The 110,238-nt window shown below is 62.1% G+C and carries 107 protein-coding genes, 2 tRNA genes and 22 pseudogenes (2 of these 131 running past the window's edge); 58 read left to right on the top strand and 73 right to left on the bottom strand.

The genetic code is table 11. The annotated features are described in order from the left end of the window. The 3 genes from ACFQJB_RS10635 to ACFQJB_RS10625 form a co-directional block, all read left to right on the top strand. Positions 1-398, top strand: partial view of an ArnT family glycosyltransferase gene (locus tag ACFQJB_RS10635; RefSeq protein ID WP_379727056.1) — the end only. 1,420 nt of this gene lie to the left of the window's left edge; the window shows 398 of its 1,818 coding nt (coding positions 1,421-1,818); its start codon lies beyond the left edge, outside the window; it ends in the stop codon at positions 396-398. Further along, positions 287-802 carry a hypothetical protein gene (locus tag ACFQJB_RS10630; protein WP_379727053.1) on the top strand — a complete coding sequence of 172 codons (516 nt, stop codon included), beginning with the start codon at positions 287-289 and terminating at the stop codon, positions 800-802. The genes ACFQJB_RS10635 and ACFQJB_RS10630 overlap by 112 nt, the downstream gene beginning before the upstream one ends. Positions 803-924: 122 nt before the next feature. After that, positions 925-2,346 (top strand): HPP family protein, encoded by a 1,422-nt coding sequence (locus tag ACFQJB_RS10625; protein WP_379727050.1) that lies wholly within the window; start codon positions 925-927, stop codon positions 2,344-2,346. Positions 2,347-2,367: 21 nt separating this feature from the next. On the opposite strand, the gene ACFQJB_RS10620 is transcribed toward ACFQJB_RS10625, so the two are convergent. From ACFQJB_RS10620 to ACFQJB_RS10610, 3 genes and pseudogenes are all read right to left on the bottom strand, one after another. Next, entirely contained in the window at positions 2,368-3,015 is a 648-nt protein-coding gene (locus ACFQJB_RS10620) for a dolichyl-phosphate hexose transferase (RefSeq protein WP_379728030.1), read from the bottom strand. Between the two features lie 194 nt (positions 3,016-3,209). Further along, positions 3,210-4,834, bottom strand: a pseudogene (locus ACFQJB_RS10615) (GMC family oxidoreductase). Then, positions 4,831-5,367 carry a gluconate 2-dehydrogenase subunit 3 family protein gene (locus tag ACFQJB_RS10610; protein WP_379727047.1) on the bottom strand — a complete coding sequence of 179 codons (537 nt, stop codon included), beginning with the start codon at positions 5,365-5,367 and terminating at the stop codon, positions 4,831-4,833. The pseudogene ACFQJB_RS10615 and the gene ACFQJB_RS10610 overlap by 4 nt, the downstream one beginning before the upstream one ends. A 115-nt stretch (positions 5,368-5,482) precedes the next feature. On the opposite strand from ACFQJB_RS10610, the gene ACFQJB_RS10605 reads away from it, so the two are divergent. Then, the gene (locus tag ACFQJB_RS10605) at positions 5,483-7,105 is read left to right on the top strand and encodes an ABC transporter permease (protein WP_379727045.1); all 1,623 of its coding nucleotides are present in this window, start codon (positions 5,483-5,485) and stop codon (positions 7,103-7,105) included. Positions 7,106-7,128: 23 nt separating this feature from the next. On the opposite strand, the gene ACFQJB_RS10600 is transcribed toward ACFQJB_RS10605, so the two are convergent. Beyond that, entirely contained in the window at positions 7,129-8,211 is a 1,083-nt protein-coding gene (locus ACFQJB_RS10600; protein WP_379727042.1) for an anthranilate phosphoribosyltransferase, read from the bottom strand. Positions 8,212-8,300: 89 nt separating this feature from the next. Between ACFQJB_RS10600 and ACFQJB_RS10595 the strand changes: the two genes are divergently transcribed. From ACFQJB_RS10595 to ACFQJB_RS10585, 3 genes are all read left to right on the top strand, one after another. Then, positions 8,301-8,639, top strand: a complete 339-nt coding sequence (locus ACFQJB_RS10595) for a ferredoxin (RefSeq protein WP_379727039.1) — start codon at positions 8,301-8,303, stop codon at positions 8,637-8,639. Positions 8,640-8,687: 48 nt separating this feature from the next. Then, positions 8,688-8,771: transfer RNA gene (locus ACFQJB_RS10590), tRNA-Leu, on the top strand. 647 nt (positions 8,772-9,418) lie between these two features. Next, positions 9,419-9,913, top strand: coding sequence for a DUF5813 family protein (locus ACFQJB_RS10585; RefSeq protein WP_379727036.1), 495 nt, complete (start codon positions 9,419-9,421; stop codon positions 9,911-9,913). 15 nt (positions 9,914-9,928) lie between these two features. On the opposite strand, the gene ACFQJB_RS10580 is transcribed toward ACFQJB_RS10585, so the two are convergent. Both ACFQJB_RS10580 and ACFQJB_RS10575 read right to left on the bottom strand, forming a co-directional pair. After that, complete coding sequence (locus ACFQJB_RS10580; protein ID WP_120103552.1) at positions 9,929-10,159, bottom strand: Lrp/AsnC family transcriptional regulator; 231 nt, start codon at positions 10,157-10,159, stop codon at positions 9,929-9,931. A 2-nt stretch (positions 10,160-10,161) separates the two neighbouring features. Beyond that, a pseudogene (locus tag ACFQJB_RS10575) lies at positions 10,162-10,850 on the bottom strand (potassium channel family protein). Between the two features lie 134 nt (positions 10,851-10,984). Here ACFQJB_RS10575 and ACFQJB_RS10570 point away from each other — a divergent pair. Then, positions 10,985-11,299 (top strand): hypothetical protein, encoded by a 315-nt coding sequence (locus tag ACFQJB_RS10570; RefSeq protein ID WP_379727033.1) that lies wholly within the window; start codon positions 10,985-10,987, stop codon positions 11,297-11,299. Positions 11,300-11,327: 28 nt separating this feature from the next. Here the strand turns inward: ACFQJB_RS10570 and tmk are convergent, their stop codons facing one another. Continuing rightward, on the bottom strand, positions 11,328-11,909 hold the full coding sequence (gene tmk / locus ACFQJB_RS10565; protein ID WP_379727030.1) for a dTMP kinase: 582 nt from the start codon (positions 11,907-11,909) through the stop codon (positions 11,328-11,330). Positions 11,910-12,028: 119 nt separating this feature from the next. On the opposite strand from tmk, the gene ACFQJB_RS10560 reads away from it, so the two are divergent. From ACFQJB_RS10560 to cofG, 4 genes are all read left to right on the top strand, one after another. After that, positions 12,029-12,928, top strand: coding sequence for a complex I NDUFA9 subunit family protein (locus ACFQJB_RS10560; protein ID WP_379727028.1), 900 nt, complete (start codon positions 12,029-12,031; stop codon positions 12,926-12,928). A gap of 309 nt (positions 12,929-13,237) precedes the next feature. Then, the gene (locus ACFQJB_RS10555; RefSeq protein ID WP_379727024.1) at positions 13,238-14,416 is read left to right on the top strand and encodes a tubulin/FtsZ family protein; all 1,179 of its coding nucleotides are present in this window, start codon (positions 13,238-13,240) and stop codon (positions 14,414-14,416) included. A gap of 39 nt (positions 14,417-14,455) precedes the next feature. Beyond that, positions 14,456-15,097 (top strand): 2-phospho-L-lactate guanylyltransferase, encoded by a 642-nt coding sequence (cofC, locus tag ACFQJB_RS10550; protein ID WP_379727021.1) that lies wholly within the window; start codon positions 14,456-14,458, stop codon positions 15,095-15,097. 55 nt (positions 15,098-15,152) lie between these two features. Then, positions 15,153-16,313 (top strand): 7,8-didemethyl-8-hydroxy-5-deazariboflavin synthase subunit CofG, encoded by a 1,161-nt coding sequence (gene cofG / locus ACFQJB_RS10545; protein WP_379727018.1) that lies wholly within the window; start codon positions 15,153-15,155, stop codon positions 16,311-16,313. A gap of 31 nt (positions 16,314-16,344) precedes the next feature. On the opposite strand, the gene cofH is transcribed toward cofG, so the two are convergent. Then, on the bottom strand, positions 16,345-17,742 hold the full coding sequence (gene cofH / locus ACFQJB_RS10540; protein ID WP_379727015.1) for a 7,8-didemethyl-8-hydroxy-5-deazariboflavin synthase subunit CofH: 1,398 nt from the start codon (positions 17,740-17,742) through the stop codon (positions 16,345-16,347). A 129-nt stretch (positions 17,743-17,871) separates the two neighbouring features. On the opposite strand from cofH, the gene ACFQJB_RS10535 reads away from it, so the two are divergent. After that, positions 17,872-18,936 carry a phosphoribosylaminoimidazolesuccinocarboxamide synthase gene (locus ACFQJB_RS10535; protein WP_379727011.1) on the top strand — a complete coding sequence of 355 codons (1,065 nt, stop codon included), beginning with the start codon at positions 17,872-17,874 and terminating at the stop codon, positions 18,934-18,936. Positions 18,937-18,946: 10 nt separating this feature from the next. On the opposite strand, the gene ACFQJB_RS10530 is transcribed toward ACFQJB_RS10535, so the two are convergent. Further along, a complete protein-coding gene (locus tag ACFQJB_RS10530; RefSeq protein ID WP_379727008.1) occupies positions 18,947-19,918 on the bottom strand; it encodes a formyltetrahydrofolate deformylase in 972 nt (323 codons plus the stop codon). A gap of 145 nt (positions 19,919-20,063) precedes the next feature. Between ACFQJB_RS10530 and ACFQJB_RS10525 the strand changes: the two genes are divergently transcribed. Then, a complete protein-coding gene (locus ACFQJB_RS10525) occupies positions 20,064-21,188 on the top strand; it encodes an ORC1-type DNA replication protein (RefSeq protein WP_379727005.1) in 1,125 nt (374 codons plus the stop codon). A 92-nt stretch (positions 21,189-21,280) separates the two neighbouring features. Next, the gene (gene rpiA / locus ACFQJB_RS10520; RefSeq protein ID WP_379727002.1) at positions 21,281-21,973 is read left to right on the top strand and encodes a ribose-5-phosphate isomerase RpiA; all 693 of its coding nucleotides are present in this window, start codon (positions 21,281-21,283) and stop codon (positions 21,971-21,973) included. Between the two features lie 59 nt (positions 21,974-22,032). Here rpiA and ACFQJB_RS10515 read toward each other — a convergent pair whose 3' ends face one another. Beyond that, on the bottom strand, positions 22,033-22,200 hold the full coding sequence (locus ACFQJB_RS10515; protein ID WP_021041298.1) for a DUF1931 family protein: 168 nt from the start codon (positions 22,198-22,200) through the stop codon (positions 22,033-22,035). Between the two features lie 235 nt (positions 22,201-22,435). On the opposite strand from ACFQJB_RS10515, the gene ACFQJB_RS10510 reads away from it, so the two are divergent. Then, positions 22,436-22,741 (top strand): GIY-YIG nuclease family protein, encoded by a 306-nt coding sequence (locus tag ACFQJB_RS10510; protein WP_379726998.1) that lies wholly within the window; start codon positions 22,436-22,438, stop codon positions 22,739-22,741. A gap of 89 nt (positions 22,742-22,830) precedes the next feature. Next, entirely contained in the window at positions 22,831-24,417 is a 1,587-nt protein-coding gene (serA, locus tag ACFQJB_RS10505; protein ID WP_379726995.1) for a phosphoglycerate dehydrogenase, read from the top strand. A gap of 296 nt (positions 24,418-24,713) precedes the next feature. Here serA and ACFQJB_RS10500 read toward each other — a convergent pair whose 3' ends face one another. The 5 genes and pseudogenes from ACFQJB_RS10500 to ACFQJB_RS10480 form a co-directional block, all read right to left on the bottom strand. Beyond that, positions 24,714-25,292: an archaellin/type IV pilin N-terminal domain-containing protein gene (locus ACFQJB_RS10500; RefSeq protein ID WP_379726992.1), complete on the bottom strand. Its 579-nt coding sequence runs from the start codon at positions 25,290-25,292 to the stop codon at positions 24,714-24,716. A gap of 241 nt (positions 25,293-25,533) precedes the next feature. Next, a pseudogene (thrC, locus tag ACFQJB_RS10495) lies at positions 25,534-26,927 on the bottom strand (threonine synthase). Between the two features lie 39 nt (positions 26,928-26,966). Then, the gene (locus ACFQJB_RS10490) at positions 26,967-27,347 is read right to left on the bottom strand and encodes a helix-turn-helix domain-containing protein (RefSeq protein ID WP_120103536.1); all 381 of its coding nucleotides are present in this window, start codon (positions 27,345-27,347) and stop codon (positions 26,967-26,969) included. A gap of 30 nt (positions 27,348-27,377) precedes the next feature. After that, positions 27,378-27,629, bottom strand: a complete 252-nt coding sequence (locus tag ACFQJB_RS10485; RefSeq protein WP_379726989.1) for a hypothetical protein — start codon at positions 27,627-27,629, stop codon at positions 27,378-27,380. Positions 27,630-27,660: 31 nt separating this feature from the next. Next, positions 27,661-28,368 carry a DUF5828 family protein gene (locus ACFQJB_RS10480; RefSeq protein WP_379726986.1) on the bottom strand — a complete coding sequence of 236 codons (708 nt, stop codon included), beginning with the start codon at positions 28,366-28,368 and terminating at the stop codon, positions 27,661-27,663. Positions 28,369-28,465: 97 nt separating this feature from the next. Here ACFQJB_RS10480 and upp point away from each other — a divergent pair, with 97 nt between their 5' ends. Further along, positions 28,466-29,143 (top strand): uracil phosphoribosyltransferase, encoded by a 678-nt coding sequence (gene upp, locus ACFQJB_RS10475; protein ID WP_379726983.1) that lies wholly within the window; start codon positions 28,466-28,468, stop codon positions 29,141-29,143. A gap of 9 nt (positions 29,144-29,152) precedes the next feature. Here the strand turns inward: upp and ACFQJB_RS10470 are convergent, their stop codons facing one another. Genes ACFQJB_RS10470 through ACFQJB_RS10460 form a run of 3 tightly spaced genes read right to left on the bottom strand, consistent with a single transcriptional unit; the run spans position 29,153 to position 30,803 of the window. Further along, positions 29,153-29,785 carry an IMPACT family protein gene (locus ACFQJB_RS10470; RefSeq protein WP_379726981.1) on the bottom strand — a complete coding sequence of 211 codons (633 nt, stop codon included), beginning with the start codon at positions 29,783-29,785 and terminating at the stop codon, positions 29,153-29,155. 39 nt (positions 29,786-29,824) lie between these two features. After that, the gene (locus ACFQJB_RS10465) at positions 29,825-30,301 is read right to left on the bottom strand and encodes a hypothetical protein (RefSeq protein ID WP_379726978.1); all 477 of its coding nucleotides are present in this window, start codon (positions 30,299-30,301) and stop codon (positions 29,825-29,827) included. Between the two features lies 1 nt (position 30,302). Beyond that, complete coding sequence (locus ACFQJB_RS10460) at positions 30,303-30,803, bottom strand: amino acid-binding protein (RefSeq protein WP_379726975.1); 501 nt, start codon at positions 30,801-30,803, stop codon at positions 30,303-30,305. 1,135 nt (positions 30,804-31,938) lie between these two features. On the opposite strand from ACFQJB_RS10460, the pseudogene tnpC reads away from it, so the two are divergent. Continuing rightward, positions 31,939-33,374: pseudogene (gene tnpC, locus ACFQJB_RS10455) on the top strand (IS66 family transposase). A 616-nt stretch (positions 33,375-33,990) separates the two neighbouring features. Here the strand turns inward: tnpC and hisB are convergent. The 9 genes and pseudogenes from hisB to ACFQJB_RS10410 form a co-directional block, all read right to left on the bottom strand. Beyond that, a complete protein-coding gene (gene hisB, locus ACFQJB_RS10450) occupies positions 33,991-34,602 on the bottom strand; it encodes an imidazoleglycerol-phosphate dehydratase HisB (protein WP_379726973.1) in 612 nt (203 codons plus the stop codon). A gap of 51 nt (positions 34,603-34,653) precedes the next feature. After that, positions 34,654-35,391, bottom strand: coding sequence for a 1-(5-phosphoribosyl)-5-[(5-phosphoribosylamino)methylideneamino]imidazole-4-carboxamide isomerase (hisA, locus tag ACFQJB_RS10445; protein WP_379726970.1), 738 nt, complete (start codon positions 35,389-35,391; stop codon positions 34,654-34,656). Positions 35,392-35,442: 51 nt separating this feature from the next. Continuing rightward, positions 35,443-37,186, bottom strand: a pseudogene (gene flaJ / locus ACFQJB_RS10440) (archaellar assembly protein FlaJ). A 7-nt stretch (positions 37,187-37,193) separates the two neighbouring features. Further along, a pseudogene (locus ACFQJB_RS10435) lies at positions 37,194-38,867 on the bottom strand (type II/IV secretion system ATPase subunit). Positions 38,868-38,869: 2 nt separating this feature from the next. Further along, complete coding sequence (locus ACFQJB_RS10430) at positions 38,870-39,628, bottom strand: ATPase domain-containing protein (RefSeq protein WP_379726967.1); 759 nt, start codon at positions 39,626-39,628, stop codon at positions 38,870-38,872. A gap of 3 nt (positions 39,629-39,631) precedes the next feature. Beyond that, on the bottom strand, positions 39,632-40,015 hold the full coding sequence (locus ACFQJB_RS10425) for a flagellar protein G (RefSeq protein WP_379728028.1): 384 nt from the start codon (positions 40,013-40,015) through the stop codon (positions 39,632-39,634). Positions 40,016-40,090: 75 nt separating this feature from the next. Next, a complete protein-coding gene (locus ACFQJB_RS10420) occupies positions 40,091-40,510 on the bottom strand; it encodes a flagellin (protein ID WP_379726965.1) in 420 nt (139 codons plus the stop codon). Then, a complete protein-coding gene (locus ACFQJB_RS10415; protein ID WP_379726963.1) occupies positions 40,500-41,999 on the bottom strand; it encodes a FlaD/FlaE family flagellar protein in 1,500 nt (499 codons plus the stop codon). Before ACFQJB_RS10415 ends, ACFQJB_RS10420 begins: the two co-directional genes overlap by 11 nt. Further along, a complete protein-coding gene (locus tag ACFQJB_RS10410) occupies positions 41,996-42,112 on the bottom strand; it encodes a flagella accessory protein C (protein WP_379726960.1) in 117 nt (38 codons plus the stop codon). The genes ACFQJB_RS10415 and ACFQJB_RS10410 overlap by 4 nt, the downstream gene beginning before the upstream one ends. Before the next feature lie 23 nt (positions 42,113-42,135). Between ACFQJB_RS10410 and ACFQJB_RS10405 the strand changes: the two genes are divergently transcribed. Next, positions 42,136-42,504: a hypothetical protein gene (locus tag ACFQJB_RS10405; protein ID WP_379726957.1), complete on the top strand. Its 369-nt coding sequence runs from the start codon at positions 42,136-42,138 to the stop codon at positions 42,502-42,504. A gap of 143 nt (positions 42,505-42,647) precedes the next feature. On the opposite strand, the gene ACFQJB_RS10400 is transcribed toward ACFQJB_RS10405, so the two are convergent. From ACFQJB_RS10400 to ACFQJB_RS10360, 9 genes are all read right to left on the bottom strand, one after another. Beyond that, entirely contained in the window at positions 42,648-43,679 is a 1,032-nt protein-coding gene (locus ACFQJB_RS10400) for a chemotaxis protein CheC (RefSeq protein ID WP_379726955.1), read from the bottom strand. Continuing rightward, positions 43,679-44,356: a chemotaxis protein CheC gene (locus ACFQJB_RS10395; RefSeq protein WP_379726952.1), complete on the bottom strand. Its 678-nt coding sequence runs from the start codon at positions 44,354-44,356 to the stop codon at positions 43,679-43,681. Before ACFQJB_RS10395 ends, ACFQJB_RS10400 begins: the two co-directional genes overlap by 1 nt. 1 nt (position 44,357) lies before the next feature. Continuing rightward, positions 44,358-44,720 (bottom strand): chemotaxis protein CheY, encoded by a 363-nt coding sequence (gene cheY / locus ACFQJB_RS10390; RefSeq protein ID WP_120103519.1) that lies wholly within the window; start codon positions 44,718-44,720, stop codon positions 44,358-44,360. Positions 44,721-44,853: 133 nt separating this feature from the next. After that, positions 44,854-45,600: a DUF7500 family protein gene (locus ACFQJB_RS10385; protein ID WP_379726949.1), complete on the bottom strand. Its 747-nt coding sequence runs from the start codon at positions 45,598-45,600 to the stop codon at positions 44,854-44,856. Between the two features lie 100 nt (positions 45,601-45,700). Next, complete coding sequence (locus ACFQJB_RS10380) at positions 45,701-46,162, bottom strand: hypothetical protein (RefSeq protein ID WP_379726946.1); 462 nt, start codon at positions 46,160-46,162, stop codon at positions 45,701-45,703. A gap of 141 nt (positions 46,163-46,303) precedes the next feature. Further along, positions 46,304-46,879 carry an archaellin/type IV pilin N-terminal domain-containing protein gene (locus tag ACFQJB_RS10375; protein WP_379726944.1) on the bottom strand — a complete coding sequence of 192 codons (576 nt, stop codon included), beginning with the start codon at positions 46,877-46,879 and terminating at the stop codon, positions 46,304-46,306. A 341-nt stretch (positions 46,880-47,220) separates the two neighbouring features. Further along, on the bottom strand, positions 47,221-47,802 hold the full coding sequence (locus ACFQJB_RS10370) for an archaellin/type IV pilin N-terminal domain-containing protein (RefSeq protein ID WP_379726941.1): 582 nt from the start codon (positions 47,800-47,802) through the stop codon (positions 47,221-47,223). A 220-nt stretch (positions 47,803-48,022) separates the two neighbouring features. Continuing rightward, the gene (locus ACFQJB_RS10365; protein WP_379726938.1) at positions 48,023-48,598 is read right to left on the bottom strand and encodes an archaellin/type IV pilin N-terminal domain-containing protein; all 576 of its coding nucleotides are present in this window, start codon (positions 48,596-48,598) and stop codon (positions 48,023-48,025) included. A gap of 286 nt (positions 48,599-48,884) precedes the next feature. Continuing rightward, positions 48,885-49,445, bottom strand: coding sequence for a hypothetical protein (locus tag ACFQJB_RS10360; RefSeq protein WP_379728026.1), 561 nt, complete (start codon positions 49,443-49,445; stop codon positions 48,885-48,887). A 204-nt stretch (positions 49,446-49,649) separates the two neighbouring features. Here ACFQJB_RS10360 and ACFQJB_RS10355 point away from each other — a divergent pair, with 204 nt between their 5' ends. Together ACFQJB_RS10355 and ACFQJB_RS10350 are read left to right on the top strand one after the other, a co-directional pair. Then, positions 49,650-50,285, top strand: a complete 636-nt coding sequence (locus tag ACFQJB_RS10355) for an IS6 family transposase (protein WP_379726935.1) — start codon at positions 49,650-49,652, stop codon at positions 50,283-50,285. Between the two features lie 301 nt (positions 50,286-50,586). Beyond that, positions 50,587-50,919 (top strand): ArsR/SmtB family transcription factor, encoded by a 333-nt coding sequence (locus tag ACFQJB_RS10350; RefSeq protein WP_120103512.1) that lies wholly within the window; start codon positions 50,587-50,589, stop codon positions 50,917-50,919. A gap of 9 nt (positions 50,920-50,928) precedes the next feature. On the opposite strand, the gene ACFQJB_RS10345 is transcribed toward ACFQJB_RS10350, so the two are convergent. Next, complete coding sequence (locus tag ACFQJB_RS10345; RefSeq protein WP_120103511.1) at positions 50,929-51,672, bottom strand: RAD55 family ATPase; 744 nt, start codon at positions 51,670-51,672, stop codon at positions 50,929-50,931. A 221-nt stretch (positions 51,673-51,893) separates the two neighbouring features. Here ACFQJB_RS10345 and ACFQJB_RS10340 point away from each other — a divergent pair, with 221 nt between their 5' ends. After that, entirely contained in the window at positions 51,894-52,490 is a 597-nt protein-coding gene (locus tag ACFQJB_RS10340) for a HalX domain-containing protein (RefSeq protein WP_379726931.1), read from the top strand. A 5-nt stretch (positions 52,491-52,495) separates the two neighbouring features. Here the strand turns inward: ACFQJB_RS10340 and ACFQJB_RS10335 are convergent. The 13 genes and pseudogenes from ACFQJB_RS10335 to ACFQJB_RS10275 all read right to left on the bottom strand — a co-directional run bounded on the left by ACFQJB_RS10335 (position 52,496) and on the right by ACFQJB_RS10275 (position 66,822). Then, positions 52,496-53,969: pseudogene (locus ACFQJB_RS10335) on the bottom strand (DHH family phosphoesterase). 60 nt (positions 53,970-54,029) lie between these two features. After that, a complete protein-coding gene (locus tag ACFQJB_RS10330) occupies positions 54,030-54,776 on the bottom strand; it encodes a uroporphyrinogen-III synthase (RefSeq protein WP_379726928.1) in 747 nt (248 codons plus the stop codon). Further along, positions 54,773-55,567 carry a uroporphyrinogen-III C-methyltransferase gene (gene cobA, locus ACFQJB_RS10325; RefSeq protein WP_379726925.1) on the bottom strand — a complete coding sequence of 265 codons (795 nt, stop codon included), beginning with the start codon at positions 55,565-55,567 and terminating at the stop codon, positions 54,773-54,775. The genes ACFQJB_RS10330 and cobA overlap by 4 nt, the downstream gene beginning before the upstream one ends. After that, positions 55,560-56,750, bottom strand: coding sequence for a hydroxymethylbilane synthase (hemC, locus tag ACFQJB_RS10320; RefSeq protein WP_379726922.1), 1,191 nt, complete (start codon positions 56,748-56,750; stop codon positions 55,560-55,562). Before hemC ends, cobA begins: the two co-directional genes overlap by 8 nt. A gap of 51 nt (positions 56,751-56,801) precedes the next feature. Beyond that, positions 56,802-58,139, bottom strand: coding sequence for a glutamate-1-semialdehyde 2,1-aminomutase (gene hemL / locus ACFQJB_RS10315; RefSeq protein ID WP_379726919.1), 1,338 nt, complete (start codon positions 58,137-58,139; stop codon positions 56,802-56,804). Positions 58,140-58,338: 199 nt separating this feature from the next. After that, positions 58,339-60,020 (bottom strand): annotated as a pseudogene (locus ACFQJB_RS10310) (ammonium transporter). A 444-nt stretch (positions 60,021-60,464) separates the two neighbouring features. Beyond that, positions 60,465-61,496 (bottom strand): DNA repair and recombination protein RadA, encoded by a 1,032-nt coding sequence (radA, locus tag ACFQJB_RS10305; protein ID WP_120103503.1) that lies wholly within the window; start codon positions 61,494-61,496, stop codon positions 60,465-60,467. Positions 61,497-62,157: 661 nt separating this feature from the next. Further along, positions 62,158-62,484 carry a UPF0175 family protein gene (locus tag ACFQJB_RS10300; RefSeq protein ID WP_379726916.1) on the bottom strand — a complete coding sequence of 109 codons (327 nt, stop codon included), beginning with the start codon at positions 62,482-62,484 and terminating at the stop codon, positions 62,158-62,160. A 60-nt stretch (positions 62,485-62,544) separates the two neighbouring features. Next, a pseudogene (gene pspAB / locus ACFQJB_RS10295) lies at positions 62,545-63,152 on the bottom strand (PspA-associated protein PspAB). Positions 63,153-63,219: 67 nt separating this feature from the next. Next, positions 63,220-64,088, bottom strand: a pseudogene (gene htpX, locus ACFQJB_RS10290) (zinc metalloprotease HtpX). Between the two features lie 68 nt (positions 64,089-64,156). Continuing rightward, a complete protein-coding gene (locus ACFQJB_RS10285; RefSeq protein ID WP_379726913.1) occupies positions 64,157-65,272 on the bottom strand; it encodes a J domain-containing protein in 1,116 nt (371 codons plus the stop codon). Next, complete coding sequence (locus ACFQJB_RS10280) at positions 65,273-66,532, bottom strand: Hsp70 family protein (RefSeq protein WP_379728024.1); 1,260 nt, start codon at positions 66,530-66,532, stop codon at positions 65,273-65,275. Continuing rightward, a complete protein-coding gene (locus tag ACFQJB_RS10275; RefSeq protein ID WP_379728022.1) occupies positions 66,532-66,822 on the bottom strand; it encodes an Hsp70 family protein in 291 nt (96 codons plus the stop codon). Before ACFQJB_RS10275 ends, ACFQJB_RS10280 begins: the two co-directional genes overlap by 1 nt. Positions 66,823-66,922: 100 nt before the next feature. Here ACFQJB_RS10275 and ACFQJB_RS10270 point away from each other — a divergent pair, with 100 nt between their 5' ends. After that, complete coding sequence (locus tag ACFQJB_RS10270; RefSeq protein ID WP_379726910.1) at positions 66,923-68,035, top strand: 60S ribosomal export protein NMD3; 1,113 nt, start codon at positions 66,923-66,925, stop codon at positions 68,033-68,035. Positions 68,036-68,107: 72 nt separating this feature from the next. Here ACFQJB_RS10270 and ACFQJB_RS10265 read toward each other — a convergent pair whose 3' ends face one another. From ACFQJB_RS10265 to ACFQJB_RS10250, 4 genes are all read right to left on the bottom strand, one after another. Continuing rightward, positions 68,108-68,983: a transcription initiation factor IIB gene (locus tag ACFQJB_RS10265; RefSeq protein WP_379726907.1), complete on the bottom strand. Its 876-nt coding sequence runs from the start codon at positions 68,981-68,983 to the stop codon at positions 68,108-68,110. A gap of 128 nt (positions 68,984-69,111) precedes the next feature. After that, positions 69,112-69,528 carry an HIT family protein gene (locus ACFQJB_RS10260; protein ID WP_379726904.1) on the bottom strand — a complete coding sequence of 139 codons (417 nt, stop codon included), beginning with the start codon at positions 69,526-69,528 and terminating at the stop codon, positions 69,112-69,114. Between the two features lie 63 nt (positions 69,529-69,591). Then, positions 69,592-70,449, bottom strand: a complete 858-nt coding sequence (gene prs, locus ACFQJB_RS10255) for a ribose-phosphate diphosphokinase (protein WP_379726901.1) — start codon at positions 70,447-70,449, stop codon at positions 69,592-69,594. Positions 70,450-70,497: 48 nt separating this feature from the next. After that, positions 70,498-71,370, bottom strand: coding sequence for an HVO_0234 family beta-propeller protein (locus tag ACFQJB_RS10250; protein WP_379726898.1), 873 nt, complete (start codon positions 71,368-71,370; stop codon positions 70,498-70,500). 184 nt (positions 71,371-71,554) lie between these two features. Here ACFQJB_RS10250 and ACFQJB_RS10245 point away from each other — a divergent pair, with 184 nt between their 5' ends. Continuing rightward, a complete protein-coding gene (locus ACFQJB_RS10245) occupies positions 71,555-72,733 on the top strand; it encodes an aspartate kinase (protein ID WP_379726895.1) in 1,179 nt (392 codons plus the stop codon). Positions 72,734-72,750: 17 nt separating this feature from the next. Here the strand turns inward: ACFQJB_RS10245 and ACFQJB_RS10240 are convergent, their stop codons facing one another. Next, positions 72,751-73,425: a metallophosphoesterase family protein gene (locus tag ACFQJB_RS10240; RefSeq protein WP_379726892.1), complete on the bottom strand. Its 675-nt coding sequence runs from the start codon at positions 73,423-73,425 to the stop codon at positions 72,751-72,753. 88 nt (positions 73,426-73,513) lie between these two features. Here ACFQJB_RS10240 and ACFQJB_RS10235 point away from each other — a divergent pair. From ACFQJB_RS10235 to ACFQJB_RS10205, 7 genes and pseudogenes are all read left to right on the top strand, one after another. Beyond that, a pseudogene (locus ACFQJB_RS10235) lies at positions 73,514-74,251 on the top strand (tetratricopeptide repeat protein); the annotation flags it as partial. A gap of 5 nt (positions 74,252-74,256) precedes the next feature. Continuing rightward, the gene (locus tag ACFQJB_RS10230; protein WP_120103492.1) at positions 74,257-74,556 is read left to right on the top strand and encodes a DUF424 domain-containing protein; all 300 of its coding nucleotides are present in this window, start codon (positions 74,257-74,259) and stop codon (positions 74,554-74,556) included. A 91-nt stretch (positions 74,557-74,647) separates the two neighbouring features. After that, positions 74,648-75,924, top strand: a pseudogene (locus ACFQJB_RS10225) (aminotransferase class V-fold PLP-dependent enzyme). A gap of 73 nt (positions 75,925-75,997) precedes the next feature. Beyond that, on the top strand, positions 75,998-76,261 hold the full coding sequence (purS, locus tag ACFQJB_RS10220; RefSeq protein ID WP_379726888.1) for a phosphoribosylformylglycinamidine synthase subunit PurS: 264 nt from the start codon (positions 75,998-76,000) through the stop codon (positions 76,259-76,261). Next, complete coding sequence (gene purQ, locus ACFQJB_RS10215) at positions 76,258-76,935, top strand: phosphoribosylformylglycinamidine synthase I (protein WP_379726885.1); 678 nt, start codon at positions 76,258-76,260, stop codon at positions 76,933-76,935. The genes purS and purQ overlap by 4 nt, the downstream gene beginning before the upstream one ends. Positions 76,936-76,994: 59 nt before the next feature. After that, entirely contained in the window at positions 76,995-77,267 is a 273-nt protein-coding gene (locus tag ACFQJB_RS10210; protein ID WP_379726882.1) for a ribbon-helix-helix domain-containing protein, read from the top strand. Further along, complete coding sequence (locus ACFQJB_RS10205; RefSeq protein WP_379726879.1) at positions 77,260-77,550, top strand: type II toxin-antitoxin system RelE family toxin; 291 nt, start codon at positions 77,260-77,262, stop codon at positions 77,548-77,550. The genes ACFQJB_RS10210 and ACFQJB_RS10205 overlap by 8 nt, the downstream gene beginning before the upstream one ends. A 26-nt stretch (positions 77,551-77,576) precedes the next feature. On the opposite strand, the gene ACFQJB_RS10200 is transcribed toward ACFQJB_RS10205, so the two are convergent. From ACFQJB_RS10200 to ACFQJB_RS10185, 4 genes are read right to left on the bottom strand one after another with little or no spacing between them, the layout of a single operon-like run. Next, positions 77,577-78,653, bottom strand: coding sequence for an archaeosine biosynthesis radical SAM protein RaSEA (locus tag ACFQJB_RS10200; protein ID WP_379726876.1), 1,077 nt, complete (start codon positions 78,651-78,653; stop codon positions 77,577-77,579). Between the two features lie 8 nt (positions 78,654-78,661). Further along, positions 78,662-79,078 carry a hypothetical protein gene (locus ACFQJB_RS10195; RefSeq protein WP_379726873.1) on the bottom strand — a complete coding sequence of 139 codons (417 nt, stop codon included), beginning with the start codon at positions 79,076-79,078 and terminating at the stop codon, positions 78,662-78,664. 17 nt (positions 79,079-79,095) lie between these two features. Next, a complete protein-coding gene (locus tag ACFQJB_RS10190) occupies positions 79,096-79,542 on the bottom strand; it encodes a thiol-disulfide oxidoreductase DCC family protein (RefSeq protein WP_379726870.1) in 447 nt (148 codons plus the stop codon). Continuing rightward, positions 79,539-80,243: a YqjF family protein gene (locus tag ACFQJB_RS10185; protein WP_379726867.1), complete on the bottom strand. Its 705-nt coding sequence runs from the start codon at positions 80,241-80,243 to the stop codon at positions 79,539-79,541. The genes ACFQJB_RS10190 and ACFQJB_RS10185 overlap by 4 nt, the downstream gene beginning before the upstream one ends. A 498-nt stretch (positions 80,244-80,741) precedes the next feature. Between ACFQJB_RS10185 and ACFQJB_RS10180 the strand changes: the two genes are divergently transcribed. Further along, positions 80,742-82,301: an HTTM domain-containing protein gene (locus ACFQJB_RS10180; RefSeq protein ID WP_379726864.1), complete on the top strand. Its 1,560-nt coding sequence runs from the start codon at positions 80,742-80,744 to the stop codon at positions 82,299-82,301. Between the two features lie 14 nt (positions 82,302-82,315). On the opposite strand, the gene arcS is transcribed toward ACFQJB_RS10180, so the two are convergent. After that, the gene (gene arcS, locus ACFQJB_RS10175; RefSeq protein ID WP_379726861.1) at positions 82,316-84,079 is read right to left on the bottom strand and encodes an archaeosine synthase subunit alpha; all 1,764 of its coding nucleotides are present in this window, start codon (positions 84,077-84,079) and stop codon (positions 82,316-82,318) included. Positions 84,080-84,160: 81 nt separating this feature from the next. On the opposite strand from arcS, the pseudogene ACFQJB_RS10170 reads away from it, so the two are divergent. Then, positions 84,161-84,615: pseudogene (locus tag ACFQJB_RS10170) on the top strand (pyridoxamine 5'-phosphate oxidase family protein). A gap of 6 nt (positions 84,616-84,621) precedes the next feature. Here the strand turns inward: ACFQJB_RS10170 and tgtA are convergent. From tgtA to ACFQJB_RS10150, 4 genes are read right to left on the bottom strand one after another with little or no spacing between them, the layout of a single operon-like run. Next, positions 84,622-86,106 (bottom strand): tRNA guanosine(15) transglycosylase TgtA, encoded by a 1,485-nt coding sequence (tgtA, locus tag ACFQJB_RS10165; RefSeq protein ID WP_379726858.1) that lies wholly within the window; start codon positions 86,104-86,106, stop codon positions 84,622-84,624. 51 nt (positions 86,107-86,157) lie between these two features. Further along, positions 86,158-86,634 carry a hypothetical protein gene (locus ACFQJB_RS10160; RefSeq protein WP_379726855.1) on the bottom strand — a complete coding sequence of 159 codons (477 nt, stop codon included), beginning with the start codon at positions 86,632-86,634 and terminating at the stop codon, positions 86,158-86,160. Further along, the gene (locus ACFQJB_RS10155) at positions 86,631-87,194 is read right to left on the bottom strand and encodes a DUF7342 family protein (RefSeq protein WP_379726852.1); all 564 of its coding nucleotides are present in this window, start codon (positions 87,192-87,194) and stop codon (positions 86,631-86,633) included. The genes ACFQJB_RS10160 and ACFQJB_RS10155 overlap by 4 nt, the downstream gene beginning before the upstream one ends. Before the next feature lie 52 nt (positions 87,195-87,246). Then, positions 87,247-87,795, bottom strand: coding sequence for an NUDIX hydrolase (locus tag ACFQJB_RS10150; RefSeq protein ID WP_379726849.1), 549 nt, complete (start codon positions 87,793-87,795; stop codon positions 87,247-87,249). Between the two features lie 111 nt (positions 87,796-87,906). Between ACFQJB_RS10150 and ACFQJB_RS10145 the strand changes: the two genes are divergently transcribed. The 4 genes and pseudogenes from ACFQJB_RS10145 (at position 87,907) to ACFQJB_RS10130 (ending at position 91,540) form a co-directional block, all read left to right on the top strand. After that, the gene (locus tag ACFQJB_RS10145; RefSeq protein ID WP_379726846.1) at positions 87,907-88,308 is read left to right on the top strand and encodes a universal stress protein; all 402 of its coding nucleotides are present in this window, start codon (positions 87,907-87,909) and stop codon (positions 88,306-88,308) included. Positions 88,309-88,381: 73 nt separating this feature from the next. Further along, a complete protein-coding gene (pyrF, locus tag ACFQJB_RS10140) occupies positions 88,382-89,197 on the top strand; it encodes an orotidine-5'-phosphate decarboxylase (protein WP_379726843.1) in 816 nt (271 codons plus the stop codon). 75 nt (positions 89,198-89,272) lie between these two features. Further along, positions 89,273-89,800, top strand: coding sequence for a J domain-containing protein (locus ACFQJB_RS10135; RefSeq protein ID WP_379726840.1), 528 nt, complete (start codon positions 89,273-89,275; stop codon positions 89,798-89,800). Positions 89,801-89,911: 111 nt separating this feature from the next. Beyond that, a pseudogene (locus ACFQJB_RS10130) lies at positions 89,912-91,540 on the top strand (GTPBP1 family GTP-binding protein). On the opposite strand, the pseudogene ACFQJB_RS10125 reads toward ACFQJB_RS10130, so the two are convergent. The 4 genes and pseudogenes from ACFQJB_RS10125 to ACFQJB_RS10110 form a co-directional block, all read right to left on the bottom strand. Next, a pseudogene (locus tag ACFQJB_RS10125) lies at positions 91,537-92,753 on the bottom strand (potassium channel family protein). The pseudogenes ACFQJB_RS10130 and ACFQJB_RS10125 overlap by 4 nt on opposite strands. A gap of 98 nt (positions 92,754-92,851) precedes the next feature. Beyond that, positions 92,852-93,785, bottom strand: a pseudogene (gene mch / locus ACFQJB_RS10120) (methenyltetrahydromethanopterin cyclohydrolase). A 23-nt stretch (positions 93,786-93,808) separates the two neighbouring features. Next, a complete protein-coding gene (locus tag ACFQJB_RS10115; protein ID WP_379726837.1) occupies positions 93,809-94,147 on the bottom strand; it encodes an MTH1187 family thiamine-binding protein in 339 nt (112 codons plus the stop codon). Positions 94,148-94,382: 235 nt separating this feature from the next. Then, positions 94,383-94,453, bottom strand: a tRNA-Gly gene (locus ACFQJB_RS10110). Between the two features lie 403 nt (positions 94,454-94,856). Here ACFQJB_RS10110 and ACFQJB_RS10105 point away from each other — a divergent pair. Next, the gene (locus ACFQJB_RS10105) at positions 94,857-95,720 is read left to right on the top strand and encodes a DUF4870 domain-containing protein (protein WP_379726834.1); all 864 of its coding nucleotides are present in this window, start codon (positions 94,857-94,859) and stop codon (positions 95,718-95,720) included. 139 nt (positions 95,721-95,859) lie between these two features. On the opposite strand, the gene ACFQJB_RS10100 is transcribed toward ACFQJB_RS10105, so the two are convergent. The 5 genes and pseudogenes from ACFQJB_RS10100 to ACFQJB_RS10080 all read right to left on the bottom strand — a co-directional run. After that, complete coding sequence (locus ACFQJB_RS10100; RefSeq protein ID WP_379726831.1) at positions 95,860-96,567, bottom strand: DUF2270 domain-containing protein; 708 nt, start codon at positions 96,565-96,567, stop codon at positions 95,860-95,862. 84 nt (positions 96,568-96,651) lie between these two features. After that, positions 96,652-97,895 (bottom strand): annotated as a pseudogene (locus ACFQJB_RS10095) (anion permease). Positions 97,896-98,081: 186 nt separating this feature from the next. Continuing rightward, positions 98,082-98,492, bottom strand: a pseudogene (locus tag ACFQJB_RS10090) (zinc-binding dehydrogenase); the annotation flags it as partial. Positions 98,493-98,676: 184 nt separating this feature from the next. Continuing rightward, entirely contained in the window at positions 98,677-99,822 is a 1,146-nt protein-coding gene (locus ACFQJB_RS10085) for an ISH3 family transposase (protein WP_379726828.1), read from the bottom strand. Between the two features lie 28 nt (positions 99,823-99,850). Continuing rightward, positions 99,851-100,500, bottom strand: a pseudogene (locus tag ACFQJB_RS10080) (alcohol dehydrogenase catalytic domain-containing protein); the annotation flags it as partial. 211 nt (positions 100,501-100,711) lie between these two features. Here ACFQJB_RS10080 and ACFQJB_RS10075 point away from each other — a divergent pair. The 19 genes and pseudogenes from ACFQJB_RS10075 to ACFQJB_RS09985 all read left to right on the top strand — a co-directional run. Beyond that, the gene (locus ACFQJB_RS10075) at positions 100,712-101,590 is read left to right on the top strand and encodes a putative RNA uridine N3 methyltransferase (protein ID WP_379726825.1); all 879 of its coding nucleotides are present in this window, start codon (positions 100,712-100,714) and stop codon (positions 101,588-101,590) included. A gap of 4 nt (positions 101,591-101,594) precedes the next feature. Continuing rightward, a pseudogene (locus ACFQJB_RS10070) lies at positions 101,595-102,610 on the top strand (50S ribosomal protein L3). A gap of 2 nt (positions 102,611-102,612) precedes the next feature. Continuing rightward, positions 102,613-103,359, top strand: coding sequence for a 50S ribosomal protein L4 (rpl4p, locus tag ACFQJB_RS10065; protein WP_379726822.1), 747 nt, complete (start codon positions 102,613-102,615; stop codon positions 103,357-103,359). Next, on the top strand, positions 103,356-103,610 hold the full coding sequence (locus tag ACFQJB_RS10060; RefSeq protein WP_379726819.1) for a 50S ribosomal protein L23: 255 nt from the start codon (positions 103,356-103,358) through the stop codon (positions 103,608-103,610). The genes rpl4p and ACFQJB_RS10060 overlap by 4 nt, the downstream gene beginning before the upstream one ends. Positions 103,611-103,784: 174 nt before the next feature. Then, positions 103,785-103,997, top strand: a complete 213-nt coding sequence (locus ACFQJB_RS10055; RefSeq protein ID WP_379726816.1) for a hypothetical protein — start codon at positions 103,785-103,787, stop codon at positions 103,995-103,997. Then, positions 103,997-104,337, top strand: a pseudogene (locus tag ACFQJB_RS10050) (hypothetical protein). The gene ACFQJB_RS10055 and the pseudogene ACFQJB_RS10050 overlap by 1 nt, the downstream one beginning before the upstream one ends. Beyond that, entirely contained in the window at positions 104,337-104,759 is a 423-nt protein-coding gene (locus tag ACFQJB_RS10045) for a 30S ribosomal protein S19 (protein ID WP_379726813.1), read from the top strand. The pseudogene ACFQJB_RS10050 and the gene ACFQJB_RS10045 overlap by 1 nt, the downstream one beginning before the upstream one ends. Positions 104,760-104,761: 2 nt before the next feature. Continuing rightward, the gene (locus ACFQJB_RS10040) at positions 104,762-105,229 is read left to right on the top strand and encodes a 50S ribosomal protein L22 (protein ID WP_379726810.1); all 468 of its coding nucleotides are present in this window, start codon (positions 104,762-104,764) and stop codon (positions 105,227-105,229) included. Continuing rightward, on the top strand, positions 105,229-106,209 hold the full coding sequence (locus ACFQJB_RS10035) for a 30S ribosomal protein S3 (protein ID WP_379726807.1): 981 nt from the start codon (positions 105,229-105,231) through the stop codon (positions 106,207-106,209). Before ACFQJB_RS10040 ends, ACFQJB_RS10035 begins: the two co-directional genes overlap by 1 nt. Beyond that, positions 106,206-106,418 (top strand): 50S ribosomal protein L29, encoded by a 213-nt coding sequence (rpmC, locus tag ACFQJB_RS10030; protein WP_379726804.1) that lies wholly within the window; start codon positions 106,206-106,208, stop codon positions 106,416-106,418. The genes ACFQJB_RS10035 and rpmC overlap by 4 nt, the downstream gene beginning before the upstream one ends. 2 nt (positions 106,419-106,420) lie before the next feature. Further along, on the top strand, positions 106,421-106,909 hold the full coding sequence (locus tag ACFQJB_RS10025) for a ribonuclease P protein component 1 (RefSeq protein ID WP_379726801.1): 489 nt from the start codon (positions 106,421-106,423) through the stop codon (positions 106,907-106,909). Then, positions 106,900-107,241: a 30S ribosomal protein S17 gene (locus ACFQJB_RS10020; RefSeq protein WP_379726798.1), complete on the top strand. Its 342-nt coding sequence runs from the start codon at positions 106,900-106,902 to the stop codon at positions 107,239-107,241. Before ACFQJB_RS10025 ends, ACFQJB_RS10020 begins: the two co-directional genes overlap by 10 nt. After that, positions 107,241-107,639 (top strand): 50S ribosomal protein L14, encoded by a 399-nt coding sequence (locus tag ACFQJB_RS10015; protein WP_120084042.1) that lies wholly within the window; start codon positions 107,241-107,243, stop codon positions 107,637-107,639. Before ACFQJB_RS10020 ends, ACFQJB_RS10015 begins: the two co-directional genes overlap by 1 nt. After that, positions 107,636-107,998, top strand: a complete 363-nt coding sequence (gene rplX, locus ACFQJB_RS10010) for a 50S ribosomal protein L24 (RefSeq protein WP_379726795.1) — start codon at positions 107,636-107,638, stop codon at positions 107,996-107,998. Before ACFQJB_RS10015 ends, rplX begins: the two co-directional genes overlap by 4 nt. After that, a pseudogene (locus tag ACFQJB_RS10005) lies at positions 107,995-108,767 on the top strand (30S ribosomal protein S4e). The gene rplX and the pseudogene ACFQJB_RS10005 overlap by 4 nt, the downstream one beginning before the upstream one ends. Further along, the gene (locus ACFQJB_RS10000) at positions 108,764-109,288 is read left to right on the top strand and encodes a 50S ribosomal protein L5 (RefSeq protein WP_379726792.1); all 525 of its coding nucleotides are present in this window, start codon (positions 108,764-108,766) and stop codon (positions 109,286-109,288) included. Before ACFQJB_RS10005 ends, ACFQJB_RS10000 begins: the two are co-directional and overlap by 4 nt. After that, positions 109,285-109,479 carry a 30S ribosomal protein S14 gene (locus ACFQJB_RS09995; RefSeq protein WP_120103452.1) on the top strand — a complete coding sequence of 65 codons (195 nt, stop codon included), beginning with the start codon at positions 109,285-109,287 and terminating at the stop codon, positions 109,477-109,479. The genes ACFQJB_RS10000 and ACFQJB_RS09995 overlap by 4 nt, the downstream gene beginning before the upstream one ends. Positions 109,480-109,481: 2 nt before the next feature. Next, positions 109,482-109,874 carry a 30S ribosomal protein S8 gene (locus ACFQJB_RS09990; protein ID WP_379726789.1) on the top strand — a complete coding sequence of 131 codons (393 nt, stop codon included), beginning with the start codon at positions 109,482-109,484 and terminating at the stop codon, positions 109,872-109,874. A 2-nt stretch (positions 109,875-109,876) separates the two neighbouring features. After that, positions 109,877-110,238, top strand: the 5' portion of a protein-coding gene (locus ACFQJB_RS09985) for a 50S ribosomal protein L6 (RefSeq protein ID WP_379726786.1). Its footprint extends 178 nt past the window's final position; the window shows 362 of its 540 coding nt (coding positions 1-362); its start codon is at positions 109,877-109,879; its stop codon lies beyond the right edge, outside the window.

The raw sequence follows: 110,238 nt of genomic DNA, 5'->3' as shown, positions 1-110,238 counted from the left end.
CGGCGCGACCGCGGGCGCGGTTACCGAACCGCTCGACCGCAACATGGCCTACACCGAGAAATACGAGACCGCCTACGAGCCGATCGAGTCGGCTGACTTCGAGAACGCCCTCGTGTTTATTCCCGATCCATACGGCCCCTGGCAGAACCACCCCTTCCAGTCGTTACGGAACGATCCCGGCTTCGACGGCGAGGTGGTCTACGCCCGCGACCGCGACGCGGCGGGGAACTTCGAGGTGCTGGCGGCCTATCGGAACCGGTCGGTCTACCGGTTTGCCTACCGTGGGGTGTGGACACCGAATCCCGACCAACATGTCGCCCCGAAACTGGAGTCGCTGTCGACGCCGACCGGCGAATCACTACAGGCCGACACGCGGGTCGGTGTCGCCGAGCAGGTAACGCGAGCGATCGTCGCGCTCGAAGTTGACGATGAGACAGTGATCCGCGATATCGACGCGCCCGGCGAGACGATTACCGCGAACTGGACGCTCGACAACGGCTCGGCCCGACTGGTCGGTGTCGACGGGACGCCCGTCGCGGGCAACACGTCAGTCCCGATTGATCCGACCGAAAACATCGGTGTTCGGGTCACCTTGGTTGACACCGGTGGCAACACCTACACCTACCAGCAGTGGACGGCCGTGCAGTCGACGCCGGCGGGCGTGCAGGCGGTCACCCCGGCGGAGCGGCGTGTTTGTCGGCTCACAACGGACTGCGATCCGGAAGACGCCTATCTTCCCGATGATCCGACGGCTCACCCTGAGTGGGTTGACTTCGAGACGACGGTGTCGGCGACCGGCTGAGCGGTGTCGCTGCCACTGAGGCGTGGCTTTTTGTCGATACCGCCCCTCTCCGTGGCTATGCCCTCGCTTGGGTTCCGGCTCCGAACGGTTTTTCGCCGGCTGTTGCGACTCGTTCGTCGGGAGTGGGGGACTTCCGCAGTTGGCTCGAGGATACCCGGAACTTCATTCATTTTTCGCTGCTGTTGGTCGTGCCGCTGTTGATCGGGTTGGTGACATGGCTTGCCAACACCATCGACCTGCTTCCGTTCCTGCTGTTTCCGCCGTTGGTTTCAGGCGCGTTCACGCTGTTTCGTGAGCCCGAATCGCAGTACGCCTCGCCGCGGCGGTTTGTCGGCGGGATGACGATGGGCGCGGTCTGTGGCTGGGTCGCCCTCGCCGTCAGCGCGCGGTACTGGTATCGGGTGCCCCCTGAGACGTTCCAGATCAACCCGGGGGCGGCCGCCTTCGGCGTGCTGTTGACCGGGATCGTGACCTGGGCGCTTGACTTAGAGGAGTCACAGGCGTTTTCGACAGCGTTGCTGGTACTCGTCTCAGGGGTTACCCAGTTCGTCTACGTCGTGAGCGTCTTCGCCTCCTCGCTGGTCGTCGTCGGCGTCTTTGTCGTCTGGCGGCGGGAGATCTACGAACAGCGCGCCGACTACCTCTATCAGACCACCCACGCCGACGATCAGGTACTTGTCCCGATGCGCGGCGAGACAGCCGACACCGTCGCTACCTTCGGCGCACAGCTCGCCGCCGCCCACGAAACCGGGAAGCTCGTCCTCTTTGGCGTTGTCAACGAGGGAGAACACGCGACCGACGACGCCGTTGATACCGACGGCGGGGCGGAACTCCGCCGAGTGACCCCAACTGAGGGTGCGGCGACCGGATCATCTGCCGACGGACGGGTTTCGACTGACGCCGCCGATCTCCCGGCAGCAGCCCGCGAGACAGCCGAGTCGCTCGAAGCCCACGCCGAATCCCTCCGCGACCGCTTCGATATCCCCTGTGAGGTTGTTGTCGTTGCCGGCGAGCCCGATGATGCTCGGATCGCCGTCGAAGCCGCCACCGAGACGAACTGTGATCTCGTGGTCACGCCCTACCAGACGGCCGACGGCGAGTTGACGCGGTTCATCAGAGGCCTGTTTGATTCAACTCTTGATGTGGTAGTGCTTCGGAGCAACGGCGAACGGACGAGCTGGCGGCGGCTCCTCGTCCCGATCAAACACTACGGCGAGGTGGCCCACGCGATGTTGGATTTCGCCGAACGACTCGCCGGTGAGATGAGCTACGTCTCGGTCTGTCACAGCATCGACAGCGAGGGTGACCGCCGTACCGCCGAGGCGATGGTCGCCGATCTGGTCGAACCCTTCGAACGAGCCATCGAAACGCGCGTCACAACCAGCCCACTGGAGTCATTTCTCTCAGAACACGCCGACAACTACGATCTCACGATCCTCGGCTCCAGTACCGACCGCACCGTTGTCTCCCGAATCATTGACGCGCCAACATTCGAACAGCTCAAAGAACTCGACTGCGATATCGCCATCGTCCATCGCGGTTGAGTCGCCGCCACGAGCGATGCCCTACCGGAACCGCTCTTCGAGACACACCTTCAGGATCGATTTCGCGATTTCTGCGCCGCCCTGAATCGGATCAAGCTTTGTCTCGCCGGCGCGCTCGGCGTAGCTGATCGGGGCCTCACGAACCTCGTAGCCGCGCATGAGCGGGCGAATGAGGAGTTCTGCTGAGAGCCCGGTGTTTTCCGTCCACTCGATGGAGTCGATGACCTCCGCGCGGTAGGCCCGCATCCCGGTCGTTGTGTCGTGGACGCGCTCGCCCATCAGGACGCTCGCAATCGCCGCGAAGGCCTGATTGCCAAACCGATTAAAGCCCGGCATCGCCTCCGCGCCGTGGTAGAGGCGGTCGCCGCTGACAACATCCGCGCCGTCGTTGATTTCCGCGAGGAACTCCGGCAACTGTTCCATCGGATACGTGTCGTCGCAGTCGGTGGTGACGACGACCGGCCGGTCGGCGGCGTGGATCGCCGCGCTGACGGCGACACCGTACCCCTGTGGTTCCTGTTCGATCACGCGCGCGCCGTGCTCGCGGGCGATCTCGGGTGTTCGATCCGAGGAGCCGTCAACGCAGACGACTTCGGCCTTGCCGTCGGTGACACGCTCGATATCGTCGAGGACGGTGCTGATGGCCGCCTCCTCGTTGTAGGTGCCCATCACGACGCTCAGGTCGTCGAAGGTGAATCTGTCTGCCTCATCGTCGTCAGCGTCAACGCCCGCGTCGGCATGTTCAGCCCCGTTTGTCCGCGGTTCCGTATCGGCTTCGTGCTGCAGTCCGTGACTCATTACCTGCCGTTTTGGCCACTCCGGTTTATACTTTTAGGTTTACCTAAAATAGAACAATTCGGTCGTTACACCGCCGCATCGACGGCGTCAGCAACGCGGAGCGCAAGGGCGGCGATCGTCAACGTTGGGTTCATCGCGCCGCCGGTCGGAAACACGGAGCAGAGGCGATCCAACAGTTGTCGAGATCGTGGGTGCGACAGTCGGCGTCGACGACGCCCTCGGCTGGATCGTCGCTCATTCGGGTCGTCCCCATGTGGTGATAGGCCGGCCCGGTGCTGTCGGGGCCGGCCGTCCATTCGATGTCGACGCCGAGCTCCTCTAAGATCGACCGCTGGATCTCGTTTGCGCGCTCGATGGTGCGCAGCGCGCGGTCGCCGACGTTCCAGTAGATATCCGGGACAGGGTTGCCGTGAGTGTCAGTCGTCGACTCGTCGAGACCGATGTAGCTGTCCTCGCGTGGGAGTTGTTCGACCAGCCCGCCCATGGCGATGTGGGTACCGTAGCCGTCGCGCAAGCGATCGAGGAGGTCGTCGCCCCAGTCGTCGCCCGTGAGTGCCATCTCGACCGGTGAGGGGCCAGCATAATTGAAAAATTCGAGTTTAAATGGTGCAAACTCGTCGTCAGCGTCGTCGTAGAACTGGTGGGTTTCGCTGGTGAGAAAGCCGACGTGGTTCTGCCGAGTCGGCTCATCGAGTGTCCCGCCCATCCCCGCAAAGAGGTGATCCATGAAAAATCGACCAACTGCGCCGCTGGAGTTGGCGAGGCCATCTGGATATTGGTCGGATTCCGAAAGCAGGAGCAATCGCGGGATTTCGACCCCGCCAGCCGCAAGGACGAACGCATCAGCCTCCTGCCGGTGCTCGCCGTCCGGCGTCGCGTAGGTCGCGGCGGTGATCCGGTCAGCGTCGTGGTCGAGTCGCTGGACGGGCGCCCGGTCGATGACGGTCGCCCCCTTCTCTTCGGCTGACTCGATATGCACCGTCCCGTCGTATTTCGCCCCTGACGGACAGACGGGCTGGCAGGTGCCGTAGCCGACACACCCGCTGCGGCCGTCGTACGGTTCGGAGTTACGCGCGTTCGGTACCGGATGCATGGCGATTTCGAGTTCGTCGCAGGCCTCCGCGAACAGACTATCGCTGTAGGAGGGCTCAAACGCTGGCATCGGGTGGGGCTCCTCACGCGGCGGCGCGAAGGGGTTGTCGCCGCCGGCGACGCCGAGAGCCTGCTCGGCGGCGGCGTAGTACGGCCGGAGGTCGCTGTAGTCGATGGGCCAATCAGCGCCGACACCCCGTTCGCTCGCGCTGTTGAAATCGGCCTCGTGGAACCGCATCACCATCCCCTGCCAGTGCAGCGTCGAGCCGCCGACGCCCTTCGCCCGGGCGTGGTTGAGTGGGTAGATCCACTCACCCGAATTCGAGTGGGCGTCGCGTTCGGGGTCGCTGTCCCACACGTCGGGGCGGTCGTAGGTCGGCCGGATCGCCTTCTCCTGGCGAGCCAATCGATCGTCAAAATCGAACCGTGGCCCGGCTTCGAGAACGACCACCTCGTTACCAGCGTCAGCCAGCCGGTCGGCGACGAGCGCGCCCGCCGGCCCCGCGCCGACGATACACACGTCGGCGTTGTCGACGGGCGTGCGGTCGGTTGCGCCCGCGCTGTTTTCGATGTCTTCGGCTGGCGGTCGCCCGCTCACGTCGTCGGCCCCCGTTGGTAGCTGTTGATCCCGCCGGCGTACCCCTGTGGGTTCTCGATGCCGACCAACTCACCGCCGGTTGGTGAGCTGTAGAGCGCCAACAGCAGTTCGTTGACGACGTAGTATCGCACCATCTCCCGGGTCGTTCCCTCCCGGCGTGGTTCAGCCGTGTCGACCGCCATCTCCCGGAGCACTGCATCACGCGTGTCGGCATCGAGATCGGCAAACCGGTCGTCGTACCACGATTTGGTGCGATCATTGAGGGCGGCGACTGCGTTGTCGACGGCGGCGGCGTGGCGATCGCCGGCCAGCCGACTGTCAAGGAATGTGTTGACAAACTCGTCGATCCCGGTGACAGCATCGGGATAAACGACCTCGGCTGCGGCGACCATCGTCGCCCGGATCGCCGCCTCGTCGATATCGTCGGCCGCCCGGCGGCCGTTCCCCTCGCTGCGACCGACAGCGACGGCTGCGACGCCGCCGGCCCCGAGGGCAGCGAGCGCGGCAGCAGCATCGCGTCGGGTCAGTTCCATGGGTGGATTAGGCAAACCTAAACCTTATATCCGTTGGAATCCGACCGCCGACAGAACGGAACCGATACCGTTGTCCCCTCGGAGCCGTTTCGCTCACCTACCGTCTCCTCTACCGATGACCTCACCCATCGACCGACTTCGTGCCATCGCCGACGGCAGTGGTGACCGATCAGTCGGGCTCACGCTGTTGGCCGGCGCGATCGCGGCGACGCTGTTGGTGCCGCTGACGTGGCTGGTACTTGAGGCGATCCGCGTTGAACCCGACCGAGCGTGGGATCTCCTTGCGCGTCCGGCGACCGCCGACGTGTTGCTCAACACGCTGTTGCTGATGGGCGGGGTGACCGGGCTGTCGATTTTGATCGGCGTGCCGCTGGCGTGGCTGACCGTCCAGACCGATCTTCCCTTCCGGCGGTTTTGGTCGGTCGTCGTCGCCCTCCCGCTTGTGGTACCGAGCTACATCGGCGCGTTCACGTTTGTCTCGGCGTTTGGCCCCCGCGGGGAGTTTCAGGCGATCCTCCAACCGCTTGGGATCGACCGCCTCCCGGAGATCTATGGGCTTCCGGGCTCGATACTGGTGATCACGCTGTATACCTATCCGTACGTCTATCTCACCGCTCGCGCTGGGCTGTTATCCTTTGATTCGACGCTGCTTGAGGCTGCCCGGACGTTGAACCACGGTCGCTGGCAGGCGTTTCGTCGGGTGACGCTGCCGCACGTCCGTCCGTCGATCGCCGCCGGCGCGCTGCTGGCCGCGCTGTATGCGGTCTCCGATTTCGGCACGCCGGTCATCATGCGACTGCCGGTGTTTACCCGCCAGATCTTCGTTGAGTTGGATTCCTTCGGCCAGGACTATGCGTCGCTGCTTTCGTTGCAACTGCTGGGGATTGTGCTCGTGATTCTCGCCATCGAATCCCGGCTTCGGGCTGATGGCGGCGGCCACGGCGACGGCGTCGGGACGGCCGGCGAGGAGCCGCTGATTTCGTTGGGTGTCTGGCGGTGGCCGGCGACCCTGTTGCCGGCGGCGGTCGCGGGACTGGCACTGCTCGTCCCGCTGTGGATCCTTGGGTTGTGGTTCGTGACCGCGGATCTGACCGCCCGGCCGTCGTTGGCCCTCCAGTTGTCGACAGTCACAAACTCCGTCGGTGTCGCCGCGGCAGCCGCCCTCGTTGCCGTCGCCGCCTCCGTCCCGGTCGCTTACCTCGCGGCCAGACATGACTCGCTTGCGGCGCGGGTCTTCGAGCGGGCGACCTACGTTGGCTTTGCTGTCCCGGGGATCGTCCTCGGCTTGGCGTTGGTCTTCTTTGCGACCGGCTTCGATGGGTTTGCTCTCCCGCTCGTGCCAACGATCTACCAGACCGTGCCGTTGTTGATCTTTGCCTACGTTGTCCGATTTATGCCGCAGGCTGTCGGCTCGATCCGTACCTCGACGCTGCAGGTCGACCCCAAGCTTGTCGAGGCCGCCCGGACGCTCGGGGAGACGCCGCTGCGGGCCTTTCGGACGGTCACGCTGCCGCTGGTCACGCCTGGCATCGTCGCCGGCGGCGCGCTCGTGTTTCTGACGACGATGAAGGAGCTGCCGGCGACGCTGATCCTCCGGCCGACGGGCTTTGAGACGCTGGTGACCGTGATCTGGCGGGCCCAGGAGAACGCCTTCTATCAGTACGCCGTGGTGCCGTCGCTGTTGTTGCTGGTGGTCTCTGGGCTCTCGATGGTCGTGTTGCTGCGACAGGACAGTTGAATCGAGGCGACTGCGATCGGCGCTTAGAACTCGCGGAGGTCGCCGAGAACGGCGGCTGCACTCCCGTCGGCGATGGCCTCGCGGGCAGCGGTGAGCCCCGCATCGAGGGAGTCGACATCCTCGCGGGCATAGATCCGGAGGGCTGCGTTGAGTGCGATCGCATCCGCGAACTGATCGTCGCGCTCGCCGGTCACCACCGCTTCGGTGATCGACGCGGAGTCGGCGGCCACGTCGTCGACGTGGAGATCCTCACTCTCGAAGTTCATCCCGTAGTCGGCGGTTTCGATCTCGAAATCATCGAAGCGCTCCGCATCATTATCCTCGTCGCCCGCATTCCATTCGGCGACCTTCGTCAGCCCAGGACGGATGTCGTCGTAGCCTTCCATCCCCTGGAACATGAGAACCCGATCGAGGTCGTGGTGTTCGCTTTCCTGAAAAGTCTCGACGACTTTTTTCGCAAACGCGAGGTGGTAAAATGACCCCAGATGCACGTCGGCGTCGGCGGGGTTGGCCAGCGTCTCGATGGTGTTGACGAAGGTGCGGACGCCCATCTGATCGCGGCGGTCGAATAGCTCGTCGATGGTGGGGTTGAACGCGGGCTGGTAGTAGAATCCGAACCCGGTCGAATCGACCATCTTGGCGGACGTTTGGGGGCTCAACTCAGTGGGGATGCCAAGCTCGTCGAGAACGTGTTTGTAGGCGTCCTGTTTCTGGGTCGGGACGCGGTCGCCGGAGTGAACGACGACCGGGGTGCCTGCGGCGGCGGCGACAACGCCCGCCCCGACACCGAGGATCGTTGACCGGCCCTTGCCGTCGTAGTTGGCCCCGCAGTCGACGGGGTCACAGTCCGGGGCGGCGGTGTCGACGTGTTCACACATCAGATCGGTGTAGGCCGCCAACTCGGTTGGGGTGTTGCGCTTCCAGCGGTTGGCCAGCCAGAACGCCCCCAGCGTCGTCGGATCCGGCTCGCCGGCGATGATCCGCTCGAAGGCTTCGAGGGCTTGCTCGCGGGTGAGATCGTCGGCGGATTTATGCCCGGAGCCACAGACCTCCGTCATCAGCCGTTTCAGGGGCCATTCGCCGAACGTCGTCATCTGTTGGGACATAGACATGGTTCAGCCGTCGAAGACAAAAACATCCCGCTGTGGCCCAGCAAACCAACACACGAAAGATCCCGCAGTTGTAATACCGGGCTATGAGTGACGATCGCCCCAGCCCAAGTGAGGTGGGCACCGTTGAGGATGCCCCGCCGATCGAGGAAAAGCCCTACAAGATCATCTTTGAGGCCAACAAATGCTTTGGCGCGGGTCGGTGTGCGGAGGCCTCCGACAACTGGGAACTCGATCTCGAAACCGGTGTCGCCACCCCACGAGCGTACTTTCTCGACGAATCCGAACTTGATGAGAATATTCGGGCCGCCGAGCTGTGTCCGGCCAAGAAGGATCGCGGTGTGATTCACATCATCGACCGCGAGCAGGATATCGAGATCGCGCCCGATCCCCACGGCGATGGGACGCTCAGCGTCGATTGGTAGGGTACCAACCGAAACCGACTTTTGTATGATTGGAGAACGGATAGACGCGCGAGGGTGGCTGAGCTAGGCCAAAAGCGGCGGGCTTAAGACCCGCTCCCGTAGGGGTCGAGGGTTCGAATCCCTTCCCTCGCATCGCGTATCCGAACGATAGTGAGGATCGCGTATCGCTCTGGAAGGGTTCGAATCAGGGAGCAGCTTCGCTGCGACCGTGGTTCGAATCCCGTTCCTCGAATCACATATCCAAGCGACAGCAGCGGCTATCTCTCGGTATAGACGCGCTAAAAATGAGGCCCAGCGGTGCTGTGAGCTTAGTCGATTCAGAGCCCCAGCAGCTGGAACAGTTGCTGTGACAGGTATCCTGCAACGATGGCGGCGACGAACGCCATCGTGATGTACACTACGAACGTCTCTATCCGTTTCCGACGGTGTGTAGGCGTGCTGAACATGGTTGACCCCGCCTGAACCCTGCGGTATCAGACGTTATCGGAACTCTAGATTCCAGCTACTTAAATTGACACTGTCCGAGACACTTCAGCACGCGCTATGCGGCGCGGTCACTCTCGATTGTGGTCTGAAAAGGCAATACCGCCCACGCGGCAAGAAAAGTCCCGCGTAGGCGAAGTGCCTCAGATTGGTCCCCGCTGACGCTTCGGCCCTCCAAAGCGAAGCGTCACCTGTGAATAATCGTGGGCAATACTTAATGATTCCGGGTTCGGCGAGTGACGCCGTTTGTCACGGCCGAAGAGAGGCCTTTTTCGGTGTGGCTCCTTCGATTTACCATGTCATCTCCGCCTGCTGGCCTTGCCCGCGCCGTCGACGCCCACCGCGCGTTTGAACCGGACTCGGACGCGGAAACGACCTTCGTCTCGACGACCACCGCCTTCGATGGCGTTGTCGACGCCGAACCAACCGACGACGGCGTCTCATTTTCGGTGACAGTGACCGTCCCGATGCTCAGCACGGTGACCGACGACGAGCTCGCGCCGATCGTCGAAGACGGCTGGTATGAAACGTTTGAGCGGCGCGTCACCGACGTTGGCGCGGTCTTTCGCACCGAACGAGCGCTCACCCCACAGGTCACCCATGACGACCGCGAGGCTGTCGTGACCGCGACGCTCACCGACACAAACGTCGAGCGCGGCGTCGACGATGCGGCCGCACTCATCGACTTTGTCGAAGGAACCTACGTGCAAGGGATCATCCCAGGCTACACCTACACCGATCCGGTTGCGGGGCTGCTCGAACAGGCCCGGGCGGCCGGTGGCAGCAGCTGAACCCCGGGAGCCGGATTAGGTCATCGCGATGTAGGTCTGGGTGTCCTCGATCCCGTCGATCGAGCCGATCCCAGTGGCAACGATATCCTTCACGGCCGCCGGCGAGTCGACCGACAGCGTCGCGATGAAATCTACGTCGCCGGCGACGACATCGGCGCGCTCGATGCCGTCGAAGCCTTCGATGGCCGACTTGACGCGGTCGACCTCGCTGGTATGTGCCTTGATGAGCACGTAGGCGGTGACCATCGTTAGGCACCTCCCGCCGCGACTGTGGTGGAGGGTTTCTCGCCGACGAGGAGCTGCCGTACCGCCGCCAACTCCGAGAAATCAGCCAACACAGCGAGTGAATCGCCCGCCTCGATCGAGTTGTCGGGCAGCGGAATCCCCATCGGCTCCTCGCCTTTGCCAAAGGCGAGAATCCGAGATTCCGAGGGAAGGGCGACCTCACTGAGCGTGTAGCCGCGGATCGGTGATTCCTCGGTGATTGTGATCCGGAGGATCTGGAGATTTTGAGCGACATCGGCGATGGCGGTCAGCGAGCCCCGAGGAGGGCGTTTTTCGCGCCGATCGCACCGAGTCGCTCGGGATAGACGACCTCGTCGACCTCGTCGGCGTACTGCTGGTAGATGCCCTCGCGGTAGTCCTCGTCGATCCGCATGACCGTTCGGCAGCCGTGATGTTTGCCGATCAAACAGGCCGCAAAGTTGACGTTGAGATCACCGGTCAGCGCGCCGACCGCGTCGGCGTCGTCGACGTTAGCCGATTCAGGGACCGACTCGCGGGAGCCGTCGCCCTCGATCACGTCGAAGCCAGCCTCGCGGCCGCGTTCGGCGATCGTTGGATCAGCCTCGATGACGGTCACATCATGGCCTTCCTCCCGAAGCACGCGGGCGGTTCGGAGGCCGACACGTCCGGCCCCGATGATAACGAATTGCATGTGGCAGCCTAACACGCTCGGCCCGCATAACTGTATCCCTGATTGCGATGCTTTCCCCGGGTGATGGCGCGGCAACGACACGGCCAGCCGCGGACAGTCGACACCGCAAAGAGTCGTCATCACGTAGTCAGCGTATGCTCGCAGTCATCAACTACGGCGTGTTTCTGGGGCTGGTGTGTGTCCATACGATCTTTGCGGCGGTCATGACGCGGTTTTTCCGGCTTCGATTGGACACGCAGGCTGGCTGGATCGGCTACTCGCTTGGCCTGTCGCCGATCCTACTGTTCATCTCGACGCTGGTGGTGACCGGCGGGCTTGGTCTCGGCCCGAATCTTGGCTCGCCGCTGGTGGTTTTCGCCGTTCTGATCGGGCTGCCGGTCGCCCTCGGGATGACGATCGATCTGCTCTACGTCGCCCAACCGGAGGATGTTGAACTCCCACAGCGATAGGAAGCCGGACTACGCGGCTGCGCTACGGCTACAGGACTGCGTCGAGCTGCTCGTGTACGTCTGCGAGAACCTTGTCCGGTGATTGGCTGGCGTCGACCCGCACAAATCGCTCGGGGGTGGCGTCGATCAACCGCTCGTAGTTTTGCTGCACCCGCTTCAGATACTCCGACTGTTCGAATTTGTTGGTCTTCCCGCTGCGCTCGGCGGCGGTTTCAGGATCGATATCGAGATAGATCGTCAGCGCCGGGGTGTGCGTAAACGGTTCGTGGATCGACTGGACGTAGGCGACGGGGTCGTCGATCTCGCTGTCAGCCAGCGTTGCCCCCTGATAGGCGTATCGGGAGTCGCTGTAGCGATCCGAGATGACGAGGTTGCCGTCGGCGAGGGCCGGTCGGACGACCCGCGAGAGATGGTCGGCATGGTCGGCAGTATACAAAAACAGCTCCGCCAGCGGGTCGGCGTCGTCGGCGCTGATCGATCGGTAGACTGCGTCGCCGTACCACGACTCGGTCGGCTCACGGGTAAAGACGGCCTCGGGGTACGTCTCTTGGAGGGACTCCCAGACGGTCGTCTTGCCGCTGCCGTCGAGGCCCTCTAAGCTTACGAGCATACAGGCCACTCCGCCCGGCGGCCTATCAAGCGTTCGCTCCGCGGCGCGGTTGGGGTGCTTGCTACCTTGCCACCACGGCCACACGCTACTTTTAGGTCGGTTCGGTGATAAGAGATGGTATGCACGTCTTAGTCGCCGGCGGGAACGGGTTCATTGGCAGCCACCTCGTCCCCGAACTGCTTGCTGATGACCACGAGGTAACCGTACTGGCACGCAATCCCGACAGCGACGCAGTGCCGGATGGGGTGGAGGCCGTCAGCGGCGACATCACCGCCTACGACTCCATCGAGTCAGCCGTCGCCGGCCACGACGCCGTCGTCAATCTTGTCGCGCTGTCGCCGCTGTTCAAGCCGAAAGGTGGCGATAAGATGCACGACGAAGTCCATCGCCACGGCACCGAAAACCTCGTGCGGGCCGCTGAAGCCGGCGGTGTCGATCGCTTCCTCCAGTTGAGCGCGCTTGGGGCCGATCCCGACGGCGCGACCGCCTACATCCGCGCGAAAGGACAGGCCGAGGCGCATGTCACCGACTCCGATCTCGACTGGACACTCATCCGCCCGTCGGTCGTCTTCGGTGAGGGCGGCGAGTTCGTCTCCTTCACAAAGAAGCTCAAGGGGATGTTTGCGCCCGGTGTGCCGGTCTACCCGTTGCCCGGCGGCGGCAAAACTCGATTCCAGCCGATCCATGTCGACGACCTTGTCGGCATGCTGGCCGAGACGCTCATCGACGACGCTCACGTCGGTGAAACCTATGAACTCGGCGGCCCCGAGAATCTCACACTCCGAGAAATCACGAATATGGTCTACGATGCCGAGGGCAAATCGATCACGATCGTCTCGGTGCCGATGGCACTTGCTGGGGTCGGTCTCTCGGTCGGTGGAAAGATCCCTGGGTTCCCGATGGGAGCCGATCAGTATCGGTCGCTGCAGTTTGATAATACGACCGCCGACAATGATATCGACGCCTTCGGGGTTGAGCCGGGATCGCTGACAACACTCGGCTCGTATCTCGCCGGCTAACGACCTGCGGGTTCGGTTGATGATTGGTGGCCGGAAGCGCCGGATATATTAAAATTATAATGTTTCTGGTTGCGTTCTCACATATCTAGATGCTGAAATGATCCTGACAGCACTGTGGGTGTAACGGCTATTGGTTCGAATCGCCGATTTCGTGGTTTACTGTGAGTTTCCCGTCGAATCTGGCAGTGTTACGGGCTCACATGGCAAATGTCCGCATCGAAGCCAACCGAATCATGACAGTTCCGAAAGACACAAGGTTTATTGCGCTCATGACACTGTCTTTCTGCCAATGGAGAGGGAAGGTACCACATGAAACTCGCGATGATCGGCTTCGGACAGGCCGGTGGCAAGATCGTTGACAGGTTCCTCCAGTACGACGAGGAGACCGGCTCCAACATCGTCCGCGCGGCGGTCGCGGTCAACTCCGCGAAAGCGGATCTGATGGGACTGGAACGGATCCCCGAGGATCAACGCATCTTGATCGGTCAGTCGCGGGTCAAGGGCCACGGTGTCGGTGCGGACAACGAACTCGGCGCGGAGATCGCCGAGGAGGATATCGACGAGATCCAGTCGGCCATCGACAGCATCCCGGTACACGAGGTTGACGCCTTCCTCGTCGTCGCCGGCCTCGGTGGCGGCACCGGCTCCGGTGGCGCGCCGGTCATCGCCAAACACCTCAAACGGATCTACACCGAGCCGGTCTACGGCCTTGGTGTGCTGCCGGGCAGCGACGAGGGTGGGATCTACACGCTCAACGCGGCTCGGTCGTTCCAAACGTTCGTCCGGGAGGTCGACAACCTGCTGGTCTTCGACAACGACGCCTGGCGGAAAACCGGCGAATCCGTCCAAGGTGGCTACGACGAGATCAACAGCGAGATCGTCCGACGGTTTGGCATCCTCTTTGGGGCCGGCGAGATCGGCGAAGGGGAAGAGGTCGCCGAAAGCGTCGTCGACTCCTCGGAGATCATCAACACGCTCTCCGGGGGCGGCGTTTCGACGATCGGCTTCGCCGAAGAGGAGGTCGAAACCGCGTCCTCCGGCGGGTTGCTCTCGCGGTTCACCGGCGACGACAGCACCGACGACCTCGATACCGCCAACACGACCAACCGGATCACGAGTCTGGTGCGGAAAGCCGCCCTTGGGCGGCTGACGCTCCCGTGTGAGATCGATGGGGCCGAACGCGCCCTCGTCGTCCTCGCAGGGCCGCCGAACTATCTCAACCGAAAAGGGATTGAGCGCGGCCGGAAGTGGCTCGAAGAGCAGACCGGCAGTATGGAGGTTCGCGGTGGCGACTACCCGACGAAAGCCACCGGCCGGGTTTCCAGTGTCGTCCTGCTGTCCGGCGTGACAAACGTCCCCCGGATCAAGGAACTCCAGCAGGTCGCGATCGAAGCCCAGGACAACATCGACGAGATCCAACAGGAAAGCGACGACAACCTCGAAGACCTCGTCAACGACGACAGCGACGAACTCGAATCGCTGTTCTGAGTCGTCCTCGCGGTTTCGTTTTTCCAATCCCTCTCAGCTATGCGTACCCTCGTCCCATTCGCGGCTGTCGAGCCGAAAACTCGCCTCGACAGCGTGCTCACCGCCGACGAGCGCGCCGAATTTGCGCGGGTGATGCTGCGATCTGTGTGTCAGACACTGCAGGCGGCTGGCTCTGAGCCGATAGTTCTCTCGACGGCCGCACTTGAGGCGACCACGCTGCCAGCGGACACCACGGTCGTCGTCGACGACCGCCCGCTGACAACCGCGGTCAACGACAAACTGACCACCGACACGCCGACGCTGATCGTGATGGCTGATCTCCCGCTGGCAACGCCCGATTCGATCCGCCGACTCACCGCCGCCAGCGACGCCGACGGCAACGATGTCGACATCGCGATCGCCCCGGGACTTGGTGGCGGCACCAATGCACTTGTCGTCCGAGAGTCGGCGTTTCGGGTCGACTACCACGGCGCGTCGTATCTCGATCACCGTGAGATCGCCGCTGATCTCAGCGCGACCGTTGAGACTGTCGACTCCCGTCGGTTGGCGACTGATATCGACGAGCAGAGTGATCTCGCTGAGGTGTTGATTCACGGCGATGGCCCAGCCCGTGCGTGGCTTGTCGACGCTGGCTTCGAACTCGACCGGAGCGACGGCCGGGTCGGAGTTCGGCGACGATAGGGGCGATCAGCCCCGGAGCCGAGCAGTTTTTGCGCCTTCGGGGCCGCGGTTTGGTATGTTCCCGGCGGCCGACGACTACGACATCGCCATCGACATCGAGGAGTCGGCTGTCGACTCGCTGCTCGACGTTACCCCGAGCGATGTTTCGCCGCCGGCCGAACTCACCTTCTCGCGAAATGTCTTTGTCCCGTTGACGACCGCCTGCCGATACACCTGTAGCTACTGTACGTACTACGATGTGCCCGGCGAAGCGACGCTGATGTCGCCTGAGGCGATCCGCGATGTCGTCGAAACCGGTGTCGATGCCGGCTGTACCGAGGCCCTGTTCACCTTCGGCGACAAACCTGACGACCGCTATACTGAAATCCACACCCAACTCGATGAGTGGGGGTACGACTCGATTATCGATTATCTCTATGCGGCCTGCGAGATTGCCCTTGCGGAGGGCCTGCTCCCCCACTCGAATCCGGGCGATATCACGCAATCGGAGTTCCGTCGCTTACGCGAGGTTAACAGTTCGATGGGCGTGATGCTGGAGACGACCGCCGACGTCGATGCCCACAGCGGCGGCCGACGAAAGACGCCCGGCCAGCGACTCAACACGATCCGGGCGGCCGGCCGCGAGGGCGTGCCGTTCACTACGGGCCTGCTCGTCGGCATCGGCGAAACGTGGCGCGACCGCGCCGAGAGCCTGCTGGCGATCCGCGATCTCCACGAGCGGTACGGCCATATCCAGGAGGTCATCATCCAGAATGTCGTCCCCAACGAGCGATCCGAGTTCGACCAGCCCTCGGTCGACACGATGCGCCGGGCGGTGGCGATGGCCCGAGCCGCGCTTCCCGAGGAGATTTCGGTGCAAGTCCCGCCAAACCTCTCGCCGACCGGCGACCTGATCGACTGCGGCGTCGACGATCTCGGCGGCGTCTCGCCGATCACCGACGACTACATCAATCCCGACTACGCTTGGCCCGCACTCGACGAACTCAACTCGATCGCCGACGCCGCAGGACTGCCGCTGTACGAACGGCTCCCGGTCTATGACCGCTATCTCCCGGCGTCGGTTCGGTGTGGCGACGTTTCACCTGCACCCGACCCGGTCGACACCGACGCGTGGCTGTCGACGCGGATTTGGGATGCGATTACCGCCGACACCGATGCTGGGCGTCGCTATCGCGCTGTCGCCGGTCGCAAGCGACAGCCGGTCTCACAGCCATAGGGTTGATCCTCCCTCACCAGCACAACCAAACTTAGTCGTCGGCAGCCAGTGTCTCCTCGGCCGGTTCAAGCATCGGCGTCCCGTCGGCTCGTGGGCCGAGCGTCGGCCCGTAGGTATCGTCGCTACTGTCGCCCGTGACGCTGATCGGGCGTTTCGTTCGGTAATCGGTCGAGCGCTCGACGGGCCGGCGACCGATGGCGGAAATCATCTCGACGTAGTCGCCGACACCCCGGAACTCGCCGTAGCTCCCGCCGGCGCGTTTGGTGATCTCTTCCGACAGGATCGTCCCCATGAAGTCGTTCGCCCCACAGTTCAGGAGTTTGAGGCCCTTTGCGTCGCCGTATTTGACCCACGAACTCTGGATGTTGTCGATGTTGTCGAAGAAGAGCCGCGAGACGGCGATCATCAACTCGTCTTCGGCATCGCTGGCACCGCCGTCGACAACGCCGTGGTCGTAGAGTGGCGTGTTCTGGTGGACGAAGGAGAGGGGAACAAACTCGCGGATCCCACCGGTGCGATCCTGCAGATCGCGGACGCGCTTGAGATGCATCGCGCGGTGACGTTCGTTTTCGACGTGGCCGTACATGATCGTCGCCGTTGTGTCAAGGCCGGCAGCCATCGCGCCCTCCATCGCCTCGATCCACTCGTCGCTGCCGATCTTACCGGGACAAACGACATCCCGGACTTCCTCGACGAGGATCTCGGCGGCCGTGCCGGGTGCGGAGTTGAGGCCGGCCTCCCGGAGTCGACTGTACACGTCTTCGTAGCTCCAGTCGGTGCCGCGGCGGGCATGATAGGCCTCCTCCGGCGTGATCGAGTGAACGTGGATCCCGTCGACCGACATCGCGTCGATCTGCTCGACGTAGGTGCCGGGGTCGGTCTCGTAGACCGCGGGTGGTTTGTAGTTGACCTCGCGGGCGGGGTCGTCGTAGTTGGCGAGGATCTCGTGGTGTTCGTCGGTGAGCGCGAAGGCTGGGTGGAGCCCCGAGACCGAACAGACCTCCGAAATGCCCATATCGAGACCATCCTCGACGATCTGGCGGGAGTCTGCGGGCGTCTTCGTGAACCCCGCGTGCTCGGCGTCGTGGTCGGCTTCGAACTGGTGGGCAGTATCCTTGAAATTGCAGAACAGACAGCCCACATTGCAGGCGGTGGTGACGTTGTTGTTGAGATTGGCGACGAACGTTACGTCGTCGCCGACTTCCTCGGCGCGGCGGCGGTCGGCGAGTTCGAGGACGGCCTCCTTGCGCTCGTGGTCGATGCCGTCGCGGTCGGTGCCGGTCGTCAGGAGTTCGACAGCGTCGTCAACGGTCAGCCGGTCGCCATCGCGGGCTTTGGTGAGGGCGTTCTCGAAGGCCTGGTCGCTCTCAACGGTGTGCTGAAAGCTGATGGCGTCGGCATCGAGGTCGGCGGCCGACCGGCCAGTCATGCAGGAGGGTTGGCTGTCCCGACTAAAAAGCGGTCGGTCGCGGCGGGCCCCACCGGCACCGGAACGTCGCGGCCGGCGACGAGACGGCGAACTGAAAGCTTGATAGGCGTGGCCGCCGCCGGTTGGAGCATGACCAGCGTCAAGGAGTTTCGGGTCGACCGCGAGCCCACCGACAGCGACCTCGGCGCGGGCCGGTTTGTCTTCACCGACGCCTACTCCGTCTTCGACTGGGGACAGATGCCCGATGCGATTCCAGAGAAGGGAGCCAGCCTCTGTACGATGGGCGCGTTCAACTTCGAACGCCTTGCGGCTGCCGGTATCCCAACTCACTACGAGGGCGTTGTCACCGACGACGGCGAGGTCGTTGAACTCGCTGACTGCGAGCAGCCGCCGACGGAGATGGCGATCCAGTTGACGCAGGTACCCAACCTACCGTATCGCGGCGACGACGCCAACGCTGATTCCGGTGACAACGCTGCCGACACCGATGCCTACGATTACGACGCCTACCACGACGCAGCCGGCGAGAACTTTCTGATCCCGCTCGAAATCGTCTTCCGGAACACGGTGCCGGTCGGCTCCAGCCTCCGGAAGCGCGGCGACCCCGCCGACTACGGGCTCGATGTCGACGAGTGGCCTGACGAGAAAGTCGCACTCCCCGAACCTGTCGTCGAGTTCTCCACGAAGTACGAGGAACAAGACCGGTATCTTAGCCGCGACGAGGCCGATACAATCGCCGGTGCGGCTGCCCTCGATGAGCTCGAATCTGTTGCGCTGTCGGTCAACGAGCTATTGAACGAACAGGCCGCAGCCGCAGGATTCACCCACGAGGACGGCAAGATCGAGTGTCTCTACTATGCTGGTGAGATCCGCGTTGCCGACGTGGTCGGCACCTTCGACGAAAATCGGTTTTCGGTCGAGGGCCACCAACTTTCGAAGGAAGTGATCCGGCAGTACTACAAGCGTGAACAGCCGGCGTGGGTCGAGGCTGTTGCCGCGGCGAAGGAAAACGTCACCGACGCCGACGGTGCGGACTGGCGACCACTGTGTGAGATTGAGCCAATTACGCTGCCTGATACGGTGCTGACTGCCGTCGCCGATATGTACACCGCGGGTGCCAACGCCTACACCGGCACCGAGTGGTTTGACGCGCCGTCGTTGGACGACGCAGTCGACGTCGTCTCCGATCTATAGTTTCGTTATCTTAGTCGTCGGCGATACCTGGCGTCTCGCTGAGATCAAGATCGTCGTCGACCGGCTCGGTCGGATTGGCGTCCTGTGCTGTCGACGACAGCCCGAGTTGGTAGTCGTCGGGATCGGCCCCATCACGCAGACTCGTCCGACCGCGGTGGACGGCGACCGCGTCGTCGAGATGGAGTTCAACGGCTTCCAGTAGTGCCTCAGCCTCAAGCGGTTGGCCGCGGGCTTTGATCTCATCGATGAGCGCGTCGTCCGGCACGTCGAAGGCCCGCTGGGTGATGATCGGCCCCTGATCGAGGTCGGTCGTCACGTAGTGGGCGGTGACGCCGGCGATGCGAACGCCCTCCTCTTTGGCTTGCCGGTAGGCGGCCGCACCGGGGAAAGACGGCAGCAGGCTCGGGTGGATGTTGATGATCCGATCTTCATACCGGAAGACGATCTTCGGGCCGAGAATCCGCATGTATCGCGCGAGGACGATCAGATCCACGTCGTGTTCGGCCAAGATATCGAGCATCCGATCCTCGTCGGGCGACCCCTTGCCGTCGCCGATATCGTAGAAGGGGATATCGGTCGGCTCGACCACGTCGCGGAGCGTCCCGCGGTTGCTGATGACCGCCGAGATCTCCACATCGAGCTCGCCGTCGGCGGAGGCAGCTTCCATCAGGGCCTCCAGACAGTGGGATTCCTTGGTGACACAGACGGCGATCCGCCGGGTTTCCCGGTCGCTGGGGAACCGCACCTGGATCTCAACGCCGAGTTCGCGGCCCAGCTCTGAGAGGGCCTCGCGGAGCTCGTCGCGCTCACAGCTCATCTCGCCGGTGTCGACCCGCATCGACATCCGGAACAGGCCGTCACGAACGGCCTGATCGAGATCCTCGATGTTGATGTCGCGCTCGAATAGGAGGGTGGTGACCCGGGCGATCAGGCCGGTCTTATCGCCTCCGATCACGGTGATCTCGGTGAGTTCGGTCGTCATCGCCACACCTCCGTCTCGCCGTCGTGGTGAGTCATGCCCGGGCGAACGCCACCGCCGGCCAAAAGCGTGTTCATCCGGCCACAAACCGGCTTCGAGGGGCCTGCCGGGGAATGATTAAGTGGACAGCCGCGGTGGTGGTATCCAGATGGCTGACGATTCGGAGGGGATGTTGTCGTGGGACGAATCCGTGTTCCGCAACGAACACGTCTTCGAGATCGACTACCTCCCCGAGACCTTCCACCACCGCGAGAGCCAACTGGAGAGCCTGAAATACGCTCTCCGCCCCGCGGTCAGAGGGTCGCGGCCGCTCAACACGATGATCCGTGCACCGCCCGGCACCGGAAAGACCACCGCCGTCCAGAAGCTGTTCGGCGAACTCGGCGGGAAAAGCGACATCGAGGTTGTCCGGGTCAACTGCCAGGTGGATTCGACGCGATACGCCGTCTTTTCACGCCTCTTTGAGGGCGTCTTCGAGTACGAGCCGCCGGCCTCCGGGATCTCGTTTAAGAAGCTCTTCGGCCAACTGACCGACCGCCTTGTCGAAGAGGAGACCGTCCTCGTCGTCGCCTTAGACGATATCAACTACCTGTTTTACGAAAACGAGGCCGGTGACACGCTGTACTCGCTGCTGCGGGCCCACGAGGTGCATTCGGGCGCGAAGATCGGTGTCATCGTCGTCTCCTCGGATCTCTCGCTTGATGTCATCGATGACCTCGACGGCCGGGTACAGAGCGTCTTCCGGCCCGAGGAGATCTACTTTCCCCGCTACTCGACCGACGAGATCGCTTCGATCCTCCGAGAGCGTGTCAAACGCGGCTTCCATGAGGGCGTCATTGGGAGCCCGGAACTCGATACGGTCACGGAGTACACCGCCGACAGCGGCGACCTTCGGGTTGGGATCGACCTACTGCGTCGGGCCGGCCTCCACGCCGAGATGCGGGCCTCCCGTACTATCACCGACGAGGATATCGAAGCCGCCTACGAGAAATCGAAACACGTCCACCTCTCGCGGTGTCTGGACGGGCTCTCTGAGTCCGAGCGCGCCTTGATCGAGGTGCTGCTTGAGCATGATGGCAAACAGGCCGGCGACGTCTATGAGGTTTTCAGCGAGGAGACAGGGCTGGGGTACACCCGGTACTCCGAGTTGGTCAACAAACTCGACCAGCTTGGGCTGATCACTGCCACGTACGCCGATGTCGACGGGCGGGGTCGCTCCCGGGAGCTCAGCCTTGAGTACGAGCAATCGGCCATCGTCGACCGCCTTGAGTAAGGTTTCATCGGGATCGCTGATCTGGCCGCGGCCGTACAGCGACATCGACTGCCTCCGATAGCTGTATGTCTCTCCGTGAGACACCCTCGGGCATGAAATCGACTGGCGGCAGCGACGCCGCAAAACGCCGTGCCGGCGAGGCCGCAGCCGACACCGTTGAGTCGGGGATGGTTGTCGGCCTCGGAACCGGGAGTACCGCCGCCTATGCCATCGAGGCACTGGGCGACGCTGTCGACGATGGCTGCGATATCGTCGGCGTCCCGACTTCCTTCGGGGCTCGCCAACGCGCCATCGACTGTGGTATTCCGCTCTGTAGCCTTGATGAGATCGACGGGATCGATATCGCTATCGACGGGGCCGATCAGTTCGTCCGCGATACTGGCAGCTGTATCAAAGGTGGCGGCGCGGCTCACAGCCGCGAAAAGCTCGTTGCCAGCGCGGCTGACACCGTCCACCTCGTCGTCGACGAGACAAAGCTCACCGACGCCCTCGATCACCCGGTGCCACTCGAAGTGCTACCGGATGCCCACACGGTCGTCGCCGATGCCGTCCGCTCACTTGGCGGGGAGCCGACGCTCCGCGATGCGGCCAACAAGGACGGCCCGGTCGTCACCGACAACGGGAATCTCGTCTGCGATGTCGACTTTGGAACGATTTCCGATCCCGCGTCGTTGGCGACACAACTCTCGGCGGTAACGGGCGTCGTCGAACACGGGTTGTTCATCGAGTGTGCGACAACTGTCTCTGTCGGTCGGGCTGACGGCGTCTCGACGACGACGTACTGAACTCTCGGAGAGCGATGTCACTCCTCGGTACTAAAAAAACAGGAACAACGAGTGCCGACTTAGAGGTCGCGCGGCTGCACCGTCTTCCGATCGTTATCCTCGGCACGTCGGGCTGCGTCTTCGAGTAGCTCCTCGACTTCCGCATCGAGTGCGTCGTAGAAATCAGAAGCTACGTTCTTGTCGCTCAGGGCCTCTTTGACCGCTGCTTTGACGATAAGATCTGCCATGCAGTGCCTCGTACCCCAGCCTCCATAATAAGGATTACCATGTCCCGACACGCTCGCCCGTCGATCCGGTCGGCTTGAGTGCTGTGTGCACCGAATCGCCACCCCATCGATCTCCGGAGACGGTGGGTTTATATACGGTGCGAATAGGACTGTGCTGACGGCCGCCGACTGGAATTAGCCACCCACAGGCTCCCTCTCGACACCTACGGCCACCACCGGAGCAACTACCACAACAATGACCACGCTCGACGCCGATCACTACGTCTACATCCTCCGGTGTGCCGACGACAGCTACTATACCGGGTATACGACCGACCCACAACGCCGGCTCGCCGAGCACAACGCCGGCGACGGCGCAAAATACACCCGTGGTCGAACACCGGTCAGGTGTGTCTATCTCGCTGCGTTCGACTCGAAATCCACCGCGATGAGCCGTGAGTACGAGATCAAACAGCTCCGCCGAAGCGAAAAGGAACAACTCATCGCCGACGCCGACGAGGCACCGTGGCCGGACGATGGCATCGATGCCGGCAATAAGTAATCGGTCGGCTTCGGCGGTGTGCCAACAGCTCTCGCGGGCTACGCGCCGAAGTGGAAACGCTTTACCCCGCGCCACGGGATCGATTCGGTATGAAGGTACTCGTCACGGATCCGATCGACGACGCGGGACTCGATCGGTTGCGTGAAGCCGGCCACGAGGTGCAGACCGAGTATGAAATCGACGGCGACGCACTACTGGATGCGGTCGCCGATGCCAACGCCCTGATCGTCCGCTCGGGCACCGATGTGAGCGAGGCGGTCTTCGAGGCAGCCGACGACCTCGTTATCGTCGGCCGCGCCGGGATCGGCGTCGACAACATCGACATCGACGCCGCCACCGACCACGGCGTCATCGTCGCCAACGCGCCACAGGGCAACGTCCGCGCGGCGGCCGAACACACGGTGGCGATGGCCTTCGCCGCCGCCCGCTGGATTCCGCAGGCCCACACCCGCCTCAAGGACGGCGAGTGGGCGAAATCAGACTACCTCGGCTACGAGGTCAACAACAAGACGCTCGGCATCGTCGGGCTCGGTCGCGTCGGCCAGGAGGTCGCCAAACGCCTCGACAGCCTCGGCATGGATCTCGTCGTGTTCGATCCCTATATCTCCCAAGAGCGCGCCGACCAGTTCGGCGCGGAACTCATCGACGACCTCGATGAGTGTCTGGAGGTCTCCGACTTCGTGACGATTCACACGCCGCTGCTACCCGAGACGGAGAACATGATCGGCAGCGACGAACTCGAACTGCTGGACGACGGGTTTCTCATTAATTGTGCCCGTGGCGGGATCGTCGACGAGGCCGCCCTCGCCGAGGCTGTCGACAATGGCCCGATGGCCGGCGCGGCCCTCGACGTGTTCGCTGAGGAACCCGTTAGCGAGGACTCGCCGCTGTTGGATGTCGACGAGATCGTCGTCACCCCGCATCTCGGTGCGTCGACCGAGGCCGCCCAGGAAAACGTCGCCGTCGATACCGCCGACCAGGTGATCGCCGCGTTCAACGAGGAGCCCGTCCTCAACGCCCTGAACGCGCCGTCAGTCGATGAGACCGCCTTCCCGCGGATCAAACCATATCTCGGGCTCACCGAAACCGCCGGCAAGATCGCTGCCAACCTCCTTGGCGAGCGCATCGAATCGGTTGAAGTCAGCTACGAGGGCGACATCGCCGAGGAAGACGTTGACCTCGTTACCGCCAGCGCGCTGAAAGGCGTCTTCACGCCGCTGGAATGGCAGGTTAACTCAGTCAACGCCCCACAACTCGCGGAGGATCGTGGGATCGACGTGACCGAGTCGAAAACGCGGCAGACCGAGGACTTCCAGAGTCTCGTCAGCGTCACCGTCGAGGACGGCGAGGAGGAACTGACCGTCTCGGGGACGCTGTTTGCGGGCGATGATCCACGGATTGTCCGTATCGACGGCTACCGCGTCGACGCCATCCCGTCGGGTCACATGGTCGTTGCACGCAACAAAGACGCCCCCGGTGTCATCGGCTTCATCGGCGGTGTCCTCGGCGACAACGATATCAACATCGCCGGCATGTTCAACGCTCGCGAGACCATCGGCGGCGAAGCACTCACCGTCTACAATTTGGATGTCGATGTGCCGGATGCTGTCGTCGACCAACTACTCGCCGACGAGCGGATAACTGATATCACGGCGATCACGCTGGACGACGAATAATAACAGCTTGTTCGACTCTGCTGCATAATTCGAACCAAATTGGCTGATTGCCTATCAGCAGAGAATATTACAGCCAGCAGAAAGAAGAACTAACCTGGTTGGATAACTTAGAAACATCAGCTTAACTAAGTAACAAGATATCAGTTACTAGTGGAATTACGCAACAAGGTTACGGCTTGCTCGATAGTCTTCGATCCGTCAGTCTATTTGTATAACGATGATTCTACAGACGTTTCAGGAGCTACTCACGCTAGGCTGCGGTTTCGATGGTAATAAAAAAGCAGTCGGTAGTCGATTTAGCTCAGGATGTATGAGCTATCGTTATCGATGTTTCGCGGTGTGCTGACCTGTTTGTAGGTCTGGCCACCTGCTGGTGCCTGTGCGATGATCGAGTATTGCTCGTCTTCATCAAGCGGGCTGATCCCAGGGGCAGCGTTGAGATCGAACGAAACGACCATCAGATCCTCTTGATCCTCGAGGACGAGAGCGTTATTCTCAAGCGATTGTTTTTGATCGAACGTAAGGTAGCTGCTTGAATTCTCTCCACTCAGAACTGTTGCTTCCCCAGTGGGACTTGAGATCGTGTAGGACATCTGACTAAGATTGATTGGATCAGAGCCAGACGCCAACCGCATTGATACGTTTACACTGTCGATATTTTCGTCAGTGCTGTTGGCGATTCCAACGATTTCTCCGACTTGGACGATATCGCTGACCTCAGCGGTCGTCTCTTCGCCGGTTTGCTGTGCTTGTGCCTGCAAGAGGCCTGCAGTGTTGATCAGGACACCAGCCGCAATCGCTGCGACCAGAACCATCGCGATGAACACGATGAGTGTCCCGATCCCCACCTGACCTCGATCGTCTGTGTCGAACATGGTATTAGTACGCCTGCCCGGAACGGGTCAGACGACATGCGAAATAAAAACGAGGATAGGTATATAGCTGACTCACGAGTTTTCAATTCTAATAACTGGAGTTCTAATATATTGACACCTAAGCCGCGCACGAACGCCGTTTTGCCGATACGAACTCAAAAATGATACTGCGAGTGAAGGTATGCATCGCAGACGATAGCGGAAAAATAAGACGCCGCCAGCAGGCCGCTGTTAGCCGATACTAGTTGTCATTCGATCGCAGAGCTCGATAGCCAAGATAGGCGAGTCCAAGCCCTCCACCAACGATGGCCGGTAGCGCCGACGAGTCGGCTACCTTCGAGAGTTGCTGTGCCAGGCGTCCGGCCACAGTACCATCACCCTCGTTGATATGCTCCAACACCGCATCGGTGTCGTTTGGCACCGGTTCGGGGTCGCCGCCAGCCTCGAAGGCGGCGTCAGGGTCTTTCAGCAGGTGGCCGGTCGTGAGACAGACAACCGATTCGTCGGCCCCGATCTCGCCGCTCGCCCGGAGCTTGCGGAGCCCGGCGAGGAGGCCGCGGAGGCGGGTTCGACGCCGATCCCCGCACTGGCGAGTTGCCGTTGAGCCTCGGTGATCTCGTCGTCGCTGACGGCGACAGCGGTGCCGCCGGTGTTGTAGATCCCCGGCAGGGCTTTCGGCGCGTTGACCGGGTTGCCGATGCGGATCGCGGTCGCCCGGGTTTCGACCTCATCCCACCGTTCGACCTCGTCGCGACCGTTTCGGACGGCCTCGACCATTGGGGCCGCGCCCTCGGCTTGGACGCCGGTGAGTGTCGGCACCTCGCTTTCGTCAAGCGCGCCACTCGCAACGAGTTCGCGGAACGCCTTGTAGAGGGCGGCGGTGTTGCCGGCGTTGCCAACCGGGAGGACAATCCGGTCGGGGTACTCGCCGTAGTCCTGGTAATGTTCTTCGAGGATCTCGAAGCCGATGGTCTTCTGGCCTTCAAGCCGGAAGGGGTTCAGCGAGTTGAGCAGGTAGACCTCACCGAGGCCAGCGAGTTCTTGGACGATATCGAGGCAACTGTCGAAGTTGCCGTCGACTTCAAGAATGCGCGCGCCGTGGAGGCTGGCTTGAGCGATCTTGCCGGCGGCAACCTTCCCTTTCGGGAGCAACACAAGCGTTTCCATGTCGCCACGGGCCCCGTAGGCAGCCAGTGCCGCGCTGGTGTTGCCGGTCGAGGCACAGGCCAGCCGCCCGACACCGAGTTCCTTGGCGACGGCGACGCCGACAGTCATTCCGCGATCCTTGAACGCGCCGGTTGGGTTCATTCCCTCGTGTTTGATCCGGAGGCTGTCGACGCCGATCTCCTCGCGGAGCCGTGGCACCTCGTGCAGCGGCGTATCGCCTTCTGGGAGTGTCACACCTTCCTCAAAGGGAAGTGCCGCGTTGTATCGCCAGACGCCGCTGCCCTCGAAATCCTCAAAGGTCGGCGCGTCGGCGTAGCGAACCTCAAGGAGGCTATCACAGTCCGCACAGGTGTAGTGGATCTCCTCGAAGGGTGCAAACTGCTCGCCGCAGTCGATACATTCCAACCAGACGCCGTCGTCGGCACACGCCGGCTCCGACTGTGGCGGCGCGGACAGCTCAAGACTCATTACGTGCGTATGGTCGCGGCGCGGTAAAAAGCCGGTCGGTTATGGCTCGGCGCGGGCTCCAAACTGGTCGATCTCGTCGTGAACAGACTCTACCCACTCATCGAGGGCCGCATGCAGCATCGCTCTGGCCTCCTCAAGCTCGACGGCGGTGTACTGATAGACGTAGCCGCCCGAATCAAGCAGGCGTCGCTCCCGTTCGAGTAGTCCCTTTCCTTGGAGAGTCGACAGCGACCGGTTGACATTGCTCCGATCCCGATCGAGGACAGCCGCCAACTCCTCGACGGTGCTGCCGGGGTGGTCATGCAAGGCGAGATACGTCCGTCGTTCGTGATCCCGAATGCCAAACACACAGGACAACAGGTGGGTGAAATCAAGATCGCTGTCCTCGGCGAGATCGTCGGGTGTCGGCGTGGAACTCATATAACTGATGTCGGTAGCCGGGCCCTAAAACTACGCCGACTCCTCGGGGGCTGCGGCGTAGCCGCGCTCCTCGATGCACGCTCGCATTGCGGCCTCGTCGCTGTGTTTGTGCAGCCGGGTCGGCGTCTCACAGTAGTAGGTCTCACCGTCATACCGGAGGGTGATCTGGTGTTGTTGGTCGAGTAGCTCGACGCTCACCTGGAGTCGCTGGCCGTCATGAAGGGCGTCGATGACCTCGTCGGCCGATAGCTCGCCGGAGTCGATGGTGCGTGTCGCGTCCATGCGTTTGTGGGGTCGGTGGCTTGCGCGTCGCTCAGTTCGTCGTCGATTGGGTATCGTCGCTTGCGGGCTCCGGGGCTTCGACCCCTTCAGCGGCCTCGGCGATATCGGTTTCTTTCTCGGTTGTGACGTGCCAGCGATCGATCGTATCCTCGTACTCGCCGAGGCGTTCGGAGACTGCCGTTTTCAACTCGTCGTCGTTGATGTTGACCTCGAAGACGAACTGCTCGTCGTCGTCACCGCGTCCCTGTTGTTTGATGTTCGCGCTGACGAGTTCGTTGTCGAAGTAGTACGGCGACAGCTGTGTCATCACGTTCTGGTAGACCGTGTTTTCGACGGTGCGAATCGCTTTCCGGCCGACCGAGTCGGCTGCTCTGGTGACGTAACCGATGGAGTCCTGCCAGTTTTCGACAGCCCCCTCGTCGTCGCCGTTTTCCATCCGTTTGTAGGACTCCGAGAGCTTCTCGCCGGCCTTTTTCACGTCGTCGCTGGCGGCCTTGCCCGCTTTTTCACCTTTGCCTTCGGCGACGCTGGCCTGATCGGCTGTCTTCTCGTTGACATCCGTGTTGAGCTGTTCGTGGGCTTTGGGTCGCCACTCGTCCCACTCCTCGAAGGCTGCTCGAATCTCATCGGCGGCGTCCTCGATATCTTCCTGTCGGAGGGCTTGGGTGATGCGCTCGCCGTGTTCGACCACATCGTCCCACGCGCCGTTGATCTTGAACCCCGAGATGCTCTCTTCCATCTGCTACGCCATACTAATGCTGTCCCGATACATAAACGTCGCTACCGCCCGCCGCGCCATCGGGGCTGTTTTTACCATCGCTGTCTCCTGCTCACATATGCCAATCGAACAGCGCGAGGACGCATATCTGGTTACCCACGCCTTGGCGAAGGATACGCTGTCGACGCTGCGGTCGGTCGATACCGAGCAGGTCGCCTTCCGGGAGGGGTTGATCGAACTTGGGCGGGTCTGTGGCTATGAGATCATCGACGGCGCGATGGACACCGAGTTTGTTCCGATCCAGACACCGCTGGCTGACACCACCGGCGAACGTGTCACCGGGCTCGACGATGTTGTCATCGTCACCGTCCTCCGGGCAGCCACACCGTTTGTCGAGGGGCTGATGAAGGCGTTCCCGCAGGCCAGACAGGGCGTTATCTCTGCCAGCCGCGATGAGGCGGCGGGGATGAACGACGACGGGGAGTTCCCGATTACGGTTGACTACGTCAAACTCCCCGAGATTACAGCCGACGACACCGTCATCGTCGCCGACCCGATGCTGGCGACGGGATCGACGATGTGTGCTGTCCTCGATCACGTGATCGACGCTGCTGATGGGTTCGAGGATCTGATCGCCCTATCAGCGGTGTCGGCTCCGGAGGGCGTCCTGCGGGTCAGCGAAAGCGTCCCCGAAGCCGACGTGTTGACCGTCGCCATCGACGACGAACTCGACGACGACGGCTTCATCGTACCGGGGTTGGGCGACGCCGGTGATCGGGCGTTCGGGACAGTGTAAGCCGCTTGCTCAGGAGTCGTCGATACTGACTCGTCCACTCGTCGCGTCTCGCAGTCGTTCCCGCAGGTCGCTGGCCTCTGCGACCGGCACCCGAACGACGAACTCGACCGCTTCTTCGTAGCTGGCATCGAACTCGACGCTCTCGGATTCCAGAATCCCGCGCACTGTTCCCGAATCGTCGTACTCAACGGTCGCCTCAAATCGCTCGTGTGGAACATCTTCGACGATCCCAGCCGCCGCAACGGCTTCCTTGACTCCCCGCGAATACGCTCGCGCCAACCCGCCGACGCCGAGGTTCGTCCCACCGTAGTACCGGACGACCGCGGCGACAACGTTGCGAATCTCTTGTTGGACGAGGACGTTGAGCGCGGGGTCGCCGGCAGAGCCGCTGGGCTCGCCGTCGTCGCTGGCCCACTCCCGCAGCATCACCGATCCCGGTTGGCCGGCCGAAGCAGTCCCAGCCGGCACACGATAGGCGGGCACGACGTGTGTCGCCTCCGGGTGGTCGGCTTCGACCTCCTCGATGACTGCTTCGGCGGCGTCGACCGTCTCGACAGGCGCGACGTAGCCGATGAACTCCGAGCCGCTGACCTCGAAGCTGGCCTCCGCGCGTTCGGCGACTGTCCGAAAGGATCCAGGCACACGAGGCGGTTGGCCGGCGGACGGCTTAAGCGATACTGGTCAGTTGTCGCTGCTGGCGTCGGCATCGACGGCGTCGTCGCCCTCGCTGTCGCTGTCGTTGTCAGCGGCATCAGTCGCCGCTAACCCCAGTCGATCAGGATGATGGACGTAGTAGAGCCCGGCGAAGGCAACGACGCCGACGGCTTCGACCGCAACCGCCGCCACCGCCAGCGGCTCGGTCGCCAACGCGTCGGCTGCGTCCCCGCCGTGATACAGCGGATAGCCGACGAGCAAGGCGGCGAGGGTACCGCCGCCGAGTGAGCTGAGCCGGCGGTAGCGATAGCCACGGAACACGGCGACCGCAACCGCAATCAGGAGGACGGCAGCGGGCACAAAGAGAAACGGTCGGCTGTCGGCGACTGATTCGGTGAGCATCGCAGGCGACAGCCGCGGGAGCGCCCACAGCAGGTGCAGCGCGGCCGTCAGCAACGCGGCCTGTACCGCGACGATCCGGACGGCTCGCTCGACGCGTTCCATCTCAGAACTCGACCCGCCGGACGAACGGGAGGTCGCGGATCGACACCAGCACCTCACCCGGAATCGACTCGTCGGTAATAATGTAGAGCTTCGGCTCGTCGGTGAACTCCGGATCCTCGCTGATGACCTGCCGGATCGAGATGTCGGCCTCGGCGATCCGGTCGGTGACCGCGGCGACGATGCCGGATTCGTCGGCGGCGGCGACTTCGACCGTCAACACGGTCAGATCCAAGACGGGTGCAAGATCCCGCAAACTCGGGATCGCGCCGATGTTTGCGAAGATGCGCTGGAGTTCGGGGTCATCGCGGATCGCGTCGGTCGTCGAATCGACGACCCGGCGGTCAACATCGATCTCGCGGGCGATCCCGGTAAAGGGGATCTCGATGCCGCCGGAGACGACGCGACCCTCCTCGTTGACCGAAAACCCACGTTCGAGGAGCAGCCGGATCACCGCCTGCTGGCTCGGGCTGCCCTCGAACTTTTCCATGATTTCGTCGAACATAGCGAAACCGTCACAGGCGACCTGCTTCCCTCTTGGGGTCTCACGGGCAATTAAACAGACACGGTGAGAAAGTGCGATATTGATCTATATAAATTCATCATATATTATCTGGGTGTGTGAATATCTAGTTTTGGTACGACACATTAGTCTTCGCAAAACGAAATTCACCGTTTTTCAGCGAGTCTGGAGGATTCGCAGTAGATGACGGCGACTGGATCGTTAGTTAGTAGATGGTTTTACTTTCACATTACTTTCCCGAAGATTAAGTTCCAGTGAATAGTCATCTTGAGCATGAAAAGCAGATTAGCATCATCAACCGGAGTCAACCGTCTAACGATTTGGCAAGTGATGAGTAGGACAGGCTTGTTGAGTTGGTGGCTTCTGTGCGTAACGGCTCGTTGGTCTTGGGCTGGCACAGTGTGGGTCGCACGTTCAATAGAAAACAACTCTCGCCTCATCCACGAGTGGGCGAGTACCGGTCGACACGCGCACGGCAGCATCAACGGAAATTCAGGGAATATGATCCGCCAAGCACGAAACGCACTCCACCCGATTGACAAAATTATGCTAATAGGATCATTGGCGATTATACCATTTCACCCACTATATGGGTGTCTCCTCTCCGCTGCAATTTTTGTTGTATTCTTCCGCGACGCAGACAAACTGAATGCTTCCAGCACTATCCTCGGATACCTCGGTATGGGTGTTTCTGCCGTTCTGAATTTGATGCTGTTTACAGCCTCGCTGGTATCCTCAAACCGATGGCGGAAAGAACAATTTCGTGAATAGTAGTGATTACTAACCGTGGAAGTTCATCGATCAATAAATAAACAAAATGTCATTTAACCCGGTATTTCAGTCACTAAATTCTGATTACGCATTCCTTTACCTTCCAACAATCGTCTATGCTTACCTTCTTACTGAAACCAATCTACAGACGGTGAACTTGTATTTCACAACCGTCAGTGCTGATTCTTTTTTCGTACGTGTTTACCCCCAGAACGATTTCGCCACGCTCTCGTAAGTTGCTCCTGACTTCACAGTAGAGCAATGCAGACGACAGAGCGTTTTTCGAGGGACGGTCTCCGGCAGGGAGACCGTCCCGTATCGTCTGCACTGGCCGAGGAGAGTTGTGATGGTCACTGACGAGAAAGTGGAGCAACTGCTTAAGCGAATCACTGCTCTCGAAAATCGCGTTGACGAACTTGAGCAAGAGAAAGAAGAGCTTGAGCAAGAGAATCAGCAACTCCGTAAAGAGAACAAGCGGCTCAGAGCCAAGATCCGATGGTACGAAGGGCCGCATACACCGCCGAGCAAGGAACAAGCCGATGAAGAGGAGTCGTCCTCGTCCGGCGGTGACGAGGACGACGAACAACCACGTACCGACGGCGGTACACCTGGCCGAAAATCCGGTCATAAACCGGAATGGCGCGACGCTCCTGATCCAGATCGAGAAATCGAGGTCACCTGTGACTGCTGTCCAGAGTGTGGTGGAACATTTGACGAGTCGGCGGGCGTCAGCCCCCGATTCGTTGAGGAACTTCCCGATCCACAGCCGCCAGAAGTCACACAGTACAACCGGCACCACTACGAGTGCCACTCCTGTGGAACTGAGACCGTTGCTTCACACCCCGACTGCCCCGATGAGGGGCAGTTCGGGGTGAATGTCATCGCACAGGCAGCACTCTCTCGGTACGATCATCGTCTTCCCTACCGGAAGATCGGTGACCGGTTCGAGCAACTCCATGGACTGGAGTTGTCGGGCGCGGCCGCGTGGCACGCGACCGAGCGCGCTGCGCGCGCCGGTCGCTGTGAGTACGAGCAGATCCGTCACCAGATACAGCAAGCCGACGTTGTCCACGTTGACGAGACCGGAATCAAACGCGACGGCGAACAAGCGTGGATCTGGACGTTCACCACCGAAAACCACACGCTGTACGCGATCAGGGAGAGTCGAGGAAGCGATGTTCCCAAAGAAGTCCTCGGCGAGGACTTCTCGGGAACGGTCGTCTGTGATGGCTGGACGGCGTATCCGGCCTTCAGCAGCAACCTCCAGCGGTGTTGGGCGCACATTCTCCGGGAGGCTGAAGACGCCGCCGAGAAACAGACAGAAGGCGAACCGATCCACCGTTCCCTCAAACAGCTATACGTCGCTCTCCAGACTCGCCTGGAGAGCGACTTGACAGTCCGTGAGCGAGCAGAACTCCATCGTGTGGCGCGGGGGAGCTTAAATCGCTGATAGAGCTGTCAGTACCCGACGGACCAGTGGCAACACTACTCGGAAAGATAGAAGGCGGCCTCGACCACTGGCTCACCTTCGTCGGTGAGCCAGCGGTCTCCCCGACGAACAACGCCGCTGAAAATGCGCTTCGTGAGCCGGTGGTTCTCCGGAAACTCATCGGAACACTCCGGAACGACCGTGGCATGTTCGTGCATGAGACGCTGCTGTCCCTGCTGGCGACCTGCCGCCAGCAGGGACGCAATCCCTACGAAGAGTTCAAGCGAATCGCTCGAAACAACGAGATGATCTCCCGAGCTCAGGCCGTACCCGCTGTTGCGTCATCGGGGTAAACACGTACCTTTTTTCCAGATAGCTGCCATCATTTGTCTTATTGGCGCATTATTGTATCATCAAGTGATGAGACTGATATTCGGAGACGGTGGTCATCTGAGAATCCGAAAAAAACGACAGTTGCTCTTAGACACTCGATTATGATCGTTCTCAACTGCGATCTTCGAGACGTGGAAAACGACATTGTTGAAATATTCAAAAAGTGCTCGAATCGGATTGGTGTGAAACATATAATTCGACTGATTGCTTTTGGAGTACCGATAGTTGGGATGTATCTGCTTACATACTTTTCTCTCCTTCCTCTGTATAGATCCATAATTTCTGAAGGGACGTTGGTAGGTGGTCTGCTTTTCATCGCTCTACTGGTTCCACTGTTGCAGTCTCGTCTCTGGTCGTTTTTTCCGAACTATGCACCACCAGAAACAGCTGAGAACATCTGGGTGCCTGAATACGTGAGAGGTGCTGAAGCTGCCCGAAAAAGCACTGAACAGAGAAAATTGAGCGAATGGGAATAGCAGAATCAGTTGATTTGCGACCGGATCGGATGTCCGATCTTATTTCGGATTGACACACCGGTTTTGTCAGCATCTGCCAGTCTTCTCTACTAACATCGCCCTACAACTGGCCTTTCGTACTCGGCGTGTCCGTCCGGCGGTCGTCGATCCGGGTCGCGTCGTCGAGTGCGCGCGCGAAGGCTTTGAACAGGGCTTCGACCTCGTGGTGGGCGTTGTCGCCGTCGACATCCGCGTAGACGGTCAGCCCGGCGTTCATCGCCACCGACTCGACGAAGTGCCGCGCCATGTCGCTGGTAAAGTCGCCGATATCGGTCTGGGAGAACTCGCCGTCGAAGACAAAGTACGGCCGCCCGCTGATGTCGACGACGACCGAGGCGAGGGCTTCGTCAAGCGGCACCCGACGGTCGGCGTACCGAACGATCCCGCGTTTGTCACCGAGGGCTTCGTCGAGCGCCTCTCCGAGGGTGATCGCCACGTCTTCGACGGTGTGGTGGTCGTCGACCGCGAGGTCGCCGTCACACTGCACCGTGAGATCGATGAGGCCGTGAGTCGCCAGCGCGGTCAGCATGTGATCGAAAAACCCGATCCCGGTGTCGATCTCGCTGTCGCCGTCGCCGTCGAGATCGATGGTGAGATCGATCGTCGTCTCGCCGGTTTCGCGGCTGACGGCCGCCGCGCGGGAGCCCGCGTCGCTCGCTGAGGAATCGCTCATAGTTGTCTTCAGAGCGTGGGGGCCTATGGTGGTTTCCCTCGGCGACGCCCGTCAGTCAGGGTCGACCGCAGCCATCGCATCCTGGAGGGTGAACTCGCCCTCGTAGAGTGCGGTGCCGACGACGACCGCGGCTGCACCCGCCTCGCGGAGCGCGCGGATATCCTCGATGGTCGCCACCCCACCGCTGGCGACGACCGGGATCTCGACAGCATCACAGACTCCCTCGACGAGTTCGGTGTTGACGCCGGCGAGTTGCCCCTCAACATCGACATCCGTGAGCAAGATCGCGCCCGCGCCCAACTCTTCGTACCGACCGGCCGCCGCGGCCGGATCGAGGCCGGTGCCCTCCGTCCACCCCGAGACGACAACCTCGCCGCCTTTGGCGTCAAGACTGACCATCACCGAGCCTGGCTCGTGATCCGAAATGTCGGCGACGATCTCGGGGGTTTCGACCGCGGCGGTACCCAGTATCACGCGGTCGACGCCAAGATCGAGCAGCTCAACGGCATCGTCGACGGTGCGAATCCCACCGCCGATCTGGAGATCGACCGAGGCGGTCTCGATGATCGACTCGAAGGCGTCGGCGTTGACGCGTTCGCCCTCGAAGGCACCGTCGAGATCGACGAGATGCAGCGTTGATGCGCCGCGCTCGACCCATCCCTCGGCGGCGTCGACGGGATCGCCGTACCGCGTTTCGGTACCACGCTCACCGGCGACGAGTTGGACAACCTCACCGTCCTGTACATCAACCGCCGGGATCACCTCAAAGTCGGGAAACGGCTCGGACATACCCTCGGCTTCGACGGCTGACTGATAAAACGCGTCGGTCGGCGCGTCGGCTCAGAGTTGGATCTGCAGGAGGCTGCTGACGACCTGCCGGGTAAAAATCGCCACGCCCGCGCCGAGCCACGTCAACAACACGAAGTGAACGTAGGCGGTTGCCTTGTTGCCGCCGTCGATCGTCCGGATCATCAGCGACGACAGCGCGGCGTTGAACAACACAACCAACAACAGCAGATACTCGATGACGGGGACGTTGTACGCCTGAGTGTAGATGAGTTGGCCGAACTCCGCTTGATCCAGCGTCAACGCCCCGGAGAACTCCCCGAGGATGTTGGCGACCTCAAGGCCGATGAAGAAGGCGAAGACGGCCGCCGCCGAGATCCCGTACAGCAGCCCGATCAGTGTCACCGTCTCTTGGCGACGCTGCTCGCGGAGTTGATTGATCGTGTTCATGTTCTGGCTGATGAGCTCACCAGCACCTGTGGCGTCCCACCCATCTGGCGACCGACGAGATACATCTCGCTGTATTTCTGGATCAGATAGGATTTGGCCTCCAGTGAGAAGTCCCCCACGCGTTCTCCGGGCTGAGCCGCATGCTGAGTCGCCGGTAGAGGCGCTTGATGACCGGTGTCAGCCCACCGAAGTCCTTCTGTCGGAGCGTTTTCAATACCTCGACAGTTGTCGCCTGCTGTGCGGTTTCGGCTGTCCCCAACGACCGAATAAAGTTTGGGTACTGCTCGTCGCGTTCCTTGATCCGCTCTTCTTCCATGCGCATGACAATCCCGGTAATCAACAGCGGCGTCACCGGGATCGAGACATACAGCGGCAGCGGGACGGTATCAAGGAAGAAGAGCACGCCGTCGATCCCGGGGCCGATGCCGAGAAAGCCAAGCCCCATGAAGAAGATGATCGACAGCGAGCCGAGGCTGCCGATAAAGATCGCTGCCCACAGCTCTTTGTCCTCGATAAATCGCGGCTCCGGAAAGTACCACACTGGATCGTAGGGCGCGATGTTCCGGATGACGAAGAAGAACGCCACCTGGACGAGGAAGAACAACCCGATGACTGCCGAGACGGTGACCGTCGGGTTGACGCCCGTCAGGATCGGGAGGACGATGGCGAACACGAGCCCGAAGGTCATCGAGAGGATCATCGAGATGTAGAGATCCTCCATCACTTCGAGGTTGGCCAGTTGGCCCTCGTAGATCGTCTCGTAGTTCTCGATGATGAAATCCTGCTCATCGAGCATGAACTCCTTGAGTTCCTCGCCGGCCTCAAGCGTAAACGCCAGTCGCTCATAGAGATCCGACATCACCTCGCTTGGCACCTCCTTGGCCCGTCGGCGACAGGCGTCGTCGATACTCTGATTCCACGTGTCGACAAGCCCGACAATCTGACCCAACTCGTCGGCCAGCGCACCGTACTCGTCTTCGGCTGCCAACCGACGAAATACCTCGACACGGTCGATGTTTGTGGTTGACAGCACCGTCAGATGTGTCATCGCCAGATGGAACTTATCCTCGATCTCGGTTCGCTTCTGAGTGATGTAGAGCTTCGGATACAACAGGCCAGTCACCCACACCAACAACCCGAGCAGTGGGATCGGGATCTTCGCGGTCACCGGGATCTCAAGGACGATCGCCGCCGCGATCGACAACAGAAACACGCTGAATGTCGGCAGAAAGATGAGCACCATATACCGCCGCCGCGACATATCCAGCCGACTGTAGGAGGCTAATACGTCGGAGACAAACGCCAACAGCGAGTTCAGCCGGTCGCCGGAGCCCTCCTGTGTCGCCATAAGCCACCTACTTGATGTCCGGCGCCGTGCTCATCGTGAATGGGAGCCCTTCGACGCCGTCTCGCTGGAAGGATTCGATGGCGTCGTTGACCTCGTGGTAGCCGAGAATCCCCTCTTGGATCATCCGTTCGACAACCTCCGCACGATGATCCAGTGTCTCGTAGATCTGACGGGTGTCGGCGTAGCCAAGCAGGGGGCGATCTGTTCCTCTAAGACGTAGGAGTTGTTCATCCCCTTGAACGTGTGTTCGTCCTCGACGGGATCCCACTCGAAGACCTGCCGGGTCACAACACCGCCCATCTCCGAGGAGTAGCCCTCGATCTCTTGGACACTTGTGACACGGCGCAGCACGTCATCGCCCTGTTTAACACGGTTTTGGAACAGCGCGACGTCGGCGATCCCCATGAACGTCTCGGGGACGTTGATCGGCTCGGAGGTAAACCGCTGGATCATGGTGACGATATCGGAGGCGTGGAACGTCAGCATGACCGGGTGGCCGGTCTGGGCGGCCTGGAAGGCCATCCGCCCCTCGGCCCCACGAACCTCGCCGACGATGATGTAGTCCGGCCGCGAGCGCAGGGCGGCCGCCACAAGGTCGAACATGTCGACCTCGGCGTCCTCGTCGCCCATCCCCTCACGGGTCAGCAGTTGCTGCCAGGTGTCGTGGGGTGGGATGACCTCGGCGGTGTCCTCCGCGGTGTAAATCTTCGAATCTCGGGGGATAAACGAGAAGGAGGCGTTGAGCGTCGTCGTCTTCCCGGATGCAGTCTCGCCGACAACGAAGACCGTCTGCTCGTTTTCGAGGCAGATCCAGAGGTATGCCGCCATCATCGGCGACAGCGTTCCCCAGTGGGTAATCTGCATCATCGACAGTGGGATCTCCTGGCCCTGTCGGATCGTCAGCGATGGGCCCTTCAACGAGACATCTTCGGAGTAGATGATGTTGATACGGGAGCCATCGGGCATCGTCGAGTCGACGATCGGATTTGAGTCTGAGATCGGATCGCCCATCCGCTCGCCCATGTTTTTCAGCCAGTTGTCGAACTCATTGGGGGTGCCGAAGTCGACCGTCGTCGGCAACATCCCGAAGGTGGCATGGTCGACGTGGGTCTCATGGGGTCAATAACGTGAATATCCTCGTTTTGATCATCGCGCATAATCGGCTCCAGCGGTCGAAGCCGACGATATCGCGGTTGAGCCGGTAGCGAATGCTGTCGTAGGTGTTCTGGTCGACTTTGACCTTCCCGAAGTTCCAGAGCTGTTTGACCCGGTCGTAAAACGACATGTCGCCGTCGGTGACGTAGGTGGTCTGATCGAGCAACTCCTCGATGAGGTCGTCGTAGCCGGCGTCGTCGTCCGGGGACTCCTTGTGGCCGCTCATCGACAGCAGTTTCCGCTTGACCTTCTGGAGGGTGACCGTCTCATCCTCCGAGAGCGTCGGCTCGATGGTGTAGTATTTGGTCTTCTGGCCGAGGTCACCGTAGACGTGACAGTAGACCGCACCACCGACCGGATAGATGACGTTCGGCCGCCGGGTCTCGTAATCCTCGGGATCCTCGACCAACATCGGGAACTCCCCGGCAATCTGTTTGAACTTCTGGAGGTGTTCCCGCAGGTGTGGCCGTCGGTTGGCGACCTGTCTGAGTTCGTCCGACGGTGTTGCCGTTCCTTGATCGGTCATCGTTAGGCCACACTCCGGCTTTCGATGACGATCCCGGTGCCGGAGCGCACCGAGAACCCGATGCTGTCACCGACCTGTTCGCCCATCCCGGCGAACCGTTTCACCGAGATCGATCGCCGGGTTTCGCTGCCGACCTCTGCCATCTCCAACTCAAGGAAGACGTCGGCGATCGACCGGAACGGATCGATCGTATCGTCGTCGACCGTCGACGGGTCGACGGTGATGATGATGAGTTTCCCCATCGAGATCATATCCCGGAAATACGAAATGATCTCAAGGGCCGCCTGTCGCCCTTCGTCGTTGCGCACGAGGGATTCAAACTTGGGATCGTTACGGAGGATCGCATCGAAGGTGTCGATGATGACGACCTCCGGCTCCCACATCGCCTCGGCGTCCATCAGGCGTTTGAGCAGTTCTTTCCGCTCTTTGTCCTCGTTGCCACGCAGCGCGCCACCGCTGTCGAAGTCAGCACTCAAAAATAGAAGATCCTCTTGAAGCAGCTCCGAGGTGATGTCGTAGGACAGCGAGTGCATCTGATTGATAAATCCGCTGACAGTCAGCTCCGTCGAGAGATAGGTAACCGTCGTGTCCTCCTGCGTAAAGCCGTAGCTAAACCGCTGGCTCAGCGCGCTTTTGCCCGCCCCGTAGTCGCCCTCCATGAGAACGATACTACCGGGTGGGAACCCGCCGCCGAGCTCGGCGTTCAACTGGTCATGGCCTTCGAGCCCGATCGACAGGATATCACGACGTGCTGTGCTCATTGGTCAGTTCCTGAACTCATATACTTCCTCATCGCTATTGATTGTTAGGTATAATCTGTTGTCGCCGGTTTGGACAAGACTGTTGTCGATCTCGATGGCCATCACGTCGCCGGTACGGGCCACCGTCTTTGCACCGTTGGCGTCGGTGATGGTGAAGTCACTGTTCGGCACAAACTGCCCATTCAGCACCATATCAACGGAGTCTGGACGTATGAAAATCGCCTGTGAGCCGGTGTTGCGGACGTGAACCGTCAGGTTACCGGTCGTCCCGTCGATGGTGGGGTTCGCTGGATCGCTGACGATGTCGATATCCGTCCGTACCTGTTGGCTGACATCGAGACTGCCGTCTTCAACCGCGTTGCTGACGCGTTCGACACCGGTTGTCAGCGTTCCAGCGACGCCAGCGGCAACGACGAGGCAGCGATGAAGATGATCAGATGGGAGACTGAGACACTCGCCATGTTAGATCACCGCTGACGCACTCACGCCGTGTTCGGTGACGACCCGTACCTGATTGACGCCGCCGAGGCCCGCATCTGGATCGAGCGTTAGCGTCTCACCCGGCAGCCAGAGGTCGGTGGCCGTGTTGCCACCCACATCAGTTGTGACGGTGCTCCGTGGTTGGTACTCACCGTCAAGCAGCAGATCGGTCTCGTCGACCGGGAGTGTTGTCGAGCCGTTATTGGTGACATCGACCTCTCCGCTCGCCGTAGAGTCGATCCGAATGTCGCTGTCGGCTTGATCGAGGGCGCGATCGGCTTGGTCGGCATCAGCCGCTTGCACGCGCTCGTAACTGTTCGCCATTGCCGGATAGAAGATGCCGAGGGCTAAAAACAGTGCGGCGAAGATGAGCGCGGTTGAGGCACTGACGCTAAAACCCATTGTTGTCCGGGGTGAAGCTGTCCCAGCGGTCGATAATGACCGATGTGGCTGTGGTACCGTTGAGCTGCATGATGTATTTCAGACTATGTATGTGATGCTCACGTGTAAGGTACTCGGTGCCTGGGCGGTCGATCTTGTTGCGATCGACGTTGCCGAACCCGGAGAGGAACGATCGGAGGTGGTCGGCGACGGCGGGGTCGACCCACTCGATGCGCTCGTAGTAGTTGACCGCGCGCGCGGCGTCGGTGACGGTTGACTCATCAACGAGGAACTCCAGCCACTCCATGATCACGAGATCGCCAAGGTAATCGCTTGGCAGCGTCGTGAGGTAGGGCTTCTCACGGGCCGTCGAGAGGTGATCGGAGGTGACGTACTCGAAGTCGCCCGCCCCGCGCTCTCGGATCGGCGACAGCGGCCGTGAGCCGCCGGCCTCCTCGTGGCCGCCGCGTTGGCCCTGGGCTCGGCCACCACCCTGCTGGCCACCCGCTTGTTGTTGCTCTCGCTGTTGGGTTTGTTGGCGACCACCGGCCGGCTGGCCGTCGGCCTGCTGTTGTCCGGCATCCTGTTGGGCTCCTCCGGTGGGATCGGGCTCTGGTTCCGGTGCCCCGCCGGCGGCGTCGGCGGGCTCAGGTTCCTCATCGAAGCCTTCGTCGAAGCCGTCGCCACTCTCATCAAAGGCATCCTCGCCGTCATCGAAGGCGTCACCGCCCTCGTCGAAGGCATCGCCGTCGTCCTCAAAGGCGTCGCCACCCTCATCGAAGGCGTCACCGCTCTCATCAAAGGCATCCTCGCCGTCATCCAGGCCGTCGTCTTCGTCGTCGAAGCCCTCGTCGAAGGCGTCCTCGCCGTCATCGAAGCCCTCATCGAGCCCATCGGATGAGGAATCATCGTCGATGTCGGCATCGAGATCCTCCTCGCCACCATCGTCGAGGTCATCTTCGTCGGCCCATTCGGCATCCCCGGAGTCGTACTCGTTTTTCAGTTCGCTGAATGATTTTTCGCCGGACATATCTTGATCACTTGCATCTCCTTCGAGGTCGTCACCAAAGTCATCTTCGCCGCCAAGGTCGTCCTCGAACCCCTCAGCACCGTCATCGAGGTCATCTTCGAAGCTCTCGGCATCGCCGTCATCGAGATCATCGCTGAACTCGTCGCCGTCGTCGAGGTCGTCGGCGAAGTCATCGTCGTCGGCATCGAGATCGTCGGCGAAATCACCGTCGCCCATCTCGTCTAAGCTGTCGTCCATGCCGCCGGCCTCGTCGCCGCCGTCGTCTGCGGGTTCGATCTCTTCTTCGGTCAGTTCGTCGTCGAAGAAGCCGTCGGCGTCGGCGTCCATCACCGAGTCGTCGACGTCTTCGGCCTCCTCTTCGTCATCGTCGAACAGGCCGAGGCCGCCGCCGTCGCCGCCGCCACCACCGCCGAACCCGCCACCGCCGGCACCGCCACCACCCCCGCCGTCGTCGACGAAGGGGTTGATGCCGCGGGTCACCATCTCGTAGATGTCAGGAGGTTGCGGACATCCTCTTCGACTTCCTCGACGCGCTCGCTGATCTCGGTGTTTTCCTCGCGGATGGTGCCGACCGTCGAGGAGAGATCAGACACCTCGGTTTCAGCTCCTCGATCTGGTGGGCGAGTTCGTCGGTGTTGCCGCCGCCACCGCCACCGCCGAAGTCGCCGCCACCACCGCCACCGAAGTCATCGTCCATCCCACCGAAATCATCATCCATCCCGCCGTCGCCGAAGTCGTCGTCCATCCCGCCGAGGTCGTCATCCATCCCCCCGCCGAGATCATCGTCCATCCCGCCGCCAAGGTCGTCGTCCATTCCCCCACCGAGGTCGCCGTCCATGCCCCCGTCGCCGCCACCACCGCCGCCGCCGGCGTCTTCCTCACCTTCGAGGATACGGTCGATGATACTCGCCCCGACCAAGCCGATGGTTGCGGTCGTCACGACCCACGCCGAGAGATTTCCCCCGAGTTGGGCACCGATCTCTAGGGTGGGTACTGCGACGAGGAGTGCGATGCCGAGACCCATTGTAACGGTTTATGACCACCTATACACTTGAAACCACCCATCCAACTCTCAACACTGATATCTAGCGTCAGACACATATCAGTGCTGATAGTTCCCGTCAGACGTTAGATCGTCTGTGTCGTGTTGTCCTTGGCCGTCTGAATTGTCACCGACTCGCTTGCTGGATCGAAGCGGATCGACCGGCCGTGGCTGCCGCCGACATCGGTGCCGGCAACATCGATCCCGTAGTGCTCGAAGGCTTGTTTGGCGGCGGCGATGTTACGGCTGCCGATGCTGTCGCCGTCCGAGGAAAACGAGAGCATCTCGCTGCCACCGACAACCCAGCCCTCCAGCCGGCGTTTGCTCGCTCCGGCCTCGACCATCTCCTCGATCACCAGCGGGAGCCCGGTATCAACAAACTTCGCGGGGTTGCCATCGCGGCTCTCTTCTGCTGTTGGCAGCATCACGTGAATCAACCCCGAGACATCGTTGAATGAGTCCCGAAGGACGATCCCGAGACATGAGCCAACCCCGCTGGTCGACAGCACCGTGTTATCGGTTACCACGGCGTACTCGGCGATGCCGACCTGTTTCAGTGGCGCGCTTTTGCGCTGCCGATCCCGTGTCACGAGCGCCTCCCGACGATTAGTCCTGTGCCGGCAGTGCCGACAGTGCCCGGGCAGTTCTCGCTCGTTGGGCAGCGCGTAGATATCACACTGCCCCTCGTTGCCATCGATCTCGATCGTTGAATCGATGACAAAAGCGTAATCCTGCTGTTGGCCGAGTTTGCCGACGACCGGGCTCATGATCGACTCGCCCATGTCGTGGACGAAGTTTGGCGGGGAATGCTCGATGCTCGTCTGGAGCACGTTCGCCCAGCCGTCGATGAAGCCGCTGGTCATGATGTTGCCGAGCTCCTTGATCGCGCCTTCGGTCATCGTGCCGATCTCATCCTCCGTCGAATCGCCGGGCATCATCGCGTTGGCGATCGTGATGGCGGATTTCTCGTCAAACAACACGACGAGATACCCGCTCGGCAGCCCTGTCAACTCGAAGACGACGCCGACAAACTGGTCGTTGCCGACCTGCTTTGGGACGCCCGACAGCGGCACGAATCGCAGCCGGCTCACATCGACGTTGGTGTCGAGGCCGGTCATCATGCCGATCTGGCCGGCGGCGTTGCCCGCCCCTCCTTGGCCAACTCCTCGAAGGTGCTGAGTCGGTTGACCGGGATCTGGTTGCCCTGGTCGTTGCCCGACAGCAGCTGCACGAATTGGCGGTACTCCGGCAGCATGTACAGCGAGAAATCGAGGTCAACGTCCATTCCCGACAGCTTGCTCTCAAAGAGGAACACGCCGTGGTTTTTCGCCGCCTCGATGGCCTGATCCGGCAGGATGCGCGGCCCGTTGGCCTCGGTGTACCGCGGCGGCGTCATGTTGATCGCCGTATCGAGGTGGTTTGCCCAGCCGTCGATGAAGCCGCCGATCATGATGTTGCCGAGTTCGGTGACGCTGCTTTTCGCGATGGTGCTGCCTTTCGAGGAGTAGTCGGTGTCGGTCGCATCCAACAGCAACTCTTGAAGCACGAGCGCGCGCTCGCGTTCGAGGGCCAACACCGTTTCACCCTCCAGCCCGCCCTGTAAGCCGAGTTCGACGCCGACAAACGAGCGGTCGGCGAACGTCTCCGCGAGCACCGACTCGGTGACGAGGCTGACGTCGGTGACATCGACATCCATCTCGATACCCGCCAGTGTCGACAGCGATTTGGCGGCCTGTTTGGCCCCTTCGGAGGCGAGATGGTTGAACTGCCCCAGCTCCCGGATATCGACTTTCATACTAGGCCGGGATGACGTCGTTGATCTCGTTGAGGACGTTTGGTTTCTGGAACGGTTTGGTAATGTACCCCGACGCGCCGGCCTTAATCGCCTGTTTCATCTTCTCCTCTTGGCCGACACTGGTACACATGATCACCTTCGCGTCGGGATCATTGTTCGTGATCTCGTTTGTCGCCTCGATCCCACTGCGGATCGGCATGACGATATCCATCATGGCGATGTCGGGATCCTCTTCTTCATAGAGGTTGACCGCCTCGACACCGTTTTCAGCTTCCCCAACGATTTCGAAGTCGTCTTCGAGTATCTCTCGGAGCAGGTTCCGCATGAACTCCGAGTCGTCAGCGATCATCACACGCTTTGCCATATATCGAACATAGGACACCCGAGGTAATATAAACACTCCCCTATAGCTATCAGCCCTGAGAGTGATGACGGCTCACTACCGGGTGGCTGACGATGCCAAGGCACTCACCGATCGGGTGTCGGTGACACGCCGCTCACCGATTCTCTGACGGCGGCACGGTGAACGACCCCTCCTCGCGGATCGCCGACAGCAGATCGCTGATCGAATCATCCGGCTGAAGCCCATATCGCTTGAGCATGGCGTAGACGCTCTGTACCGGGTACTCGACTTCGAGTGTACTGCCGGCGAGAATGATCCCAAGGGCGGCTTCCGGCTCCATCTCGTCGGTTGTCTGGGAGGCGTACCACCGCAACAGCCCCTCTAAGGTCTCGGCAACATCGTCGGAACTCATCCGCCCGCGCTTGACACTGCCCTCAATGTTGACTGTCGCGTCGAACCCGTAGGCTGTCTCGGTTGAGGTGAGTGATTCAGCGAGAAACTGGCTGACAGTCTGTTGGGTCAACTCGACGGCTGGCGGCTCGGCTGCGTCCTCGCTGTCGTCGTCTGTGTCGGTTGGTGACTCTTCTGCTGTGTCGTCATCGTCACCCCCACCACCGCTTCCGCGTGGTGCTTGCTCGGTCTCGTCGTCACCATCTTCCGCGCTCTCCTCAGTATTGTTGTCTGCGTCGTCTGCTGCGTCGTCGCTGGCAGGGAGTTGTGACTCGGTCGAACCCAATTTTTCTTGTTGCTCGCGGTCTGGATCGACGGGCGTGTCGTCGGGTGACACGACATACCGTCCCTCGGAGAGTGATTCGACTTTCGGATGATCGGTGATATCGAGCTCATCGGGCGCGAGGATCCCTTTTTCTTGTGGGTCGTCCTCAGGATCATCCGAACTCATGGGGGTAGCTTCTGGCGTTGCGATAAAGAGTGTTGTCCTCGTTCGCTTCGAACGCTTCGGCGGTCCTTGTCTACTCAATTACGCGCTCAGCGTGCCGTTACTACGCGTCTGCGTTGAGTGTGTCTGCATCGGGGCCGTACCATCTATAATCACCTTCAGCCGGTGTCTCACCGGCTGGGAGGAGGGCAGCCTCGATATTATCACTGAGACGGCTGACTGTGATTGTCCCCGAGATGGTGATCAAGAACGGACCATCCTGTTCCGCCGGGATATTAATATCGGGTCGATCAAGTTCTTCTTCGGGACTCTGATTTCGTAGCGTTTCAGGCGACTCGCCTGTATAGATGCGAACGTACAGATCGAGGCTTACATCGTCACCAGTCGGGTTTGAGATTGTACCAGTGACCACTCCCTCACCAGCGTTATTTTCGACACCAATCCGAGTGATTTCTGGCTGAGTAGGGCCCTCTTCCTCATTACCACCGCCAAGCAAGCCACTACACCCAGCTAGTCCAACTGACATCGCTGTGCCACCGGCCATCAAGAGTCGCCGTCTGTCCATACGGTGTTCAACTAGTACAACAGTAATAATTGTTGCCTTGAGTTACCGTAGAGGAGTAATCTCGCGCAAGCTCGTTAGTACGCGTTTAGTAGCAACTATCTGGGGCTGGATTGAAAAAAGATTGCTGCAGGGAACCGATCGTTAGAGGATGTACGACGAGTCTGCGAAGATTCGACGCGGTGTCTTCAGCTCTGTGTATGTTTGACCACCAGCTGGGGCTTGTGCAATCAGCTTCACGCGCTCTGATGAACCAAGCGGTTCAATTCTACTTTGTTTGTCAAGGCTGATGTTGACGATCATTAGATCCTCTTGATCAGAAATAATCGCTGTGTCATCGAGCCCCTGTTTTTGATGAAACGCAATGGCATCATTTGTCCGATTGTTTCCGTTCACAACGGTTGCGTTTCCTGATGGACTGGAAATCGTCCAAGACGCTTCACTCAGATTTACCGGATCTGACCCGGATGCTAGCCAGACCGAACTATTAAGACGTTCAATCTCATTGTCGCCATCGGTATCAGTTCCAACTACTTTACCGATCTGAACGACGTTGCTGACTTCGGCAGTCGTCTCTTCACCTGTTTGCTGTGCCTGTGCTTGTAGGAGGCCTGCGGTGTTGATCAGAACACCGGCCGCAATCGCTGCGACCAGAACCATCGCGATGAACACGATGAGGGTTCCGATCCCCACCTGACCTCGGTCGTCTGTGTTGAACATGGTTTGGTACGCCTGAGCCCGTATCGGACCAGACGGTATCTGGGATGTGACAGTCGATGGTAATAAAAATGACTGCCAAATTATCTGTACTGATAATAGTGCAATTGGAATAGAATATCACCTTTGACGACATGAATCCGACAATCAGACGTACTGTATCTCATAGACGTGCCGCTACTCTTGGCAGTAGCGGTTCCAGTGTTCTCTTTGAAAAGCCCTGAACGAGATTGTTCAGGCGCAGGCGTACCAAACCAGTACACAGTACTTGGCACCGGTGGTGCCGAAGTTACCGTGATAACGTCAACCCGCGCAGAAGCGCGGATCGTAACTCACAGCCGGAATTAGAGGATGTAGGACTCACCCTCTTTGATTCGCCGTGGTGCTGAGAGTTGTTTGTATGTGCTTCCACCTGCGGGGGCCTGCGCGATAAACGTCACTTCATCATTGTCGTCAAGTTCGTTGAGAGGAGAACCTGTCGCATCCAAGTCAAATGTGACAACAATGAGATCTTCTTGCTCTGAAAGGATTGTCTCACCATCTTTTAACCCCTGTTTTTGATCAATATTGTCAACAATAGTACTATCTGTCGCATTACCGTTAACGACAGTTGCATTGCCGTTTGTTGATATAGTATACGACGCTTTGCTTACGTTGATTGGATCGGAACCGGAGGCTAAACGGATACTTGCATTAAGCTGATCAATTTTGCCATTTGGACCGGTATCTTTTCCAATTACCTCGCCGATCTGGATAACGTTGCTAACCTCGGCGGTCGTCTCTTCGCCTGTCTGTTGTGCCTGTGCTTGCAGGAGGCCAGCGGTATTGATAAGTACACCCGCAGCTATCGCTGCGACGAGCACCATCGCGATGAACACGATAAGCGTACCTATCCCTACCTGGCCGCGGCGTTCTGTGCTGAACATGGTTTTGACCCCGCCTGAACCCACGAAAGGTCAGACGTTATGAGAGGTTTACTATTCCAGAATAATAAATATGGCGGTGAGATAGCGACTGTCGGAGTCTTCCACCGTTTTTCGTTCTCCTCTATAACGGGTGGAGCGTAGCGGAGACACGCTCCGAGACGAACTCTGTTACAAGCCAACACGGTGACTCCCGTGGCACATTCACACGGCGAGGTTGTGGTTAGAGGATGTATGCACTGCCGTCGTTGATTCGACGAGGTGCTTGGAGTTGTTTGTAGGTACTTCCGCCCGCGGGAGCTTGCGTGACGAGGGTAATCTTATCTGACTCCCCGAGCGGATCCAATGTAGCTGTCTTTGTGAGATCGAACTGGACAATCATCAGATCGTCTTGGTCTGAGAGGATGCTTGTCCCGTTTGCAAGCCCTTGGGCTTGGAACAACGAGATGGCATCGTTCGTCCGGTTGTTCCCGTTGATAACGGTTGCACTGCCGTTTGTTTCAACGGTATAGGAGGCTTCACTCAGGTTGACTGGGTCGGAGCCCGACGCGAGGCGAACGCTTGCGTTGAGGATATCGATCCGCCCGTCGCTGGTGTTGTCCTCACCGATGACTTGGTTTATTTGGACGATGTTGCTGACTTCGGCGGTTGTTTCTTCACCGGTTTGTTGGGCTTGTGCTTGGAGGAGGCCGGCCGTGTTGATGAGGACGCCTGCAGCGATTGCCGCGACGAGCACCATCGCGATGAAGACGATGAGCGTCCCGATGCCGACCTGGCCTCGGGTGTGTGACTCGAACATAGTGTGACTTCGCCTGACCCGGAACAGGGCAGGCGTTACCTGAACCCCCATTGAGAATACATATAAAAATGATCCTCAAATTATCTTTTTTTTTTGAAAATAATGCAATCTAAACAGAATCATTATTTGATTGTTGATCTTATAGGAGGACACTAGCGAAAATAGACCAGCTCACTACGTTACAACACGGGGCGATTCTGATAGCTATCAAGCAGTGACGCCGCAAACAGGGTGAAGCCAGGAAACGAATTGGAGTTGAAAACTGCCCCAGCGGGAAGAACAGGCTTTAGGAGACGATGTAGGATTCGCCCTGATTGATCCGGCGCGGTGCCTTCAGGGTGGCGTACGTGCTCCCACCTGCCGGAGCCTGCACAATGATTGTTATATCGTCTCCATCCTCAATGGAAGTGATCCCATCTATACCTCCTCCACCGCTGGAAGTACCATCTTCAAGATTAAATTCGACAACCATCAGATCATTTTGGTCTGCTAGGATCCTCGGTTTTTGATCGAGTCCTTGTATCTGGTGGAACGTCACTGGACCACCGCTGCTGTTTGCACCGCTAATCACCCTTGCAGTTCCCCCAGTATCGATTGTGTATGATGCTTGACTTAGGTTGATCGGGTCAGCACCGGCCGCCAGCCGCATTGAGACATTCAGTGTATCAATTTCCCCCGCTGTGTCGTCAGTGTCGCTAGAAGTCGTATCATAGCCAACTGCTTCACCAATCGCTATCCGATCACTAACCTGTGCCGTCGTTTCTTCACCTGTGGACTGTGCTTGCGCCTGTAGGAGGCCAGCGGTGTTGATAAGCACCCCAGCAGCGATAGCTGCCACTAGAACCATCGCGATGAACACGATGAGGGTACCGATCCCCACTTGACCCCGGCTTGCTGTGCTGAACATGGTGTGTTCCCCCGACTGGATACCGACCGCACTCCAGTCTGTTATCGACATGTTGTGGGTATATCGTGTTAAATCTAACGCCGAGTTGTTTGGCGGTGTTCAGATAAGGACTGAAAGGTGAGGCGTCACGATTTCTAAGTGGTTATGGAAGAATTCGGACGCCTCAGTGGCAGTATCGACCAGATTGAGTTAGACTTTGTGGAACGAGAAGCGACACCGGAATTTCTGATGAAGCTCAGTATTCAGCTCCATCTGTCTGGCCTATCACTTTCGAATACTGTTTCTGTACTTGAGATATTCGGTGTCAAACGCGCTCGATCAACCGTGCACAACTGGATTCACAAGGCCGATCTACAACCCACTTCGGGGAAGAGTCCGGATCACGTTGCGGTTGACGAAACAGTGATCCAACTCAACGACGACCAATACTGGCTGTACGCAGCTGTTGATCCAAAGACGAACGAATTGCTGTACACAAGCCTTGAACCGACAACAAACACCGGACTCGCAGAAGTGTTTCTCGCTGAACTCAGCGAGAAACACGACGTTGCTGACGCCGTATTTCTCATTGATGGTGCCCACTCACTACAGGCTGCCTGTCACCATGCCGGCTACGATTTCAAATACGAGAAGCATGGAAATCGAAACGCTGTCGAACGTGTCTTCCGAGAACTAAAACGCAGAACTATCTGTTTCTCGAACTGTTTCAGCAACGCCTCAGCAGACACAGCCGACGACTGGCTCAGATCGTTCAGCTTCGCATGGAATCAGCTTATCTGAACACTACCAGTTGTTTCACGGCAATTTGACAGCACCCCCGAGAGTTGCTCTCTCCGAAACGGCGACCTTTCGTCCGCAACTGCTCTGTCGCACCTTCGGGTCGCTGCGTGCCGTGTTATGACGATCGACACGTCACCACCACGCTGCTTCCCTTTCTCACCCATCGTCGTCGACGAACTAATTCACTACCCTCTCGGTGATATTCTGATAACGGCTATTAGTTTTGATACTCACGGCTATGAAAACGTAATAAACCCCCCACCGATACGCTTTTTGCCCAGTCGTTGGTAGCTATCACAGAATGGCATCGGAGGAGCTTATCGAGGTGCTTGGCAACAAGTACAATACGGATATCCTGTCGGCGACGACAGAGCCGAAGTCAGCCCAAGACCTCAGCGACGAACTCGACGTGCCGATCGCCACCTGTTACCGGCGGATCGACGAACTTACCGACGCTGATCTGCTGACGTTGCACGATCGGCCGTTGTCGGATGAACACCGCCGGATCAAGGTCTATCGCCGAAATGTTGACAAAGTTGAGGTCAGCTTTGAGGGCGGCGTCTCCGTCGATATCGCCGAACGCTCGGCGGTCAAAAACAAACTCGACGATGTCTGGCGGACGATGTCGAACTGACGGGGACTGTCAGAACGACGGCCCATCGCCGCCGGGGCCGGATTCCCCAGCCATCATCGAGAAGCCGCTGGCTTTCTCGTAGACGGTGATCCCGCCGTCGCTGATCTCCATCGGGAAGATGTCGGTGTTGATATCCTGCTTTCGCATCTTCGCCACCCAGACATAGCGGTTGACTCCGGAGTCAGTCGGCGTCTGGATAAAGTAGATGTTGCCATCGGTGAGGAAGTTTTCCAGGCCGATCTCGGTGTCCGGGAACACCGCGCCCTGTTCGTTGATCAACAGCGAGGTCAGCCCGTGTTGTTTGAGAATATCCGAGAACTTCAGCAGATAGGTGCGTTTCTCGCGTTCATCCTCGAAAAACAGCTGAAACATCGTCAGCGAATCCAAGACGAGCCGATCGTACTCCGATTCGGTAAACACCTCCAGCAGTCGATCCATCGTTTCGGTGAAGTTGCCGTCTTGGAGCATCTCACGTTTGTCGTAGATCTTGATCTCATCCTCGTCGACAAGCTCACTGAAACGATCGAAGCCGATCGACTCGGCGGCCATCTTGATATCCTCCGCGTTTTCCTCAAAGGAGATGTAGATCCCGCGTTCGCCATGATCGATGACACCCGAATACAGGTAGTTGATCCCGAAGAGACTCTTCCCCGTCCCGGGGTTCCCGCTGACGAGGACGGTCGCGTTGTTGACGATCCCACCGCCGAGAATCGAATCGAGGCCGTCGACGCCGGTCTGCACTGTCTCTGGCATGCGGGGTCGTACGACCGCCCCTAAATGAGCCCACCGGCTCCGGCGGGCTGTGGCCACCCGCATGCATACCTTTATTTCTCTCAAACGTACATTGTTATCTAAGGCCGTCCGACGGCCGTCTGACACGGATTTATGCTGCGTCATGACTCCAATAACACATATGCGGGTGGTAGCGTTCGACCGGTCGAACACACCGGGTTACAATCGCGGGTGGGTCGGCGATGAGCGACGAGACTATCCTCGTCGTCGAGGACGATCCGACCGTTACCCATCTCTACAACAAGTTCCTCGAACCGGAGTACACCGTCGTCACGACGACGACCGCTGCGGAAGCGATCGATGTGCTTCACGGCGAGGCCGCCCCGGACGGAGAGGAACTCCCGGACTCGATCGATGCCGTCCTCTTGGATCGGCGACTCCCGGACGACCCCGGAGAAGTCGTGCTTGACGTGATCGAAGCGGAGGAGATGGAGTGCCGGGTGGCGATGGTCACCGGTGTTGAGCCTGACTTCGACATCATCGATATGGGCTTCGATCTCTATATCCTCAAACCCGTCACGCGGGATGAACTGATGGAGGCTGTCGACACGCTGTTCACCCGGTCGGAGTACGGCGACCTGCTCCAGGAGGCGGCGTCGCTGGCCTCGAAACGCGCGCTGCTTGAATCGCAGAAATCCGATTCCGAACTCGACGCCAGCGACGAGTACGACGAGCTACTCGATCGCCTCGAAGCGCTTGATGACGAACTGCTTGATCTCGCCGACACGCTCTCGGCTGATGACTACCGCGTGATGTTCCGGGATATCGGCGGCCAATAATTCTCTTACGACGACAGTTGTTCGCCAACAATCTCGTCAGCAACAGCGACGAACGCTGATTGTTCTCCGGCTGGGATCGTCGCCCCGGCTGCCACGTCATGGCCGCCGCCGTCGCCGTCGACCGCGCGAGCGGCATCTCGCATGACTACCGAGAGATCCAGCCCCTTGGCGGTGAGTGTGTGGTTTCCGCGTGCGGAGACCTTGATCTCCTCGGCGGATTTCTCGGCGAACCCGATGATCGGTAGATCCCGGCGGATTCCTGATTCGCCGATGGCCATGCCGGCGATGATACCGAGGATCGTCGCTCGGATCTCGTCGCCCGCATCGAACCACTGGATGTTGTCCTCGGTGGTGACGCCTTCGTTTGTGACCCAATCGACGCCCTGTGAGAGGTTTTTGCGGTGGTTTCGGAGCAGCGTTCGAGCTTGCTCGAAGGCCTCCTCGCGGTCGCCGAGACAGACCGCCAGCCCGACATCCGCACGCTCGTACCGCGCAGTCGCGTTCAACAGCGTTGAGAACTCACTGGCATCTCGCAGGACGGTGCCGGGCTCCTCGTGAGCGAGTTGGTAGCTCGTCCCAACGAGATCATCGATCCGACCGGCCGGCACGCCGCTGGCAACCGCGCGTTGAATCAACGCGCTGAGCAGCGTCTGTCGTTCCGCATCGGTCAGATCGACCCAACACCGCCAGCCGTCGTCGGTTTCGAGCTCAGATCGAGATCAGCGAGAAAGTCGATCGCGCCCGCAGTGTCGTTTGAGATTCCCGGAATCTGGGCTTCGGTCGCATACTCCAGTAGCTTCGGCAGCGGACGGGTTTGCTTGCCGTAGAGGGTGATATCGGTACCGGCTTCGACGACCCCGGCGGCGACCCCCTCTTCGACGATCGCCTCGTTTGCACCGGTCAGCCCGTCGACGCCGGCCTGTCGGTCGCCGACCGCGCCGACGACCGCGAGCGCCGCGAGATCGCGGTTGTCGCCATCTGGCTTTTCGCTCGGTGTTTGCCCGGTGGGTGTGCCACCGTCGGCGGCTGGTTGGATTGCTGCGAGCGCGCGGGCCAACACGTATGTTGTGCCCGCCCCCGAGAGTTCGGTCGCGCCGTCGAGCCCATACAGCAACGGATTGAGATGGTACTCGGTGGTCGCGTCAGCCGGCTGGTGGTGGTCGGCGATGACGGGGGTAAAATCGCCGGCGGTTTCGTGGTCGGCGATGATACCGAGTTGGCCGCTGCCGAAGTCGGTGAACAGCACGGTCTCGTGGTCGGTTGCGGCGATCGCAGCGATCTCATCCTCGTCGAGTTGCTTCGAAAAGACGGTCTCGAACTGTATCCCGGCGCGTTCGAGTGCGGTCGCCGCGATGGCGGCACTTGTCAGCCCGTCGGCGTCGATATGCGAGGCAGCACCACGCTGTCGGCCGCCAGCAACCGCTCGGCGCAGGCGGTGGCCGGCTCGGCAAGTTCGGGAACCGGGGGACTCGAAGCCATCACCGATGGGTTGTGCGGTATCGGATATAAGCCTCCGGCTCTCCCACCGTCAGGATTCGATCACTCCGTGTAGCTTGGTGCTGCTGCTTCAACAACCTGGGTTGCCAACGCCTCGAAGGTCGCCTCCTCGGGGACGATGTCGACAGCGATCCCGTGGTCGACGGCGGTTGCTCGGGTCGGCTCGCCGATCGCGCCGACAACAGCCGCATCGAGCCCGTCGATGGCGGCATCTCGGAGGCCGCGCTCGCCGGCCGCATCGAGGAAGTGTTCGACCGTCAGCGAAGAGGTGAACGCGACCGCTGCAAGCTCGCCGCTGGCCGCCAACTCGGTACTGTCGCCGGCGTCGCCCGGGCGAACCAAGCGGTAGAGAACGGTTTCGGTCACGTCGGCCCCAGCGTCGACGAGGCCGTCCAGCAACACGTGGCTGCCGTGGTCGCTGCGGGCGACGTTGACATTGCTGCCGGCAACCTCTTCGGCCAGCAACTCAACGAGGCCAGTGGAGCTGTATGTGTCGGGCTCGCGGTCGACTGTCCAGCCAGCGTCGTTGGCCGCGGCGGTCGTTCCCGAGCCGATGCTGACAAGCGTTGTCTCGCCGGGCTGCCAGCCCGCCTCGGCGGCGAGTTCGATCCCGGTTTTGCTCGTGAAGACGACGTAATCAGCGTCCGATTGCGGCACCGCACCGGTCGGCTCGATTTCAAGCATCGGATCGGCGATCGGTGTTGCCCCCAGCGAATCGAGAAGCTCGACGGCGTCGGTCAACCGATCGTCGTCAGGTCGGAAGACGGCCACGCGCACCTCGCTGCTCATGGCTTCCTCCCGCCGTGGTGGGGATCGCTGTCGCTTCGATTCAACAGGAACTCGACAACATCCTCTCGGGTCGCCGCCACATCGCCGATAACCGTGATCGCCGGAGGTTCGATCTCCGCCGCATCCCGCACCTCGACAATCGAATCGAGCGTGCCGGTGGCGACGGTCATCTCCGACCAGGTCGCCCGCTCGACGAGGGCGACCGGTGTTTCCGGAGCCATCCCAGCGTCTCGCAGTGCCTGTGTGTACAACGGGAGCTTTCCAACACCCATCAACACGACGAGCGTCCCGCCGGTGTCGGCCAGTGCCTCCCAGTCGACGGCCGATTCGTCCTTCGTCGGATCCTCGTGGCCGGTGACAAAGGAGACACTGGAGACGTGATCGCGGTGGGTTAGCGGAATTCCGGCGACACCAGGGGCGGCGGTTGCGGAGGTGATCCCGGGGACGACCTCAAAGGGGATGTCGTTGGCTGCGAGGTGTTCCATCTCCTCGCCGCCGCGACCGAACACAAAGGGATCGCCGCCTTTCAGCCGGACAACTGTCTGACCGGCCTCCGCAAGTTCGACGAGCCGGCGGTTGGTGTACTCCTGTGGTGTCCACTCGCCGTCGGCGCGTTTGCCCACATCCTCACGCTTGTCTTCAGGGATCTCTTCGAGGATCTCCGGACCAGGGAGTTTGTCGTGGAGCACGACATCCGCTGTCGACAGCAGGCGTTTGGCCTTGACCGTCAGCAGCTCCGGATCGCCCGGCCCACTCCCGACGAGATAGACCGTCGCGGGATCGTCAGCCATTGTCCTCCCGGGTTCCTGTCGTGTCTGCGGTCGCCGCGGTTTCGGCGGCCTCGATCAACTCGGCGGCACCACGCTCCCGGAGGTCGGCGGCGAAGTCTGCGGCGGCTGCGGCGTGATCGGTGATCGGCAGATCACGGGTCGCCTCCACGGTCTCTTCGCCGTCGGGGCCAAGCACCTGCGCGCGTGTGTGAACGTATTCGCCCTGTACGATCGCGCTCACGCCGATCGGCGCGATACAGCCACCGCCGAGTTCAGCCAGCACCGTCCGTTCGGCGGTTGTTTCGATCCGACTGCGGGGGTGATCGACGACCTCCCGAAGCTGGTCGATCACGTCGTCGTCGACGGCGGTCACCGCGATCGCGCCCTGGCCGGGTGCGGGGACAAACTGCTCTCTGGGCAGCCGGTGGGTTGGGACGGTCTCAAGCAGGTCGCTGCGCTGCAGGCCGGCTTCCGCAAGGACGATCGCATCCATCTCGGTGTCGACCTGTCGCCCCATCGCGTCGCGTTCGAGCGCGCTGCGATCGTTGAACCACTCCTCCGGCGATCGGTCGTACTCCTCGCTGTCGGCGTCAGCGTCGTCGTCGTCGTCGGTGTCGCTGTCAGCGTTGTCACCGCCGTCGTCGACAGCAGCCGCGTCGCCGACGATCTCGTCGAGTTTGCCGACCGCTTCGAGTCGCGCCTGGTGTTCCCGCTGGAGTGACGGCGCGAGCAGCTTTTCGAGACGGGTGTCGACGTTGCCCCGGAGGGCGACGATCTCCAGATCCGGGCGGGCGGCCAGCAGTTGGGCCTTCCGGCGGAGCGAGCTTGTGCCGACAACCGCGCCCTCTGGGAGGTCGTCGATATCGCCGCCATCGGGTGTGACGAGTACATCGCCGGACGGCGCGCGTTCGGGGACGGCGGCGACGACGAGGTCGGCCGGCATCTCGGTCGGCATATCCTTCAGGGAGTGCACCGCGGCATCCAGGTCGCCGTCAAGGACTTTCTCGTCGAGCGCCCGGACGAATGCGCCGGTCTTCCCGAGGCGGTGGATCAGCTCATCGCGGATCTGGTCGCCCCGGGTGTCGACCTCGGTGAGCGTCACCTCCCGGCGTCGGGAGTCGAGCGTGGATTTGACCGTCGTCGCCTGCCGGCGGGCGAGTTCTGAGCCCCGCGTTGCGAGTCTGACGGTCGTGGTTGATGACATACAGCCCTCTCTGGGCTCCCCGTCTAAAAGCCCATCAGTTCCGGCAGCGACCTACAGCGCCTCGGCGTAGGCGGCAAGGGTTTCCTCGATGTCGGCTGCGGTGTGGGCATAGGAGATGAACTGCGATTCATACTGGTTGGCCGTCAGGAAGATCCCCTGATCTTTCATCGCCTGCCAGAACAGCCGCTCCCACCGCTCGGTGTCGGCGTCGGCAACGTCCGCGCCGGTCTTTGGGCAGTGATCGTAGTGCGGACAGTCCGGATCCTGCTGACAGCCCGCGCCACACTGTCCTCCACGATCTGTCGCGCCATCACGGGTAAAGATCACCTTGAACATGCTGTCGGTGCCGACAACGGTGTACTCCGGGGCCTGATCAGCTAAGATATCCCGGAGGCCACTCCGAAGCTGCTCGCCGAGGCTGTTGACGTGGTCGTAGACATCGTTTTCGGCGGCGTACTCCAGGTTCGCCAGCCCGGCTGCCATCGTGACTGGGTGGCCTGAGAAGGTTCCCGATTGGAACACCTCACCGGAGGGCGCGAACTGCTCGATAAGCTCGGCGCGGCCACCGATCGCCCCAACCGGGAACCCGCCGCCGACGATCTTGCCAAACGTCGTCAGATCCGGCGTCACGCCGAACTTGCCTTGAGCGCACTGGAGGCCACCAACACGGAAGCCGGTGATGACTTCATCGAAGATGAGCAGCGAGCCGTGGTCATCGCAGAGCTCTCGGAGGGTTTCGTGAAAGCCGTCGACGGGCATGACGATCCCCATGTTGCCAAGGATCGGCTCAGTCAGGACGGCCGCGATGTCGTCGCCGTGTTCCTCAAAGACCGCTTCGGCGGCGGCTGGGTCGTTGAACGGTACCGGGAGAGTATGTTGAGCGAACTCCTCTGGGATGCCCGCTGTCGACGGCTGTGGGTTGTTGGCGTCGCCTTCGACGAGCGTCGACTCCTGGGCCCCGTGGTAGCCGCCCTGCATGACGACGATCTTGTCGCGGCCGGTGTGGCCACGGGCGAGTCTGACCGCCGAGACGGTTGCCTCGGTGCCGGAGTTGACAAACCGAAGCATCTCGACGCTTGGGACGTGGCGGGCGACGAACTCCGCGAGTTCGACCTCGACCTCTGTTGGCGCGCCGTACATCGGGCCGTCGGCGGCGTGGGATTGGATCGCCGCGGCGACCGGCTCCGGCAGATCATGGCCGTACAGCAGCGGGCCATACCCCATCACATAGTCGAGATACTTGTTGCCGTCGGCGTCGATGACGTGGGCACCGTCGCCGCGCTCGATGAAGAAGGGGTACGGCTTGGTTGCCCGCACCGAAGAGTTGACACCGCCGGCCAACACCGAGAGGGCTCGGCCGTACAGCTCGCGTGACCGCTCGTGGTTCATACAGAGCGTTTTTGCTCCCCGGACTTGTGCGTATCGACCGGTCGGCTGGCTGCCCGTGGCGTATCACAGCAGCGCTGCCGCTGGCGGTTTGTGGTCGCTGAAAAGGGACGACAGGTGTCAGTGACGGGTCAGCCGTGATGTGTGGTGCGTCGCCACCTGGGGTGAGAGCGGTGGGCGACAGTGGCTCTGGGACTGTCAGTCAGACCGCTTCGGTGCCCTCCTTGCCGGTGCGGATCTGGATCGCGTCCTCAACATCGAGAACGAAGATCTTGCCGTCGCCCGGTTCGCCGGTGTTGGCGGCCTCCTTGATCGCCCCGGCGACCGCTTCGGCGTCGACATCGGCGACGACGCACTCGATTTTGACCTTCTGGTGGAGATCGACCGTGTACTCCTCGCCGCGCCAGCTACCTTTTTCGCGGGTTGGCTGCCACGCCCGGAGACGTTTGTGACTGTCAGCGAGGGCGCGCCGGCTTCGGCGAGTGCCTTCTTTACATCGCCGAGTTTCTCGGGGCGGACGACCGAGAAGACCATCTTCAGATCCGGCTCGCCGCCGTCGGTACGGAGTTCGCGGCCGCCATCAGTGCGGAGTTCAGTCTCTTCGCCACCGTCGGTGCGGATCTCGTCGTCGTCAGTCGGGCCGAAGCCATCGGTGGCAACGCGGTCGCCACCGAATTCGGGGTAGGTCTCGACGCCGTGTTCGGCGAGGTCGAGGCCGTCCTGCTCGTGGTCGGGGGTGACACGTGCCTCACCCATCGCCTTGAACGCGTACCAGATGATCGCGGTCGCGGTGAGCGTCCAGCCGCCGATGATGACGACACCGACAAGCTGGGCGATGAACTGATTGGCAACCGAGTCGACGGCACCCGGCACTGCGACGAACGGCATCAACAGCGTGCCGAGGATGCCGGCACTGCCGTGGACGGGGAAGACCGCACAGACGTCGTCGATCTTGAGCTTCTCCGAGACGAACTCGAAGACGATCGGGAGCTGTGCGCCGGCCAGCAGGCCAACCACGATGGCACCCCACCAAGAGGTTGTGTTCGTGATCGCGGTGATGCCGGCCAGTCCGGCGAGCATCCCGTTGGCGGTGTACAGCGTATCAACCTTGCCGGATTTGAGGTAGGCAACGCCGGCCGCGCCGAGCGCGCCGGTCGCCATCGCGATCGTCGTCGTCATCACGATGAGGCTCAGCGTGTTTGCTCCGTTGCCGAGATCGAAGGCGCCGGCGGTGCCGACGTTGAACCCGTACCAGCCGAAACACAGCATCAGCGTGCCGAGAACGGCAAAGGTCATCGAGTGGCCGGGGATGACGTTCAGGGAGCCATCCTCAGCGTAGCGATCCATCCGCGGGCCAAGAATCGCAGCGGCCGTGAGGCCGGCGACCCCGCCCATCCCGTGGACGATCATCCCACCAGCGAAGTCGGCGAAGGCGGTGCCGGTGAGCTGTTCGACAAGTCCTGCGCCGGGCGACGACCACGTCATCGCGATGACCATCGGGTAGATCACCGCGGCCAGCAGGAAGGTGTAGGTGACGTAGGCACGGAGCTTCGCACGTCCGGCGACGGCACCGGAAACGATCGTCGCGGCGGTCATCGCGAAGACAGCCCCGTAGAACCAGCCGACGTAGCCGCCGGAGCCAGCTGCCGGCGCAAAGCCGCCGCCGGTCACCAGGCTCGTAAAGCCGGTGCCGATCAGGAAGAACACGGTGACACCAACAGCCCACGTGAGCATGTTTTTGGTGAGCTGGTTGGCGACGTTCTTCGAGCGAACCTGCCCGGCTTCGAGCATGGCGAAGCCCGCGTGCATGAAGAAGATCAGGAACGATACTGTCAGGATCCAGGTGTTGTTGATTGCTTCGACCGCTGTGGCTATATCAGTCATTGTTATTGCTCCGTCGAAACGCGTGTGCTTGGTTTACGATTCATGGTCATTTTGTGATCACGCCGTGTGTTTGTGCTCTGAATCACGGTCGTAGCTCATGGAGCGGACATATATAATGGTATCCGTTGACAATTCAAGAAATAGCACCTAAATTATATACGAGTGTCAAATATAGGATCAAATAATATGCATATAAGGTCGCAGACGGTCGGTGGGGATACAATTTTTGCCACGGAATGAAACGGATGTCGACTCGAGGGCGACGTTTGTTTCGTCTGGAGGTCATCTCTCACCGGGCTCAGCGGCGGCTCTGCGGGCACGCGACACCCCCGCGAGTGGGCGTTGATCGAAGTTGTCACTGCAGACGATAAGGAGCAACAGTCTGAGACAGCTGATCGGAGCTATGCAGGGTGCGTCACAGCGAGGAACGGCACCACGGCAGCGTTACTCCGGTTTCAGCCCTTCATTTTGGACACGCATCACGGCCTCGCCGTCGGCGAGGTTCGGTGCGTCGACCAGCCGGACGATCCGCTTGTCGCCTTTCGATTTGCGAAGGTAGATCCGGAACGTGGAGGTGTGGCCAAGGATGTTGCCACCGATCGGCTGGGTCGGATCGCCGAAGTAGGAATCGGGGTTGGAGGCGACCTGGTTGGTGACGAGAATCGAGGTGTTGTAGAGATCGCCGATCCGCATCAGGTCGTGGAGGTGTTTGTTGAGTTTCTGTTGGCGTTCGGCGAGTTCGCCGCGGCCAACGTACTCAGCGCGGAAATGCGCTGTTAGGGAGTCGACACAGACCATCCGGACGGGCCACTCGCTGTCTTCGTGTTCGCCGGCGAGCTCCTTGGCCTTCTCGGCCAGCAGGATCTGGTGGTCGGAGTTGAACGCCTTGGCGACGTGGATCCGATCGAGGAAGTCGGCGACGAGCGCTTCCATCGTCTCCTCGTCGTCGATCGAGCCTTCCATCTCGCGGTCGTCCAGCGTTGCCTGGAGGATCTCGTCGTCGAGGCCGCGCACCATGTCGTCGATCCGCTCGGGGCGGAACGTGTCCTCGGTGTCGACGAAGATCGCCGAGCCGCGGAGCCCGCCCTGTTCGGGCGGCAGTTGAACGTTGACGGCCATCTGGTGGGTGACCTGAGATTTGCCCGCACCGAACTCACCGTAGACCTCGGTGATCGACTGGGTTTCCATCCCGCCGCCGAGCAAGTCGTCGACCTCGTCGATCTGCCAGGAGAGCTTACCGATCTCTTGGCGGCGTTCGAGGATCGTTTCGCCGGTCTCGAAGCCGCCAACATCGGCGGCCTCGCGCGCGGCGTTGATGATATCGCTGGCCGTGCTATCGCCGATATCGGCTTGATTCGAGAGCTCGCCCGGGGAGGCGACGGCGATGCTCTGGTAGTTGTCGTATCCTGCGTCGACGAGTTTGTCCGCGGTTGCCGGCCCGACACCGGGCAGCGTTTCGAGTTCATCCTCAGCCATTGTGCCCTGACGTTGCTCGCTTTCGCATATAAAGCCTCGTTAACAGCGTAGTGAAAGTGAAGAGTTGTGCTACTGTGACTCGCCTGTGGCGTCGACAACTCGGCAGGATACCGTCTCAGCGACTTCTGTGCCGAGAGCGTCGGTGTCGACTTCGTAGTGATGCTATTGATCGAGAAAGTGTTCGAAATCGCGGGCGGGCGACCGGAACCCGGCTTCATCGATCCAGCGTTTGAGATAGGTGTCGGCCGTTGCTGCCGAGAGCCGGTCGTTGTCGACAAATCGAACAGGAGACCGATGGAGCCGGTGAGATCGAGACTACGTTGTTTCGCAGTTGTGCGCGCATCGCCGTCATCGGTGACTACCAGTCCATCTGTGACCGCTGCCACGGCCACCGCCTGCGCTTCGCCGGGATCGAGTGATTCGAGCAGTTCCGATTCAACCTGTGTTGCCGACGACGCAGGGCTGATGACCGGTATCTCGTCGCCGAGGACAGCCAGCGCGTTGTCAATGTACGAATGAGTTTCCACACCGGCTTTCAGTTCCTCTTCTACCGCTTCCACCGTTACAACCCGCGGGAGGGCTAACAGCAACTCAACGTGAGCTACCTGCGCAAAGTTCGAGAGAACCGTGGTGTTGAGAACGGTCGCGTGTGTCGGCGGTGTCATTCAAGATTGCGGGCGGTCTCGATCTCCCCGCGTGCGGCAGCCATATCCTCCGGGCCAACCCGGAGTGCTACCTCCTCTTCTCGCAGGATGTCCCGCATCTCAAAGCGGTTGACATCGGCAAGGCGTGCCGCCGTGCCGAGTGTGATCTCACCGCTGTCGTACAGCGACACCGCCGCTGCGATCCGTGCGTTCTGGTGTTCCGCAAAATATTCTCGGAGGACATGGCGGATGGCATCGCTTTTGTTCTCGAAGATCCCCGCGCTGATGGCTCCGTCCATGAGATCGGTGAGATCCTCCGGGATGGTGGCGGTGGTTCGTGACATGCCTTCACCCAGTCATTGGGCTGCATATAGTATATGAATTATGCCGGGCTGCTGTCCGCGTTACTCCCACGGGTAGCCACCGGGACGGTCGGGCCACAGCGGATACCAATACTGCTCGTCGCTCTCGATGTCGAGTTCGCCGTCCAGCACCGACTGGAGTTTGAACTCGGCTTGGTTGTCTCGTTCGTGGTCGCCCTCCGGCACAAAGGGGTAGTACGCCCCCGGCGGAAGGAGTAGATCCAGTAGGCGTGGTCGGTACCGCTTTTGTCGAAGGCGAAGACGGCCGCCAACAGCCGGGAGCCATACCCCTGTTCGATGAACGTATCGGCCGCGAAATGGATCGTCGTCAGTAGATCCTCGGGGTCGGTGTCGTCGAGGACGACCCAGCTGTAGCCGTGATCGTCGCTGTGGGTGTCAAACGTGGTTCCCGTGTCGGATTCGCCAGCTTCCAGAATCGATTTGACCTCGTCGACGGTGTCGCTGAAATCCGTACTATCGACCGACGAAAAGCAGAGTGCGGCTTTGCCGGCGTTCTCATAGCCGAGATCGGCCTCCATCGTCATATACGCCGTCGACATCCCGAACAGATCCTCGGGGTCGGCCTTCCGTGTCGCGTCAGTCTCGGCGGAAACGCCGAAGATCGACCGGACGGTGTCCATCAAACCCATAGCTAATCGTTGGTGGCCGGCGGTAAAAGGGTCGTCGTCGCGGCTCCGCGTGGAAGTCGTCAGCGGCTCAGGCCGTTTCCTGTTCGCGTTCCAGCTCGCGGAGCTTCTCGATCCGTTTTTCCGTCGGCGGGTGGCTGCTGGCGAGCTTGCCGACGATCCCCGAGCGAATCGGGATGATGAAGAACGCGTTCATCTCGGCCTGATCGCGGAGGTCGTCATCCGGCACGCGATCCATCCGACCGTCGATGCTCATCAGCGCGGAGGCCAACGCCGAGGGATTGCCCGTGATCGACGCCGCCCCGCGGTCGGCCGCGTACTCGCGGTACCGGCTCAATGCGCGGATCAGGAAGAACGACACGACCCACACGAGCAGCGAAGCGATGATCGCCACGTACACCGGGGCCTGGTTCCGGCCGTCGCCACTGAACAGCCAGCCCCAGCGGACGACGATGAACGCCAGCGTCGAGAGGAACGAGGCGATGGTCATCACCATCACATCGCGGTTTTTCACGTGGGCGAGCTCGTGGGCGATGACGCCCTCAAGCTCCTCTTGGTTCAGCGTGTTCAACAGCCCTTGTGTGACGGCGACGGTCGCATTTTTCTGGTTGCGGCCTGTCGCAAACGCGTTCGGCACGCGGGTGTCGGCGATGGCGATCTGTGGCTTTGGGAGATCAGCCTGTTGGGCAGCCGCTCGGTCGTGCGGTGCAGTTCAGGCGCCTCATTTTCGTCGACGACGCGGGCCCCCATGCTGTAGAGGGCCATCTTGTCGCTGAAGAAGAGTTGGGCGAACGAGAACAGCCCCATCACCACGACGATCCCAAGGATGTTGCCCCAGTAGACCGCCAGAATCCCGACAAAGACGATGTAGAGGGCGAACAGCAGGAACATCGTGAACACCATCCGTCCACGGAGTCCCCAATCTGTCTTCCATTGCATACCCACAGGTAGGTGTTCGATGGGCTAAACCTTACCGAAGCAGTCGGATTGATGGAACCTCACCCTTGTCACGCCATGCGAAGCCAACGGCCAAGCAGGACGTAGCCGATCGATAGCCCGGCGTAGGCCGCCAGCCAGCCAGCCGATGTTTCGAGTGGAACCAGCTCCGGGGCGAGTATCACCCCAGCAGCAAGCGTCGGATACAGCCACAGGCCGATCCGTGGCACCGCGACAAAGGGAAGCAACGCGAGACGCTCGGCGATCGGGCCGACCACTACCGCGAGGGCTAACAGGACGACGGCGAGGCCACCACGGAGCCACCACGGTTTCGGCGCGGCGGCGACCCGATTGATGTCGGCGGCGACCTCGGCGGAGACGAACCGCGACACAACGGCTCCCGCCACGGAGGGTGCCACGCCTGCGGTGCCGCTACCGCCTCCAGTCTGTCCCGCCTCGGCCTCGCCTGACCCCCACGCGGCATCGGAGTCAAGCACGTATTTGCTGTAGAGCTCCTCGGGATCTTCACCCAGCACGCTTTCCGGTGCGCGCTTGGAGTTTGGCCGCCCGGTCGGCGTTGTTGACGCTGTCTCGGCCGCTTCTTGTGCTTCGGCCTCAGGGGTGCTGGCGGCCGCGGTGGCACTCTCGTTTGCCGCCGTCTCGGCTGTCTCATCGGTCGGTGTCGACGCTGCTGTCTGTTCGCCCGGTCGCCGGCGATCGTTTGGGCGGTGGTTTGCGTTCGTCTCCCGACTCGCGTTCGTGCGTGTGCGCGAAGATGTTGATGTCGACGCCGTGGTCGAGGTATCTGCTGTCTGTGTCGTCGATGTGTTCGCTGTCGACGACGACCCGCTTGAGCGCGGCTCCGAGAGCCACGCTGTCGGCGATTTTGGTCGGCCGGCCGCGTCCCACTCTTCGTAGCGATCGGTGCCGGTGGCTGTTCCTTGGTCGTCGATGAAGGTGTCGTAGGCGGCCCGCGACTCGCTGTCGGTCAGCGCGTCGGCGGCGTCGGTCACCCGATCAAACTCGCGTTCGGCGGTCGCCTGCTCGCTACTGTTGTTGTCCGGGTGAACCGAACGTTTAGCGAGTTTGCTCGCGCGCTTGATCGCCTCCTCGCTGGCATCGGGGTCGACGCCGAGTCGCTCGTAGTAGGAGTCGGCCGACGGCGTTCCCCCGTAGCTGTCGGGCATTTAGGGCTCACGCAGTGCCGGCAGCTCCTCACCGAGGTCGTCGATCTCCTCGGGGGAGTGTCTGAGCGCCGATTCGATCGCGGTTTCGACCTGCTTGCCGGTTTTGAGATCCTCGCCAGTCACCTCAAGCTGGCCGTCGGTCGTGATCCGAAACTCGACAGCCAGCGATGGCTCACCCGGCGGCCGCGGCGGGATATCCCGCAGGACGGCGGTGCCGATCTTGGTGTTTTCCGCGGCTGTGTCGCCTTCGCCCTGGTAGACCCGGATCTGCACCGAGGTCTGACCTTCCTCGACGGTGCCGTAGCTTTCCTTCCGTGTCGAGGTCGGGATCTGTTCGTCCTGTTCGATGATGTGGTCGATCGAGCCATCCGAGAGTCGCACTCCAAGCGACTGCGGTACCACATCGATCAACACGATATCCTCAGTTTCGCCGGGCAACATCGCCGAGGCGTCCGCGCCACCCTCGTCGATGATCTCCGCTTGGATCGCCGCGCCGAGGGCGACGGCCTCCTCGGGGTTGATCTCATTTGAGGCCTCCTGGCCAAAGTAGTCGCTGACGAGCTCCTGGATGTGGGGCATCCGTACCGATCCACCGACGAGAAGCACCTTGTCGACGTCGTCGGGCGTGTAGTCAGCCCGCGAAAAGAGGTCATCTAGCGGCTCGGTTGTCGCGGCGGCGAGATCAGCCGTGAGTTCTTCAAACTGCTCGCGGCTCAGCGTCTCCGCAAAGGTGTAGGACTGCTCCGGAACGACGAAGGGAACGCTCACATCCGTCGAGGGGAGATCCGACAGCCGATGTTTCGCGCTTTTGGCCTCCTGTCGAATTCGCGCTAACTGCTCGGGATTGTCGTCGATGTCGACCCCGGTGTCGGCGTGGATCTGCTCGATCATCCACTCGACGATTCGCTCGGTCCAGTCACTGCCGCCAAGCTCGTTGTCGCCAGCGGTATGCAGGGTTTCGACGCTGTTGATCTCGTAATCGATCTCGACGAGCGTCGCATCGAAGGTGCCGCCGCCGAGGTCGTAGACAAAGGCGAGTTCGGCCGCCCCGGAGCCGAGTTTACTCTCATGGAGCCCGTAGGCGAGACAGGCCGCACTCGGCTCCGGCAGTAGGCGTTCGACCTCAAGGCCAGCGATCTCACCGGCGGTCTCGGTTGCGGTGCGTTTCGGATCGTCGAAGTACGCCGGCACCGTGATCACCGCGCTGTCAACGTCGCGGCCGATGCTTGCCTCGGCTTCATCGATGACGTGTTCGAGAATCAGGCTGGATATCTGTTCGGGGAGGTACTCCTCACCGGCGACCGAGATCGGCTCCTCACCCCCATCTCGCGTTTGATCTCGGTGACCGTCCGTTCGGGGTGTTGGACGGCGAGATTGGCGGCCGTCTGGCCGACGTTGACCTCGCCGTCCTCGGTGAACTGCACCACCGAGGGGATGACCGATTCGCCGCTGTTGCCCGTCGTGATCACCTCCGGATCGCCGCCGGCGACGTAGGCGACCGCGCTGCGTGTCGTCCCCAGATCGATCCCAACGGTGTAGCCTGAACCCATACTGACAGCGTCGGGTTCTCCACACATAAGCGGTGAGGTCGCGGCGGCGACGGCAGCCGATTCGCGCCGCTTAACCAGCCGCCGCGTCTATCGGCCGATGATGACTGAGTCACGCGGCTTCTGTCCGGAGTGCGGCGAGACGGTCGCCGAGCGGGCCGAACCGCGGCCCGGCGCGCCGCGGGCCGACAGCGACGCGCTCTGTGATAGCTGCTATTTCGACGAATTCGACTTTATTGATGCGCCCGAGCGCGTGCAGGTGACGGTCTGTGGCCGCTGTGGCGCGGTGCACCGCGGCAACCGCTGGGTCGATGTTGGTGCCGTTGACTACACCGACATCGCCATCGACGCCGTCAGCGAGTCGCTGTCCGTCCACATCGACGCCGCCAACGTCGAGTGGGGCGTCGAGCCCGAACAGGTCGACGAGACGACGATCCGAATGCACTGCACCTTCTCGGGGGTTGTTCGTGAGACCCTGCTTGAGGAAGAACTGATCGTGCCCGTCCGGATCGCCAAGGAGGTCTGCGATCGCTGTGGCCGGATCGCCGGCGGCTACTACGCCAGCATCGTCCAGGTGCGTGCTGAGGATCGTGAGCCCACCGACGAGGAGGCCGCCGAGGCCATCGAGATCGCCGAGAGCTACGTCGCCGGCAAGGAAGCCGATGGCGACAGAGAGGCGTTTATCACAGAGATCGACACCGATGACGATGCCGGCCCGACGATCAAGCTCTCGACAAACAAACTCGGGCAGGCTGTCGCCAACCGCATCACCGACCGCTTCGGCGGCACCGTCGACGACCACCCAACCCTGGTGACCGAGGACAGCGATGGCAACGAGGTCTACCGGGTCACCTTCGTCGCTCGCCTCCCAAAATACACCGCCGGCGACGTGGTCGACCCTGAGGACGGCGACGGGCCAGTACTGGTACGGAGCGCGCACAACAACCTAACAGGGCGACGACTCACGACCGGCGACCCCTACGAGGCAAGCGGCGACGGCGATGGGCTGCCCACCGTCGAACCGATCGGCCACCGACGGGATGCTGTTGAGACGACCGTCGTGACAGTCGAGGACGAACACTCGATCCAGCTGCTTGACCCCGAGAGCTACGAGGCGAAAACCGTTGCTCGTCCCGATTTTGTTGATCGCGACGCCGAGACCGTGCCAGTCGTGAAGGATGGCGGCGACGTGTATATCATCCCTGAGTCAGAGTGAGGGACGGCGGAGTGGTGTCTGCGCCGGAATGCGGCTGTGAGGCGAAGTGATGTGGTTGCAGCACACCATTCACTACTGTGTTGGCGGCTCCGCCGCCAGTGCCTGAAACGTATTTCGTATCGTCACCGGTGTTACCGAGGCGACCTCGGCGACCTCACGCTGGGTTACCTCAGCGTCTAACTCCTTGGCGGCGGTGTACAGACAGGCCGCGGCGACTCCGCTCGGGTTGCGCCCGTTGGCGATCCCCTCCTCTCTCGTGCGGTCGACAAGCTCCTGGGCGCGGCGTTCGACAGCACTTGAGAGCTCTAACTCGCTTGCATACCGCGGGAGGTACTCGGCGGGACTGGTCGGCTCGACTGGCAACCCGAGTTCACGGTTGAGCGCGTCGTAGGCAGCCTGAAACTCCGCGCGGTCGGCCTTTGCTGTGGCGACCGTTTCCTCGATCGTTCGGGATACCGTGTTGATCCGACAGGCGGCGTAGACGCAGGCCGCCGCAAACCCCTCCAGTGAGCGACCCCGAAGCAGACTTTCCTTCTGGGCGGTGCGGAACAGCGAACAGGCTTGATCGCGCACCGGTGTCGGCAGCGACTCCGTGCTGATCAGCCGTCGAATCTCTTGGAACGCATAGAACTGATTGCGGTCGCGTTTGCGCCCGATCCGGGCGCGGTTGTGCTGGCGTCGCAGCCGGATGAATTTCCGGCGGCGATGCTCGCTGAGCTCTCGATCATAGCCGATTTCGGTCGATAGCCCTCTGTCGTGGCGGGCCTCGGTCAACGGCGCGCCGGTTCGTTTGGGGTTGGTTCGACTGTCGTCGAACGATCGCCACTCGGGGCCGTGGTCGATGCGGTCGGTGTCGACGACGAGTCCGCAGTCGCTACAGACCGTTTCCTCAGCCTCGGTTCGCAACTGCCCGTCGCAGTCCGGACAGCGGGGATGTTTGGGAGCCATACTGTAACCCCCAGTATTCGCACCGAGCGATATATTAGTTAGATACGTAACAAGTGTGTGGGCTTGTGGACGTTTTTTATCCGATGCCGAGACCACGGTATGGTCTCGTAAGCCCGACTGGCGGCCGCTTAGGCCTGGCTGATCGCGTCTTCGATGGCGTCGAGTTCGTCCTCGGTGGGCTCTGGGTTGGTCGGCGAGATCGCGTGAATCGGCCCGCCGCCGTCGCCCTCGAACCGCGGGATGATGTGGACATGCGCGTGGGGGATCTCCTGGCCGGCGGCCTCGCCGTTGTTGATCCCGATCGTCGTCGCGTCGGCGTCGACAGCCTCCTCAACAACCGGTGTCAACTCGTGGACGACGCTGAACACGTCGCTGGCAATCTCGGCCGGGAGATCATCAAGCTGTTCGTAGGGCTCTTTCGGGATGACGAGTGTGTGGCCGCGGGCTAACGGATTGGCATCAAGAAACGCGAGCGTGGTGTCGGTTTCGTGGACGATACGCGCTGGGATCTCACCATCGACGATCTGCTCGAAGATCGTTGGCATAGGCGGCCTTTCGACCGGCGGCGATATGAACGTTGGTGGCGGCGCTCCCGGTCGCGGAGAGCATCACCGAAGCACGTCAGCGATAGCAGGGGCGACGCTCACATCGCTGACCGCGCGTTCGATAGTATCGGTGCCGATGACAGCCTCGACGCCGGCGGCGGCGAGTTTCGTTCGTGCCGCGCCGGCCAACACGGGATGGACACAGCAGGCATAGACGCGGCCCACGTCGTGGTCGTGGAGGGCATCGATCGCGCCGCTCATCGTGCCGCCGGTAGCGATGATGTCGTCGACGAGCACCACATCCCGTCCCTCGACGGTGGCGTCGCTCGGTGTCACCTCGACCGCGCCGGTGTCGTAGTCGCGTTCCTTCTCGAAGTAGTCCACCTCACCCTCGCCGTAGGCGTCCCGCGTCGTCGTCGCCAGTGTGGTGGCTCCCTCGTCAGGGGCGACAAACAGTGGCTCCGACAGATCGTCGAGCGGGTCGGCGAGGGCGGCGGCCGCATCGACCGCCTCGGTCGGCACGGTGAAGAAATCGGTCACGTCTGGCTCGTGAGGGTTGACGACGATCACCCGATCGGTGCCGGTCGAGATCGCCTTCGCCATCGCCCGGGCCGAGACCGGCTGGCCGGTTTTGAACGCCTGATCCTGTCGGGCGTAGCCGAGATACGGGATGACCGTCGTGATATCGGTTGCGCCAGCCTCCCGGACTGCATCCTGAAGTTGGAGGAGTTCAATGTGGGCATCGTTGGTCGCCGTCGAGCCGACGACGATCGCCGCGTCGTCGTCGAACTCGGGAACCGACAGCAGCGTTTCGTCGTCGGTGAACCACTCGTAGGTCGGGGTCGTCAGCGTGCCGACGCCGGTCGCCGCAAGCGCGGCCGCCACCGACTGGGAGCTCGGTGCGGGTACGATCGTAGCCATACGATCCCTAGTTCAGCCACCCCTAAACGGGGTTTCGGTGTGGGTCGCTTACGAGCCATCCGTGCCGCCACCGATGGCGACGCCCCGGGCGCCCGGCAGACCGAGTCGCTGGTGTCGCCACCCGTCACCGGCGGTGACACACAGCGTCCCGTCGTCGGTAACCGCCGCGACGATCCCGCGATCGGCTGCCAGATCGACGATCGGTGCCTCGACCGGTGGGGTGGTCGTCGTCCACGCGCCGTCGTCGGCCGAGCGAACGAGCAGGCCCGCCTCGCCGACGGCGTGGGCATGGCCGTGGCCGTCGGCGGCAACCGCCCGAAACGCGCCATCGGCGATCGACTGCCAGCCGTTGGCCAGCCGAAACAGGCCATCGGCTGTCGCCGCCAGCGGCTGGCTGACGCCGGTCACCGCATGGACATCGGTGAGACCGGTGTTGGTCAGTCCGTCGTCATCGATGCGGTAGACCCCGTCGGCCGCTGCGAGTAGGCCGGCATCGATCGCCCGAACCTCGTCGGTCGCCCCGAGTCGCTGCCAGGCCGGCGGCTCGGTGACCGATTCGGCGTGCTCGCCGCGGTAGACGATCCCATCGCCGTCGGCGACAATCAGCCCCTCGGGTGTGAGAGCGACAGCCGATACCGCGTCGATCGTGTCGCCACCGATGGCATCGAACGTCGGATCGGGCACGTCGGCACTCCGGTCGGCGGCGTCGATATCAGCCGCGAGCAACCCCTCATCGGTACCAACGACAAGCCGGTCGCCCGTCGCCGCAACCGCGGTTGCCGAGCCTCGATGGGTAAGGCCGAACGCGCCGATCTGGTCGGCTGAAACGGTGACAGCGGCGACCCCGCTGTCGGTGCTGACGAAGATATCGGTGACACCGGTTTTCGCGCCGAAGACCCGCTTTTCGGTCAGCGTTTGCATACCCGTTTCTCCATGGCCGGCGGACAAAAAGCCAGCCGACTCCGGCGTCGGCGACCCTGCCGACGGCGACGCCCCGGCGACACGGAGTGAACAACGTTATGCAGGTCCCCACGCAACGGCCGGGCATGCGTCGTTACGACACCGGGAGCACTGTGCTGACTACAGCGTCACGGGAGGTGTGGTGATGCGGGTCGTCGCCAAGTTCGGCGGGACGAGTCTGGGTACCGGCGAGCGGATCAACCGGGCGGCGGATTCGATCGCCGCTGCCGTCGAGGCCGGCCACCAGATCGCCGTCGTCGCCAGCGCGATGGGATCGACAACCGATGATCTGCTCGATGACATCGAGTTCGATGTCTCCGACGAGGATCGCGCGGAGATCGTCTCGATGGGTGAACGCACCAGCGTCCGGATGCTGAAGGCCGCACTCGCCGCGCGGGATGTTGAGGCCCTCTTTTTGGAGCCCGGCAGCGACGAGTGGCCGATCATCACCAACGATGTCGGCGAGGTCGACGTTGAGGCGACAAAGAAACGCGCCACCGATCTTGCGGGGCAACTCGACGGCGTGGTTCCCGTCATCACCGGCTTCCTCGCCCAAAACGAGGGCGGCGATATCACAACGCCAGGTCGTGGTGGCTCGGATACGACCGCGGTCATGCTCGGCAACTACATGAACGCCGACGAGGTCGTCATCGTCACCGATGTTGAGGGCGTCATGACCGGCGACCCCCGGGTCGTCGAAGGCGCGCGCAACGTCGGCCGCATCTCCGTTGATGAGCTCCGGAATCTCTCCTTCCGTGGGGCGGAGGTCGTTGCCCCAAGCGCGCTGTCGTACAAACACGAACATCTCGATGTGCGGGTCGTCCACTACCAACACGGCGATCTGCTGACCGGCGGCACCCAGATCGAAGGCGAGTTCCAGAACCTTATCGACATGCAGGAACAGAAACTCGCCTGTCTGACCGTCGCCGGGCGGTCGATCCGCAACAGCCCCGGCATCTTGGCGGATCTCTCTGACGCGCTGCGGAACGCCGGAATCAACATCGACGCCGTCGCCAGCGGGATGGATTCGATCACCTTCTACGTCGACAGTGAGTTGGCTGATGAGGCCGAACCAGTGCTCCACGAGCAGGTTGTCAGCGGCAACACGCTCTCAAGTGTCACTGTCGAAGACGACATCGCCGTCATCCGGGTCACCGGCGGCGAGCTCCCGAACCGACCCGGCGTCATCCAGGGCGTCCTGACGCCGATCGCCGACGCCGGGATCAACCTCCATGACGTGATCACGAGTGCGACCTCGGTCGCGCTGTTTGTCGCTTGGGACGACCGCGAAGAAACCTTAGAGATCGTCCAACGCGAAGTATAGTGGCGCTCGGGTGGTCGCTACCGCCCGTCACGCAGCCGCGTCCCGATTTTTCTCGGTAGTTCTGCGTCCTCGACAGCGTTGATCACGCGGTCGATATCGTAGGCGACGCGGCGGGTCTCGACATTGACGTTCTTTGTTTCCGTATCGATATCGAGCACCGCAAACGCGGCCTCCGGGTCGCCGTCGCGTGGCTGGCCGACACTGCCGGGATTCATGACGACGCCTTCCTCGAACTCCCGAACCCCCTGCACGTGCGTGTGGCCGGTGATTGTCACGCGAGCGCTATCCTCCAGCATCCCGGGGTCAAACTCCTCGGGGTAGGTGTAGCGATCCGGGTTCTCGGGGTGGCCGTGGACGATCAGGATCTCGCCGCCGTCGATGGTTCGGCGGTTCGGGAGGGCAGCGAGCCAGTCGATGGCGTCATCGTCGAGTTTCTCGCGGGCGTAGCTGACACCGGCGGCGGCCATCGAATTAAACCGGAAGCCGGTGTCGCTGGCGACCGCGCGGTCGTGGTTGCCCATGACGGTCGCGGCGTCGAGTTCCCGAACGCGGGCGACGCATTCGGCGGGCCAGGGGTTGTAGCCGACGATATCGCCGGCACAGAGCCACCGATCGACCGCAGGCATCGCGTCGATCACGGCTTCGAAGGCGGGGAGATTACCGTGGATGTCAGCCACAACGCCGTATCGCATACAGGGAGTTGCGGCGGTGGCGAAAAAGGCGTTGGGGCGACCGTAGCCTGACGCAACCCTTACCCGACGCGGCGTCGAACGAGCGGGTATGACAGACGATGCCGACGATCGCTCACATGCCTTCTCGGAGGGACAAGGCGTCGACGAGGACTACGAGGAGTTTACCCTCGATCCGACGGATCTGGGCGTCGATCCCGACCAGGTCGACCCGGTCGACTCCCGTGTGTTGACCGATGTCCTCGACAAGCACAACGTCTCCGCCGAGCAGGTCGACGTCCCGGAGCTCATCGATGTCGGGCTCTCCTACATGGAGATCAACCGCTTCGAGGAGGCCACCGCCGCCTTTGAGCGCGCCGCCCGCTTTGCTGACGAGGACTCGATCGAGGCTCAGGAGGCCTGGGTCAACAAGGGCGTCGCCCACGGCCAACTGGAGGAGTTCGATCAGGCCATCGGGGCCTACGAGGAGGCTCTCCGCATCGATGAGGATTCCGAGCACGCAGCGACCGCCGAAACCAACCTCGCCTACGCGCTGTGGGAGTTTGGCCGCACCGAGGAAGCCCTCGAACACGCCGAACGCGCCGTCGAGATCGACCCCCGGTTCCCGCAGGCGTGGTACAACCGCGGCTTCTTCCTCAGCGAACGCGGCCTGACCGAGGACGCGCTCAACGCCTTCGACAACGCGATCCGGTTGGGGATGCGCAACGCCGATATCCTCGAAGAGAAAGCCCAAGCCCTCGAAGAGTTGGGTCGCGAGGAGGAAGCCCAGGAAGCCATCGAGCAGGCCGAGGAGATCCGCGCGGAGGCCGAGGAAGAGTTGACCGAGGAGTTCTAATGTTACTGCGGGAGCGGGATACAGCCAAAGGTGTGCTTGTCTCCGTCTGCGATGAGGACTGTCTCGGTGAGACCTACGAGGACGGCGATATCTCCTTGGAGGTGACCGAGGAGTTCTACGCTGGCGAGGAGGCGACCGACGCCGATCCCGAGGCCGTTATCGACGCCCTGCAGGGGGCGACCGTCGGCAACCTCGTCGGCGAGGAATCGGTCGGCGTCGCCGTCGACGCCGGTCTGATCGACGAGGAGCGGGTGCTGGATGTTGACGGCACCGAACACGCCCAACTGTTGTGGATTTAGCTTGTGTTTTCGGCGTAACGAAACCGTTGCTCATTGCACATTCTTAGGCGAACCGAAGACGTGTTACCCCCGGGGGCCCTACAGGCGGGTAATGAGTACGCAGGACGCCTATCCGATCGATGTCGAGGCGATCCGGGCTGATTTCCCGGTACTCGACCGCAACGTCGGCGGCGACGTGACCACCCCCGGCGAGGGCGACGACGACACCGAACCGCTGGTGTATCTCGACAACGCCGCGACCAGCCAAACGCCGAAAGCTGTCGTCGACAGCATCGTCGACTACTACTACAGCTACAACGCCAATGTCCACCGCGGCATCCACCAGTTGAGCCAGGAAGCCTCCGTCGCTTACGAGGAGGCCCACGACACGGTCGCCGACTTCATCGGCGCCGACGGCCGCGAGGAGATCATCTTCACGAAAAACACCACCGAGGCGATGAACCTCGTTGCCTACGCGTGGGGGCTGGCCGAACTCGGCGAGGGCGATTCGGTCGTCACCACCCAGATGGAACACCACGCCTCGCTGGTGACCTGGCAGCAGATCTGCAAGCGCACCGGCGCGGAACTCCGGTTTATCGAGATCGACGACGAGGGTCGCCTCGATATGGAACACGCCGCCGAGCTGATCGACGACTCAACGAAGATGGTCTCGCTCGTCCACATCTCCAATGCTCTCGGGACGATCAACCCTGTCGCCGAGATCACCGAGATGGCCCACGAGGTCGACGCCTACTCCTTTGTCGACGGGGCTCAATCCGTACCGACGCGCCCGGTCGATGTCGGCGAGATCGACGCCGACTTTCTCGCCTTTTCGGGCCACAAGATGCTTGGGCCGACCGGGATCGGCGTTCTCTACGGCAAGGAACACCTGCTTGAGTCGATGCAGCCGTATCTCTACGGCGGCGACATGATCCGGAAGGTCACCTATGAAGACTCAACATGGGAAGACCTCCCGTGGAAGTTCGAGGCCGGAACCCCTCGATCGCCCAGGCGATCGCCCTCGATGCCGCCATCGAGTATCTCGAGGACATCGGGATGGCAAACGTTCAGGCCCACGAGGAGTTGCTGGCGGAGTACGCCTACGATCAGCTGAACCGCTACGACGACGTGACGATCTACGGCCCGCCGGGCGACGACCGCGGTGGGCTGGTCGGCTTCAACGTCGACGGCGTCCACGCCCACGACCTCTCCAGCATCCTCAACGATTTCGCCGTCGCGATCCGGGCCGGCGACCACTGTACCCAACCGCTCCACGATACCCTCGGGGCGGCAGCCTCCGCCAGAGCATCCTTCTACGTCTACAACACCCGCGAGGAGATCGACGCCCTCGTCGAGGCTGTCGACGACGCTCGACAGCTGTTTGCCTGATCGCGACGACGCCAACTCGCTCCGAACCGCCGGTTCAAAAGAGTTTTTCGCGCCCCTCACCCAGTCGACGGTAATGACCGCCTACACCGCGACCGTGACCGTCCGCCTGAAACACGGCGTCCTTGATCCGGAAGCCGAGACGACCAAGCAGGCGCTTGAACGGCTCGGCTTCGAGCTCTCCGAACTCCGCTCGGCCGATCGCTTCGAGATCGACCTTGAGGCCGACGACGCCGCCGAAGCCGAACAGCGCGCCGAGTCGATGGCTGAACGCCTGCTGGCGAATCCGACGATCCACGACTACGAGGTGTCGGCGGCCCCCGCCGCGGAGTCCGCATGACGGTCGCGGTCATCCAGTTCGGCGGCTCGAACTGCGATCGCGATGCGGTTCGTGCCCTGGCGTCTCTCGACATCGACGCCGAACGCGTCTGGCACGAGGACGGCCTCCCAGCGGATACCACCGGCATCGTGGTTCCCGGTGGCTTCTCGTACGGCGATTATCTCCGAGCTGGCGCGATGGCCGCTCGCTCGCCGATCATGGACGAAGTGCGAGACGCGGCTGCCGACGGTACGCCCGTGCTCGGCGTCTGCAACGGCGCGCAGATCGGCTGTGAATCCGGCCTTACCGAAGGCGCGTTCACGACGAACAAGAGCGCGCGCTTCCAGTGTGAACACGTCCACCTGCGCGTCGAACACGCCGATACACCGTGGACTGAGCACTTTGAGGAAGGCGACGTAATTGAGATCCCCATCGCCCACGGCGAGGGCCGCTTCGAGATCGCCGAGGAGCGATACGACGACCTCGTCGCCAACGACCGCGTGCTGTTCCGCTACTGCGATGCCGACGGCAATCTCACCGATGAGGCGAACCCCAACGGCTCGACGCACAACGTCGCCGGCATCCTCGGCGAGCGCGACTCGGTCGCCGTGTTGATGCCGCACCCCGAGCGGGCGACGCTACCTGATGTTGGCGGCACTGACGGCGAGAATATTCTGACCGGCTTCCGTGCGTAATCAGGACAGCCAACCACTTCTGCCGTACCCTTTTCACTGATGGCGTGTAACTCGTTTGTATGTCGAGTACAGATACAGATGATGGCGGCGAACCGGCGAAAACGAATATCAACATCCGACTAACGGAATCGTTCCTCGAAGATATCGATGCGACGTGGCAGGAAGAGGGTTACAACAGCCGCAGCGAGTTCATCCGCGACGCACTCCGGGATACGGTCAAACATCCGGGACTGACCCGCGAAAGCTGGAAGGAGATCGCCGCCGTTGAGTACGCCCGTCGGACGGGCGACAGCGAGACGTTCAGCCGCGACGAAATCCTCGACAATGAGTGAGGAGGAGGAATGGACGTGGCAGTTTCGGACACCTGCAAAACAGGCGTACGACGATCTCGACGAACACTCTCGGATGCGGATCACCGACAAACTGGACGAAATCGTCGCCGACCAGTGGCGCGATCCCGACGACTATCTCGAACCGCTGACCGGCGCACCGTATTCGAAACTTCGGATCGGGCAGTTTCGACTTGGTGCTGTCTGTAATCGTTCGACAAAGACGCTCGATATCTACACGATCAAACGTCGCAGCGGCGCGTACAAGCAGGACGACGACGATTAGGTTGCGGCTCTCCGCAGCCCCGTTCGCTACCGCGCCAGCGGCATCGCGTAGCTCGTCTCTTCCTCGATCACAAGCTCCCACGTTCGCTCACACTCACAAGTGACCTGTTCGAACACTGAGGGATCCTGCCGCAGATCGAAATCCTTGATCGCCTTTTGGACTCTATCGTCGCACTCGCCGCAGTTGTGCGGGCCGCGATCTGAGCCGTGGCCGACGGGGTCGGAGACGACGATGGCGTCGACATCGGCAGTCCGCTCCAGTACGTCGGCGACCGACCAGAGCCACGGCGGGCGGTAGCCGCCCGCCCGGAACAGTTCGTTGACCATCGTGTACTGCTGGACGTTACAGGGGTTCATCGACACCGTGTGACAGCCATCGACGGCGGCACAGCGGCGCACCGAGTCGACCATGTCGTCGCGGGCCTCTCGCTCTGAGAGGAAGGGCGGCTTCATGAGGAGATAGGCCTTGATCCCCGCGCCGGCATCCTGTGCGGTTTCGCAGGCGTCCTCGAAGTCGGCGAAATCGAAGTACTTGTTCACGCAGTCGTGGCGAACCCGGTCGGTCGCGGTTTCGAGGCCGACCGCGATATCAACAGCGAGTCCGTGGTCGGTGAAGTCCGTGATCTTCTCGTGGTCAACGAAATCGGGCAGCGATTCGACGACGATCCGCTCGCGGTCGCTGAACGTTTCCGCGATTGCCTGCCGCGTTTCCGCGCCGACCTCGCGTTCGTCGAGGAACGATCCGGAGGTATAGATTTTGATGAGGTCGGCGGGTTCGTCGGCGTTGTTGGCCTCGTGGTCGAGGCAGGCCTGAATCTGATCCATCAGCGCGTCGTGGGCGACGCTGCCGCCCTCGACGCTTTCGGCGACATAGCCACACATCGTACAGCCGCCGGCCCGTGCCCACCGACAGCCGCCGGTGTTGAGAATAATCGTCAGCGAGTCGTAGACGCCGCCGGGCGTGTTATCCTCGTCGAGCCAGACGCGGGTCGGCTCGTGGGGGTCGTAGTGTTTCTCCTTCAGTCCGCGGATCTCCCGCATGACGGAGTTGTGGGCGTCCATCCCGCGGTCTTCCTCGTAGACCTCCGGACTCGGCTTACTCATTGCTGACCTTATTCGACTGGACGGTAAAACCACATCGTTGCGAGCAGGCCGCCGACCGCCGCGCTCGCGGCGTTGAGTCCGACTTCGGCGACCGCGAAGGTTCGCCACGGGATTGTTGCCTGCAAGAGTTCGGTGCCGACGCCGAACAGCGCGACGAGGGCGACGATGCTGGCGACAGCACTGATTTCGATGCGACGCGGGCGACGACGCCCCGGCCACCCCTCGCGTGCGACCGCGATGACCCCAGCCGCAGCGAGCGTCACGTAGCCGACGATATGGAGCAGCGTCGTGGTGTCGACGCTGCCGGTCGGATCTGTCCGTGGCGTCGCTGCTGGAACCGGAATCACGGAGGCAACGAGAATCACGACTGCCAGCACGACGACCGCAAGCCACGGCGTCGACACCGACTGGTTAGCTATCCTCATGCGGTGTCGTCGCCGCGTTACTCCAGAAACCGATCGCTTACGTCCTCCTCGGGTACCATACACTGATCCTTCTTGCCAAACCAGTCATAGCGGTTGTCGGCAACGAAGTCATAGATTTCGTTGCGGACGCTTCGCGGTACTAATCGAGCAACGACGAGCGCGGCGTAGGGCCAGCCCAGCAGTTCGGCGACCCGGATCGCCGCGTCGGATTTCGTCTGCACTGAGTTGCCCTCAACGAGGATGACGGTGTTGAGGTCGTCGGTGTCGAAGCCGTGTCGCTCCTGGAGGGCGCGGCCGATCTCCGACTGTAGCGGCGCAAATGCGATCTTGCCGGTTGGATCCCGCGGGATGATCTCCTGGACACTTCGATTGCAGAGGTTGCAGACGCCGTCGAACAGCAACACCGGCCGGCCGCCAAGCTCGGCCAGCGGATCGCCGTCGGTTGTCACCGGTTGGTTACTCATTGGGTGCCTCCAGTCCAGCGGCTGCTTGTGCCGGCGGTCACATCAACCCCGGGGCTATAGTATCGCACTGGTTCGCCATCTGGGTGTTCGAACCCATCGGCGCGGAACAGCGTGTTTGTCTCGGTCTCGGCTTCGGCCGGATACAGCGTCCACGGCTCGTGGTCGACATCGGTGTAGCGTAGCGTGCCATCCGATCCCTCGGTGTAAAACCGGTAGCGTTCCGTGAGGAACTGTGCCTGTGGATCCGCACTCGAATCGAAGGCCTCACCGCTGGGCCCGTAGGTCGCGGCGTAGTGGGCTGGCCGCGCGCCGGGATGCCGACGGCGACTGTCGAATCGGATTCGGTCGCCGTCACCCTCGAGGCTGATCCGGGCGTAGTAGTACGGCAGATGCTGGGTCACGCGCGCGCCGAGCACGCCGGCAATCCCCTGTGCGTCGAGGCTGAAAAAGTAGATCCCCGGCTCGCCATCGCAGGTGACGTAGGTGCGCAGGTTGAGTTCTGGAAGCGGCTGGCCGACCGCGGCCGGCAACCCCTGTGGCCGGACGGCGACGTTGGTGTACGGCACGATCGAGAGCCAGCCCGAGCCGTCGTAGGCGTCGACGGTGAGCGTCTCGGGAAGCCGTTCGGCGATCACGTCGGGGTCGACCCGCCAGTTTTCGAACAGCAGGTGTCGCCACCCCATCGCCAGTGGAATGCCCATATGATCACTTTGGGCTGTAGCAACATAGGGGTTCGCTCACGCGATAATCGACCGCCAGCAGTAGAATCGCTGGGCGTCTGCTGTCGGTGTCGATACATCAATGATGCCACTGCACTGTTGACGAGGCTCAGCGTGTGGTTACCGGACGATGTTCAGGGACGGTCAGGCAAACAGGCGGGTCGACCAGCTATTCAACTGCTTCCCTGGTGGACTGAAAGGGCGAGACGCGCTCGGCGAACCCGGACGATGTAAGCACTGCAGGAGCGAGCGAAGCGAGCGACGAAGCGCGCAGCGAGTCCCGGGAGTCGAGCGCGTCGAGGGCTTTCGACACCCGTTACACTCCCACAACTGCGCATCTGCATACTATCGGTCGCTGACACACAAAAGCTATCCGCCGCGCATCGTAGCCCCGAGTATGTCGCTGCAGCCAGTTTCCCGTGGCTCGAAGCACCTGCCGGAAGTGCTGTCGGCACGATCCCTGAGCCCTCCCTCGAACGTATGACCGACGCCTCGCCTCTTGCCCGGCTCCGCGCGTCGGCGACCCGGCTGTTCGGCTCCGGCGGGCCGCTCGCGCCGGCTGTCGCCGCGGCTCGTCGTCGACTCCGCGTCGACACCCGTGCGCTGGCGGCCATGCGAATCCTGCTGGGATCGATTCTCCTTATCGACCTTGCCCACCGTGCGCCTGGACTCGAGAAATACTATACCAACAGCGGTGTCTACCCGCTGGCCGTTCACGAGGCAACCTACACGCAGTTCGCCGGGCTGTCGATCCACGCACTTTCCGGCGCGCTGTGGTTTCAAGCGCTGCTGTTCGTGTTGGCCGGGCTGTTCGCGCTCGCATTCGTTGTCGGCTACCGAACACGGCTTGTCGGCTTCTGTTCGTTCGTCCTGCTGGTGTCGTTGCACGCGCGCAATCCGGCGGTGCTCAACGGCGGCGACATCCTGTTGCGGACGCTGCTGCCGCTGACGTTGTTGACGCCGCTTGGCGAGCGATGGTCGATCGATGCCGTTCGCCGAGGGGAGTATCGTGAGGCGGTGATGAGCGCGGCGACGACCGCCGTCCTTGCTCAACCGCTGGTCGTCTTCACGCAGAATGCGGTGCTCAAACACCAGGGTGAGACGTGGTACGCCGGCGAGGCCCTCCAGATCGCCTTCGCCAACGACGAGATGACGGTGCTGCTGGGCAACTATCTGAGTGCCTACCCGACGCTGTTGGAAGCGCTCAACTACGGCTGGGTGACGCTGCTGGCTGGTTCGATCGCGTTCCTCTTTTTGACCGCCGGGCGGCTCCGGGCGGCCGTTGCGCTTGTCTATATCGGCGCGTTCCTCGGGATGGTGCCGACGCTGATGGTCGGGCTGTTCCCCTTCGTGTTGACGGCCGCGGTGATCCCATATCTGACGCCGCCGTTCTGGAACGCCGTCGTCCGTGCGCTGCCGGATGCGGTGACGACACCACCGCCAGCGGGCCGACTCGGCTGGTGGTTCGGTGGGGAGCCGATCGAACGCCGACTTGCCGAGGCGGCAGCCCGACGCGGTCGCGGCGACCTCGTTGCCTTCGGCCGGGCCTACGCGGGATCGCTGCTGACGATTCTGGGTGTCTTCGCGCTCGTCTTCGTGCTGCTGTATGGTGTCGGCCACGTTGCCGAGTACGAACCACCATACGAGGACGAGGCGACGGCGATCCTCGATCAGTCGTGGGGACTGTACGCGCCGAATCCGACCGACTCCTACAGCTGGTTTATCACCAACGCCACCCTCGACAATGGCTCGACGGTGGCGGCGTTGGGCGACAGCCCCTCGTTCGATCGCCCGCCGGATGCGGCGACAACCTATGAGTCGTTCCGTGAGCGGAAGTTCATGTCCGCGGTGAGCGGCGACAACGACGGGGCCATCGGACGGGGCTACGCCGAGTGGGCCTGCCGACAGGCAACCAGTCGCTACGACCAACCGGTCGAATCGATCACGCTCTACCGGATGATCCAGGATAGCCCCGTTGACGGCGAGTACGATGAGCCGTACCGGCAGACGCTGATCGAACACGACTGCGAGGCTGAATAAGCCCCTCGTCGATTTTATCGCTCGCGGACGTGTCGTACCGTGGAGGCGACGCCGCGGGTCGAGTCGACCATTTCCGGGCCGCTCATCTCCGCGCGGCCGACAGCGAAGGCGGCCGATCCCTTAATGACGACCTCGTCGCCCGGTCGGATGTCGTCGCTGGCGTCGACGACGCCCGGTGCGAGCACGCTGCCGTGGGGGACGAATCCCTCGATGTCAACCGTCTTGGTCGGTGCGTCGCTTGCGACCCAGCGATCCCCGCCGGCGAGTGTCATCGCCAGCAGGCCGTACTGCGGCACCATCGTCGCCAACTGGTCGCCGTCGTCGTTGCGAACTTGGAGCTTGGGGTAGCGCCCCGTGGTTTGGATCTCGATATCGCCGAACAGCGCGTCGCCTGCCTCCTCGCCGAACTGGTAGTCGGCGATGGCTTTGATCGTGTTGTGCTGGCGTTCCCGCTTGGAGAATTTGAGTTCGCCCTCCAGTGCGCCAGCGAGGTTCGCCAGCGAGTCGGTGTCGGTCGGGTGCCCCTCGACGGTATACTCGAAGTCGAGATCGATCTCGGAGTCGGCTTCGACGCGTTCGACGATATCCCGATACCCGTGATCGGGAACGTGGGCGACAACGCGAGGGTACTCGTTGCGCCGGAGGTACTGCCGGAGGACGCTGGCGACAAACTGCTTTTCGTCTTCCGACCAGCGGCCCGTCACGACCGAATCGTAGTGTTGGGCGGGGTATGTCAGTTCGAGTTCCGGCGGAACGACGCCGATCGGCGAGGTCATCGAGACGGTGTGGCCCCGATAGCCGATGGCGTCGTGGAACTGGCCGTGGCTCTGGGAGTCGCTGTAGGGTTTGCGAGCGGAGCACGGCACGAGCACAAGGGGGTTGTCGAAGCGGTTGCGATACCGACTCGTCACACGCTCGGCGAACCGCTGGATTTCGACCCGGCGGAGCGTGTCGCTCGTCGCCGCCGATATCTCGCTGGTTCGCATCACGGGCGTTCGGGTTTCGAGATAGCTGTACTGATCGTCGAATTCGCGGAACGCGGCGGTCAGCCAGTTGTCGTGGCGCGCTTGGCCTTCGATGTAGTCTCGTAGGCGACCCGCCCGAACCCGCTCGCGGACGCGTCGCAACTCGGCGTCGAGGGCGGCGACGTTGTGCTCGATACAGTCCTCGCGGTCGAATTCGTTGCGGGGTTGCTGGCAGGCCGAACAGCTACAGGGGAGTTCGTCGAGATCGTCGAGGAAGGCTTCGTCGTCGCTGGTGAGATACTTCCCTTGGCTGCCTTTGACCTTCGCCAGTTTCGCGTCGAACCCATCGACGCCGGCGTAAGCCAGTAAGGCCACATTTCGCGGCGTTGCAACCCCGGAGAGAACGAGTGCGGTGTCGGCCGGCAGCGCGTCCTTTGCGCTGATGATCGCGTCTTTGAGTCCCTCGCCGTGGCCGACGAAGCCCGAGGCGTCGCTCAGGATGTAGGCGTCGGCTCCCTGCGGCGTGGGGTCGTCGCTGGCGACGACAGCAGCCGTTGGAAACTCGGTGTCGGCGTGGTCGGTGCCGAAGGCGTCCTGTACCTCCTCGCGGGTGCCAGCCGGCAGCGAGCGATGCGGGAGGATCGTCACCGCGGCCTCGTCGCCGTCGGGGGCCTCGCGGTCGGCGTTCCACAGGCTCCCGCTGTCGACGAGCACGTCGTCGATCCGTGCCGGCGTCGTCACCGGCTCGGTGAGCCGGAGTTCGCCGATCCGGGCGGCCCCGTCCCGGTCAAGGACTTCAAAATAGTCGGTCATTGCCACCCCTCTACGGCCGACGGTGAACTATCTTACCTTTGCGGCCCGAGCGTTTTTCGCGCCACCGGCCGATAGATGCGTATGGATCGTCTCTCCGGCGCGTGGGACGCCGCCGAAACCGAAGCCTTCCTCGATTCGGCGACAGTTCCCCTTCGCCTCTCCTGTCACGCCAACGGCGAGTCGCTGTGGATGCTCTCGCTGTGGTTCCTGTATCGGGACGAGGCGTTCTGGTGTGCGACCAGCGCGACCGCCGACATCGTCGATTACCTCGCTGACAACGACCGCGTTGCCTTCGAGGTCTCGACTAACGACCCGCCGTACAGGGGAGTTCGCGGCAACGGCACCGCCACCGTCGACTCCGACCCGGAGAAAGCGTTGCTACGAGAACTCCTGAGCGGTATCTCGGCGGTACGGACTCCGCCCTTGCTGACCGGCTCCTGTCGCCCGACCGCGACGAGGTCAGAATCCGTATCGATCCCAACCGACTGTACACGTGGGATTTCAGCGACCGCATGGGTGACGCGACACCGGAGTAGCCGGCGTTAGTTCTCGTTGATCGCCTGCAACGATTCGACCGTCACCCGCTCCGGCACGCGATCAATCGCATCCCGATGCCAGTCGTCGATAGCGAGCGTAAACTCGGTATCAGGGTTGGCCTCGACGAGTGCCTTGACGCCGTCGGCAGCCGCCACCTGTCCCGCGCGGTCGGGGCGATCCGGGACGGCTGCGGTGAACGGATAGCTGTCCGAAAGCTCCCGCGGGAACGGGCCGAACGGGGCGACGACCCGCCACGCGTCGTCGTAGTCGTCGTTATCGGGTGCACCACCTTCGGTTAGTAGCAACCGGTCAGGAACCGCAAGCCGGTCAAGTCGCTCGTGGTGTCGCAACACTTCGGGTCGGCGCGCACTTTCGGCTGAGGTGTGGAAGAACGTGCCTTTCGAGACGGGATCCTCTGCTTCGAGTTGGGCGGCGTGATCCAACAGCGCGCGGTAACCGTCGTACATCGCCGGATGGCCGCGCGCGCGCCGTTCAACGAGCTCCAGTAGATTGCCGCCCCGGATCGCCTGCTTGATCCGGCGGAGTTCCTCGAAGGTGACGTGGAGATTGTGCTCGGCGAGCAGTCGCGTTCGGGTGTCGTCGTCCTCGCTACGGAGGTCGGCGGGCGTTCGCTCACTGCAGATCGGACACGAGCAGGGGAAATAGTCGAGCTCATCGAGCTGTTGGGTGCCGGCGACAGTTAGATACCGACCGGCGCGGGCGTACAGCGCGTAGGCGGCGGAATCGAAGAGATCACAGCCAAGCGCGACGGCTAAGGCGAGCATCATCGGGTGGCCCGCGCCGAAGAGGTGCACGGGACAGTCCGCACCGAGGCCGCGTTTCGCGGCGGCGACGGCCTCGACCATATCGTCGTATCGATAGCTGTTCATCAGCGGGACGACCGCGCCGACCGGGAACACGTCGAGATCGGTCGCGGCCGCGTGGGCGGCGGCGTCCTCGCGGAGGTCGGGGTACGTCGAGCCCTGCACCGGCGCGTTCAGCAGCATCTCGCCAACGTCGATGGCTTCGGCGTCGGCCAGCGCCTGCTGGGTCGTCGCCAACTCCGATTCGGCCTGCTCGCGGCTCACATCCGGCGGGGTTGGGATATCGACCGGCGTGCCGATATCCGAGCCGATGGCGTGTTGGAACTCGATGATCTCCTTGGTTGTCACCTCAACGTCGCTGTATTCGGAGAGTTGGAACGAGCCCGAATCGGTCATGATCGCGCCGTCGAAATCGAGCATCGCGTGGAGGCCCTCCTCAAGCGCCTGTTCGCGGAGCGCGTCGGTCTCGCGGATGATATAGGAGTTCGTGATCAGGATCTCGACGCCGAACTCGGCTTCGAGGCGGGCGGGCTCGATCGTGAGCCGGTTGGGGTTGATCACCGGCATGAGCGCGGGCGTCTCGATCGTTCGGTCGGCCCGTGGAACCTCCAGTCGGCCGATCCGCCCAGCGGCGTCGGCGTCCCGGATCTCGAAGTGATCGCGCATTGCCCGCGGCTACCGCGGGCTGGTCGGTAAGGATTGCGTTCGGCGAGTCGGCTACTCGGCCCAAAATCCGTGCTGTCGTTGTTCGATTTCGGTAAGCACCATTGACAGCACGTCGCGCCAGTCTTGGGGATGGCAGGCGTCTCGTCCCGGTGTCGGGGCGTCCGGCCCCGGATGAATGTGATCACGCGTGTTATGGCTTGAGGGATGGCGATCCCAGCGGTGGTCGAACGATCCGGTTTGGTGGCTTTCGTGGTAATGAACCGAGAAATCGCCGTTCTCGAACCACACGAATTCGACGCGTGCCGATTTGATCGTAGGAGGATACAGCTCCTTGACGTAGACACAGCGGATTTGCTCCGGGGCGACAGCCGGCTCGGCGACAACGCGGGTAAACCGGCTGTCGCCGGTAAGCCGGTCACTGATTGCAGTCAGCCGGTCACTGATTGCAGTCAGCCGGTCAAAATCGACTGGCGCGCCGCTCTCTTCGGACGATTGCGTCCCGCTTTCGTCAGGATCGCCACCGGTCATACCGCCGACTGTTGCTCTGCTGTGTCGGCAGCCATGATCGCCCGTTCGAGGAGGTCGATCCGGCGACGGGCCGTCTTCCACGCTGAAAGCGTTTCCCAGACTGTCTCGACTGACTGGTCGGTGTCAGCCGCGTAGCCCGCAATCGATACCGAATCGGGTGTGTCTGTGTCGAACTCGGTGGCATACTTCTCGTCGGCCTCGGTCGCAGTTTGGAGTTGCGCGAGCAGTTCGTCGGTCGTATACTCGCGTTGCAGGCGTTGGACGCGCCGCCACTCCAGATACGCCGCGTTGCGATCGTAGGTCGCCGGCGACTCGGTGACTTTCGTCACGACGCCGAGCCGTTCGAACCACGCCAGATACTCCCGGGCGGCGTCAACGCCGTGGCCGGCACGGTCGGCAACCTCGCTGGCCGTCGCTGGGGAATCGAGGCCGATCACGGCGTCGAAGAAGTCATCACGGGTTCGCTCACCACGCGTCAGTTCGTCTATCGGCGTCAGTGCATCGAACGCTGGGGTTGGCTTGTCGCCGTCGGCTGTCACCGACGTACTTGGTTCTTTCATATAGAAGATCGCAGTCGAAACGGAATAAAACTTTGTTCAAATTTTTATTCCGTTAGTCGCGTTGCGTCAGTTCGTACTGCAACAACGTCAGTGCCGACCGCCCATCGTTCAGATCGTCGTTGACAACGCTGTCAAGATAGTCGTCGTAGCCGACCGTGTCGACGCGGATTGACTCGTTGTCGTCAAGCTGCTGGTCGGCCGTCGGCTCGCAGTCGTAGGCAACGAAGTGGTGATGCACCGAGTTGGCGATCCCATTTGATGGCTCGGCCGTCAGCAGGTGTTCGATCCGGTCGGCTTCGTAGCCGGTTTCCTCGCGGAGTTCGCGGTGGGCGGCGTCACTCGGCTCTTCCTCGCCTTCCATCGAACCGGCGGGCAACCCGCGGTTGACGCGGCTGACAGCCTGTCGCCACTCTTCGATGACGACGACATCGCCGTCGGCGGTCAGCGGGAGGATGACGACCGCCGGCGACTCGTCGACGTAGTGGTAGTCGGTTTCCGTGCCGTCCGGGAGTCGAACGTCGTCCCGTCGCACGTCGAAGCCGGGACAGGTGTAGTCGATGTCGGTATCCAGCGTCTCCCAGCGGAGCGGGTCGTCAGCCATACCTGCCCGTTGCTCGGTGGCCGCTAAACGGCACCGGTCTCCGGCGTCCCGTGGTCAGTCCTGCTGGCGTCGTCAGTAAGCGTTTACCCGCCCAGCGACATCCGGACAGCTATGACAACGTTCGTCGTTGCGACCGATTCGGTACATACGAGCGCGGCTCTCTGTGACTATCTCTTTGACCGCGTCGCCGAGGACGATACCGTTTACGCGATCAACTCTCTGCATGATGAGGACGCCGATCCCGAGGCGATCCGCGACGGCAAGGACGCGCTCAACGCCGTCGCCTCGCGGCTGGCGGCGGTAACAACCGTCAAAACTGAGCAGTTCAGCCGTGGCAACGTCCCCGCCGAGGATATCCTCTCGTTTTCCGAGGAGGTTGATGCCGACGAGATCGTGCTTGGCGTCCGGAAGCCCACCGAGACGAGCAAGGTCGCCATCGGCAGTGTCAGCGAACAGGTGTTGCTGCACTCGGATCGCCCGATGGCAGTCGTTCCCCGCGAGTTGGAAACCTGAGTACAGGCCACCAACGCCGACGGCCACCTGGGACACGAAAGACGCTTGAGGGTCGCCTGCGACCCTTCGGCAAATGGCTACCGCCTTCTTCGATCGCCTCGCCGACCGCATCGCCAGCGTTGACAGCGTCGTCTCGGTCGGCCTCGATTCCCAACTGGATCGACTGCCCGAACACCTGCAGGATCACGATCTCCCACAGTGGGCGTTCAACCGCCGGATCATCGACGCCACCCACGAGCACGCGGCCTGCTACAAACCGAACGCCGCCTTCTACGAGTCGGCCGACGGCTGGCGCGCACTCCGGGAGACGATCGCCTACGCTCACGGAAAGGACGTACCCGTGTTGCTGGACGCCAAACGCGCCGACATCGGCAACACGACCCGGCAGTACGCCGAGATTCTTGATGAGGTTGACGCGATCACGGTCAACCCCTACATGGGCCACGATTCGCTCCAACCGTTCTTGGATCGCGCCGACAAGGGTGTTTTCGTCCTCTGTCGCACCTCAAATCCCGGTCGCACGGATTTTCAGGATCTCGAACTCGATTCAGGTGGGACGCTCTATGAGCGCGTTGCCGACCGCGCCGTCGCGTGGAACGAGCACAACAACGTCGGCCTCGTCGTCGGCGCGACCGGGCCTGACGAACTCGAAGCGATCCGCGAGCAGGTGCCCTCGATCCCCTTCCTCGTCCCCGGCGTCGGCGCGCAGGGCGGCGACGCAAAAGCCGCCGTCGAGCACGGCCTCCGCGACGACGGCGTCGGTCTCGTCAACTCCTCGCGGGGGATAATTTTCGCTGGCGAGAACAAAGGCGAGGACTTCGCCGCTGCTGCGGGCCAGTCGGCCAAACAGCTCAAACAGCGACTCAATCAGTACCGCGGCGACGACTGAGTCTCACTGTCTCCGCTGGATCCAATCGCATCGCACGGGCGAGAGATTTTCACCGATGGAACCCCTACAGTAGGTGTGAACCGAGACGGCCTGCTCATGGGGATCGCGGCGGTGTTTATCGGGATCACCGCGCTTATGCTGATCGCCGGGATCGTCGTCTCCCCGTTTTTCCTGCTTGTCGCTGTCCCTTTCGGCGGTGCGGCCTATCTCATGTGGTATCAGGCCAGCGGGAAGCTCGCCGAACGCATCCGTGCCGACCCGGCCGGCTACGCCCGATCGGCCCGCGGCGGTGACGGCCCGGGCGGCTTCGATGCCGGCCCCTTTGAGGGCCGCTTCACCCGCGAGCGTGCGAACCGTCAGCGAGCACGCGGACAAGGCCGCCGCCGTCGACAGCGCGCTCGCGGCGGTGGAAGCGCCGGCCAGCAGTCCGGCCTCTCGAAGTCGGCGGCTGCTGACATCCTTGATGTCGACGCCGAAGCCGACGCCGAAACGGTGAAATCCGCCTACCGCGAGAAGGTCAAAACCGCTCACCCCGATGCCCCCGAAGGCGACGAAGACGAGTTCAAATCGGTCAAACGGGCCTACGAGACGCTTGGCGGGTAGGCCATGCGCGGGACGGTTTCGTGTATGCTCCCGATCAGTACAGAACTCACTTGTGACATGTATTGACACGGCACGGAAAGCGTTTTTACTGCCCCTTGCTAACGCCTCTCTATGAGCGCGGATCGGGCCGCCTTAGAGCAGGCCCAGCGCATGGCGAAGAGGAAGGCGGTCACATCGAGTTCAAGGAACGACTCACCCGAGCCCTCCATCTCGAAGACGGCCGGAAGGAAAGCCTTGTTGCCCAACTCCGGCATCGCGTGCTCTCCGGCGACGGCGAGGCCACCTACGTCGTCGGCGTCACCGATGACGGCGGAATCGCCGGCATCTCACAGGACGCCTTTTCCGAAACGATGGATGTTCTCTCCTCCTCGCTGAGGAGGCCGACGCCCATATCGACGACGTGGAGACGTGGGCCGCCGGTGACAGCGGGCTCGTCGGCATGGCGACGATCCGCGAGGGGGCGATGCTGGAGGCTGACGATGGCCATATCGTCATCGGCACCGCCGGCCACGTTGACCACGGGAAATCGACGCTTGTCGGCTCGTTGGTCACCGGCGAGGCCGACGACGGTGACGGTGCGACCCGGGGCTTTCTCGACGTGCAGCCTCACGAGGTCGAACGCGGGCTGTCGGCGGATCTCTCGTATGCGGTCTACGGCTTCGACGAGACCGGCGACCCGATCCGGATGGATAACCCACACCGAAAAAGTGATCGCGCACGCGTGGTGGAAGAATCCAACCGCCTCGTCTCCTTCGTCGACACTGTCGGCCACGAGCCGTGGCTCCGAACGACGATCCGCGGCCTCGTTGGGCAAAAACTCGATTACGGCTTGCTGGCGGTCGCCGCCGATGATGGCCCCACAAAAACGACCCGCGAACATCTCGGTATCCTGCTGGCGACCGATCTCCCAACCATCGTCACGATCACGAAAGTCGACACCGTCAGCGAGGAGCGCGTCGCCGAGGTCGAAAAGGAGGTCGAATCGATGCTCCGGGATGTCCAGCGCAGCCCGCTTCGAACCGATCGATACAGCATCGAGACCGCCGCCGAGGAGTTGAGTGAGACGGTCGTCCCGATCATCCGGACGAGCGCGGTTCGCGGCGACGGGATGGACGACCTCGATCGGCTCTTTGGCCAACTCCCGAAGCGCGCCAGCGACGATCACGGCGAGTTCCGGATGTATATCGACCGCACCTACAGCGTTACCGGCGTCGGCGCGGTCGCCTCGGGGACGATCAACGCCGGCCACGTCGAAGCCGGCGATGAACTCCTCTTGGGGCCGATGCCCGACGGGGAGTTCCGCGAGGTCGAAGCCCGCTCGATCGAGATGCATTACCACCGCGTTGACGCCGCCAAAGCTGGCCGGATCGTCGGCATCGCGCTGAAAGGCGTCGACGAGAGCGAGATCGAACGCGGGATGGTGCTGCTGCCGAGACACGCCGAGCCGAGGGCGACCCGTTCGTTCGAGGCCGAGGTGATGGTGCTCAACCACCCCACCCGAATCCGGGAGGGTTACGAGCCCGTTGTCCACCTCGAAACGCTCAGCGAAACGGCGATCTTCGCGCCCGAGGGTGGCAAACTCCTGCCCGGCGACACCGGCACGACGGAGATCGAGTTCAAGTTCCGCCCCTACTTTATTGAGGAAGGCCAGCGGTTCGTGTTCCGGGAGGGCGCAAGCAAGGGGTCGGAACGGTGGTGTCGACCGACACCGGCCAGCCATCGACGCCGGCTGACGACTAATCGGGCGACCCCGTTGCCAACGATTCGAACTCCGCGGCCGAGGTGCGGGTACCTTTCGTAATGAGCACGTCGCCGGCTCGCAGCGTTGTGTCCATATCCGGCCCGACGAGCCACCCGTCTTCCGGGCGGCGGATCGCGATGACACTCGTTGAGACGTCGACGGCCGGCACCCCCTCGACGATCTCGGTGCCTGCAAGCTCGCTGTCGGCGTCGATCTCGACGCGGGCGATGAGTTCGTCGCTTTCCTGGACTGCGAGTTCGACGACCGGATGGACACCGATGTTGCGCAACACGCCCTCGCTGATCGAGACGGCGGCGTCGCTGATGACCTCGGTGCTGATGCCGAGATGGATCAGCCCACGCAGCGCGACCGGATCGTCGGCCTCGGCGGCGGCCTGCAGCACCCAGGCCTCAAACCGCGACTGGAGGGCGTCGACCTCGACTTCGAGGTTGGCGACCTCTCTGGCCAACGCCTCGTTATCGAAGAGGATCGCGCCGTAGGCGAGATCGACGGCCAACTCCGAGAGGTTCTTCATCAACACGATGGAGTCGACGGCGCGTTCGAGATCCGCCATCGCCGGCTCGGGGGCCGGCTCGGGGTCGTAGGCCTCACCGGTCAGCCGCTCGTAGACCTCGCCGATCGCGGCCTCAGGCCCTCGGAGTAGTGTCACGTCGCCAGCCGTGATCGTCGTCTCCGGGCCAGGGTTGCGAATCCACTCGTCGCCGCGGCGGACAGCGATGACGCGAATACCGGTTTCGGATTCGAGATCGATCGCTTGGAGCGTTTGACCGGCATACCCCGAGTCATCGGCAACGGTCCCCGAACCAGCAGCTCAACGGCTGCCGACAGCGCGCCCCGCATCGACGGCGGGAGGCCGATCTCCTCGATGACGATCTTGGCGATATCGCCGGCGGCATCGGCGATCGTATCGGCAGCCTCGACGACACCCAAGACGGGTGCCAGTGCCTCGGCTTCATCCGGGCTGCGAGCCGCCAGCATGAGACTCATCCGGGCGCGCACCTGCAGCACCTGCATCTTCGCTTCGAGCTCTAAGACCTCGTGGGCGATCTGGTCGCTTTGGTGGAGTACCGCCGAGTAGGCCAGATCGATGAGGAGTTCCGAGGTGTCTTTCATCTCGACGAGCAGCTCCTTGACGCTCACCGGCTCATAGGAGACTGACTCCCGAAGCCCCTCGACTTCGAGTGGTTCCATGCGCTACCCCTCCCGTGGCATCGAGTTAAGTGTTCTCACGGCCCTGCTGTCGCTGCCGTTGCAGCCACATCACCACGCCGGTTGCCCGGGCCGTGTCGCTACTGCAGCCCGAACGATTCGGCGAGGAGTCCCTCGTTGGTTTCGCCAACGACGTAGGTGTCGCCGTCGACGACATCGATCGTCACCTTCGCGGGCGCGAAGACGGATTCCGGTAGCTCGTAGAAATCCCAGCCCGCCTCCTCGAAGATTTCCTCGAAGGGAACGCCGTACTCCTCGCGGGCACTCGATGGCACCTTATCGAAGACGGTTGATTCCTCCCGCACTTGGAGATACACCTCGCCACCGTAGGCGAGGGCGTCGTTTGTCCGGGCCATCGCCACCGACTCGTTGTAGCTGACCGGCGCGACCGGCGCGCGGCCGGTTGCGGTCAGGATCTCAGTTGGTGGATACCCCAACTCTGAGAGCCGAAAGACCGCCAACTCGGCGGCGCGGGCGGCCATCGAGACGCTGCCGGCCGTCGACCCGGTCGCGTAGGTCGGTAAAGAGGCTGCCCGGGTCGACACCGGCGGTCTCGGCGATGTAGGTGGCGATCTCGTCGTCAGGCAGTTCGACGCTTTCGACGGCCAGGACGGCGAAGTCGAACTCGTCGTAGTAGCCGACGCGCTCGAAGTCGGTTTCCTCGCCGACGAGCGCGCGGGCCGGCCCCGAGCCCAGCCCATCGAAATCGCCTAAGTCGAGTTCCCAGCCGGCCTTCTGGGCACACAGCAACGCGATCGGTGGGTGGTCGGTTGTCAACTCGACGTAGGGGATCGGCGCGTCGGCGATCCGATCCATCTGGGTGTAGACTGTCGCCAGCCCCGCGGTCTGGATGTCGGCCAACATGAGGCCGGCTTCGACCCCGCCGTCGACGCCGACGCCGAAATCGAGGACGGTCGCCCCACAGTCGAGTTCAGTTACCGCGACACCGAGTTGGTCTGCAAAGTCCAACGCCTCATCGATGAGTTCGATCGCCGAGCGGTTGATGCTCTCCATACGGGTGGGTTGCTCGTGATCTCCTAAAGAGATTCGTCGTCGGTTCCGGGTGACCGATCCGTTTTCGCTGGTCGACCCAGTTCGGCTTCCACGGCATCGACCTTCTCGGCGGCTGCCTGATCGCTGGTGCGTTTGTGATCGATCTTCAGTACTGTACTGACGCGGTCGCCGTCGACAGCCTTGTGGGCGTCGCCGACAGCCGCGAGCAAGGTGTCGATATCGCTGGCCTCGATGACGGTGCCCATCGGATTCGTCTCGTAGCGCACGTCGTGGTCGTCGAGGGCGTCGACGGCCTTGGCGACCTCGCCGGCCATGCTGTCTTCGATCACCGGGGCGACGCTGAGGAGTGCGATGACGGTCATTGGAGAGTCGTCGTGTTCGACTGTCCTAATTCCGCTGATTTGTAGGCTTCAATAGATGCCGCTCACGGATGTTGTGTGTGAGAGAAAGTGCGTCGGCCGAGATTTGAACCACGGTCGCTCCGCTCGTTGCACTCGCTTCGCTCTCTGCTTCAAATCTCGTGAACGCAGACAGCAGGCGACCGTGGCTGCGGCGCGACGAGACGCGCCGCTTGGGGATTGGTCACCGGAGAAATCATGCGTCGGCCGAGATTTGAACTCGGGTTGTAACCATGGCAAGGTTACGTGATACCACTACACTACCGACGCCCTGTGCATTTCATTGTAACCGCCGATGACTGTATAAGGGTTGCGAAACCACCCTACCGAAGCCGCGTCTGTGGTGCGACACGCTGGGCGTCGTCGCCTGCGCTTCCTGACTCTCCACGGCCGTTTCACAGCGTGAAACGCTGCCTTCAGTTTATTATCTCGTAGGCAACTATTCGCCGTTACCGTGTCCCCACCGCTGTCTCGTCGTGCGACGCCACGCTGGTGGAACCACAACAGCGGAATCTATCAGCGCGCGGCCGAGACAGCGTCGCCCGTGGATCGGCTGTTTTTTCTGCTCCACGTGGCTGTCGCTCTCTCCCTTGCTTGTCGAATGCGGATTCGGCGTCGACGCCGACTGGGACAGCTACTTACCATCAGAGGTGACCAACGGTAGCACATCACTATGCCTCGACAGAACTCCCAACCGACACCGACTGACGAGGCGGCAACGACGGGGCCGCAACTGCTTGCATCCCGGTCGGTTGCCGGCATCCTCGTCCATTTTATCGCCATCCCAACCGGTGTCGTTGGCGCGGGACTCGTCTATCTGCTGGCTCGCAACGAGTTCACGAAGCAAAACGCTCGCAACGCGCTCGACTGGCATCTCACCGTGTTGGGGCTGACAGTCGTTACCTTCGGCTTGTTGGTCAGCTACACCGAGGGGACGGGACAAGGGGTCGCCGACATCGCTGTCTTTTCGCCACCCGTTTCGACAGGTATCGGCCTCCTTGTGCCGCTGTTGCTTGCCGGCTGGGGTGGCGCGCTGGTTCTCACCGTTGGGCTCGGACTCATTGCGATGGGGAAAGCGACGTTCGGTTCGGTGTGGCGGTATCCGTTTTCGCTACCGCTTGTGGAGCGCTACGGCGGGTTCGTGGCGGTCGACAACACTTGGCCGCTCAGTATCGGTGCCTACGTGGTATCGCTCCCGGTGGTCTTTTCGGCTGTGTTTCTTGGCTCCGACGAAGCGGCCGTGTTCGTTGTGTCGACAGTCGGATTGATTGTCGTGCTCGCGGTGTTGACGCCGCTGACCGTCGCTGGGCTGTATCTCCACGGCGATCGGGATCGCCCGCAGGACGCTGCCTGGCAGCCGTCGGGTGTCGCCCATCTCGGCGTTCCGGGTGTGGTTGGCCTGCTTGGCTATGCTGGGTCGCGAGCCTTCACCGACTCGCTGTACCCATTTGGCGACGGGCTATACGTGTTTTTGGCCGCGCTTTGGGTGTCAGCCGTTGTCTATCTGGCTCGCTGGTGGACGACAGCCGCGGAATGACTCGGGTGGGGGTGCTACTGCTCACTATCACCGCGTTAGCTCCCCGAGGCATCGTTGACGCTGTTCGCATCGGAACACACGGGGTCGCTACATATCGCTGTGGGCTGCGGTGGGCACACGTCGCCACCCGCTGTTGTCGCTATCGCCACTCCTCGGCATCCGGCTGTGACTGCAGTTCACCTTTCGCCTGTCGGTTATGCGGCCAGAAGGTGAGTACCACCACCGCCGCATAGTAGAGGCCGACCGCAACGCTCACCACGAGTCCCGGTACTCGGCCGACCGCCGCCGTCTCGATGAGCCCGGCCGGTGTTCCGGTAAACACGGTCAACCGAACGAGCCACGCCCCGAGCAACACCGACAGCAAGGCGAAATACACCCGCTGGAGCCGCCGGGAGGCCGCCTCAACGATCGGTGTTTTGACCGCCGGCTCCCGAAGATCATCACTGAGGAGTTCCCGCCAATTGGATTGTTCGACGCCCTCGGAGTCAAGCACGTTGGCAAAGACGTTCTCTTCGAGAATCCGCACCCGTGATCGCCAGATGTCGTAGACGCGGTAGCGACGTGTTTCGATCCCCAGAAAGACGGTTACCATCACGACCCCAAGCAGCAGGATGTAGTGTGGTCGGCTGTCGCCGGAAAACGCCCACGTGAGCAGGCTTGCCGTGAGGACGACCGCCCAGTTGGTCGTCCTATCGATCCGGGTGCGCCAGGCCGTTGTTCGGCCCAACTCACCCCGATACGCATGGCCCATGAGCGACAAAAAATCGGTGCGATCACCGGCTGCCTCGCCGGCAACCTCACGTTCCTCGGGTGATTCCGGATCAAACTCGTCGGACGAGTCTGCCATACACCCGCCTACTGCCAGCCGACAGGTAAACCCCATCGCCGCATGCGCCCGGCGCGGTTTCGCTGGCGTGGCTTTCGGCCCCACTCATAGGAGGATGACGAACACCGGGTATGAGGTGACGATCGCCAGCGACGGCGTTAGCACCCACATGGTGACGATTCGCTTGGCTGCCGCCGGGTCGAAGAGGCTTCGCGCGTCGAGATCAGCCGGCCCCTCAGCACCGATATCCGGGACATCAGGGGTATCAGACGGCTTTTCGCCCGATTCCTCGTTGCGCGCAATATCGCCGATCGTCGGCCCGGTCGGCGCGTCCTCCGCGCGCGAGGTGACCAACGCGCCCGTCGAGACATCGACAGTTTCCCCGTCGGCGGACGGCGTTGCCAACTCTGCCAGCGTCGCTGCCCGACTCGCTCGCCCCCAGCCGAGGCCGATAATCGTTGAGGTCGTACTGACGGCGAGACTCGCTGGAATCCCCAACGACGAAAGAATCGTGATGACCGTACCGCCGACGACCGAGACGATCAGCGAGGCGAGAATCGGGAGCTCCGTGATATCGTCGCCGACCGTTTCCAGCGTGCGACGGGCGATCGTGAAGCTGCCAAGCCCGAACGCTCCCACCGCGAGCAGCACACCCTGATCGACGGTGAGCGAGCCGCCCGCCCCGACGAGGGGGCGACGGCGTTGGCGGCGTTCGACGCCCCCGCCGAGAACGCCATATAACAGCCGATGACGATCACCGACAGTGAGCCGACGATATCCTGCAGTGAGGCGTTCGGATTGACGAACGGCCGTGGGAGCACGCCGGAGCGGTCGAACTGCACAAAGTGGAGTGTGAACGTCGTGAACGCGATATAGCGGTCGAGATACGGATAGAAGTAGCGGCCGACCACAACCCCGATCACCAGACAGACAAGCGGGGCGACGATCCACGCGGAGACAATGACGAACATGAGTGCCTGATTGAGGGTGCCGGATGCGAGGCCCAAGCCGACGATGGCACCCACAGCGGTCATCGACGTCGAGGCCGGGACACCGTAGAGATTTGAGACCAGCAGCGACGCGCCGGTGAAAAACAGCACGGCAACACTGGCGAGGGGTGTAAACTGGGCTGCTGGGACGATACTGCTGCTCATCGTGGCGATGACTTCCCGGCCGACAGTCCACGCCCCGAGAAAGCCGAAGGCAACGAACAGTGCCCCCGCCGTTGTCTTTCGAACGAGCCGGGAGCCGACCGCCGGGCCGAAGGCCACGCCCGTCGAGGAACCGCCAATATTGAAGCCAACGAACACGGCGACACCGATCCCGACGACAGTCAGGAGTGCTACCATCGATATGCATGATTAATGCCAAACGGTGGTTTATGCGTTCTGAACAGTGCCAGTCAGGCTCGCTGGCATCGAGATGTCCCAACGCAGTCGAAGCGTACTCCCACCTCCCTACCGAGGGCAGACGGTTGCGATCCAGTGACGCCACCTGTTCCACGAAAAACGATCTGAACGAGAGCGAGTCGCGTCCTACGGCGTAATCACGGCCCGCCCGTCGATTTCGCCGTGCTCCAACTTTTCGGCGACCTCGTTGACAGCGTCGAGATCATACCGGGTCGTATGCAGGTCGACCGCCTCGCGTTCGACCAGCGCGACCAACTCCTGTAACTCGGCGTATCGCCCGACGATGTTGCCCTGGAACGCAAACTCGCCGTTGACGAGGGCTTGGGCCGGCTCGTGGATGTGGCCGCCGTAGCCGATGATGTGGTGGTCGCCGCCGGCCGCACAGATGTCGGGTGCCAGCGCGGTTGTCTCGTCGGCTCCAACGAAGTCCAGTACCTGCGCCGCGCCGACACCGTCGGTGATATCGGCGACCGCGTCGGCGACATCCTCGCTTCGCGGATCGATCGTGTAGTGCGCGCCGAGATCCTCGGCCAACTCTCAGTCGATCACATTGCACTAATGAGAGCTCGGAGCTGACGAGGATATCAACCGGATAGACACCGATTCAATTCGTCCACTGGACGGTTCAGAGAAACTGGTCACTTGTGTAGTCGCTGTCGGCGGCGATCTGCCGCCGACGCGACGGCGTTGCCACTGGTCAACGCTCTTTCAGCTACCGAAGTTATCGCTTGAACCGATCGTCTGGAGGTTTGTTGGCTGGGACTGCCCTTCGGACGTTGAACGCTGCCCAGACGGCTCGGGTGAGCATTTCACAGAACTCAACGAAGGGCCATTTCCAGAGGCGACGCCCGCCACGGCGGGTCGTCGCCACAAATTCCCAGTGCACGTAACGCCAGACGTTCTGTAGGAGGAGACTCGTCACAAACAACAGATAGCGAAGGCCAGCGTCCCGAGAACTAGTCAGAGCGAGGCTCTCCTGAGCAAGTCGGTAGCTGGCTTCAATCCCGAAGCGTTTGCTGTAGTGTCTGCGTGCTTCGGCAGGCGTGTCGATGAACGGCGCGTCGACGGCGTAGCCGTGACGCGCCACGCCATGCTCGTCGTATCTGCCTTGTTGGTAGACGCAGTCGATGAATATCGGAAAGGTCACGCTGTCAGCAATGCTGTGCTGGATGATTCGACTCCAGCCGTTGTTGAGTTCTTCTTTGATTTCATCGCCCCATTTTACGATTGGCATGACGTAAGCGTAGTTGTACGCTGAGAGGAGGTCAATACAGTCGCTGTTGTAGAAACCACGGTCAAGGTAGACGGCCTTGACGCCGAGGTCAAGGCCGTCAAGGAGGGTGAGGAACTCTGTGAGGATATCACTGGTCGTCTCACCGTCGGTTACTTTTCGCAGAGCGAGCGTGTACCGCTTGTTGCGGACACGTGCGTAGAGTGTTGCGTACGCGTGGAAGGTAGTTGTTCCTCGTTTGGCCTCAGAGGAGTAGAGATGGGCTGTCTCGTCTTCGTTCCCGTAGTAGGGATCGAGGTGGAGGTCGGCGACGACCTCCACCGGTCGATTCGGAAGAACCTCGATGAGCTCCCGCTGAAGGAGCGTGTTTCCCGCGAGTTCGAGTGTTTCGAGGTCAAACTGATCGGTGAAATACTCACGAACAGTGTTATCGTGCGGTGAGTCATCAGTGGTCTCGCAGATATGTGTGATTGAGGTTCCGTCGGCGCATGCGCCGACGAGAACCTTGTAAAGCTCTGCTGGCGTTACTTCTACCTCTTCACCGAGGTCAAGCGGAAGTGTATCCTCAAGCCGGTTAACGACAAAATTAATCAGATGCTGTTCTTCTAATTCACTGTCTGCTTGGGGTTGTTGCACACCTCTTCCAAGCAGACCCGACTTCTAACCCGATGTGATCGACTGACTCTCGGGCGGACTCCTTGATGTCGACGGCGATGAGGTCGGCCGCGCTCATCTCGTTGAGACACTGGAGGCCGATGTGGCCCAGCCCGCCGATGCCGATGACGACCGCGGCGTCGCCGGGGTTGAGACCGTCGACGGCTTTTTTGCGGCGTGGTAGGCCGTGATCCCTGCGTCGGCATGTGGGGCGATGTCGGCGGGATCGACGCCGTCGGGTAGCGGGATCACCGCGCGTTCGCTGGTCAACAGTTCGTCGGCGAAGCCGCCGTCAGTCGTCAGCCCGTTGAACGCGTCGTTCTCACAGTACATCGTCTCGCCCTGCCGGCAGGGGCGACACGTCCCGCAGGTTTGGACGGGGTGACAGATCACCTGATCGCCCTCATCGACGAGGTCGACCTCGTCGCCGGTTTCGATGACGGTGCCGGCGTTTTCGTGGCCCAGCGTCATCGGCAGCGGCTGGGGGACGTACTGCTCCCACATCCCCTCGATGATGTGGTTGTCCGTCTGACACCAGCCCGCACCCTCGACGGCGACAACGACGCCGTCGCTTCGCGTCACCTGCGGCTTTTCGATCTCATCGATTGAGAGGCCCTGTGTCATGTCGTCGGTATACTCGTGTAATCGTGCGGCACGCATAGTCGGACTATTCTCGCCGAATCATAATAAATATTCATTAAGATTCGGCTTGAGTGATATGACGCGTCGGATTGGGAGCCAGTCACAATCCAAATTCCGGCGTGTTACGGTCTGACGAGCGTGTGAACGGGACACAAGGGGCGGGTCATTCCGCTATCCTTTTAGGCGCTCGTCGGAAAGCCAGGCTACAGTCTAGCGACGAGACAGACCGATGGACGGACTCACACTACTGATTCCGTCGTCGGTCGTCCGGGAAGCCGAGGACAAACGCGAGGCAACTCGCAAGCTCGGCTACGTTGCCCGTGCGGCAGCGGTCTTCCGGGCCGACCGACTCTGCGTCTTCCCCGACCGGGAGGGCGAACGTCGGTGGGGCGAAGCCTTCGTCCGCATCGTCCTGCAGTACGCCGCGACACCGCCGCACCTCAAAGACGAGGTGTGGGGAAAACGCGACGAACTGCAGTTTGCGGGCGTGCTTCCACCCTTGCGGGTCTCGTCGCAGACCACAGCCGATTCGTCCGAGTCGGCTGTCAACCAGGGAATCGTGACCGAGGTCGGACCTGAAGGCCGCGTCCGGGTCACTTGCGGACTGCAACACCCGATCTCTCTCGCCGTGCCGCCGTCGATGGCGACACCGGCTGAGGGGGAGCGCGTCACCGTCAGGATCTCTTCGAGAGAACCGGTTCGCGCGCGCCTCGTCGACGAGCCCACACCGGGCTTCGACGTGGCGACTGTGAACCTGTCGGCCGCCCTTGCCGACGCCGCCGGACGACGGATCGCCACCTCCCGCCTTGGACAGCAGCTGTCCATCGGGCGACTGGCCGAGTTCCGTCCCGACTACCGGGACGGGCTGACCGTCGCTTTCGGTGCGCCGGGCCGCGGGCTGCCGGAGATACTCGGGATCCCTCCCGAGGCAATCTCGGCTGCTGACGCAGCTGGGGCGTCCAAGCCATACGGCTTGGACGACGACCACGTCGACTCCGATCCGGGGTTCGACCGCTGGCTCAATACGATTCCGCGACAGGGCAGCGAGACGGTACGAACCGAGGAAGCGATGTTCGCGTCGCTCGGCTGCCTCACACTCACGGAGTAACCACATGCCACAACCAAGCAGACCACGCAAAGGCTCGCTGGGCTTTAGCCCCGCAAGCGTGCGGACTCGGAAGTCCCACGCATCCGCTCGTGGCCTGACGACGACGGCGCACCCGCGCCGCAGGGTTTCGCCGGCTACAAGGCCGGCATGACCCACGTTGTCATGGTCAACGACGAGGCGGACTCCTCGCGTGAAGGGATGGAGGAATCCGTTCCCGTCACGGTCGTCGAGGTACCGCCAATGCGGGCGGTCGCGCTCCGAGCCTACGAAGACACGCCGTACGGACAGAAGCCGGTTTCCGAGGTCTGGGCCACTGAGTTCCACGACGAACTCGACCGCGCCCTCGACCTGCCGGCCGAAGATACCTTCGAGAGCGACTCGGAGGCCCTTCGGAACGAACTCGACGCCGGGAACGTCGACGATCTGCGATTGATCACCCACACCGTTCCCGACGAGAGTCCAAACGTTCCGAAGAAGAAACCCGACATCATGGAGACACGCGTCGGCGGCGGCTCACTCAGCGAGCGCGCCGACTTCGCCCTCGAACTCCTCGAAGACGGCGGCGAACACAGCGTTGACGACGTGTTCCGCGCCGGCGAATACCTCGATGTTTCGGGAATCACGAAAGGGAAAGGCACCCAAGGCCCCGTCAAGCGATGGGGCGTCCAGAAACGGAAGGGCAAACACGCCCGTCAGGGATGGCGACGCCGGATCGGCAACCTCGGTCCGTGGAACCCCTCCCGCGTCCGTTCGACGGTGCCACAGCAAGGACAGACCGGCTACCAGCAGCGAACCGAGCTCAACAAACGCCTGATCGACATCGGCGACGGCGACGAGGCCAGCGTTGACGGCGGCTTCGTCAACCACGGCGAGGTCGACGGCAACTACGTGTTGATCAAGGGTTCACTGCCAGGGCCGAATCAACGGCTGCTGCGGTTCCGCCCGGCCATCCGGCCGAACGACCAGCCGCGCCTCGATCCCGAGGTTCGGTACGTCTCAACCGCATCCAATCAGGGCTAACTATGCAGGCAACAGTACGTGACCTGAACGGTGACGACGCCGGCTCGGTCGAGCTTCCGGAGGTCTTTGAGACCCATTTCCGTCCGGATCTCATCCAGCAGGCCGTTGTCGCCGCACAGGCAAACCGGAAACAGGCCTACGGTGCCGACGAGTTCGCCGGGCTGCGAACGCCCGCCGAATCGATGGGCAGCGGCCGCGGCATGTCTCACGACCCCCGACAGGATGGCGTCGTGAAACGCGTCCCCCACGCCGTTGGGGGCCGCCGTGCACACCCACCGAAGGCCGAGAAGGAACAGGGCAAATCGATCAACAAGCAGACACGACAGCTGGCAACGCGCTCCGCGCTTGCCGCCACGACCGACGCCGAGCGCGTCGCCGACCGTGGCCACGAGTTCGACGACGATCTCGACCTCCCGCTTGTCGTCAGCGACGAGTTCGAAGACCTCGTCAAAACCCAGGAGGTCGTCTCCCTGCTCGAAGCCCTCGGTGTCGCCGACGACATCGAGCGCGCCGACGAGGGGAAGACGATCCGTGCCGGCCAGGGAACGACCCGTGGCCGCAAATACCAGGAGCCAAAATCGATCCTCTTCGTGACCAGTGAGGAACCCTCGAAGGCCGCCCGCAACCTTGCGGGCGCTGACGTGGCGACCGCCCACGATGTCAACGTCGAGGATCTGGCCCCTGGTACCCACGCCGGCCGACTCACGATCTACACCGAAAGCGCGATCGCGGAGGTGGCCGACCGATGAACTCGGTGCTCGAACATCCGCTGGTCACCGAGAAGGCGATGGACGAGATGGACTTCGACAACAAACTCCAGTTCATCACCCACATCGACGCCGACAAGCCGGCAATCAGCGACGAGATCGAAGAACGGTACGACGTAACCGTCGTCGACATCAACACGCAGATCACGCCGGATGCCGAGAAGAAGGCGACGATCACGCTGAGCGAGGACGACGACGCAACCGAGATCGCCTCCAGAATCGGGGTGTTCTAAGATGGGACGACGAATTCAGGGACAACGACGCGGCCGTGGTGGCCCAACCTTCCGCGCGCCATCACACCGCTACAAAGCCGAACTGTCGCACAAGAAGTCCGAAGACACCGATACGATCTCTGGCGAGATCGTCGACATCGAGCACGATCCCGCTCGGAGTGCCCCCTCGCAGACGTGGAGTTCGAGGACGGCGACCGCCGCCTCATCCTCGCCCCTGAGGGCGTCACCGTCGGCGAGACGATTCAGGTCGGCGTCAGCGCAGAGATCAAACCTGGTAACACGCTGCCGCTGGGTGAGATCCCCGAGGGTGTGCTCGTCTGCAACGTCGAGAGCTCCCCGGCGACGGCGGGAAGTTCGCCCGTGCGACGGGCGTTTCCGCCCAGTTGATGACCCACGACCGCAACGTTGCGGTCATCCAGCTCCCAAGCGGTGAGGTCAAACGGCTCAACCCCGAGTGCCGCGCCACGATCGGCGTCGTCGCCGGCGGTGGCCGACCGAAAAGCCGTTTGTCAAAGCTGGCAACAAACATCACAAGATGAAGGCGCGCGGGACGAAGTACCCCCGCGTCCGTGGTGTTGCGATGAACGCCATCGACCACCCCTTCGGTGGCGGTGGCCGCCAACACCCCGGCAAGCCGAAATCGGTCTCGCGGGACGCCCCGCCGGGCCGGAAGGTCGGCGATATCGCCTCGAAACGTACCGGACGTGGCAGCACGGGAGGTAACTAATGAGTACTGAATACCGAACCGGCCGTGAAGGTGAGTTCACCTACCGCGGTCACACGCTCGACGAGCTGCAGGCAATGGAGCTTGACGAGGTTGCGGAACTGCTTCCCGCTCGACAGCGGCGCACCATCACCCGTGGACTGTCCGCGGAACACCAGAAGCTGCTGGCAAAAGCCAGAGACAGCACCGAAGAGGAGACGGCGAACAACCCGCTCCGAACCCACCTGCGGGACATGCCCGTCCTGCCGGAGTTCGTTGGGCTGACGTTCGCGGTCTACACCGGACAGAGCTTCGAGCGCGTCGAGGTCAAACCCGAGATGATCGGGCACTATCTCGGCGAGTTCCAGCTCACCCGGAGCTCGGTCGAGCACGGACAGGCCGGGATTGGCGCGACCCGCTCCTCAAAGTTCGTGCCGCTCAAATAACTATGGGAATCAACTACAGCGTCGAGGCCGACCCCGAGACCACCGCGAAAGCGATGCTTCGGGAGCGGCCCATCAGCCTGAAGCACAGCAAGGCCATCGCCCGCGAGATCAAGGGGATGCCCGTCAGCGAGGCTCTGGAGTACCTCGATGCGGTCATCGCCGAGGAGCGGTCGGTGCCGTTCAAACAGCACAACACCGGTGTCGGTCACCGCTCGGATATCGACGGCTGGGATGCCGGCCGCTACCCCGAGAAGGCCGCCAAGGACTTCAAGAAGCTCCTGATCAACGCCCGCAACAACGGCAGCGAGCAGGGCTTCGACGGCCCGGCCATGGAGATCGCCCACGTCGCCCCCCACAAGGTGGGCGAACAGCAGGGCCGTACCTCACGGGCCTTCGGCCGCGCCAGCCCCTCGAACACCACGCTCTGTGATGTTGAACTGGTGCTTGAATCACCGGAGGAGGAGAACTAATGGCCGACGAACAGCAGTTCATCGAAAACGGCCTCCAGCGCGCCCAGATTGACGAGTTCTTCCAAGAAGAGCTCGATCGGGCGGGCTACGGCGGCATGAACATCGCCAAAACGCCGATGGGCACCCAGATCGTCCTCAAAGCCGAGAAACCCGGTATGGTGATCGGCAAAGGTGGGAAGAACATCCGCAAGATCACCACCACCCTTACCGAGGATTTTGGCATGGACGACCCCCAAGTCGACGTCCAGGAAGTTGAGGAACCCGACCTCAACGCCCGGATCGTCGCCGACCGGCTGGCCAACGCCCTCGAGCGTGGCTGGTACTTCCGGAAAGCCGGTCACACCACGATCGACCGGATCATGGAAGCCGGCGCACTCGGCGCGGAGATCGTCCTCAGCGGGAAGGTCACGGGCGCACGCTCACGCGTGGAGAAGTTCAACCGTGGCTACATCAAACACAACGGCGAACCCGCCCAAGACGTGGTCGACGAAGGCCAGGGCGTCGCCGTGATGAAACTCGGCACGATCGGCGTGACCGTGAAGATCATCCCGCCGGGGGCAACCCTGCCCGACGACTTCGCCATCAACGAGGATGTCGAGGTCGACCCCGTCGAGCAGGCTGTTGCCGACACCGACGGCGAGAGCGTCGAGGAGCTCCTCGCCGGCGAGCCTGAGGATGACGACGCCGCACCCGTCGGCGACGACGAGGATGTCGAGGTGCCGGATGAGGATCCGGCCGAGGTCATCGACGAGGAGATCGTCGAGGAAGTCATCGATGACGCTGACGAGGCCGACGAGGCCGACGTTGACGACGAGGCAGCCGACGCCAGCGACGACGATGACGATGCGGCGGCCGACGCCGACGACGGCGACTCCGTTGCCGACGAAGACCTTGATGAGGATGTTGCCGAGGAGGCAGCCGACCTCGTCGAGGAGATGGAAGACGCCGACGACGATGCGGACACGGAGGCTGACCAATGACGATCATTCACCCCGAAGAACTCCGTGACATGACGGCCGCCGAGCGCGAAGTCGAGCTCGAAGAGCTCGAAACTGAGCTGCTCAACACGAAGGCGCTGCAGGCCGCCGGTGGCGTGCCTGAGGATCCGACCAAGCTCAAGAAGCTTCGGCGGGCGATCGCACGGATCAAGACGATCCAGCGAGAAGAAGGCGATCTCGACGACGACTAACAATGCCACTCACACCCGAGACACTCACGCGACACGAGCTCATCGGCGTCCCACTCCGGGTCGCCGACGCGCCCAACCCCGACCTTGTCGGGATCAGCGGCCGCATCGTCAGCGAGACGATGCAGACGTTCGTGGTTGCGACTGACTCGGGTGAGAAACGCGTCCCCAAGGCGGGGACAACCTTCGAGCTGGCACTCGATGTATCGACCGCTGACCAGACTGCAGGCGACACAGATGAAGCCGCTGCGGCCGGCGTGGCTGAGCCCACGACGGACACCCACTCGGGTGTTCGGCCGACCGCAGGGTCTCCGTTCGAACTCGGCGAGGATACTGCGGGGGTTCGCCCCCGTCAGTCTTGGCCGTCGGGATGTTCCGCAAACCCCTTCGCGGGTGGATGCGAGGACGGAGTCTACGTAACGGTGGATGGACACAGCGTGTGTGCGCGGCCTGCAGCGCGGACTGAACGCACAGGAGATTCGAAATGGCGATAGGACTTGACGTACCCATGCCTCCGGAACCAGAAAACCCGGAGGAGTATGACTACGAGACGTGTCCGTTCTACGGACAGCTACCCGTTCGAGGCCAGACCCGCAGTGGGACTGTTGTCTCGACGGATATGGCAAAGACCGTCATCGTCGAGCAGGAGTACGACGTGTTCGTGCCCAAATACGATCGGTATATGAAACGCCGATCCCGTATTCCGGCGCACGTACCCGGCGTACTCGACGGACTCGACGTTGGTGACGAAGTAACAATCGCGGAGACCCGCCCGCTGTCGAAGACGAAATCCCACGTTGTCGTCGCAACCGGAGGCGATGCCTGATGGAGGCCCTCAAAGCTGACGTGACCCAAGGCCTCGAAAAGGGCTCGCTGATTACGTGTGCCGACAACAGTGGGGCGCGCGAACTGCGCGTCATCAGCGTGGCTGGCTACTCCGGCACGAAGAATCGACACCCCAAAGCCGGGCTTGCCGACAAGGTGACCGTTTCGGTCACCAAGGGCACGCCCGAAATGCGCCGGCAGGTGCTGGAGGCGGTCGTCGTCCGCCAGCGCAAGCCGATCCGCAGACCCGACGGCATTCGCATGAAGTTCGAGGACAACGCGGCCGTCCTCATCGACGAAAACGAGGAGCCCCGCGGCACCGACATCAAGGGGCCCATCGCACGCGAAGTCGCCGAACGCTTCGGGAGCATCGCATCCACGGCGAGTATGATCGTATGACGACACAACCACACAAACAACGACAGGCCGACGCGACCGCGTCGCTCCACGAGCGACACACGCAGGTCATGGCCCCGTTGTCGAGCGACCTCCGCGAGGAGTACGATCGCCGCAGCGTCCGCGTCAACGCGGGCGACACCGTCGAGGTGCAGCGCGGCGATTTCGCCGGCACCGAGGGTGAGGTGCTGACTGTCGACCTCAAGGACGCTGTCATTCACGTCGAAGACGTGACTATCGAGACGGCCGACGGCGAAGAGGTTCCCCGGCCACTCGATGCCAGCAACGTCACCGTGACCGCGCTGACCCTTGAGGACGAGCGGCGCGAGGCCCGACTCAGCGGCGAGGAGGATAGCGCATGAGCAACCACCAGAAACGACTCTCAGTGCCGAACTCGTGGCCGGTCGAACGCAAGACCGAGAAATACACGGTCAAAGCAGGGGCTGGCCCCCACGGCGAAGACGGGGTGCCGCTGCTCGTGTTGCTGCGAGACGTGCTGGGGTATGTCGACTCCAAGAAGGAAGCGCGCTACGCGCTCAACCAGGATTCGATCCTCGTCAACGGCGATGCGATCAGCGACGAACGCCGACCGATCGGCATGTTCGACATCATCGCCTTCACCGAACGCGAGGAGTATTACCGGGTCTTCCCCGATGAGGGTGGCCGGCTTGCGCTGACGCCGATCGACGGCGACGCCGCCGGCAGCCGCCTCGGGAAGATCAGCCGAAAGGAGCAGGTCACTGGCGGCGACTTCCAGCGACGCTCCACGACGGCACCAACATCCGTGTCGAGGATGCCGGCGAGTACGCGACGAACGACTCGCTCGTCATCGACACCGACGACAAATCGATCGTCGCCCACTTCACCTACGAGGCGGGCGCGCTCGTCACCGCAGTCGACGGCCAACACGCCGGCGACATCGGCGAGATCGATGAGATCGTTGTCACACAGGGCAGCGGCTCCAACACGGTGTACGCGAACAACGAGAGCGGCGGCTTCGAGACGGTCGAAGAGTACGTCGTCGTCATCGACGAGAACTTCGTCGACGACGACAGCGAGTTCGCCGCCGGCAGCGACGCTGCCGACGACGATGCGGCTGACGATGTCGACGAGGAGGCTGATGCTGAATGAGCGAATCAGCAGCAGAGTTCCACCCGATGCGCCAGCCGCGGATCGAGAAGGTCGTCGTCCACATGGGCGTCGGCGAAGGTGGGCGTGAACTGCAGAACGCCCAGGAGATCCTCGAAGAGATCACCGGCCAGGAGAGCGTTCGCACGCTCGCCAAACGAACCGTCCAGGAGTACGAAATCCGCGAGGGCGATCCGATCGGTGCGAAGACGACGCTCCGCGACGAGGCCGCCGAGGCCTTCCTGGAGACGGCGTTGCCGCTTGCTGATATCTCCCAAAGTCAGTTTGACGACACCGGGAACATCAGCTTCGGGATCGCCGAACACACCGAGTTCCCGAGCCAGGAGTACGACCCACAGATCGGCATCTACGGCCTTGACGTGACTGTCACGCTCGTCCGGCCGGGCTACCGGGTCTCGAAACGTGATCGGGAGACGCGGTCGATCCCGTCCAAACACCGGATGACCCCCGAGGACGCAACGGCGTACCTCGAATCCGAATTTGACGTGGAGGTCGACGAATGAGCCAGAGCGAACAGACAAGCGACGACAGCGAGGAGACAACCACGGACGCCGCCGACACCGAGACCGGCCAGCAGCTTGAGTGCCGCCGGTGTGAGCGCAAACAGGGGCTTGTCGGGAAGTACGACATCAACCTCTGTCGGCAGTGTTTCCGTGAGGTCGCCCGCGATATGGGATTCAGGAAGTACAGCTAACTATGGCAGGTAACGATCCACTGGCCAGCGCGCTGTCCGGCATCGATAACGCCGAGAGCGTCGGCCACCTTGGTATCACGGTAGCACCCGCCTCGAACACCATCGGCTCCATCCTTGAGGTCTTCTACGACCGAGGATACATCGACGGCTTCGAGTTCGTCGACAACGGCAAAGCCGGCGAGTTCGAGGTCGAACTGAAAGGCGCGATCAACGAATGTGGCATCGTCAAACCCCGCTACTCGGTTGGGGCAGACGGCTATGAGAAATGGGAGAAGCGGTTCCTCCCGGCCCGCGATTACGGCTCTCTCATCGTCACAACGAGCCACGGCGTCATGAGCCACTACGAGGCCCGCGAACAGGGCATCGGTGGCCAAGTGATCGCATACGTCTACTAACAATGACCAGTACAACAATCGAACTTCCGGACGACGTCTCCGCGACGGTCGATCATCTCGACCTCACCGTCGAGGGCCCCGATGGCAGCGTCTCACGCCGCCTCTGGTACCCTGATATCGACGTGAGCGTCGAGGGCGACGCAGTCGTCATTGCGACCGACGTTGAGGACGCCAAGACCACCGCGACGGTCGGCACCTTCGAGAGCCACGTTCGCAACATGGTTCACGGCGTCACCGACGGCTGGGAGTACAAGATGGAAGTCCACTACGCCCACTTCCCGATGCAGGTCGATGTCGATGGCGACGAGGTCGTCATCGAGAACTTCCTTGGGGAGAAGGCGGCACGACGGACGCCGATCCGCGG

Origin of the sequence: Halonotius sp. GCM10025705 (assembly GCF_042662885.1) — an archaeon.
GTDB classification, from domain to species: domain Archaea; phylum Halobacteriota; class Halobacteria; order Halobacteriales; family Haloferacaceae; genus Halonotius; species Halonotius aquaticus.
This window is presented reverse-complemented; position numbering and strand designations above follow the sequence as displayed.

What these genes read in the sequence shown, in the direction of transcription:
- ACFQJB_RS10620 (WP_379728030.1), bottom strand. Translation starts at nt 3,015, where the DNA reads ATGGGCACCTACAACGAGGAGGCGGCCATCAGCACCGTCCTCGACGAT.
- ACFQJB_RS10610 (WP_379727047.1), bottom strand. Translation starts at nt 5,367, where the DNA reads ATGGAACTGACCCGACGCGATGCTGCTGCCGCGCTCGCTGCCCTCGGG.
- ACFQJB_RS10605 (WP_379727045.1), top strand. Translation starts at nt 5,483, where the DNA reads ATGACCTCACCCATCGACCGACTTCGTGCCATCGCCGACGGCAGTGGT.
- ACFQJB_RS10600 (WP_379727042.1), bottom strand. Translation starts at nt 8,211, where the DNA reads ATGTCCCAACAGATGACGACGTTCGGCGAATGGCCCCTGAAACGGCTG.
- ACFQJB_RS10595 (WP_379727039.1), top strand. Translation starts at nt 8,301, where the DNA reads ATGAGTGACGATCGCCCCAGCCCAAGTGAGGTGGGCACCGTTGAGGAT.
- ACFQJB_RS10585 (WP_379727036.1), top strand. Translation starts at nt 9,419, where the DNA reads ATGTCATCTCCGCCTGCTGGCCTTGCCCGCGCCGTCGACGCCCACCGC.
- ACFQJB_RS10580 (WP_120103552.1), bottom strand. Translation starts at nt 10,159, where the DNA reads ATGGTCACCGCCTACGTGCTCATCAAGGCACATACCAGCGAGGTCGAC.
- ACFQJB_RS10570 (WP_379727033.1), top strand. Translation starts at nt 10,985, where the DNA reads ATGCTCGCAGTCATCAACTACGGCGTGTTTCTGGGGCTGGTGTGTGTC.
- tmk (WP_379727030.1), bottom strand. Translation starts at nt 11,909, where the DNA reads ATGCTCGTAAGCTTAGAGGGCCTCGACGGCAGCGGCAAGACGACCGTC.
- ACFQJB_RS10560 (WP_379727028.1), top strand. Translation starts at nt 12,029, where the DNA reads ATGCACGTCTTAGTCGCCGGCGGGAACGGGTTCATTGGCAGCCACCTC.
- ACFQJB_RS10555 (WP_379727024.1), top strand. Translation starts at nt 13,238, where the DNA reads ATGAAACTCGCGATGATCGGCTTCGGACAGGCCGGTGGCAAGATCGTT.
- cofC (WP_379727021.1), top strand. Translation starts at nt 14,456, where the DNA reads ATGCGTACCCTCGTCCCATTCGCGGCTGTCGAGCCGAAAACTCGCCTC.
- cofG (WP_379727018.1), top strand. Translation starts at nt 15,153, where the DNA reads ATGTTCCCGGCGGCCGACGACTACGACATCGCCATCGACATCGAGGAG.
- cofH (WP_379727015.1), bottom strand. Translation starts at nt 17,742, where the DNA reads ATGACTGGCCGGTCGGCCGCCGACCTCGATGCCGACGCCATCAGCTTT.
- ACFQJB_RS10535 (WP_379727011.1), top strand. Translation starts at nt 17,872, where the DNA reads ATGACCAGCGTCAAGGAGTTTCGGGTCGACCGCGAGCCCACCGACAGC.
- ACFQJB_RS10530 (WP_379727008.1), bottom strand. Translation starts at nt 19,918, where the DNA reads ATGACGACCGAACTCACCGAGATCACCGTGATCGGAGGCGATAAGACC.
- ACFQJB_RS10525 (WP_379727005.1), top strand. Translation starts at nt 20,064, where the DNA reads ATGGCTGACGATTCGGAGGGGATGTTGTCGTGGGACGAATCCGTGTTC.
- rpiA (WP_379727002.1), top strand. Translation starts at nt 21,281, where the DNA reads ATGAAATCGACTGGCGGCAGCGACGCCGCAAAACGCCGTGCCGGCGAG.
- ACFQJB_RS10515 (WP_021041298.1), bottom strand. Translation starts at nt 22,200, where the DNA reads ATGGCAGATCTTATCGTCAAAGCAGCGGTCAAAGAGGCCCTGAGCGAC.
- ACFQJB_RS10510 (WP_379726998.1), top strand. Translation starts at nt 22,436, where the DNA reads ATGACCACGCTCGACGCCGATCACTACGTCTACATCCTCCGGTGTGCC.
- serA (WP_379726995.1), top strand. Translation starts at nt 22,831, where the DNA reads ATGAAGGTACTCGTCACGGATCCGATCGACGACGCGGGACTCGATCGG.
- ACFQJB_RS10500 (WP_379726992.1), bottom strand. Translation starts at nt 25,292, where the DNA reads ATGTTCGACACAGACGATCGAGGTCAGGTGGGGATCGGGACACTCATC.
- ACFQJB_RS10490 (WP_120103536.1), bottom strand. Translation starts at nt 27,347, where the DNA reads ATGAGTTCCACGCCGACACCCGACGATCTCGCCGAGGACAGCGATCTT.
- ACFQJB_RS10485 (WP_379726989.1), bottom strand. Translation starts at nt 27,629, where the DNA reads ATGGACGCGACACGCACCATCGACTCCGGCGAGCTATCGGCCGACGAG.
- ACFQJB_RS10480 (WP_379726986.1), bottom strand. Translation starts at nt 28,368, where the DNA reads ATGGAAGAGAGCATCTCGGGGTTCAAGATCAACGGCGCGTGGGACGAT.
- upp (WP_379726983.1), top strand. Translation starts at nt 28,466, where the DNA reads ATGCCAATCGAACAGCGCGAGGACGCATATCTGGTTACCCACGCCTTG.
- ACFQJB_RS10465 (WP_379726978.1), bottom strand. Translation starts at nt 30,301, where the DNA reads ATGGAACGCGTCGAGCGAGCCGTCCGGATCGTCGCGGTACAGGCCGCG.
- ACFQJB_RS10460 (WP_379726975.1), bottom strand. Translation starts at nt 30,803, where the DNA reads ATGTTCGACGAAATCATGGAAAAGTTCGAGGGCAGCCCGAGCCAGCAG.
- hisB (WP_379726973.1), bottom strand. Translation starts at nt 34,602, where the DNA reads ATGAGCGATTCCTCAGCGAGCGACGCGGGCTCCCGCGCGGCGGCCGTC.
- hisA (WP_379726970.1), bottom strand. Translation starts at nt 35,391, where the DNA reads ATGTCCGAGCCGTTTCCCGACTTTGAGGTGATCCCGGCGGTTGATGTA.
- ACFQJB_RS10430 (WP_379726967.1), bottom strand. Translation starts at nt 39,628, where the DNA reads ATGAGCACAGCACGTCGTGATATCCTGTCGATCGGGCTCGAAGGCCAT.
- ACFQJB_RS10420 (WP_379726965.1), bottom strand. Translation starts at nt 40,510, where the DNA reads ATGGGTTTTAGCGTCAGTGCCTCAACCGCGCTCATCTTCGCCGCACTG.
- ACFQJB_RS10400 (WP_379726955.1), bottom strand. Translation starts at nt 43,679, where the DNA reads ATGACCGGCCTCGACACCAACGTCGATGTGAGCCGGCTGCGATTCGTG.
- ACFQJB_RS10395 (WP_379726952.1), bottom strand. Translation starts at nt 44,356, where the DNA reads ATGAAAGTCGATATCCGGGAGCTGGGGCAGTTCAACCATCTCGCCTCC.
- cheY (WP_120103519.1), bottom strand. Translation starts at nt 44,720, where the DNA reads ATGGCAAAGCGTGTGATGATCGCTGACGACTCGGAGTTCATGCGGAAC.
- ACFQJB_RS10385 (WP_379726949.1), bottom strand. Translation starts at nt 45,600, where the DNA reads ATGAGTTCGGATGATCCTGAGGACGACCCACAAGAAAAAGGGATCCTC.
- ACFQJB_RS10380 (WP_379726946.1), bottom strand. Translation starts at nt 46,162, where the DNA reads ATGGACAGACGGCGACTCTTGATGGCCGGTGGCACAGCGATGTCAGTT.
- ACFQJB_RS10375 (WP_379726944.1), bottom strand. Translation starts at nt 46,879, where the DNA reads ATGTTCAACACAGACGACCGAGGTCAGGTGGGGATCGGAACCCTCATC.
- ACFQJB_RS10370 (WP_379726941.1), bottom strand. Translation starts at nt 47,802, where the DNA reads ATGTTCAGCACAGAACGCCGCGGCCAGGTAGGGATAGGTACGCTTATC.
- ACFQJB_RS10365 (WP_379726938.1), bottom strand. Translation starts at nt 48,598, where the DNA reads ATGTTCGAGTCACACACCCGAGGCCAGGTCGGCATCGGGACGCTCATC.
- ACFQJB_RS10360 (WP_379728026.1), bottom strand. Translation starts at nt 49,445, where the DNA reads ATGGTTCTAGTGGCAGCTATCGCTGCTGGGGTGCTTATCAACACCGCT.
- ACFQJB_RS10355 (WP_379726935.1), top strand. Translation starts at nt 49,650, where the DNA reads ATGGAAGAATTCGGACGCCTCAGTGGCAGTATCGACCAGATTGAGTTA.
- ACFQJB_RS10350 (WP_120103512.1), top strand. Translation starts at nt 50,587, where the DNA reads ATGGCATCGGAGGAGCTTATCGAGGTGCTTGGCAACAAGTACAATACG.
- ACFQJB_RS10345 (WP_120103511.1), bottom strand. Translation starts at nt 51,672, where the DNA reads ATGCCAGAGACAGTGCAGACCGGCGTCGACGGCCTCGATTCGATTCTC.
- ACFQJB_RS10340 (WP_379726931.1), top strand. Translation starts at nt 51,894, where the DNA reads ATGAGCGACGAGACTATCCTCGTCGTCGAGGACGATCCGACCGTTACC.
- ACFQJB_RS10330 (WP_379726928.1), bottom strand. Translation starts at nt 54,776, where the DNA reads ATGAGCAGCGAGGTGCGCGTGGCCGTCTTCCGACCTGACGACGATCGG.
- cobA (WP_379726925.1), bottom strand. Translation starts at nt 55,567, where the DNA reads ATGGCTGACGATCCCGCGACGGTCTATCTCGTCGGGAGTGGGCCGGGC.
- hemC (WP_379726922.1), bottom strand. Translation starts at nt 56,750, where the DNA reads ATGTCATCAACCACGACCGTCAGACTCGCAACGCGGGGCTCAGAACTC.
- hemL (WP_379726919.1), bottom strand. Translation starts at nt 58,139, where the DNA reads ATGAACCACGAGCGGTCACGCGAGCTGTACGGCCGAGCCCTCTCGGTG.
- radA (WP_120103503.1), bottom strand. Translation starts at nt 61,496, where the DNA reads ATGGCTGAGGATGAACTCGAAACGCTGCCCGGTGTCGGGCCGGCAACC.
- ACFQJB_RS10300 (WP_379726916.1), bottom strand. Translation starts at nt 62,484, where the DNA reads ATGTCACGAACCACCGCCACCATCCCGGAGGATCTCACCGATCTCATG.
- ACFQJB_RS10285 (WP_379726913.1), bottom strand. Translation starts at nt 65,272, where the DNA reads ATGCCCGACAGCTACGGGGGAACGCCGTCGGCCGACTCCTACTACGAG.
- ACFQJB_RS10275 (WP_379728022.1), bottom strand. Translation starts at nt 66,822, where the DNA reads ATGGGTTCAGGCTACACCGTTGGGATCGATCTGGGGACGACACGCAGC.
- ACFQJB_RS10270 (WP_379726910.1), top strand. Translation starts at nt 66,923, where the DNA reads ATGACTGAGTCACGCGGCTTCTGTCCGGAGTGCGGCGAGACGGTCGCC.
- ACFQJB_RS10265 (WP_379726907.1), bottom strand. Translation starts at nt 68,983, where the DNA reads ATGGCTCCCAAACATCCCCGCTGTCCGGACTGCGACGGGCAGTTGCGA.
- ACFQJB_RS10260 (WP_379726904.1), bottom strand. Translation starts at nt 69,528, where the DNA reads ATGCCAACGATCTTCGAGCAGATCGTCGATGGTGAGATCCCAGCGCGT.
- prs (WP_379726901.1), bottom strand. Translation starts at nt 70,449, where the DNA reads ATGGCTACGATCGTACCCGCACCGAGCTCCCAGTCGGTGGCGGCCGCG.
- ACFQJB_RS10250 (WP_379726898.1), bottom strand. Translation starts at nt 71,370, where the DNA reads ATGCAAACGCTGACCGAAAAGCGGGTCTTCGGCGCGAAAACCGGTGTC.
- ACFQJB_RS10245 (WP_379726895.1), top strand. Translation starts at nt 71,555, where the DNA reads ATGCGGGTCGTCGCCAAGTTCGGCGGGACGAGTCTGGGTACCGGCGAG.
- ACFQJB_RS10240 (WP_379726892.1), bottom strand. Translation starts at nt 73,425, where the DNA reads ATGCGATACGGCGTTGTGGCTGACATCCACGGTAATCTCCCCGCCTTC.
- ACFQJB_RS10230 (WP_120103492.1), top strand. Translation starts at nt 74,257, where the DNA reads ATGTTACTGCGGGAGCGGGATACAGCCAAAGGTGTGCTTGTCTCCGTC.
- purS (WP_379726888.1), top strand. Translation starts at nt 75,998, where the DNA reads ATGACCGCCTACACCGCGACCGTGACCGTCCGCCTGAAACACGGCGTC.
- purQ (WP_379726885.1), top strand. Translation starts at nt 76,258, where the DNA reads ATGACGGTCGCGGTCATCCAGTTCGGCGGCTCGAACTGCGATCGCGAT.
- ACFQJB_RS10210 (WP_379726882.1), top strand. Translation starts at nt 76,995, where the DNA reads ATGTCGAGTACAGATACAGATGATGGCGGCGAACCGGCGAAAACGAAT.
- ACFQJB_RS10205 (WP_379726879.1), top strand. Translation starts at nt 77,260, where the DNA reads ATGAGTGAGGAGGAGGAATGGACGTGGCAGTTTCGGACACCTGCAAAA.
- ACFQJB_RS10200 (WP_379726876.1), bottom strand. Translation starts at nt 78,653, where the DNA reads ATGAGTAAGCCGAGTCCGGAGGTCTACGAGGAAGACCGCGGGATGGAC.
- ACFQJB_RS10195 (WP_379726873.1), bottom strand. Translation starts at nt 79,078, where the DNA reads ATGAGGATAGCTAACCAGTCGGTGTCGACGCCGTGGCTTGCGGTCGTC.
- ACFQJB_RS10190 (WP_379726870.1), bottom strand. Translation starts at nt 79,542, where the DNA reads ATGAGTAACCAACCGGTGACAACCGACGGCGATCCGCTGGCCGAGCTT.
- ACFQJB_RS10185 (WP_379726867.1), bottom strand. Translation starts at nt 80,243, where the DNA reads ATGGGCATTCCACTGGCGATGGGGTGGCGACACCTGCTGTTCGAAAAC.
- ACFQJB_RS10180 (WP_379726864.1), top strand. Translation starts at nt 80,742, where the DNA reads ATGACCGACGCCTCGCCTCTTGCCCGGCTCCGCGCGTCGGCGACCCGG.
- arcS (WP_379726861.1), bottom strand. Translation starts at nt 84,079, where the DNA reads ATGACCGACTATTTTGAAGTCCTTGACCGGGACGGGGCCGCCCGGATC.
- tgtA (WP_379726858.1), bottom strand. Translation starts at nt 86,106, where the DNA reads ATGCGCGATCACTTCGAGATCCGGGACGCCGACGCCGCTGGGCGGATC.
- ACFQJB_RS10160 (WP_379726855.1), bottom strand. Translation starts at nt 86,634, where the DNA reads ATGACCGGTGGCGATCCTGACGAAAGCGGGACGCAATCGTCCGAAGAG.
- ACFQJB_RS10155 (WP_379726852.1), bottom strand. Translation starts at nt 87,194, where the DNA reads ATGAAAGAACCAAGTACGTCGGTGACAGCCGACGGCGACAAGCCAACC.
- ACFQJB_RS10150 (WP_379726849.1), bottom strand. Translation starts at nt 87,795, where the DNA reads ATGGCTGACGACCCGCTCCGCTGGGAGACGCTGGATACCGACATCGAC.
- ACFQJB_RS10145 (WP_379726846.1), top strand. Translation starts at nt 87,907, where the DNA reads ATGACAACGTTCGTCGTTGCGACCGATTCGGTACATACGAGCGCGGCT.
- pyrF (WP_379726843.1), top strand. Translation starts at nt 88,382, where the DNA reads ATGGCTACCGCCTTCTTCGATCGCCTCGCCGACCGCATCGCCAGCGTT.
- ACFQJB_RS10115 (WP_379726837.1), bottom strand. Translation starts at nt 94,147, where the DNA reads ATGACCGTCATCGCACTCCTCAGCGTCGCCCCGGTGATCGAAGACAGC.
- ACFQJB_RS10105 (WP_379726834.1), top strand. Translation starts at nt 94,857, where the DNA reads ATGCCTCGACAGAACTCCCAACCGACACCGACTGACGAGGCGGCAACG.
- ACFQJB_RS10100 (WP_379726831.1), bottom strand. Translation starts at nt 96,567, where the DNA reads ATGGCAGACTCGTCCGACGAGTTTGATCCGGAATCACCCGAGGAACGT.
- ACFQJB_RS10075 (WP_379726825.1), top strand. Translation starts at nt 100,712, where the DNA reads ATGGACGGACTCACACTACTGATTCCGTCGTCGGTCGTCCGGGAAGCC.
- rpl4p (WP_379726822.1), top strand. Translation starts at nt 102,613, where the DNA reads ATGCAGGCAACAGTACGTGACCTGAACGGTGACGACGCCGGCTCGGTC.
- ACFQJB_RS10060 (WP_379726819.1), top strand. Translation starts at nt 103,356, where the DNA reads ATGAACTCGGTGCTCGAACATCCGCTGGTCACCGAGAAGGCGATGGAC.
- ACFQJB_RS10045 (WP_379726813.1), top strand. Translation starts at nt 104,337, where the DNA reads ATGAGTACTGAATACCGAACCGGCCGTGAAGGTGAGTTCACCTACCGC.
- ACFQJB_RS10040 (WP_379726810.1), top strand. Translation starts at nt 104,762, where the DNA reads ATGGGAATCAACTACAGCGTCGAGGCCGACCCCGAGACCACCGCGAAA.
- ACFQJB_RS10035 (WP_379726807.1), top strand. Translation starts at nt 105,229, where the DNA reads ATGGCCGACGAACAGCAGTTCATCGAAAACGGCCTCCAGCGCGCCCAG.
- rpmC (WP_379726804.1), top strand. Translation starts at nt 106,206, where the DNA reads ATGACGATCATTCACCCCGAAGAACTCCGTGACATGACGGCCGCCGAG.
- ACFQJB_RS10025 (WP_379726801.1), top strand. Translation starts at nt 106,421, where the DNA reads ATGCCACTCACACCCGAGACACTCACGCGACACGAGCTCATCGGCGTC.
- ACFQJB_RS10020 (WP_379726798.1), top strand. Translation starts at nt 106,900, where the DNA reads ATGGCGATAGGACTTGACGTACCCATGCCTCCGGAACCAGAAAACCCG.
- ACFQJB_RS10015 (WP_120084042.1), top strand. Translation starts at nt 107,241, where the DNA reads ATGGAGGCCCTCAAAGCTGACGTGACCCAAGGCCTCGAAAAGGGCTCG.
- rplX (WP_379726795.1), top strand. Translation starts at nt 107,636, where the DNA reads ATGACGACACAACCACACAAACAACGACAGGCCGACGCGACCGCGTCG.
- ACFQJB_RS10000 (WP_379726792.1), top strand. Translation starts at nt 108,764, where the DNA reads ATGAGCGAATCAGCAGCAGAGTTCCACCCGATGCGCCAGCCGCGGATC.
- ACFQJB_RS09995 (WP_120103452.1), top strand. Translation starts at nt 109,285, where the DNA reads ATGAGCCAGAGCGAACAGACAAGCGACGACAGCGAGGAGACAACCACG.
- ACFQJB_RS09990 (WP_379726789.1), top strand. Translation starts at nt 109,482, where the DNA reads ATGGCAGGTAACGATCCACTGGCCAGCGCGCTGTCCGGCATCGATAAC.